General features: G+C 60.2%; 104 protein-coding genes and 1 pseudogene (2 of these 105 only partly in view). 49 read left to right on the plus strand and 56 right to left on the minus strand.

Annotated elements, in window-relative coordinates:
• A protein-coding gene (locus tag AC3IT6_RS25120) for a GspH/FimT family pseudopilin (protein ID WP_489353473.1) crosses the window boundary here: on the plus strand, nt 1-307 show its 3' portion. 233 nt of this gene lie to the left of the window's left edge; the window shows 307 of its 540 coding nt (coding positions 234-540); the start codon falls outside the window, past its left edge; the stop codon is at nt 305-307.
• Here AC3IT6_RS25120 and ispH read toward each other — a convergent pair.
• The 6 genes from ispH to murJ form a co-directional block, all read right to left on the minus strand.
• A complete protein-coding gene (ispH, locus tag AC3IT6_RS25125) occupies nt 276-1,223 on the minus strand; it encodes a 4-hydroxy-3-methylbut-2-enyl diphosphate reductase (protein WP_150754973.1) in 948 nt (315 codons plus the stop codon). The two genes, AC3IT6_RS25120 and ispH, sit on opposite strands and share 32 nt — an antisense overlap.
• Nucleotides 1,224-1,386: 163 nt before the next feature.
• Complete coding sequence (fkpB, locus tag AC3IT6_RS25130; protein ID WP_191624921.1) at nt 1,387-1,824, minus strand: FKBP-type peptidyl-prolyl cis-trans isomerase; 438 nt, start codon at nt 1,822-1,824, stop codon at nt 1,387-1,389.
• A 7-nt stretch (nt 1,825-1,831) separates the two neighbouring features.
• Nucleotides 1,832-2,344 carry a signal peptidase II gene (gene lspA / locus AC3IT6_RS25135; protein WP_223449009.1) on the minus strand — a complete coding sequence of 171 codons (513 nt, stop codon included), beginning with the start codon at nt 2,342-2,344 and terminating at the stop codon, nt 1,832-1,834.
• Nucleotides 2,337-5,168 carry an isoleucine--tRNA ligase gene (ileS, locus tag AC3IT6_RS25140; RefSeq protein WP_489353474.1) on the minus strand — a complete coding sequence of 944 codons (2,832 nt, stop codon included), beginning with the start codon at nt 5,166-5,168 and terminating at the stop codon, nt 2,337-2,339. The genes lspA and ileS overlap by 8 nt, the downstream gene beginning before the upstream one ends.
• Nucleotides 5,169-5,181: 13 nt before the next feature.
• The gene (gene ribF, locus AC3IT6_RS25145) at nt 5,182-6,120 is read right to left on the minus strand and encodes a bifunctional riboflavin kinase/FAD synthetase (protein ID WP_489353475.1); all 939 of its coding nucleotides are present in this window, start codon (nt 6,118-6,120) and stop codon (nt 5,182-5,184) included.
• A gap of 129 nt (nt 6,121-6,249) precedes the next feature.
• On the minus strand, nt 6,250-7,788 hold the full coding sequence (murJ, locus tag AC3IT6_RS25150; protein WP_489353476.1) for a murein biosynthesis integral membrane protein MurJ: 1,539 nt from the start codon (nt 7,786-7,788) through the stop codon (nt 6,250-6,252).
• A gap of 252 nt (nt 7,789-8,040) precedes the next feature.
• Between murJ and rpsT the strand changes: the two genes are divergently transcribed.
• Nucleotides 8,041-8,319, plus strand: coding sequence for a 30S ribosomal protein S20 (gene rpsT, locus AC3IT6_RS25155; RefSeq protein WP_007970922.1), 279 nt, complete (start codon nt 8,041-8,043; stop codon nt 8,317-8,319).
• Nucleotides 8,320-8,518: 199 nt separating this feature from the next.
• Here the strand turns inward: rpsT and AC3IT6_RS25160 are convergent, their stop codons facing one another.
• From AC3IT6_RS25160 to rplU, 5 genes are all read right to left on the minus strand, one after another.
• Nucleotides 8,519-8,983, minus strand: a complete 465-nt coding sequence (locus AC3IT6_RS25160; protein ID WP_008022496.1) for a CreA family protein — start codon at nt 8,981-8,983, stop codon at nt 8,519-8,521.
• Nucleotides 8,984-8,995: 12 nt separating this feature from the next.
• Complete coding sequence (proB, locus tag AC3IT6_RS25165; RefSeq protein WP_150727089.1) at nt 8,996-10,114, minus strand: glutamate 5-kinase; 1,119 nt, start codon at nt 10,112-10,114, stop codon at nt 8,996-8,998.
• Between the two features lie 137 nt (nt 10,115-10,251).
• Complete coding sequence (cgtA, locus tag AC3IT6_RS25170) at nt 10,252-11,475, minus strand: Obg family GTPase CgtA (RefSeq protein ID WP_008052064.1); 1,224 nt, start codon at nt 11,473-11,475, stop codon at nt 10,252-10,254.
• 195 nt (nt 11,476-11,670) lie between these two features.
• The gene (gene rpmA, locus AC3IT6_RS25175; RefSeq protein ID WP_003281574.1) at nt 11,671-11,928 is read right to left on the minus strand and encodes a 50S ribosomal protein L27; all 258 of its coding nucleotides are present in this window, start codon (nt 11,926-11,928) and stop codon (nt 11,671-11,673) included.
• 35 nt (nt 11,929-11,963) lie between these two features.
• On the minus strand, nt 11,964-12,278 hold the full coding sequence (rplU, locus tag AC3IT6_RS25180) for a 50S ribosomal protein L21 (RefSeq protein WP_003176051.1): 315 nt from the start codon (nt 12,276-12,278) through the stop codon (nt 11,964-11,966).
• Between the two features lie 239 nt (nt 12,279-12,517).
• Between rplU and AC3IT6_RS25185 the strand changes: the two genes are divergently transcribed.
• The 3 genes from AC3IT6_RS25185 to AC3IT6_RS25195 all read left to right on the plus strand — a co-directional run bounded on the left by AC3IT6_RS25185 (nt 12,518) and on the right by AC3IT6_RS25195 (nt 14,476).
• Entirely contained in the window at nt 12,518-13,486 is a 969-nt protein-coding gene (locus tag AC3IT6_RS25185; RefSeq protein WP_150727030.1) for a polyprenyl synthetase family protein, read from the plus strand.
• Between the two features lie 186 nt (nt 13,487-13,672).
• The gene (locus tag AC3IT6_RS25190) at nt 13,673-14,014 is read left to right on the plus strand and encodes a zinc ribbon domain-containing protein YjdM (RefSeq protein WP_150773391.1); all 342 of its coding nucleotides are present in this window, start codon (nt 13,673-13,675) and stop codon (nt 14,012-14,014) included.
• Nucleotides 14,015-14,218: 204 nt separating this feature from the next.
• A complete protein-coding gene (locus AC3IT6_RS25195; protein WP_008052059.1) occupies nt 14,219-14,476 on the plus strand; it encodes a PA4570 family protein in 258 nt (85 codons plus the stop codon).
• Between the two features lie 147 nt (nt 14,477-14,623).
• Here AC3IT6_RS25195 and bamJ read toward each other — a convergent pair whose 3' ends face one another.
• The 3 genes from bamJ to AC3IT6_RS25210 form a co-directional block, all read right to left on the minus strand.
• Nucleotides 14,624-15,241, minus strand: a complete 618-nt coding sequence (gene bamJ, locus AC3IT6_RS25200; RefSeq protein WP_223449013.1) for a BamJ family beta-barrel-assembly machinery protein — start codon at nt 15,239-15,241, stop codon at nt 14,624-14,626.
• Between the two features lie 121 nt (nt 15,242-15,362).
• A complete protein-coding gene (locus AC3IT6_RS25205; RefSeq protein ID WP_150727028.1) occupies nt 15,363-15,653 on the minus strand; it encodes a DUF6482 family protein in 291 nt (96 codons plus the stop codon).
• A 114-nt stretch (nt 15,654-15,767) separates the two neighbouring features.
• Nucleotides 15,768-16,256: a TIGR00645 family protein gene (locus AC3IT6_RS25210; RefSeq protein WP_150727027.1), complete on the minus strand. Its 489-nt coding sequence runs from the start codon at nt 16,254-16,256 to the stop codon at nt 15,768-15,770.
• 171 nt (nt 16,257-16,427) lie between these two features.
• Here AC3IT6_RS25210 and AC3IT6_RS25215 point away from each other — a divergent pair, with 171 nt between their 5' ends.
• On the plus strand, nt 16,428-18,257 hold the full coding sequence (locus AC3IT6_RS25215) for a hypothetical protein (RefSeq protein WP_489353477.1): 1,830 nt from the start codon (nt 16,428-16,430) through the stop codon (nt 18,255-18,257).
• A gap of 6 nt (nt 18,258-18,263) precedes the next feature.
• Here the strand turns inward: AC3IT6_RS25215 and AC3IT6_RS25220 are convergent, their stop codons facing one another.
• Together AC3IT6_RS25220 and AC3IT6_RS25225 are read right to left on the minus strand one after the other, a co-directional pair.
• The gene (locus tag AC3IT6_RS25220) at nt 18,264-18,605 is read right to left on the minus strand and encodes a PA4575 family protein (protein WP_046041767.1); all 342 of its coding nucleotides are present in this window, start codon (nt 18,603-18,605) and stop codon (nt 18,264-18,266) included.
• A 337-nt stretch (nt 18,606-18,942) separates the two neighbouring features.
• Nucleotides 18,943-21,381: a Lon protease family protein gene (locus AC3IT6_RS25225; protein ID WP_489353478.1), complete on the minus strand. Its 2,439-nt coding sequence runs from the start codon at nt 21,379-21,381 to the stop codon at nt 18,943-18,945.
• 278 nt (nt 21,382-21,659) lie between these two features.
• Between AC3IT6_RS25225 and AC3IT6_RS25230 the strand changes: the two genes are divergently transcribed.
• The 3 genes from AC3IT6_RS25230 to AC3IT6_RS25240 all read left to right on the plus strand — a co-directional run bounded on the left by AC3IT6_RS25230 (nt 21,660) and on the right by AC3IT6_RS25240 (nt 24,963).
• Nucleotides 21,660-22,148, plus strand: coding sequence for a DUF3015 domain-containing protein (locus tag AC3IT6_RS25230; RefSeq protein ID WP_489353479.1), 489 nt, complete (start codon nt 21,660-21,662; stop codon nt 22,146-22,148).
• A 93-nt stretch (nt 22,149-22,241) separates the two neighbouring features.
• Complete coding sequence (locus AC3IT6_RS25235; protein WP_489353480.1) at nt 22,242-24,095, plus strand: Lnb N-terminal periplasmic domain-containing protein; 1,854 nt, start codon at nt 22,242-22,244, stop codon at nt 24,093-24,095.
• A gap of 373 nt (nt 24,096-24,468) precedes the next feature.
• Nucleotides 24,469-24,963: a GreA/GreB family elongation factor gene (locus AC3IT6_RS25240; protein ID WP_489353481.1), complete on the plus strand. Its 495-nt coding sequence runs from the start codon at nt 24,469-24,471 to the stop codon at nt 24,961-24,963.
• On the opposite strand, the gene gdhA is transcribed toward AC3IT6_RS25240, so the two are convergent.
• Nucleotides 24,960-26,297: an NADP-specific glutamate dehydrogenase gene (gdhA, locus tag AC3IT6_RS25245; protein ID WP_489353482.1), complete on the minus strand. Its 1,338-nt coding sequence runs from the start codon at nt 26,295-26,297 to the stop codon at nt 24,960-24,962. The genes AC3IT6_RS25240 and gdhA overlap by 4 nt on opposite strands.
• A 375-nt stretch (nt 26,298-26,672) precedes the next feature.
• On the minus strand, nt 26,673-28,337 hold the full coding sequence (ettA, locus tag AC3IT6_RS25250; RefSeq protein ID WP_150727021.1) for an energy-dependent translational throttle protein EttA: 1,665 nt from the start codon (nt 28,335-28,337) through the stop codon (nt 26,673-26,675).
• Between the two features lie 289 nt (nt 28,338-28,626).
• On the opposite strand from ettA, the gene AC3IT6_RS25255 reads away from it, so the two are divergent.
• From AC3IT6_RS25255 to AC3IT6_RS25280, 6 genes are all read left to right on the plus strand, one after another.
• Complete coding sequence (locus tag AC3IT6_RS25255) at nt 28,627-32,475, plus strand: bifunctional diguanylate cyclase/phosphodiesterase (RefSeq protein ID WP_489353483.1); 3,849 nt, start codon at nt 28,627-28,629, stop codon at nt 32,473-32,475.
• A 249-nt stretch (nt 32,476-32,724) separates the two neighbouring features.
• A complete protein-coding gene (glyA, locus tag AC3IT6_RS25260) occupies nt 32,725-33,978 on the plus strand; it encodes a serine hydroxymethyltransferase (RefSeq protein WP_180204536.1) in 1,254 nt (417 codons plus the stop codon).
• A gap of 342 nt (nt 33,979-34,320) precedes the next feature.
• Nucleotides 34,321-34,863: a hypothetical protein gene (locus tag AC3IT6_RS25265; RefSeq protein WP_489353484.1), complete on the plus strand. Its 543-nt coding sequence runs from the start codon at nt 34,321-34,323 to the stop codon at nt 34,861-34,863.
• A gap of 508 nt (nt 34,864-35,371) precedes the next feature.
• A complete protein-coding gene (locus tag AC3IT6_RS25270; protein ID WP_223449019.1) occupies nt 35,372-36,685 on the plus strand; it encodes a C4-dicarboxylate transporter DctA in 1,314 nt (437 codons plus the stop codon).
• Nucleotides 36,686-36,733: 48 nt separating this feature from the next.
• Nucleotides 36,734-37,438, plus strand: a complete 705-nt coding sequence (locus AC3IT6_RS25275; RefSeq protein WP_489356675.1) for a FadR/GntR family transcriptional regulator — start codon at nt 36,734-36,736, stop codon at nt 37,436-37,438.
• Between the two features lie 20 nt (nt 37,439-37,458).
• Nucleotides 37,459-38,169: a GntR family transcriptional regulator gene (locus AC3IT6_RS25280; protein ID WP_489353485.1), complete on the plus strand. Its 711-nt coding sequence runs from the start codon at nt 37,459-37,461 to the stop codon at nt 38,167-38,169.
• Nucleotides 38,170-38,283: 114 nt separating this feature from the next.
• On the opposite strand, the gene yjiA is transcribed toward AC3IT6_RS25280, so the two are convergent.
• The 3 genes from yjiA to AC3IT6_RS25295 all read right to left on the minus strand — a co-directional run bounded on the left by yjiA (nt 38,284) and on the right by AC3IT6_RS25295 (nt 41,707).
• Complete coding sequence (yjiA, locus tag AC3IT6_RS25285; protein ID WP_489353486.1) at nt 38,284-39,264, minus strand: GTPase; 981 nt, start codon at nt 39,262-39,264, stop codon at nt 38,284-38,286.
• 163 nt (nt 39,265-39,427) lie between these two features.
• The gene (locus AC3IT6_RS25290) at nt 39,428-39,625 is read right to left on the minus strand and encodes a YbdD/YjiX family protein (protein ID WP_007895266.1); all 198 of its coding nucleotides are present in this window, start codon (nt 39,623-39,625) and stop codon (nt 39,428-39,430) included.
• 15 nt (nt 39,626-39,640) lie between these two features.
• On the minus strand, nt 39,641-41,707 hold the full coding sequence (locus AC3IT6_RS25295) for a carbon starvation CstA family protein (protein ID WP_057713219.1): 2,067 nt from the start codon (nt 41,705-41,707) through the stop codon (nt 39,641-39,643).
• Nucleotides 41,708-41,866: 159 nt separating this feature from the next.
• On the opposite strand from AC3IT6_RS25295, the gene AC3IT6_RS25300 reads away from it, so the two are divergent.
• On the plus strand, nt 41,867-42,235 hold the full coding sequence (locus AC3IT6_RS25300; RefSeq protein ID WP_489353487.1) for a PilZ domain-containing protein: 369 nt from the start codon (nt 41,867-41,869) through the stop codon (nt 42,233-42,235).
• Nucleotides 42,236-42,395: 160 nt separating this feature from the next.
• Here AC3IT6_RS25300 and radA read toward each other — a convergent pair whose 3' ends face one another.
• Complete coding sequence (radA, locus tag AC3IT6_RS25305) at nt 42,396-43,763, minus strand: DNA repair protein RadA (protein WP_223500323.1); 1,368 nt, start codon at nt 43,761-43,763, stop codon at nt 42,396-42,398.
• Between the two features lie 644 nt (nt 43,764-44,407).
• On the opposite strand from radA, the gene mscL reads away from it, so the two are divergent.
• Nucleotides 44,408-44,821: a large-conductance mechanosensitive channel protein MscL gene (gene mscL / locus AC3IT6_RS25310; RefSeq protein ID WP_489353488.1), complete on the plus strand. Its 414-nt coding sequence runs from the start codon at nt 44,408-44,410 to the stop codon at nt 44,819-44,821.
• Between the two features lie 42 nt (nt 44,822-44,863).
• Here the strand turns inward: mscL and AC3IT6_RS25315 are convergent, their stop codons facing one another.
• A complete protein-coding gene (locus tag AC3IT6_RS25315; protein WP_489353489.1) occupies nt 44,864-45,640 on the minus strand; it encodes a ferredoxin--NADP reductase in 777 nt (258 codons plus the stop codon).
• A 302-nt stretch (nt 45,641-45,942) separates the two neighbouring features.
• Here AC3IT6_RS25315 and AC3IT6_RS25320 point away from each other — a divergent pair, with 302 nt between their 5' ends.
• Together AC3IT6_RS25320 and AC3IT6_RS25325 are read left to right on the plus strand one after the other, a co-directional pair.
• On the plus strand, nt 45,943-46,656 hold the full coding sequence (locus tag AC3IT6_RS25320; RefSeq protein ID WP_489353490.1) for a helix-turn-helix transcriptional regulator: 714 nt from the start codon (nt 45,943-45,945) through the stop codon (nt 46,654-46,656).
• Between the two features lie 175 nt (nt 46,657-46,831).
• A complete protein-coding gene (locus AC3IT6_RS25325) occupies nt 46,832-47,956 on the plus strand; it encodes a methyltransferase (protein WP_489353491.1) in 1,125 nt (374 codons plus the stop codon).
• Nucleotides 47,957-48,020: 64 nt separating this feature from the next.
• On the opposite strand, the gene AC3IT6_RS25330 is transcribed toward AC3IT6_RS25325, so the two are convergent.
• From AC3IT6_RS25330 to AC3IT6_RS25340, 3 genes are all read right to left on the minus strand, one after another.
• Nucleotides 48,021-48,188 carry a DUF2474 domain-containing protein gene (locus tag AC3IT6_RS25330; protein WP_489353492.1) on the minus strand — a complete coding sequence of 56 codons (168 nt, stop codon included), beginning with the start codon at nt 48,186-48,188 and terminating at the stop codon, nt 48,021-48,023.
• An 86-nt stretch (nt 48,189-48,274) separates the two neighbouring features.
• On the minus strand, nt 48,275-49,282 hold the full coding sequence (cydB, locus tag AC3IT6_RS25335) for a cytochrome d ubiquinol oxidase subunit II (protein ID WP_056728750.1): 1,008 nt from the start codon (nt 49,280-49,282) through the stop codon (nt 48,275-48,277).
• A gap of 3 nt (nt 49,283-49,285) precedes the next feature.
• Nucleotides 49,286-50,722, minus strand: coding sequence for a cytochrome ubiquinol oxidase subunit I (locus AC3IT6_RS25340; RefSeq protein WP_489353493.1), 1,437 nt, complete (start codon nt 50,720-50,722; stop codon nt 49,286-49,288).
• 392 nt (nt 50,723-51,114) lie between these two features.
• On the opposite strand from AC3IT6_RS25340, the gene AC3IT6_RS25345 reads away from it, so the two are divergent.
• Nucleotides 51,115-52,365, plus strand: a complete 1,251-nt coding sequence (locus AC3IT6_RS25345; protein WP_489353494.1) for an MFS transporter — start codon at nt 51,115-51,117, stop codon at nt 52,363-52,365.
• A gap of 6 nt (nt 52,366-52,371) precedes the next feature.
• Here the strand turns inward: AC3IT6_RS25345 and AC3IT6_RS25350 are convergent, their stop codons facing one another.
• The gene (locus tag AC3IT6_RS25350) at nt 52,372-52,923 is read right to left on the minus strand and encodes a DJ-1 family glyoxalase III (RefSeq protein WP_223449027.1); all 552 of its coding nucleotides are present in this window, start codon (nt 52,921-52,923) and stop codon (nt 52,372-52,374) included.
• Between the two features lie 68 nt (nt 52,924-52,991).
• Nucleotides 52,992-53,438, minus strand: a complete 447-nt coding sequence (locus tag AC3IT6_RS25355; RefSeq protein ID WP_489353495.1) for a DUF4879 domain-containing protein — start codon at nt 53,436-53,438, stop codon at nt 52,992-52,994.
• 219 nt (nt 53,439-53,657) lie between these two features.
• Here AC3IT6_RS25355 and AC3IT6_RS25360 point away from each other — a divergent pair, with 219 nt between their 5' ends.
• Together AC3IT6_RS25360 and trmA are read left to right on the plus strand one after the other, a co-directional pair.
• The gene (locus tag AC3IT6_RS25360) at nt 53,658-54,953 is read left to right on the plus strand and encodes an NCS2 family permease (protein ID WP_223449029.1); all 1,296 of its coding nucleotides are present in this window, start codon (nt 53,658-53,660) and stop codon (nt 54,951-54,953) included.
• Entirely contained in the window at nt 54,950-56,029 is a 1,080-nt protein-coding gene (gene trmA / locus AC3IT6_RS25365) for a tRNA (uridine(54)-C5)-methyltransferase TrmA (protein ID WP_160385687.1), read from the plus strand. The genes AC3IT6_RS25360 and trmA overlap by 4 nt, the downstream gene beginning before the upstream one ends.
• A 54-nt stretch (nt 56,030-56,083) precedes the next feature.
• Here trmA and AC3IT6_RS25370 read toward each other — a convergent pair whose 3' ends face one another.
• Nucleotides 56,084-56,530, minus strand: coding sequence for a DUF2442 domain-containing protein (locus AC3IT6_RS25370; protein ID WP_489353496.1), 447 nt, complete (start codon nt 56,528-56,530; stop codon nt 56,084-56,086).
• On the minus strand, nt 56,527-56,955 hold the full coding sequence (locus AC3IT6_RS25375; protein WP_489353497.1) for a DUF4160 domain-containing protein: 429 nt from the start codon (nt 56,953-56,955) through the stop codon (nt 56,527-56,529). The genes AC3IT6_RS25370 and AC3IT6_RS25375 overlap by 4 nt, the downstream gene beginning before the upstream one ends.
• A 226-nt stretch (nt 56,956-57,181) precedes the next feature.
• Between AC3IT6_RS25375 and AC3IT6_RS25380 the strand changes: the two genes are divergently transcribed.
• The 3 genes from AC3IT6_RS25380 to AC3IT6_RS25390 all read left to right on the plus strand — a co-directional run bounded on the left by AC3IT6_RS25380 (nt 57,182) and on the right by AC3IT6_RS25390 (nt 59,534).
• Nucleotides 57,182-58,093: a LysR family transcriptional regulator gene (locus tag AC3IT6_RS25380; RefSeq protein ID WP_489353498.1), complete on the plus strand. Its 912-nt coding sequence runs from the start codon at nt 57,182-57,184 to the stop codon at nt 58,091-58,093.
• Nucleotides 58,094-58,233: 140 nt separating this feature from the next.
• The gene (gene aroQ / locus AC3IT6_RS25385) at nt 58,234-58,674 is read left to right on the plus strand and encodes a type II 3-dehydroquinate dehydratase (protein WP_489353499.1); all 441 of its coding nucleotides are present in this window, start codon (nt 58,234-58,236) and stop codon (nt 58,672-58,674) included.
• A gap of 5 nt (nt 58,675-58,679) precedes the next feature.
• Entirely contained in the window at nt 58,680-59,534 is an 855-nt protein-coding gene (locus AC3IT6_RS25390; protein WP_489353500.1) for a shikimate dehydrogenase, read from the plus strand.
• A 36-nt stretch (nt 59,535-59,570) separates the two neighbouring features.
• Here the strand turns inward: AC3IT6_RS25390 and AC3IT6_RS25395 are convergent, their stop codons facing one another.
• Both AC3IT6_RS25395 and quiC read right to left on the minus strand, forming a co-directional pair.
• Nucleotides 59,571-60,248: a TetR/AcrR family transcriptional regulator gene (locus AC3IT6_RS25395; RefSeq protein WP_489353501.1), complete on the minus strand. Its 678-nt coding sequence runs from the start codon at nt 60,246-60,248 to the stop codon at nt 59,571-59,573.
• Between the two features lie 102 nt (nt 60,249-60,350).
• Nucleotides 60,351-62,252, minus strand: coding sequence for a 3-dehydroshikimate dehydratase QuiC (gene quiC, locus AC3IT6_RS25400; protein WP_489353502.1), 1,902 nt, complete (start codon nt 62,250-62,252; stop codon nt 60,351-60,353).
• A gap of 270 nt (nt 62,253-62,522) precedes the next feature.
• Between quiC and AC3IT6_RS25405 the strand changes: the two genes are divergently transcribed.
• A complete protein-coding gene (locus AC3IT6_RS25405; protein WP_489353503.1) occupies nt 62,523-63,860 on the plus strand; it encodes an MFS transporter in 1,338 nt (445 codons plus the stop codon).
• Nucleotides 63,861-63,923: 63 nt separating this feature from the next.
• Here AC3IT6_RS25405 and AC3IT6_RS25410 read toward each other — a convergent pair whose 3' ends face one another.
• The 4 genes from AC3IT6_RS25410 to AC3IT6_RS25425 all read right to left on the minus strand — a co-directional run bounded on the left by AC3IT6_RS25410 (nt 63,924) and on the right by AC3IT6_RS25425 (nt 67,803).
• A complete protein-coding gene (locus tag AC3IT6_RS25410; RefSeq protein ID WP_008052441.1) occupies nt 63,924-64,802 on the minus strand; it encodes a DMT family transporter in 879 nt (292 codons plus the stop codon).
• Between the two features lie 109 nt (nt 64,803-64,911).
• Complete coding sequence (locus AC3IT6_RS25415) at nt 64,912-65,727, minus strand: sugar phosphate isomerase/epimerase family protein (RefSeq protein WP_489353504.1); 816 nt, start codon at nt 65,725-65,727, stop codon at nt 64,912-64,914.
• Between the two features lie 2 nt (nt 65,728-65,729).
• Nucleotides 65,730-66,785, minus strand: coding sequence for a Gfo/Idh/MocA family protein (locus AC3IT6_RS25420; RefSeq protein WP_489353505.1), 1,056 nt, complete (start codon nt 66,783-66,785; stop codon nt 65,730-65,732).
• A 241-nt stretch (nt 66,786-67,026) separates the two neighbouring features.
• Entirely contained in the window at nt 67,027-67,803 is a 777-nt protein-coding gene (locus tag AC3IT6_RS25425) for an IclR family transcriptional regulator (RefSeq protein ID WP_489353506.1), read from the minus strand.
• 174 nt (nt 67,804-67,977) lie between these two features.
• Between AC3IT6_RS25425 and AC3IT6_RS25430 the strand changes: the two genes are divergently transcribed.
• The 4 genes and pseudogenes from AC3IT6_RS25430 (at nt 67,978) to AC3IT6_RS25445 (ending at nt 72,050) form a co-directional block, all read left to right on the plus strand.
• Complete coding sequence (locus AC3IT6_RS25430; protein WP_489353507.1) at nt 67,978-69,726, plus strand: FAD-dependent oxidoreductase; 1,749 nt, start codon at nt 67,978-67,980, stop codon at nt 69,724-69,726.
• Between the two features lie 46 nt (nt 69,727-69,772).
• Nucleotides 69,773-69,970: pseudogene (locus AC3IT6_RS25435) on the plus strand (aldo/keto reductase); the annotation flags it as partial.
• Nucleotides 69,971-70,196: 226 nt separating this feature from the next.
• The gene (ypfJ, locus tag AC3IT6_RS25440) at nt 70,197-71,090 is read left to right on the plus strand and encodes a KPN_02809 family neutral zinc metallopeptidase (protein WP_223453522.1); all 894 of its coding nucleotides are present in this window, start codon (nt 70,197-70,199) and stop codon (nt 71,088-71,090) included.
• Nucleotides 71,091-72,050 (plus strand): alpha/beta hydrolase, encoded by a 960-nt coding sequence (locus AC3IT6_RS25445; protein ID WP_489353508.1) that lies wholly within the window; start codon nt 71,091-71,093, stop codon nt 72,048-72,050.
• Between the two features lie 141 nt (nt 72,051-72,191).
• Here AC3IT6_RS25445 and AC3IT6_RS25450 read toward each other — a convergent pair whose 3' ends face one another.
• From AC3IT6_RS25450 to AC3IT6_RS25460, 3 genes are all read right to left on the minus strand, one after another.
• Nucleotides 72,192-72,785: an HAD family hydrolase gene (locus AC3IT6_RS25450; RefSeq protein ID WP_095942027.1), complete on the minus strand. Its 594-nt coding sequence runs from the start codon at nt 72,783-72,785 to the stop codon at nt 72,192-72,194.
• Entirely contained in the window at nt 72,782-73,651 is an 870-nt protein-coding gene (gene tesB / locus AC3IT6_RS25455) for an acyl-CoA thioesterase II (protein WP_046041726.1), read from the minus strand. Before tesB ends, AC3IT6_RS25450 begins: the two co-directional genes overlap by 4 nt.
• Nucleotides 73,652-73,755: 104 nt before the next feature.
• Entirely contained in the window at nt 73,756-74,325 is a 570-nt protein-coding gene (locus tag AC3IT6_RS25460) for a GNAT family N-acetyltransferase (protein WP_489353509.1), read from the minus strand.
• A gap of 79 nt (nt 74,326-74,404) precedes the next feature.
• Between AC3IT6_RS25460 and AC3IT6_RS25465 the strand changes: the two genes are divergently transcribed.
• Together AC3IT6_RS25465 and AC3IT6_RS25470 are read left to right on the plus strand one after the other, a co-directional pair.
• Entirely contained in the window at nt 74,405-75,325 is a 921-nt protein-coding gene (locus tag AC3IT6_RS25465; RefSeq protein ID WP_489353510.1) for a histone deacetylase family protein, read from the plus strand.
• A 298-nt stretch (nt 75,326-75,623) separates the two neighbouring features.
• Nucleotides 75,624-76,865 carry a TIGR03862 family flavoprotein gene (locus tag AC3IT6_RS25470; protein WP_489353511.1) on the plus strand — a complete coding sequence of 414 codons (1,242 nt, stop codon included), beginning with the start codon at nt 75,624-75,626 and terminating at the stop codon, nt 76,863-76,865.
• 117 nt (nt 76,866-76,982) lie between these two features.
• On the opposite strand, the gene rhlE1 is transcribed toward AC3IT6_RS25470, so the two are convergent.
• Complete coding sequence (gene rhlE1 / locus AC3IT6_RS25475; protein WP_489353512.1) at nt 76,983-78,323, minus strand: RNA helicase RhlE1; 1,341 nt, start codon at nt 78,321-78,323, stop codon at nt 76,983-76,985.
• Between the two features lie 78 nt (nt 78,324-78,401).
• The gene (gene yedA / locus AC3IT6_RS25480) at nt 78,402-79,334 is read right to left on the minus strand and encodes a drug/metabolite exporter YedA (RefSeq protein ID WP_095942021.1); all 933 of its coding nucleotides are present in this window, start codon (nt 79,332-79,334) and stop codon (nt 78,402-78,404) included.
• 165 nt (nt 79,335-79,499) lie between these two features.
• On the opposite strand from yedA, the gene AC3IT6_RS25485 reads away from it, so the two are divergent.
• Complete coding sequence (locus tag AC3IT6_RS25485; protein WP_489353513.1) at nt 79,500-79,952, plus strand: Lrp/AsnC family transcriptional regulator; 453 nt, start codon at nt 79,500-79,502, stop codon at nt 79,950-79,952.
• A 131-nt stretch (nt 79,953-80,083) separates the two neighbouring features.
• On the opposite strand, the gene AC3IT6_RS25490 is transcribed toward AC3IT6_RS25485, so the two are convergent.
• From AC3IT6_RS25490 to AC3IT6_RS25500, 3 genes are all read right to left on the minus strand, one after another.
• Nucleotides 80,084-80,695, minus strand: coding sequence for a 3'-5' exonuclease (locus AC3IT6_RS25490; protein WP_489353514.1), 612 nt, complete (start codon nt 80,693-80,695; stop codon nt 80,084-80,086).
• Between the two features lie 22 nt (nt 80,696-80,717).
• Nucleotides 80,718-81,197 carry a LabA-like NYN domain-containing protein gene (locus AC3IT6_RS25495; protein WP_007990686.1) on the minus strand — a complete coding sequence of 160 codons (480 nt, stop codon included), beginning with the start codon at nt 81,195-81,197 and terminating at the stop codon, nt 80,718-80,720.
• A 120-nt stretch (nt 81,198-81,317) separates the two neighbouring features.
• Nucleotides 81,318-82,124 (minus strand): DUF2076 domain-containing protein, encoded by an 807-nt coding sequence (locus tag AC3IT6_RS25500; protein ID WP_489353515.1) that lies wholly within the window; start codon nt 82,122-82,124, stop codon nt 81,318-81,320.
• A gap of 178 nt (nt 82,125-82,302) precedes the next feature.
• Here AC3IT6_RS25500 and AC3IT6_RS25505 point away from each other — a divergent pair, with 178 nt between their 5' ends.
• The gene (locus AC3IT6_RS25505; protein ID WP_353741629.1) at nt 82,303-82,977 is read left to right on the plus strand and encodes a YciC family protein; all 675 of its coding nucleotides are present in this window, start codon (nt 82,303-82,305) and stop codon (nt 82,975-82,977) included.
• 66 nt (nt 82,978-83,043) lie between these two features.
• A complete protein-coding gene (locus tag AC3IT6_RS25510; RefSeq protein ID WP_489353516.1) occupies nt 83,044-84,123 on the plus strand; it encodes an endonuclease/exonuclease/phosphatase family protein in 1,080 nt (359 codons plus the stop codon).
• Between the two features lie 129 nt (nt 84,124-84,252).
• On the opposite strand, the gene AC3IT6_RS25515 is transcribed toward AC3IT6_RS25510, so the two are convergent.
• From AC3IT6_RS25515 to AC3IT6_RS25535, 5 genes are all read right to left on the minus strand, one after another.
• Nucleotides 84,253-85,086, minus strand: coding sequence for an ABC transporter ATP-binding protein (locus AC3IT6_RS25515; protein ID WP_046041715.1), 834 nt, complete (start codon nt 85,084-85,086; stop codon nt 84,253-84,255).
• Nucleotides 85,074-85,877, minus strand: a complete 804-nt coding sequence (locus AC3IT6_RS25520) for an ABC transporter permease (protein WP_007990681.1) — start codon at nt 85,875-85,877, stop codon at nt 85,074-85,076. The genes AC3IT6_RS25515 and AC3IT6_RS25520 overlap by 13 nt, the downstream gene beginning before the upstream one ends.
• An 8-nt stretch (nt 85,878-85,885) precedes the next feature.
• Nucleotides 85,886-86,872: an ABC transporter substrate-binding protein gene (locus AC3IT6_RS25525; RefSeq protein ID WP_150672692.1), complete on the minus strand. Its 987-nt coding sequence runs from the start codon at nt 86,870-86,872 to the stop codon at nt 85,886-85,888.
• A gap of 389 nt (nt 86,873-87,261) precedes the next feature.
• On the minus strand, nt 87,262-88,632 hold the full coding sequence (locus AC3IT6_RS25530) for an aspartate aminotransferase family protein (protein ID WP_489353517.1): 1,371 nt from the start codon (nt 88,630-88,632) through the stop codon (nt 87,262-87,264).
• 21 nt (nt 88,633-88,653) lie between these two features.
• Complete coding sequence (locus AC3IT6_RS25535; RefSeq protein WP_489353518.1) at nt 88,654-90,144, minus strand: aldehyde dehydrogenase; 1,491 nt, start codon at nt 90,142-90,144, stop codon at nt 88,654-88,656.
• A 226-nt stretch (nt 90,145-90,370) separates the two neighbouring features.
• Between AC3IT6_RS25535 and AC3IT6_RS25540 the strand changes: the two genes are divergently transcribed.
• Entirely contained in the window at nt 90,371-91,294 is a 924-nt protein-coding gene (locus AC3IT6_RS25540; RefSeq protein WP_489353519.1) for a LysR family transcriptional regulator, read from the plus strand.
• On the opposite strand, the gene hrpB is transcribed toward AC3IT6_RS25540, so the two are convergent.
• The gene (hrpB, locus tag AC3IT6_RS25545) at nt 91,295-93,811 is read right to left on the minus strand and encodes an ATP-dependent helicase HrpB (protein ID WP_489353520.1); all 2,517 of its coding nucleotides are present in this window, start codon (nt 93,809-93,811) and stop codon (nt 91,295-91,297) included. It lies immediately after the preceding gene.
• 100 nt (nt 93,812-93,911) lie between these two features.
• Here hrpB and AC3IT6_RS25550 point away from each other — a divergent pair, with 100 nt between their 5' ends.
• Nucleotides 93,912-94,331 carry a polyribonucleotide nucleotidyltransferase gene (locus tag AC3IT6_RS25550; protein WP_489353521.1) on the plus strand — a complete coding sequence of 140 codons (420 nt, stop codon included), beginning with the start codon at nt 93,912-93,914 and terminating at the stop codon, nt 94,329-94,331.
• Between the two features lie 41 nt (nt 94,332-94,372).
• The gene (locus AC3IT6_RS25555) at nt 94,373-95,269 is read left to right on the plus strand and encodes a cation diffusion facilitator family transporter (protein WP_223449056.1); all 897 of its coding nucleotides are present in this window, start codon (nt 94,373-94,375) and stop codon (nt 95,267-95,269) included.
• Here AC3IT6_RS25555 and AC3IT6_RS25560 read toward each other — a convergent pair.
• Nucleotides 95,263-96,312, minus strand: coding sequence for a DUF6515 family protein (locus AC3IT6_RS25560; RefSeq protein ID WP_489353522.1), 1,050 nt, complete (start codon nt 96,310-96,312; stop codon nt 95,263-95,265). The two genes, AC3IT6_RS25555 and AC3IT6_RS25560, sit on opposite strands and share 7 nt — an antisense overlap.
• Nucleotides 96,313-96,749: 437 nt before the next feature.
• Here AC3IT6_RS25560 and AC3IT6_RS25565 point away from each other — a divergent pair, with 437 nt between their 5' ends.
• A complete protein-coding gene (locus AC3IT6_RS25565) occupies nt 96,750-97,229 on the plus strand; it encodes an Lrp/AsnC family transcriptional regulator (RefSeq protein ID WP_007937367.1) in 480 nt (159 codons plus the stop codon).
• A gap of 213 nt (nt 97,230-97,442) precedes the next feature.
• Nucleotides 97,443-97,652 carry a DUF2788 domain-containing protein gene (locus AC3IT6_RS25570; protein ID WP_007937369.1) on the plus strand — a complete coding sequence of 70 codons (210 nt, stop codon included), beginning with the start codon at nt 97,443-97,445 and terminating at the stop codon, nt 97,650-97,652.
• On the opposite strand, the gene AC3IT6_RS25575 is transcribed toward AC3IT6_RS25570, so the two are convergent.
• The 4 genes from AC3IT6_RS25575 to AC3IT6_RS25590 form a co-directional block, all read right to left on the minus strand.
• Entirely contained in the window at nt 97,647-98,282 is a 636-nt protein-coding gene (locus AC3IT6_RS25575) for a pseudouridine synthase (protein ID WP_489353523.1), read from the minus strand. The two genes, AC3IT6_RS25570 and AC3IT6_RS25575, sit on opposite strands and share 6 nt — an antisense overlap.
• A gap of 70 nt (nt 98,283-98,352) precedes the next feature.
• Entirely contained in the window at nt 98,353-99,852 is a 1,500-nt protein-coding gene (amn, locus tag AC3IT6_RS25580) for an AMP nucleosidase (RefSeq protein WP_191624916.1), read from the minus strand.
• A 197-nt stretch (nt 99,853-100,049) separates the two neighbouring features.
• Nucleotides 100,050-101,699, minus strand: coding sequence for an acyl-CoA dehydrogenase family protein (locus AC3IT6_RS25585; RefSeq protein ID WP_489353524.1), 1,650 nt, complete (start codon nt 101,697-101,699; stop codon nt 100,050-100,052).
• A 95-nt stretch (nt 101,700-101,794) separates the two neighbouring features.
• A complete protein-coding gene (locus AC3IT6_RS25590; RefSeq protein WP_489353525.1) occupies nt 101,795-104,158 on the minus strand; it encodes a 7TM diverse intracellular signaling domain-containing protein in 2,364 nt (787 codons plus the stop codon).
• A 304-nt stretch (nt 104,159-104,462) separates the two neighbouring features.
• Here AC3IT6_RS25590 and AC3IT6_RS25595 point away from each other — a divergent pair, with 304 nt between their 5' ends.
• The 4 genes from AC3IT6_RS25595 (at nt 104,463) to AC3IT6_RS25610 (ending at nt 108,006) form a co-directional block, all read left to right on the plus strand.
• On the plus strand, nt 104,463-105,260 hold the full coding sequence (locus AC3IT6_RS25595) for a hydroxymethylpyrimidine/phosphomethylpyrimidine kinase (RefSeq protein ID WP_057713171.1): 798 nt from the start codon (nt 104,463-104,465) through the stop codon (nt 105,258-105,260).
• 31 nt (nt 105,261-105,291) lie between these two features.
• Nucleotides 105,292-105,915, plus strand: coding sequence for a thiamine phosphate synthase (gene thiE / locus AC3IT6_RS25600; protein ID WP_489353526.1), 624 nt, complete (start codon nt 105,292-105,294; stop codon nt 105,913-105,915).
• A gap of 28 nt (nt 105,916-105,943) precedes the next feature.
• Entirely contained in the window at nt 105,944-107,227 is a 1,284-nt protein-coding gene (gene hemL / locus AC3IT6_RS25605; RefSeq protein WP_489353527.1) for a glutamate-1-semialdehyde 2,1-aminomutase, read from the plus strand.
• A gap of 224 nt (nt 107,228-107,451) precedes the next feature.
• Nucleotides 107,452-108,006 carry a tetratricopeptide repeat protein gene (locus AC3IT6_RS25610; protein ID WP_223449063.1) on the plus strand — a complete coding sequence of 185 codons (555 nt, stop codon included), beginning with the start codon at nt 107,452-107,454 and terminating at the stop codon, nt 108,004-108,006.
• Between the two features lie 68 nt (nt 108,007-108,074).
• Here AC3IT6_RS25610 and AC3IT6_RS25615 read toward each other — a convergent pair whose 3' ends face one another.
• Nucleotides 108,075-108,404: a DUF1820 family protein gene (locus AC3IT6_RS25615; protein ID WP_008052403.1), complete on the minus strand. Its 330-nt coding sequence runs from the start codon at nt 108,402-108,404 to the stop codon at nt 108,075-108,077.
• A 133-nt stretch (nt 108,405-108,537) separates the two neighbouring features.
• On the opposite strand from AC3IT6_RS25615, the gene miaB reads away from it, so the two are divergent.
• The 5 genes from miaB to lnt form a co-directional block, all read left to right on the plus strand.
• A complete protein-coding gene (miaB, locus tag AC3IT6_RS25620; RefSeq protein WP_489353528.1) occupies nt 108,538-109,866 on the plus strand; it encodes a tRNA (N6-isopentenyl adenosine(37)-C2)-methylthiotransferase MiaB in 1,329 nt (442 codons plus the stop codon).
• Nucleotides 109,867-110,080: 214 nt separating this feature from the next.
• Nucleotides 110,081-111,088: a PhoH family protein gene (locus AC3IT6_RS25625; RefSeq protein ID WP_008022966.1), complete on the plus strand. Its 1,008-nt coding sequence runs from the start codon at nt 110,081-110,083 to the stop codon at nt 111,086-111,088.
• Complete coding sequence (ybeY, locus tag AC3IT6_RS25630; protein ID WP_151214177.1) at nt 111,081-111,575, plus strand: rRNA maturation RNase YbeY; 495 nt, start codon at nt 111,081-111,083, stop codon at nt 111,573-111,575. Before AC3IT6_RS25625 ends, ybeY begins: the two co-directional genes overlap by 8 nt.
• A gap of 5 nt (nt 111,576-111,580) precedes the next feature.
• Nucleotides 111,581-112,420 carry a CorC family transporter gene (locus AC3IT6_RS25635; protein ID WP_008022962.1) on the plus strand — a complete coding sequence of 280 codons (840 nt, stop codon included), beginning with the start codon at nt 111,581-111,583 and terminating at the stop codon, nt 112,418-112,420.
• Nucleotides 112,421-112,428: 8 nt separating this feature from the next.
• On the plus strand, nt 112,429-113,906 hold the 5' portion of the coding sequence (gene lnt, locus AC3IT6_RS25640; RefSeq protein WP_489353529.1) for an apolipoprotein N-acyltransferase. It continues 46 nt past the right edge of the window; 1,478 of the gene's 1,524 nt are visible here — the first part of the coding sequence; its start codon is at nt 112,429-112,431; its stop codon lies off the right edge, out of view.

Here is a 113,906-nt window from a genome sequence, read left to right on the forward strand (position 1 = left end):
CATTCTGGATATCAGCGGCAAGGGGGATATGGACAGCAACAATCCACTGCTGGCCGAACGCCAGAGCGGCGCACGCATGTCGATTGTGGGGAACAGTCCGGTCGAAAGCTCAATACGCTTCAGAGGTCAGGGCGAGCCACTGTTTGGAGGGACATTACACATTTGCGCAGTTCGCGAACCGGTAAGCCAACATCAAGTGGTGTTGGCCCGGACCGGTCGCGTCAGCCTGCGTAGCGACAAGGCTGAGCATCCGTTATGCGAAAAAAGGAATAAGTTCAGAGCAACGAGCGAACGCGCAGTTCTTTAGGCATCGAGAACGTGATGTTCTCCTCGCGACCGGCCAGCTCATCGGCACCGGTGGCACCCCAGGCCTGCAACTGCTGGATCACGCCGCGCACCAGGACTTCCGGGGCGGATGCGCCAGCAGTGATGCCAATACGCTCGACGCCATCGAACCAGCTCTTTTGCAGGTCTTCGGCACCGTCGATCAGGTAGGCCGGAGTGGACATGCGTTCTGCCAATTCGCGCAAGCGATTGGAGTTGGAGCTGTTCGGGCTGCCGACCACCAGCACCACGTCGCACTCGTCGGCCAGTTGCTTGACCGCGTCCTGACGGTTTTGCGTGGCGTAGCAAATGTCGTCCTTGCGCGGTCCACCGATGGCCGGAAAGCGCGAACGCAGAGCGTCGATAACACGGCTGGTATCGTCCATCGACAAGGTGGTCTGGGTCACGAAGGCGAGCTTTTCAGGGTTCCTTACCTGCAACGCCGCGACATCTTTCTCGTCTTCGACCAGGTAGATCGCGCCACCACTGCCGGCATCGTACTGGCCCATGGTGCCTTCGACTTCCGGGTGACCGGCGTGGCCGATGAGAATGCACTCTCGGCCGTCACGGCTGTAACGCGCCACTTCGATGTGGACTTTGGTCACCAGCGGGCAGGTGGCGTCGAACACTTTCAGCCCACGACCAGCCGCTTCGCTGCGCACGGCCTGGGAAACGCCGTGGGCACTGAAGATCACGATGACGTCGTCCGGCACCTGATCCAGCTCTTCGACGAAAATCGCACCACGGGAGCGCAGGTCTTCGACGACAAATTTGTTGTGGACCACTTCGTGGCGCACGTAGATCGGCGGTCCAAAGACTTCCAGGGCGCGGTTGACGATTTCGATCGCCCGGTCCACACCGGCACAGAAGCCACGGGGGTTGGCGAGTTTGATTTGCATGCTGTGCCTCGTGTCTTGCGCGCAAGAAATATCGAAAACAGAGAAAAAACCAGTGTGGGAGCGGGCTTGCTCGCGAAGGCGTCATCACATCCAACATTCTTGCTGACTGACACACCGCATTCGCGAGCAAGCCCGCTCCCACATTTTGACCGTGCTCGGTCAGTTACAGCGCTTTGACGGAAATGATTTCCACGTCAAAGGTCAACGTCTTGCCCGCCAGCGGGTGGTTGAAGTCGACGGTCACTTGCGCGTCATCGAACTCTTTCACCACGCCCGGCAATTCAGTATTGGCCGCATCGTTGAAGATCACCAGCAAGCCAGGCGACAGTTCCATGTCCTGGAACTGGGAGCGCGGGATGATCTGCACGTTTTGCGGGTTGGACTGGCCGAAAGCGTTTTCCGGCTCGATGCTCAGCGTACGCTTGTCACCGGCCTTGAAACCGAACAGGGCCGCTTCGAAACCTGGCAACAGGTTGCCGTCACCGACCTTGAAGGTGGCCGGGGCTTTATCGAAGGTGCTGTCCACCGTGTCGCCGTTCTCCAGGCGCAATGCGAAATGCAAGGTGACCTCCGTGTTCTGGCCGATGCGTTGCTCAGCCAATACCTGATCAGTCATGAACGGTTTCTCCGGTCTTTTTACTTTTGAACATATCCAGTGCCAGCATGACAGCGCCTACAGTGATCGCACTGTCGGCAAAGTTGAACGCCGGGAAATACCAACGGTTCTGCCAATGCACCAGAATGAAATCGATCACATGGCCCAGGGCAATGCGGTCATACAGATTGCCCAGCGCACCGCCGAGCACCAGTGCCAGCGCAACCGCCAGCCAGGTTTCGTTGCGCCCCAGACGCTTGAGCCACACCACCAGCACCGCACTGACCACGACAGCGATCAACGCGAACAGCCAGCGCTGCCAGCCGGAGCTGTCAGCCAGGAAGCTGAACGCCGCGCCAGTGTTGTAGGCCAGGGTCCAGCTGAAGTAATCGGGGATGATTACGATCTGCTGGTACATCTCGAGCTTGCCTTCGAAGTAGAACTTGCTGGCCTGGTCGATGACCAGTACCAGCAAACTCAACCAGAGCCAGCTCAGCCGTCCGAAACGGCCAACGGCATTAGGCATAGTGGCGGACCTCGCCAGCGCCGCTGATGTTATCCACGCAACGACCGCAGATTTCCGGATGCTCCGGGTTCACGCCGACGTCTTCACGGCAGTGCCAGCAACGGGCGCACTTGGCGTGGCTCGACTTGACGATCTTCAGCTTCAAGCCGCTGACTTCGGTGACCACGGCATCGGCCGGTGCCTGCACCAATGGCGCAACACTGGCGGTCGACGTGATCAGCACGAAGCGCAGTTCGTTGCTCAGCTTGGCCAGGTCGGCGGTCAGCGCGTCTTCGGCGAACAGCGTCACTTCGGCCTGCAGGTTGCCACCGACAGCCTTGGCCGCACGCTGGATTTCCATTTCCTTGTTGACCGCGACCTTGACCGCCATGATCCGGTCCCAGTAAGCGCGATCCAGCTCGAAGCCTTGCGGCAATTCGGTCAGGCCTTCGTACCAGGTGTTGAGCATGACGGACTCGTTACGCTCGCCCGGCAGGTACTGCCACAGTTCGTCGGCGGTGAACGCCAGGATCGGCGCGATCCAGCGTACCAACGCCTCGGAGATGTGGAACAGCGCGCTCTGGCACGAACGGCGGGCCTTGCTGTCGGCGCCAGTGGTGTACTGACGGTCCTTGATGATATCGAGATAGAAACCGCCCAGTTCCTGCACGCAGAAGTTGTGGATCTTCGAGTACACGTTCCAGAAGCGGTATTCGCCGTAGTGCTCTTGCAGCTCGCGTTGCAGCAGCAGAGTACGGTCTACGGCCCAACGGTCCAGAGCCAGCATTTCTTCGGCCGGCAGCAGGTCGGTGGCCGGGTTGAAGCCGGTCAGGTTCGAAAGCAGGAAGCGCGCGGTGTTACGGATACGCCGATAGGCGTCCGCACTGCGTTGCAGGATCTGCTCGGAAACCGCCATTTCGCCTGAATAGTCGGTCGAAGCGACCCACAGACGCATGATGTCGGCGCCCAGGGTGTCGTTGACTTTCTGTGGCGCAATCACGTTACCCAAGGATTTGGACATCTTGCGGCCGGACTCGTCGACCGTGAAGCCGTGAGTCAGCAGTTCGCGATACGGTGCGTGGTTGTCGATGGCGCAACCGGTCAGCAGCGACGAGTGGAACCAGCCACGGTGTTGGTCCGAGCCTTCCAGGTACAGGTCGGCGCGCGGGCCGGTTTCGTGGCCCATCGGGTGCGAACCGCGCAGGACGTGCCAGTGCGTGGTGCCCGAGTCGAACCAGACGTCCAGGGTGTCGCTGATCTTGTCGTACTGCGGCGCTTCATCGCCCAGCAACTCGGCGGCGTCCAGCTTGAACCAGGCCTCGATGCCTTCGACTTCAACGCGCTTGGCGACTTCTTCCATCAGCTCGACGGTGCGAGGGTGCAGCTCGCCGCTTTCCTTGTTCAGGAAGAACGGGATCGGCACACCCCAGTTGCGCTGACGGGAAATGCACCAGTCCGGACGATTGGCAATCATCGAGTGCAGGCGCGCCTGGCCCCAGGCCGGAACGAACTGGGTTTCTTCGATGGCTTTGAGCGAGCGCTGACGCAGGGTGTCGCCGGTGGTCGGCTGCTTGTCCATGCCGATGAACCACTGCGCGGTGGCGCGATAGATCAGCGGGGTCTTGTGGCGCCAGCAGTGCATGTAGCTGTGTTCGATGATGGTGGTGTGCAGCAGCGCACCGACTTCGGTCAGCTTGTCGACGATGGCCGGGTTGGCCTTCCAGATGAACTGGCCGCCGAAGAATTCCAGCGACGGCACGTAAACGCCGTTGCTTTGTACCGGATTGAGGATTTCATCGTTGACCATGCCGTACTTCTTGCAGGTCACGAAGTCGTCCACGCCATAAGCCGGAGCGGAGTGAACCACACCGGTGCCGGCGCCCAGTTCAACGTAGTCGGCCAGGTAAACCGGCGACAGACGGTCGTAGAACGGGTGACGGAAGTTGATCAGTTCCAGCGCTTTACCGGTGGTGGTCGCAATGACCGAACCTTCCAGCGAGTAGCGCGCCAGGCACGACTCGACCAGCTCTTCAGCCAGCACCAGCAGCTTGTCGCCGACGTCGACCAGGGCGTAGTTGAATTCCGGGTGAACGTTCAGCGCCTGGTTGGCCGGGATGGTCCACGGGGTGGTGGTCCAGATCACGATCGAGGCAGGCTTGGCCAGCGATGGCAGACCGAAGGCGGCAGCCAGTTGGGCTTCATCGGCAATCGGGAACGCCACGTCGATGGTCGAGGACTTCTTGTTCTCGTATTCGACTTCCGCTTCGGCCAGGGCCGAACCGCAGTCAAAGCACCAGTTCACAGGCTTGAGGCCCTTGAACACGAAACCGCCCTTGACGATTTCGGCCAAGGCACGGATTTCACCAGCCTCGTTCTTGAAGTCCATGGTCTTGTACGGATTGGCGAAGTCGCCCAGCACGCCGAGGCGAATGAACTCGGACTTCTGCCCTTCGATCTGCTCGGTGGCATAGGCCCGGCACAGTTCGCGGGTCTTGTCCGCACCCAGGTTCTTGCCGTGGGTCACTTCGACTTTGTGCTCGATCGGCAGGCCGTGGCAGTCCCAGCCCGGGACATAAGGCGCGTCGAAGCCCGACAGGGTCTTCGAGCGGATGATCATGTCCTTGAGAATCTTGTTCAGCGCATGACCGATGTGAATCGAGCCGTTGGCGTACGGAGGGCCGTCGTGCAATACGAACTTCGGACGATCCTTGCCAATCTCGCGCAACTTTCCGTACAGGCCAATGCTGTCCCAGCGCTGCAGAATCTGCGGTTCGCGCTGGGGCAGGCCGGCCTTCATTGGGAAGGCGGTGTCCGGAAGGTTTAGCGTGGCTTTATAGTCGGTCATTTAAGGCTCTTCATTAGCGATGGGCGCTAGGTGCGGCTAGTGCACGGGCGGCGGCGACATCCGCGTTGATCGCCGTTTTCAACGCCTCCAGAGAGGCGAAACGCTGCTCTTCACGCAGCTTGTGGTGGAAAACCACCGTTAAACGCCGGTCATACAGATCGCCGGCAAAATCTAAAAGATGCACTTCCAGGTGGGCTTTGCCATCACCTTGAACCGTGGGCCGCACGCCAATGTTGGCGACGCCGGGCCAGGTCTTGCCGTCGATCTCGACATCCACCAGGTAAACCCCGGTGAACGGCACGCGACGACGCTTGAGTTGTATGTTGGCGGTGCGCGTACCCAACTGCCGGGCGAGCTTCTGGCCATGCAATACGCGACCGGCAATCCGGTACGGCCGCCCGAGCAGGCGTTCGGCCAGGGCGAAATCCGCGGCAGCCAGGGCATTGCGGACCTGCGTGCTGCTGACCCGGATGCCATCCAGCTCGACGGTTTGCGCCGCTTCGACGGTAAAACCCTGAACGATGCCGGCCTGTTGCAGGAAATCGAAATCTCCCGCGCGATCACAGCCGAAACGGAAGTCGTCCCCGACCTCCAGGTGCTGGACGCCAAGGCCATCCACCAGAATGGTATCGACGAACTTGCTGGCGCTGAGCTTGCTCAGGCGCTGGTTGAACGCCAGGCACAGAACACGGTCGACGCCTTCGGCGGCCAACAATTGCAGCTTGTCCCGCAGGCGGGCCAGACGGGCCGGCGCGGTGTCCGGAGCGAAGAACTCGCGCGGCTGCGGCTCGAAAATCACCACGCAACTGGGCACGCCCAACTCGAGCGCGCGCTCACGCAGCCTCGCCAGGATAGCCTGGTGGCCACGGTGCACACCGTCAAAGTTGCCAATAGTGGCGACACAGCCCCGATGCTGGGGGCGCAGATTGTGGAGGCCTCGAACCAGCTGCATAACGCGCTTCTTGCTCATAAAGTGGTCGATTATAACCACACCCGGCGGCCGACGACAGGCAACACCGTAACCCAAAGTGATCGAGCCGACAAAACCGCCGGCTCGCCCGTGTATATCAAGGCCAGAACCTCAGCCCAGCGCCTTGCGATTGAAGTCGCGCAAACGGAAGCCCATCAACACTAACATGCCGAAATAAGCCACCACACCCGCCGCCACCAATGCCCCCAGACGCAAGAAGCGTTCGAGCATATGCCCCTGATCCCAGGCCGGCATGAAGTGCATCGTACCCAACAGTACCGCGGACATCACTGCCACCGCGACCAGCAACTTCAAAGTGAACTTCGCCCAGCCCGGCTGCGGCTGGTACATCTGCTGCTTGCGCAGTTGATAGAACAGCAACCCGGCATTGAGACAGGCGCCGGCACTGATCGCCAAGGCCAGGCCCGCGTGAGCCAGGGGGCCGATCAGCATCAAGTTGAACAACTGGGTGACCACCAGGGTGAAAATCGCAATTTTTACCGGTGTACGGATGTTTTGTTGCGCATAAAAGCCAGGGGCCAGCACTTTGACCACAATAATTCCGAGCAACCCGACCGAGTAGGCGATCAAGGCACGCTGGGTCATCGATGCATCAAACGCATTGAACTGGCCGTACTGGAACAAAGAAACCGTCAGCGGCTCCGCCAGAATCCCCAATGCCAGGGAGCAAGGCAGCACCAATACGAAGCACAGGCGCAGGCCCCAGTCGAGGATGCGCGAATACTCGTGACGATCCTTGTTGGCGTAGGTCTTGGCCAGGGTCGGCAGCAGAATCGTCCCCAGCGCCACGCCCAACACGCCGGACGGCAGCTCCATCAAACGGTCGGCGTAATACATCCACGACACGGAACCGGCAACCAGGAACGAAGCGAAGATGGTGTTGATGATCAGCGAAATCTGGCTCACCGAGACACCGAGGATGGCTGGCAGCATTTGCTTCATTACACGCCAGACGCCGGTGTCGCGCAGGTTCAGGCGCGGCAGTACCAGCATGCCGATCTTTTTCAGGTGCGGCAGCTGATAGAGCAACTGCGCCAGGCCGCCGACCAGTACCGCCCAGCCGAGCGCCATTACGGGCGGATCGAAGTACGGCGTCAGAAACACCGCAAATATGATCATGCTGACATTGAGCAGGGTCGGCACGAAGGCTGGCACCGAAAAGCGGTTCCAGGTGTTGAGGATCGCGCCGGCCAGCGACGACAGGGAAATCAGCAGGATGTAGGGAAAGGTCACCCGCAGCAGGCTGGACGTCAGTTCGAATTTTTCCGGCGTGTCAGTGAAACCCGGCGCGGTCACCCAGATGACCCACGGCGCGGCGATCATGCCCAACGCCGTGACCAGCGCCAGCACCAGCGTCAACAGGCCCGAGACGTAGGCAATGAACGTACGCGTCGCCTCTTCACCCTTCTGGCTTTTATATTCGGCAAGAATTGGCACGAACGCCTGGGAAAACGCCCCTTCGGCAAATATCCGCCGCAGCAGATTGGGCAGTTTGAAGGCGATAAAGAAGGCGTCGGTCGCCATTCCCGCGCCAAATGCGCGCGCGATGAGGGTGTCCCGAACAAATCCCAAAATCCGGGAAAGCATCGTGATAGAGCTGACGGCGGCCAACGATTTGAGCAGATTCATGGAAAGAGTTTGTGCCTGTCGATAAACAGCAGGCGAACTACGCGCCTACTTATGCGATACTCCGCGCCGCAACAGCACAGAGCCAAAGCTCGCGAGTTTACAGGTCGCACGCTGGAAAGAAATCTCCAAGCTTGCTTCACCTACCACTTAGCGGAACGTCTCAACCGCCCTTGACAAGACCTCAACTCATCGGCATGATTCGCGGCCTATTTTGTTTGCTATTTCCTAAAAAGTCTTTCGAGGAGCTCGACGGTGGCCAACTCACCTTCCGCCAAAAAACGTGCAAAACAGGCTGAGAAGCGTCGCAGCCACAACGCCAGCCTGCGTTCCATGGTTCGTACCTACATCAAGAATGTAGTTAAGGCCATCGACGCAAAAGACGCTGCCAAAGCTCAAGCCGCTTACGTTCTGGCTGTGCCAGTTATCGACCGTATGGCCGATAAAGGCATCATCCACAAGAACAAGGCCGCTCGTCATAAGAGCCGCCTGAATGGCCACGTCAAGGCCCTGAACGTTGCCGCTGCTGCCTAAGCGACTCGTTCATTAAAAAACCGACCTCAGGGTCGGTTTTTTATTGCCTGCGATTCAGTGATTTCGACGCAAAAAAATGTGGGAGCGGCGGCGCGGCGATCCGACTTGCTCGCGAAGAGGCCGTGTCAGTCGCCATTTATGCTGAATGACACACCGCATTCGCGAGCAAGCCCGCTCCCACAGTTTGATTTGCGTGAAATTACTGAGCGTGCGCCCACGGCAAAATCGGAATCGCCGTTACCGCATTCTGCGGGCTACCCTCGATCAGGCGATCGCTATACACCAGATACACCAGTGTATTGCGCTTCTTGTCAAGGAAGCGCACCACCTGCATGGTCTTGAACACCAGGGACGTGCGCTCCTTGAACACCTCGTCGCCATCCTTGAGCTCACCCTTGAAGCTGATCGGCCCGACCTGTCGGCAAGCGATAGACGCTTCGGCACGATCCTCGGCCAATCCAAGACCACCTTTCACCCCTCCGGTCTTGGCGCGCGACAGATAGCAGGTCACGCCGTCGACCTTGGGATCATCAAAAGCCTCGACCACGATCCGATCATTCGGCCCGACAAACTTGAACACCGTCGACACCTGACCGATCTCTTCGGCCGAAGCCAGCAGCGGCATCGCCAGCAATAGCCCCAACAATCCTTTTGCCACACGCATTCAGGTATTCCTTCAAACCAGGATCAGGTTATCGCGGTGAACCAGCTCCGGCTCCGCCATATAACCCAACAGACCAACAATCGCCTCGGACGACTGACCAATGATTTTTTGCGCTTCCAGCGCACTGTAGTTGGCCAGGCCACGGGCAATCTCACGACCGTCCGGCGCCACGCAGACCACCATCTCACCGCGGCGGAAGCTGCCCTGCACCAATTTGACGCCTACCGGCAGCAAGCTCTTGTTGCCTTGGGACAACGCGATCACCGCACCAGCATCCAGCACCAGGGTGCCACGGGTTTGCAGATGACCGGCCAGCCACTGCTTGCGTGCCGCCAGCATGCCGCGCTCCGGCGACAGCAAGGTGCCGATACGCTCGCCCGCCTTGAGGCGGTCCAGCACACGCTCGATGCGCCCACCAACGATGATGGTGTGAGCACCGGAACGGGCCGCCAGGCGCGCAGCACGCAATTTGGTCTGCATACCACCACGACCCAGCGCACCACCGGTGCCGCCCGCCACCGCGTCGAGCGCCGGATCATCGGCGCGCGCCTCGTAAATCAGCTGGGCATCCGGATTGTTGCGCGGGTCGGCATCGAACATGCCGTCGCGATCCGTCAGGATCACCAGCAAATCCGCCTCGACCAGGTTGGCCACCAGCGCTGCCAGAGTGTCGTTGTCGCCAAAACGGATTTCGTCGGTGACTACCGTGTCATTTTCGTTGATCACCGGAATGACTTTCAGCTCGACCAGTGCGCGCAAAGTGCTGCGGGCGTTCAGGTAGCGCTTGCGATCGGACAAGTCGTCGTGAGTCAGGAGAATCTGCGCGGTATGCCGGCCATGCTCGGCAAAGCTCGACTCCCAGGCCTGCACCAACCCCATCTGGCCGATTGCGGCGGCAGCCTGAAGCTCGTGCATCGCACTGGGTCGCGAGGTCCAGCCCAAACGGCTCATGCCGGCCGCCACCGCCCCGGAGGACACCAGCACCAGCTCGACACCCGCCTCATGCAAGGCCACCATCTGCTCAACCCAGACACCCATTGCCGCGCGATCCAGGCCTTTGCCGTCCGCCGTCAGCAAAGCGCTGCCGATCTTCACGACCCAACGCTGCGCACCTGTCACCTTGCTCCGCATCATCTTCAACCTTAGCTTGAGGGCAGCACGACCTAGCACTGCCCGTGACGTTATTCGTGGTTATTCGTGACCAACAATCGATTTCCAGATACTAAAACGCCGCTCGATTGAGCGGCGCTTAAGTTTATCGCAACGAATCAGTCACGCACGTAAATGATTTCCGGACCGTCTTCGTCATCCACATCTTCTTCGTCCCAATCATCGTCGCCGATGTCGTGGACCGACTTCACGCCGCTGCGACGCAGGGCACGCTTGTCATCCAGCGCCTGCAGTTGCGCGCGAGCTTCGTCTTCGATGCGCTGATCGAGATCGGCCAGCTCTTCCTTGTAGGCCGGGTCATTGGCCAGGCGATCAGCACGATCTTCCATGTAACGCATGATGTCGTGGCACAGACGCTCGGTACCGAGCTTGGAGATGGCCGAGATCACGTAGACCGGACCCGTCCATTCCAGGCGATCAACGATTTCCTTGACGCGTGCATCGTGCTCTTCATCAAGGATCTGGTCGCACTTGTTCAGGACCAGCCAGCGATCACGCTCTGCCAGGGACGGGCTGAACTTGATGAGCTCGTTGACGATCACTTCAGCGGCATCCGGTGCGCTGGCGTCATCCAGCGGCGCCATGTCCACGAGGTGCAGCAACAGACGCGTACGCGCCAGGTGCTTGAGGAAGCGAATGCCCAGACCAGCACCTTCGGAAGCACCCTCGATCAAACCCGGAATATCGGCAATGACGAAGCTCTTCCAGCGATCGACGCTGACCACACCCAGGTTCGGCACCAGCGTGGTGAACGGGTAGTCGGCAACTTTCGGCTTGGCAGCCGAAACCGAACGGATAAAGGTACTTTTACCGGCGTTCGGCAAACCCAGCAGACCTACGTCAGCCAGCACTTTCATTTCCAGCTTCAGGTCGCGCTGCTCACCCGGCTTGCCCGGAGTGGTCTGGCGCGGCGCACGGTTGGTACTGGATTTGAAACGGGTGTTGCCCAGACCGTGCCAGCCGCCCTGCACTACCATCAATTTCTGACCGGCCTTGGTCAGGTCGCCGATGACTTCCTGAGTCGCGGAGTCGATCACCGTGGTGCCGACCGGAACGCGCAGGATCAGGTCTTCACCCTTCTTGCCGGTGCAGTCGGTGCTGCCGCCGTTGGAGCCACGCTCGGCATCGAAGTGCCGGGTGTAACGGTAGTCCACCAGGGTGTTGAGGTTTTCGTCGGCCATCATGTAGATGGAACCGCCATCACCGCCATCACCGCCGTTCGGGCCACCGTTCTCGATAAATTTTTCCCGACGGAAACTCATGGCGCCATTGCCGCCGTCACCAGCCTTTACGCGAATCGATACTTCATCAACAAACTTCATAACAAACGCCTCTCGCCATACGGACGAGCCGAAAAACAATCAAGACATAAGACTCTTGCAAAAATGAGCGCAGCGCCCCTAAACCACGACACCTACATCGTACGCCGACAGCCCATACAAACAGCTTTGCAAGAGACTCACCCCACAAACGAAAAAGCCCCGTCGCGAGACAGGGCTTTTCCAGCGATCGCGCAATTAAGCTGCGACTACGCTCACGTAACGACGACCGAAGGCGCCTTTTACTTCGAACTTGATCACGCCTTCGACTTTAGCGAAGAGGGTGTGATCTTTACCCATGCCAACGCCGTAGCCAGCGTGGAATTGGGTGCCGCGCTGACGCACGATGATGTTGCCTGCTTTGATAGCCTGGCCGCCATACATCTTCACGCCAAGGCGTTTGGCTTCTGAGTCGCGACCGTTACGGGTACTACCACCAGCTTTTTTGTGTGCCATGAGTTCAATTCTCCTAGTGAGGAATTAGGCTGTAATTAAGCCTGAATACCGGTGATTTTGATCTCGGTGTACCACTGGCGGTGGCCCATACGCTTCATGTGGTGCTTACGGCGACGGAACTTGATGATGCGGACTTTATCGTGACGACCTTGGGAGATCACTTCAGCCACAACGGTAGCGCCAGCAACAACTGGAGCGCCGATATTCACGTCGTCACCGTTGGCAACCAACAGAACGCGATCAAAGGTAACGGATTCGCCGGTAGCGATTTCCAGTTTTTCGATCTTCAGGTATTCACCTGGGGCGACTTTGTACTGCTTGCCGCCAGTAACGATTACTGCATAAGACATGGTATTTCTCCGATAATCCTGCTCACCCAGCTCTTTATAAGAAGAGGTATTGGCTGGCATGGCTGCATGGGGCTGGAGGCCCGCTTGCAATTGCGTAAGGCAGGTGCTGCCCAGGAAGTTCAGGGTGCGCGATTGTACGCAAGGCACGAGCGCCTTGCAAGGGGCCGTCCATCGCGCCTTGACAGGCCCGGACGTGGGTCCTAGCATGCCGCGCAACCCTTCTGGAGCGACTGTCGCTGATGCAACCCCAAGCTTTCTACCGCGCGGTGGCGGACGATTTTAGCGCCGTCGACGGCATCATCAAGAAGCAGCTGACTTCGCGCGTGCCGCTTGTATCGAAAATCGGCGATTACATCACCTCGGCCGGCGGTAAACGCCTGCGTCCTTTATTGGTGCTGCTGTGTGGCAAGGCCCTGGGTCGCGAAGGCGATGACCTGCGCCTGCTGGCCGCGACCATCGAGTTTTTGCACACCGCTACCCTGCTGCATGACGATGTGGTCGACATGTCCGGCATGCGCCGTGGCCGCTCGACCGCCAACGCCATGTGGGGCAACGCGCCAAGCGTGCTGGTGGGTGATTTCCTGTATTCGCGCTCCTTCGAAATGATGGTCGAGCTGGGCTCGATGCCAGTGATGAAGATCCTTTCGCAAGCCACGCGCATCATCGCTGAAGGCGAAGTGTTGCAACTGTCGAAGGTTCGTGACGCCAGCACCACCGAAGAAACCTACATGGAAGTCATCCGCGGCAAGACCGCGATGCTCTTCGAAGCCTCGACCCACAGTGCTGCAGCCCTGTGCGAAGCCTCGCCGGAACAGGCCGAAGCCCTGCGTACTTTCGGTGATCACCTGGGCGTGGCCTTCCAGCTGGTCGATGACCTGCTCGATTACAAAGGCGACGCCGAAACCCTGGGCAAGAACGTCGGTGACGATCTGGCCGAAGGCAAGCCGACCCTGCCGCTGATCTACACCATGCGCGAAGGTACGCCGGAACAGGCCGCCCTGGTGCGCAAGGCGATCCAGAAAGGCGGAATCGAAGACCTGGAAAGCATCCGCGAAGCCGTGGAAGCCTCGGGCTCGCTGGATTACACCGCGCAACTGGCCCGTGACTATGTGGCCCGCGCGATCAAGTGCCTCGAAGCGCTGCCTGCCAGCGAATATCGCGATGCCTTGGTCGAGTTGAGCGAGTTCGCGGTCGCGCGTACGCACTGACCACGAATATCCCTTGTGGGAGCGGGCTTGCTCGCGAATGCGGCGTAACAGTCGACAGAGATGTTGAATGTCATTCCGTCTTCGCGAGCAAGCCCGCTCCCACAGGTTTTTCCACGCGCCCCCCCCTCCCTGCTAAAACCCTATACAATGTGCGCTTTTTAGCGATCCTGAATCCAAGGAGCCTTAGTGAGCACGTTGCCACCCTGCCCAAAATGCAATTCCGAATACACCTATGAAGACGGCGCCCAGCTGATCTGCCCCGAGTGCGCCCACGAATGGTCCGCCAGCGGTGAAGCCGAAACTGTGTCCGATGACGCAGTGAAAAAGGATTCGGTCGGCAACGTCCTGCAGGACGGCGACACCATCACCGTGATCAAGGACCTCAAGGTCAAGGGTACGTCTTTGGTGGTCAAGGTCGGCACCAAGGTCAAGAACATCCGCTTGTGCGATGGCGATCACGACATCGATTGCAAGATCGACGGCATCGGCCCGATGAAACTCAAGTCCGAGTTCGTCAGAAAAGTCTGAACCTGCTGTTGTCCATCCCGCGCCCGGCGTGGGATGGCGCCTCACCCTCCCCCGTTTCGCCCAGTAAATCCTCGCAATAGCCAAACGCCAGTCGTTTTGACCTGACGCAATCTTTACCCGGAAAAAAACGCAAACCGCCAATAGGCCCTTGCTATTTAATGAATAAGAATTATTCTCATCAAACCTTCAGTGGAGATGAGAACCATGACTTATTTGATCGATGCCTGGCTGGACCGCCCACACCCTTACCTCAGGATCCTGCATCGGGAAACCGGGGAAGTCTGTGCGGTGTTGGAAGAGGAAGCCTTGAGCGAACTGCAGGACCAGGGTGATCTTGACCTCAATGGCCTGAGTTCCAGCGAGCCGGTGGTGCTCAAGGAACTGGTGCGTAATCTGTTTCTGTTCTGCTATGCCCGGGCGTTGCGCCCGCACAGTGAACTGCACCACAAGATCGAAATATGAAACACCATAAAAAACTGTGGGAGCGGCGGTGCGGCGATCCGACTTGCTCGCGAAAGCGGATGTTCCGTCACAGAAACGTTGACTGACCCACCGCCTTCGCGAGCAAGCCCGCTCCCACATTAGCCCGACGTCATATCGGGCCGGGTCTTACAGAACGTCGAGCAGTTCGACGTCGAACACCAGTACGCTGTGCGGCGGGATGCTGCCAACGCCTTGAGCGCCGTATGCCAGTTCACTCGGCACGTACAGGCGCCATTTGCTGCCGGCGTTCATCAGTTGCAGGGCTTCGGTCCAGCCGGCGATCACGCCGCCAACCGGGAATTCTGCAGGCTGGCCGCGATCATAGGAGCTGTCGAACACAGTGCCGTCGATCAGGGTGCCGTGGTAGTGAGTACGCACGGAGTCTTCACGGGATGGCTTGGCGCCTTCACCAGCGGTCAGCACTTCGAACTGCAGGCCGGAAGCCAGAGTGGTGATGCCGTCACGCTTGGCGTTTTCAGCCAGGAAGGCCAGGCCTTCGCCAGCAGCCGCTTCAGCCTTGGCTGCAGCTTCGGCCTGCATGATTTCGCGGATGACTTTGAAGCTGGCGGACATTTCTTCCTGGCCCACACGGCTTGGCTTGCTGGCGAATGCGTCGGTCAGACCTGCCAGGATCGCGTCCAGGCTTACGCCCGGTGGCGGGTTGTCGCGCAGTTGGTCGCCCAGCTGACGGCCAATACCGTAGCTGACGCGGGTTTCGTCGGTGGACAGATTTACTTCGGACATGACACTGCTCCGCTGTGCGGACGGCTCGGGAACTTGCCATGCGTGCACAGCGCGTCCCGGAGCGCCCGGAACCAAAAGGGCCAGCAGACTAGCACAGATGTCATGCCATTGATGAGGGACGTCAGGCGATCGGCACCTTCAGGTTTTCCTCCACATCGGCAACCAGACCGCACATTTCGTCATGCACGACCGTGTGCACGAGGTTGAAGTGCAACTTGGGAAAGGAGCGCAGCACATCACGGGCATGCTCCACCGAACGCAGGCTCATCATGTGCCCGTGCGTATCGCTCAAGGGATACGCCGTGCCATGCATCCGCGCCTCCAGCAGGTAGATGCCGCCCTCCATCGAGATCAGGTTCAGCTCATCGACCTTCCCGGCGATGGCATACGCATTCAACTCTTGCAGGTTCATGAGCGCACCTCACGCAGTAGCGAGCCTCTTTACAGGGATAGGCGTCGGCGCATCAAAGCACAAGCCACAAACGACGCCGCCCGTCTGGTTTGCAACCCGCAATGGAAGTTGAAATCAGTGCTTGGTGAGTTTATCCAGGTAACCCATGGCAAATGCCGAGATCACGAAGGTCATATGGATGATCACGTACCACTGCAGATGTTCAGGATCAACGTTCTTGGCGTCCATGAAGATGCGCAGCAGGTGAATGGACGAGATCGCCACGATCGATGCGGCCACCTTCATCTTCAGCGACGAAGAGTCCATGGTGCCCAGCCAGTTGAGCTTTTCCTTGCTGTCGTCGATGTCCAGTTGCGAGACGAAGTTCTCGTAGCCGGAAATCATCACCATCACCAGCAAACCGCCCACCAGCGCCATGTCGATCAGCGACAGCAGCACCAGGATCAAGTCCGATTCGGCCATCGAAAACACGTTCGGGATGACGTGGAAGACTTCCTGGAAGAATTTCAGTGCCAGCGCCAACAGCCCGAGGGACAGACCGAAATAGATCGGCGCCAGCAGCCAGCGCGAGGCGTACATTGTATTTTCGATAAAGCGTTCCATTGAATCTCACATGTTGGGCTGAAAATGGCGGCGAGTATACCAGCCGCCCGTCTATACCCAGAAGCAGCCAGAAACCGTCGAAAAATCCGCCACCTGCGCCTGTGTATCAAAGTTTTTCTGCTAGTGTCCAAATCATTGACTGCTCAGTGATGTCGGACAGGAAGACTGGAAATGGATGTGCGATTGCCTTTGACGAGTGCCGGAATTTTCCTGGCGCTGCTGCTGAGCGGCTGCTCACCCAGCGATGAAAAACGCCAGCTCAGCCTCGAAGAAAAAACCGCGCAGTTCGAAAAGTCGCTGGAAGCCATCCAGGATCCGAAGCTCAAGGATGCCGTGTCGGAGCTGGGCGGCTCACTGCTGCTGCTCGAACGCGCGCAACTCAAGCTCGACAGTAAACCGGTGGAAACCGAATACGGCGAAGACGCCCTCACCATGCTCAAGCACTACCCGACCCCGCAGGCTCTGGTCGATACCTACATCAACGGGTTGTTCGTGCTGCAAAAAGACTCAGGCTCCGACTACCTGACCGATCTGCAGCCAGTGTTCCCCTTCACTTTCAGCGCTCCTGCCGCGTTTCTGTTTCCCCATGGCCTGGAATGGCAGTCGGTCACGCTAAGCAACAAACGAGTGATTCCATTCCAGCCGGAATGGTCGGAAACCGACCCCGGCATTCAGCTCAGCCCATCGAGCTCCAACCTGACCAACCCCGATGACCTGACCTTGGCCTACCCCTTCATCGAAGGCCTCGACATCGACAGAAAGCAACAACCACAACCGGTGAGCCTGCAAGGCAAAGTCGAAGTCATCGCGCCACGCCGCCTCTACAGCTTCGACCTGACGAAAAAGGACGTAGGCCAGACCCGCACCAATGACAACCTGAGCGTCACCCTGCTCACATTGACGAACAACTACGCGGAAATCGAATACAACAACAGCGCGCCGCTGGCGCCTGAAGTCCGTGATGCACCGCTCAACCCGCTGATCGTCCAGGCCACGGACAGCACCGGGCAATTCATCTCGCGCGCCGGCTCAATCAATGAAACCTCGGTACAAATTGCCTTCTATCAGCAGCAGCTGGCCAAGATGCAGCAGCAGAAGAGCTGGAGCGAGGCCCTGGAAAAACAGCTCGACGAAGAACAACGCAACTTTGAGAAACAGCAGGCGCGACATTATTCGAAGGTGTACTTCAACGGGACGATCGAAACCCTCGAAGTCAGCATGCTGGATTTTTCCGCCGTCACGGTCACCCGAAAGAACCTCGACCTTCCGATCCGGCGTTTCGATGCCAATACCACGGCCAAGTCCATCCAGCCCTTGAACCTGCCCGTGGTGGTCTATGACGACCAGGCGGTGGGCTGGCTGAAAGGAGCAACGCTGAGTGAGGAGCAACTGAAAAAGAACGTCAACATCAGTCAGTCGGTCGACGACCCCAGCGCTGCGCGAATCGAGTTCACTCACCTGCGCACCTTTAACGATGAACTGCTCGGCACCTCGTTCAACCCCGGTGAAAGTCCGGTGAGTTTCTTTACCGAAGACGCTGCTGGCAAACGCGACGAACCGATCGAACTGCCGCCTGAGGCATACCAGATCGACCCCCTGCGCGGCACCATCACTTACGATCTGAATCTGTTTCCGCAAACGCCGGCCTATGCGGTGGGCTCGATGCCGCTGTTCCTGGCCACGGTCGACAAGAAAACCGTCGATGCCCGTCAACTGCCCAAAGGCCTCGCGCTCAAGGACAACGCACTGGTGGTGGACCTGAAGGCATTTCCCGCCCAGGACTGGCGCTTTTTCGCCAAGGACGACAGCGGTAATTACTTGAAGGAGATTCTATCGGTCAGTCATGACGCGAGCGCACAAGGTTCGGCGCAGTTTGCCGTGCATTACTTCTACGGGCAGCCTACGCGCCTGGAAACCTATCAGCGCACCGACCTCGACACCGTGCAATATGGTTTCGAGGTCAAACTCGACAAGGCCGACATGACGCGCCTTGATCAATAGTGCGACTCAGTGCTCGGGGTGAAACTCGAAGCCGCCCATGTTCCGGCAGCGACCACCGTTGATTTCCCGCAGTTGGGCTTGCAGGTGCAGGCACCAGATTTGCGGATCGTCGGCCAACTCGTAGCCGTGCAAGGTCAGGCTTTCAACGATGGTGTCGAGGATTGATTCAGCGACGAATGGACCGTGAAACGGGCCTTGGGCCTTGATGGCCGAAGGTTGTTCACCGGCCATTCCAGCGGCGAACAGCAGAGTCCACATGCCCGTATCTCCCGCCAATGGGCGGATGGAACACTCGATACGGGTCACAAGGCCCAGGCATTGACGGGTGAGGCAGAGGTTGCGCGACATGGCGGCGACCCTCGGTAGATCCGGTATTCAGCCCCCACGGGAAGGCTGTTTCGATCCTGTGATTACTATCGATATCCTTGAGCTGAGAATAGAAGAAAAGTCTGCCTTGCAGGCCGAGGCGAGACCGAAAGGCGCCGAATGGTCACAGCGTGAATATTGACGTCATTTCGATGACGCTTTTTACCATTCACCCCAAACAAAATGTGGGAGCGAGCTTGCTCCGGGCGGCGTTCCGACGATGGCGGTCGAACATTCAACATATTGGTCGAATGAAAGTCCGCTATCGCGAGCAAGCTCGCTCCCACAAGGGATTGCACAGTTTCAGATCAACGATGCATCACGCCGGTTTTGTTTCCGCCAACGCCTCTTGCGCCAACTCCTTCTCGGCTTCCTTCAGATCATCTTCACTGATCATTTCCGCGATAACCCGCAGGCGCTCCACGACCCGCGCATTCACGCTGCCTTCAGGGAACTCGCCATTCTCGTCCGGCTCGCCGGCCGGCTCGCCGACCAGCAAACTCAAGGCTTCGTCGGCCTGACGGACCGCGTAGACATGGAACTGCCCCGCGCGTACCGCCGCCAGCACCTTCTCGTCGAGCATCAGCGTGGCAACGTTGGCGTGAGGAATGATTGCCCCCTGCTCGCCGGTCAACCCGCGGGCTTCGCACAGACGGAAGAAGCCCTCGATCTTCTCGTTGACTCCGCCGACCGCCTGCACTTCGCCGAACTGGTTGATCGAACCGGTGATGGCAAAACACTGCTTGAGCGGGGTTTTCGACAAGGCCGAGATCAGGGTGCAGGCCTCGCCCAGGGAAGCACTGTCGCCATCGACATAACCATAGGATTGCTCCAGGGCGATGCTCGCGGAAATCGCCAGCGGAAACTCCTGGGCGTAACGACTGCCCAGATAACCGGTAAGGATCATCACGCCTTTGGAGTGGATAGGCTGGCCGAGGTTGACTTCGCGCTCGATGTCGACAATGCCGCTGCCGCCCGGGTACACCGTGGCGGAAATCCGCGCCGGTATACCAAAGGCCGAGTCACCGACTTCCAGCACCGTCAAGCCGTTGCACTTGCCGACCGCCGCACCCGCGGTGTCGATCAGGATGATCCCGGCCAGCATGTCATCGAGAATCCGCGCCGAAACCCGCCCGGTCCGCGTGGCCTTGGCCTTGAGCGCACGCTCGATGTGCCCTGCGTCGGTCATTTCATCGCCTGCCAGGTGACGAATGAAATCCGCCTCGCTGACCAGTTGGAACAAGTCCCCGATACGCGCCGACAAGCGCCCCTGGTGCTCGGCCAGACGCGCGCTGTAGGTCGCCAGGCGTGCCACCGCATCGGCGGTCAGCGGTGCCATGCCTTCTTCGGAAGTACGGGTTTTGAGCAACTGGGCAAACTGCTCCAGGCTCTCGTCGACCATCGGGATGTCTTCGTCGAAATCCACCAGGACGCGGAACATTTCCTGGAAGTCCGGATCGAGGTCTTGCAGCGTGTAATACAGCTGACGGGCACCGATGATGACGACCTTGACCTGCAACGGAATGTGTTGCGGTGTCAGGGTCACGGTGGCCAGACGGCCCAGTTCACCCAGCGGCGATTCCATTTTCAGCTTGCGCGATTGCAGGGCGCGTTTCAGCGCGTCCCACACGAACGGCTCGCTGAGCATTTTGTCCGCTTCAAGGATCAGGAAACCACCGTTGGCCCGGTGCAAGGCACCCGGCCGCAGCTGCCGATAAGTGGTGTACAGCGCGCCTTGATCGGTGCTGTATTCAATGCGACCGAAAAGATTTTCGTAGGTCGGGTGCGGCTCGAACACCACCGGCGCACCGCCGCTGGCCGAATGACCAACCACCAGGCTCGGCGCGTATTGTTCTTCCAGCAACTTGCGGGCGACAGCGTCGATCTTGCTGTCGTCCACCAGTTGCTCGACCACGGTCTTGAGCAAGTACACCTGCATGGCTTGCAGATAACCGCATACCGCCGCGTTCTCGGCGTACTTCTCCGACAATGGCGACAACAATGGCTGCAAGGCCAGAGTGATGGTTTCTTCGTTCAGATGACGCAGTTGGTTGCTCGACTCACGCTTCCATTGCGGCAGGCTGGCGAGTTCTTCGTTCAGGCGCTCCTCCAGTACCGAAATATCCTCGTGAAAGCGCTCGCGCTCGGCTTCCGGCAACTGGGCGAATTCAGCTTCGTCCAACGCCTTGCCGTCGCTCATCGGGGTGAAGGCGATATTGCTGGCGTCGCGGTACAGCGCGACGTCCTTTTCCAGCGCCAAACGCTCGATGACGTCCAGGGCCTTGTCGTAGCGCTGATTGAAGGCACGGTCGATGGCGCTTTTCTTCTGCTGGTAGGACGGATGCTCGAAGACTGCCGGAAAGGTCGCCAGCAGGTTGTCGATCAGACCGTTGATATCTCCAATGAAGTTACCGGCAGTGCCCGACGGCAATTCAAGGGCACGTGGTTCGCGCGGTTCATCGAAATTATTGACGTAGACCCAGTCCGCCGGGGTCTGCAGGCGCTTGCCTTCGGCCTTGAGGTAGCGTTTGACGAACGAGAACCGGCCAGTGCCGGGCTCGCCCATGACGAATACGTTGTAACCGGGGCGTGGCATGGCCACACCGAACTGCAAGGCTTCGACCGCACGTTCCTGGCCAAGCACACCGCGAAAGGGCTCCAGATCATTGGTGGTAGAGAAGCTGAACTGTTCAGCGGAAAACGGACGGGTCAGCGCTTCGGGCGCTAGACGCAAGCTGGCAGCAACAGGATCAGGCATCGGGCTTCCTTAACAATCAGGCGGGGCAGATAACAGCATTCTGGCGCCGCCCATGCCCGACTGGCAAGGAGCGCCGCAGGCCTGAGCTTCGACAACCCACCAACCCCAGGCGGGCCGGGCCTGCGCTGCCGTTTCCCATGAATGTTTTTGCAAAAAATCACGGAACCCCGTGATCATGCCTAAACTCCAAACTGCGCGGCTGGACTAATGACCGGCCCACTGGCACCAGACGGGCCAGACTCCTTGTCCATTGGTAGGCACATAAAGAGAACAAAGCTATGAAACGGATTCTTCTCGGTACTCTCTTCACTGCTGTATCCATCAACGCCATGGCTCAGGCGCCAGGCGGCCCGGATTGCGGCTGGGGCAACATGCTGTTCGAAGGCCAGCGTGGTACTCCGGCTCACTTCCTGGCATCCACCACCAACGGCACCTCCGGCAACGCAACCTTCGGCATGACCTCCGGCACCAACGGTTGCGCGACCAATTCGTCGCTGACCTATGGCGGCAAATCCTGGTTTGCCATGAATGGCATGATGAACGAGCTGTCCGAAGACATGGCCAAGGGTCAGGGCGAAGCGCTGACCACCTACGCCGTGGTACTGGGCGTGGCGCCGGAAGACCGTGCGCACTTCGCCGCCGTCACTCACGAGCACTTCCAGCTGATCTTCAGCAAGGCTGACGTGACTGCCGAAGACGTGCATACCAACACCCTGGCCGTGCTCAAAGCCGACCCTCGTCTGGCCAAGTACGCGACTCAAGCTTAAGCTCGACCCGCCCCGCTTCTTTCGGGAAGCGGGTTTTGTTTTTTGGACCTGCCTCTTTTTGGGTCTTTTTCTCAAGTATTTAAGTTGCCATCTATGCTCAAACGCCTTGCCTGGCTGGCGCTGTGTGTCTGCGCCCCGCTGTCCGCCGCGCCTCAGATCGACCCACAACGTTTGCAGCAACTGGCCAACGACCCTTTCTGGATATCCCTGGGCCATTACGAAACCGCCAAGCTCGGTGGCTGGCGCAGCTATGTCAGCGACCGGAAATTTTTCCTCGCCGCTGACGGCAATGAACATCCGGACCATGAACTGGCGGCGACCGTGCAAGCCTTGTACGCCCCGGCCAGTGCCGGTGAAAAACACGCGCAATGCGTCTACCCGGCCCGCACCCGCTGGCTGAAGGAACAACTCGGCCTGAGCGGACTGCCGACGCCGGCCTGCGCCGAATTCAAGCAATGGTTCAAGGACGTCTCGCCCGATAGCGCGGTGATGATCTTCCCGGCGGCCTATCTGAACAGCCCGTCCTCGATGTTCGGCCATACCCTGCTGCGCATCGACCAGGCCGAAGTGAAGAGCGACAAGACTTCGCTGCTCAGTTACGCGATCAACTTCGGCGCCTACATCGAGGGCTCGGATAACAGCCTCCTCTATGCCTGGAAAGGCCTGATGGGCGGCTATCCCGGCCTGTTCGCGATGGTGCCCTACCAGGAAAAACTCTCGGAATACCGCAGCCTGGAAAACCGCGACCTGTGGGAGTACCGCCTGAACCTGACCCGACAGGAAACCGCGCGCATGGTCGAGCACGTCTGGGAGCTGAAGCAGATCAAGTTCGACTATTTCTTCTTCGACGAAAACTGCTCATACCGCTTGCTGGAACTGCTGCAAGTGGCCCGCCCGGGCCTGCGCCTGACCGAGCAATTCCCGCTCACCGCCATCCCGACCGACACCGTCAAAGCCGTGAAAAATGCCAGACTGGTCGAATCGATCCAGTATCGTCCGTCCCGGGAGCGCGAGTTGCTCAGTCGCGCCGAGCCGTTGAACCCTGAAGAACAGCAATGGGTGCTGAAAGTCAGCGCCGATCAGAAACAATTGCAAGACCCGGCCTTCAAGGCTCAACCCCGCGACCGCCAAGCGCTGATCATCGATGCGGCCTATCGCCTGGAGCGTTACCGCGCCAACGGTCAGGAACGCGACCCGGCGCGCGCCCAGCGCAGCTTCGAACTGTTGCGGGCAATCAACCAGAACCCGGCGCCGGAGCTGGATATCCCGCAACCGGGCCTGCCTGAAGACGGTCACGAGTCCCGCACCTGGCAACTCGGTCTCGGCAGCCGTGGAGATAAAGCCTTTGGCGAGTACGGCTTGCGCATGGCTTATCACGACCTCAATGACAACAACGAAAGCTTTCCCCTTGGCGCGCAGATCGAAATCCTGCAATTGAAACTTCGCCAGTACGAAGGCAATGAATGGCAAGTGCAGCAACTGGATCTGGCAACCATTCGCTCCCTGACCCCGCGTAACGAACTGCTGCAGCCGCTGTCATGGCAAGTGACCGGCGGTCTGGAGCGGGTGCCGGGCAAACACGATGACCAAAACCTGGTCAGCCACGTCAACGGCGGTGGCGGTGGAACCTGGCAACTGGGCGACGACACGCTTGGCTTTGCCCTGGGCACCGTGCGTATCGAGCACAACAACGACTTCGCCGCGTTCATTGCCCCGGCCGCCGGCTTCAACAGTGGTGTGCTGTGGAAAAACCCGCTGGGCAATTTGAGCCTGGAAGCCAAGGGCGACTTTTTCACCAATGGTGAAGTGCGTCGTAGCCTGAGCCTGAATCAGCAGTGGGAAATATCCCGCAATCTCGGCCTGCGCTTGAGCGCCCAGCGCGAGTTCAGCCATTTGGCGACGGCCGAGAACGAAGTGATGCTGGAGCTGAAGTGGTATCACTACTGACCCGAATGCAACGCAACTCCCTGTGGGAGCGGGCTTGCTCGCGAATGCGATATGCCACTCAACATTGATGTTGGCTGACACGCCCCTTTCGCGAGCAAGCCCGCTCCCACAGGGGTTATGTGGTGTTCGACGAAATACCTACACACCTTTCGCAACCCCCCGACGAATCCACTTCTAGACTTTCTCTATGGGTCGCGTATCGGCTTGGGAGAGTGAGATGTGGTGGTATGCGGGATGGCTGGGTGTAAAGCCTGGCAGCAGCAGAAGGATCAGGATGCCGCACGGGCCTATCACTCGCCGTAAGTCGCTTTCAGACATTTGCTGAAACCAAATGCCTGCGACCATGGCCCAAACCCTATACCGGGAGAATTCCATGAGCCGTGCTTTCGTCAATGAAGATAACGCTGCCGCGCAAGCCGATCAGCCTGTCGAACGGCAGGTCAGCGCGCAGCCCAATTACGTCACGCCGCAAGGCCTGGACCTGTTGCAGGGAAAAGTCACCGAACTGCAAACCCTGCACGCCGAACAATCGGCAAAAGGCGAGCAGGCCGACAAGCAACGCCTGGCGGAACTCGAACGTGATTTGCGTTACTTCAAGCAGCGTTTGGGCAGCGCTCAGGTGGTACCCGCCGCGACTTCGACCGAGAAAGTGCAGATCGGCAGTTGGGTGACCTACGCCGATGAACACGCCACCGAACGCCGGGTACAACTGGTGGGCGAAGATCAGGCCGATGTCGCCCACGGCCTGATCAATTGGGGTTCACCGCTGGGACGGGCACTGCTCGGCGCACGACTCAACGATGAAGTGCTGTGGCAGCGGCCTGCCGGGGATCAACTGATTGAAGTGATCCGTATCGAGCCGACTTAGACCACACCTTGGGCCAGCATGGCATCGGCGACCTTGACGAATCCGGCAATGTTCGCGCCCTTGACGTAGTTGACCCGGCCGCTCTCCTCACCGTAATGCACGCAAGCGTGGTGAATCGACTGCATGATCGCGTGCAGCTTGCTGTCCACTTCGCCACCGGTCCACGCCAGGCGCATGGCGTTCTGCGACATCTCCAGCCCGCTCACCGCCACACCACCGGCGTTGGACGCTTTGCCCGGCGCAAACAGAATGTCGGCCTCGATGAACAGATCCACCGCCTCAAGGGTGGTCGGCATGTTCGCGCCTTCGGCCACGCAGATGCAGCCGTTGCGCAGCAAGGTGCGAGCGGCTTCGGCATCCAGTTCGTTTTGCGTCGCGCACGGCAAGGCGATGTCGCAGCTCAGGCTCCACGGCAGCTCACCGGCGCGGAACTCCAGGCCAAAACGGCTGGCCAGTTCACGGATGCGCCCGCGCTGTACGTTTTTCAGCTCCAGCACCGCCAGCCATTGCTCCTCGGTCAAACCGCTTTCGCAATACAACGTACCCTCGGAGTCGGACAGCGAAATCACCTTGCCGCCCAGGTCCATGACCTTGCGCGCCGCGTATTGCGCGACGTTGCCGGAACCGGAGATTGCCACTCGCTTGCCCTCGACTGCCAAACCGCGGCGCTTGAGCATTTCTTCGGCGAAGTACACGCAACCGAAACCGGTGGCTTCCGGGCGAATCAGGCTGCCGCCGTAGCTTGGGCCTTTGCCGGTCATCACGCTGGTGAACTGGTTGCTCAGGCGCTTGTACTGGCCGAACAGGAAACCGATTTCCCGCGCGCCGACACCGATGTCCCCGGCCGGCACGTCAACGTCGGCACCAATGTGGCGGTACAACTCGCTCATGAAGGCCTGGCAGAAGCGCATGACTTCCGCGTCGCTTTTGCCTTTGGGGTCGAAGTCAGAACCGCCCTTGCCGCCGCCCATGGGCAACGAAGTCAGGGAATTTTTGAAGGTCTGTTCGAAGGCGAGGAATTTCAGCACGCCCATGTTCACCGACGGGTGGAAACGCAGGCCACCCTTGTACGGGCCGATCGCGCTGTTCATCTGGATGCGGAATCCGCGATTGACCTGGACCTGGCCCTGATCGTCGACCCACGATACGCGAAACACCACCGCCCGCTCCGGCTCGCAGATGCGCTCCAGAATGCCCGATGTCAGGTAATGCGGATTGGCTTCAAGAAACGGCCACAGGGTACGCAGGACTTCTTCGACAGCCTGGTGGAATTCGGGTTGGTCCGGGTCGCGTTTTTTCAGGCGCGCAAGGAAGGATTCGACGGATTCGATCATGGAAAAGTCTCGGCAAATTTATTGTCGTTGGAGGAGATTGAGCCGGACTGTAACAAACGATTCGTGCACAAGAACAGAGCAAAATGTCGCATTTATGAAATTAAATGGTGCGCAGGATATAAATCAACCTGGTTTTTTGAACATTTTTGCACCTGAACAGGGATTATCAATTCAAGTCTTGCACCATTAGAAACACCGCCTTCGCGAGCAAGCCCGCTCCCACAGGGGATCTTCTGCTGAATTGAGATTTGCGCCTTTCACAAAACCCTGTGGGAGCGGGCTTGCTCGCGAATGGCGCGGCTCGGTGTCATTGAAAAAAACGCGCACAAAAAAACGGAGCCCGAAGGCTCCGCTCTTTATGCAACCAACCCGAAATCAGGCCAGCTTCTTGTGGCGTACACGATGCGGCTGGGCAGCCGCTTCGCCGAGGCGCTTTCTACGGTCGGCTTCGTACTCGGTGTAGTTGCCTTCGAAGAACACCGCTTGCGAGTCGTCTTCGTACGCCAGGATGTGAGTCGCGACGCGGTCAAGGAACCACCGGTCGTGGGAGATCACAATAGCGGCGCCCGGGAAGTCCAGCAGGGCTTCTTCCAGGGAACGCAGAGTTTCAACGTCGAGGTCGTTGGACGGTTCGTCGAGCAGCAGGACGTTGCCGCCCTCCTTCAGGGTCAGGGCCAGGTGCAAGCGACCGCGCTCACCACCGGACAGGTCCTTGACGAACTTCTGCTGATCGCCGCCCTTGAAGTTGAAGCGACCGACGTAGGTACGCGACGGGATCTCGTAGTTACCGATACGGATCTGGTCGGAACCGTCGGAGATCTGCTGGAACACGGTCTTGCTGCCGTCCAGGTCTTCACGGCTCTGGTCGACGCAAGCAAGCTGCACGGTTTCACCGACTTCGATGCTGCCCGAATCCGGCGTTTCCTTGCCCATCAGCATGCGGAACAGGGTCGACTTACCGGCACCGTTACCGCCGATCACGCCGACGATGGCGCCTTTAGGCATGGCGAACGACAGGTTGTCGATCAGCACGCGGTCGCCATAGCCCTTGGTGACATTCTTGAATTCGATGACCTTGTCGCCCAGGCGCGGACCGGCCGGGATGTAGATCTCGTTGGTTTCGCTGCGTTTCTGGAATTCCTGCGACTGCATTTCTTCGAAGCGTTGCAGACGAGCCTTGGATTTCGACTGGCGGGCCTTGGCGCCTTTGCGCACCCACTCCAGTTCTTCCTTCATGGCTTTTTCGTGAGCCGACTGCTGCTTGGATTCGGCAGCCAGACGATCTGACTTGGCTTCCAGCCAGCCCGAATAGTTGCCCTCGTAAGGAATGCCCGCGCCGCGGTCGAGTTCCAGGATCCAGCCGGCAACGTTGTCCAGGAAGTAACGGTCGTGCGTGATCGCGACCACGGTACCCGGGAAGTCGTGCAGGAAGTGCTCGAGCCACGCAACGGAGTCGGCGTCCAGGTGGTTGGTCGGTTCGTCGAGCAGCAGCATGTCCGGTGCGGACAGCAGCAGACGGCACAGGGCCACGCGACGTTTTTCACCACCGGAGAGGACTTCGACCTTGGCATCCCAGGCTGGCAGGCGCAGCGCGTCGGCGGCGACTTCCAGCTGACGATCGAGGTTGTGACCGTCGCTGGCTTGCAGGATCGCTTCGAGCTTGGCCTGTTCGGCAGCCAGTTTGTCGAAGTCGGCGTCTTCTTCAGCGTAAGCCGCGTAGACCTCGTCCAGGCGCGCCTGGGCGTTCTTGATCACGCTGACCGCTTCCTCGACCACTTCACGCACGGTTTTGGTCGGGTCCAGGATCGGCTCTTGCGGCAGATAACCGATGTTCAGCTCCGGCATCGGGCGGGCTTCGCCGTCAAATTCGGTGTCAACGCCAGCCATGATTTTCAGCAGCGTGGACTTACCCGAACCGTTGAGGCCGAGTACGCCAATCTTAGCGCCAGGGAAGAAGGACAGAGAAATGTTTTTCAGGATTTCCCGCTTCGGCGGAACAACTTTGCCCAGCCGATGCATGGTGAATACGTATTGAGCCATGGAGAACCTAGGGTCAGTGACTGATGAATGATTAGGGCACAGGCGATGCCTGGCCAGGCTGTGCGCGTCGCCCGATTGAGAGCTTTCAATATGTGCGCGCTGAAAAAGCCTGAGTCTAGGAGCTGGAACGCTCCCGCGTAACCGGCAAAGCTACCTGAATGACCGGTGGCAGTCCAGCCGACGGACAGGGGCTGGCACTTCGCCACAACTCAAGGCATGCTAGCCGCCCTTCGGGCGTCCGGCTTATAGTGCACGTCGCGCCAGTCCAGCCAAACCGCAGGATGACAGCTTGTCCAAAGTCCCTCCGCCTCTGACTTCCAGCGCGCCGGCCACAGCGCCCGGCTCTCCCCTGCGCGGGACCTTGAAGGGCACCTTGGCGACACTCGCATTATTGCTGCTGGCCCTGCTGTTCTGGCAGTTGCTCGACCAGTTGCGGGAAACCCAGAAGAACCAGCGTCAGTACACCATCGACTACACCGCCGATCTGGCCGCGCAGGTCAGCCTGAACATGGCGCTCAACGCGCAGATCGCCCTCAACCTGTTGCCGATCGTCGAACAACCGCAAGGCGCCGATGAACTGCAGGCCCTGCTGCGCAAGCTGCAACAGTCGCTGCCGGATCTGCGCAGCCTGGCGTTGCTCAGCCCCTCGGGAAAAGTCATCAGTGACAGCGCTCCCGGCAGCGATGACAGCGACTACCTGGGTGAACTGGTACGCCGCAGCCACGCCCAGGCGCACTACTTCAGCAACGCCACCGACGGTTCCGTGGTGCATTTATTGTTGCATCAGGCCAGCGGCAGTTCCCGAGGCTATTGGGTCTTGCGCCTGACACCCACCTTCTTTTCGTCCTTGACCAAGCAAAGCGAGGCCGTCCGCCGCCCGTTGTGGCTGGTGGAGAACCGCATCAATCATCAGATCATCAGCCGCGACGAAGCGCTGCCCTCGGTCAATCCGGGCACGCTGACCGAGGATGATGTCGCCAACAGCGTGCTGACGGTTGCGCTGAGCGGCAGCGATTGGCAACTGCGCGGCTTGTTCGACCGTCAGCGCGTGCTGGAAGAGCTGCTGCCGGCGTTCATCGGCAAATGCCTGCTGGGCCTGGCGTTTTCCATGCTGCCGTTCATCGCCTTGCTGAACACACGCCGACGTCAGCGCCAATTGAGCGAAGGCCGCCGGCGTTATCAGGACATTTTCGAAGGCACCGGCGTGGCTTTATGTGTTCTCGACATGTCCGGGCTCAAGGTCTTTTTCGACAAGGCACAACTACAGGGCAGCGAACCACTGCAAGCGTGGCTGGCGATCCCGGAACAACGCCGGCAATTGCTCAAGGAACTGCGGATCACCGAGGTCAACCAGGTCGCGCTGCAACTGCTCAATGTCGATAGCGCCGACAAAGCCTGGCAACTGCTGATCGATGGCCATCCACAGCACGGCACCGCCATCGGCAACCAGGTACTCGACGCGGTGCTCAACCAGCAGCAACAGCTTGAGCTGGAAATCAAACTGCAGGATGCCAGCGGTCGCGACCAGCACCTGTGGCTGGTGCTGCGCCTGCCGCAAGCAACGGACGACTATAAAGCGGTGATCCTGAGCATCACCGACATCACCAGCCGCAAGCTCATCGAACTGTCGCTGCAGGAGCGCGAAGGGTTCTGGTCGGACGTGGTGCGCACCGTGCCGGATCACCTGTATGTGCAGGATGTGATCAGCCAGCGCATGATCTACAGCAACCACCATCTGGGCCAGACACTGGGTTACAACCGCACCGAACTGCACCAGATGGGCGAATATTTCTGGGAAATCCTCCTGCACCCCGAAGACGCCGACTATTACCATCGCTCCCGCCAGGTCCAGCGCCAAGCCGGTTATCGCCAGTTGATGCAGTGCCAGTTGCGCTTCCGTCATCGGGACGGCCAGTGGCGACGCTTCGAGATTCGCGAGCAGGCACTGGCCCGGGACAAGGACGATCAGGTCACGCGAATCATCGGCGTGGCCAAGGACATCACCGACCAGATCGAAGCCAGCGAATCCCTGCGCGACAGCGAGCAGCGCTACCGGATGCTCGCCGAAAGCATCAGCGACGTGATCTTTTCCACCGACAGCCGCCTCAACCTCAATTACGTCAGCCCTTCGGTGCAAGCAGTGCTGGGTTACGACGCCGAGTGGATTTTCCAGAACGGCTGGCAATCGACCATCGCCAACCCGCAACAACTGACCGGCATCTACCACCTGATGGACCGGGTCAGCAAAGCGCTGGATCAACCGGACCAACTCGCGCTGTTACGCAGCCAGGTGCAAACCCAACTGTTCCTGTTCGATTGCCTGCGGGCCGACGGGCGCAAAATCCCGATCGAACTGCGCCTGGTATTGGTCTGGGACGAACAGGGTACGTTCGAAGGCGTGCTCGGCGTCGGCCGCGACATCAGCCAGCAACGCCGGGCCGAAAAAGACCTGCGCATGGCCGCCACGGTATTCGAACACTCGACCTCGGCGATCCTGATCACCGACCCGGCCGGCTACATCGTCCAGGCCAACGAAGCCTTCAGCCGTGTCAGCGGCTATGCCGTGGAGCAGGTCCTCGACCAGTTGCCGAACATGCTGACCGTCGACGAGCAGCAGGAAACCCATCTGCGTTATGTGCTCAAACAATTGGGCCAGCACAGCACCTGGGAAGGCGAAGTCTGGCTCAAGCGCCGTAATGGCGAGCACTATCCGGCCTGGGTCGGGATCACCGCCGTACTCGACGACGAAGGCGACCTGGCCAGTTATGTGTGTTTCTTCAGCGACATCAGCGAGCGCAAGGCCAGCGAGCAGCGGATTCACCGCCTCGCCTACTACGACGCCCTGACCCACCTGCCCAACCGCTCACTGTTCCAGGATCGTCTGCACACGGCGTTGCAATCCGCCGAACGGCAGAAGTCGTGGGTAGTGCTGATGTTCCTCGACCTCGATCGCTTCAAGCCGATCAACGACTCCCTGGGCCACGCCGCCGGCGACCGCATGCTTAAGGAGATGGCCACGCGTCTGCTCGGTTGCGTAGACGATGACGACACCGTGGCGCGCATGGGCGGTGACGAATTCACCTTGCTCCTGCAACCGCGAGCCAACCGTGAAATCGCCCTGAATCGGGCGATCCATGTGGCCGAACAGATTCTTGCCAGCCTGGTGAAACCGTTCGTGCTCGAAGGTCGAGAGTTCTTCGTCACGGCAAGTATCGGCATCGCCCTGAGTCCGCAGGACGGCAACGAGCTCAGCCAGCTGATGAAGAATGCCGACACCGCGATGTACCACGCCAAGGAGCGCGGCAAGAACAACTTCCAGTTCTATCAGGCGGACATGAACGCCAGTGCGCTGGAGCGTCTGGAGCTGGAAAGCGACTTGCGCCATGCCCTGGAACAGAACGAATTCGTGCTGTATTACCAGCCGCAGCTCAGCGGTGACGGTAAACGCCTGACCGGTGCAGAGGCGCTGCTGCGCTGGCGTCATCCACGCCGCGGGCTGGTGCCGCCGGGGGATTTCATTCCGGTGCTCGAAGAGCTCGGGCTGGTGGTGGATGTCGGCGACTGGGTGATCAGCGAGGCCTGCCGTCAACTCAAGGCCTGGCATCAGGCCAGGGTACGAGTGCCGAAGGTGTCGGTGAACATCTCGGCGCGGCAGTTCTCCGATGGTCAGCTCGGCACGCGGATCGCCACCATCCTCAAGGAAACCGGCCTGCCACCGGCGTGCCTGGAGCTGGAACTGACCGAAAGTATCCTGATGCGCGAAGTCAGCGAGGCGATGCAGATTCTCGCCGGGCTGAAAAACCTTGGGCTGAGCATCGCGGTGGATGACTTTGGCACCGGTTACTCATCCCTGAACTACCTCAAGCAATTTCCCATCGACGTGTTGAAGATCGACCGCACCTTCGTCGATGGCCTGCCCAGCGGCGAGCAGGACGCACAAATTGCCCGGGCAATCATTGCCATGGCCCACAGCCTCAATCTGGCGGTGATCGCCGAAGGCGTGGAAACCCACGAGCAGCTTGATTTCCTGAGGGAGCACGGTTGCGACGAGGTTCAGGGCTACCTGTTCGGCCGTCCGATGCCGGCGAGTCGGTTCGAAGGGCAGTTCAGCAATGATGCGCTCTTCTTGTTCGATTGAGATTTGCGCCGCGGCGACTGGCCTCATCGCGAGCAAGCTCGCTCCCACAGTGGATTTACAGTGTTCGCACATTTTGTGTGCACCCGAGAACCCTGTGGGAGCGGGCTTGCTCGCGAAGAGGCCGGCACGATCACCGCTAATCCCCGCATGAACACCACTTGTCTGCGACATGATGCCGTTTCATATGCCATCTAAAACCCATTGGGTTAGAATGCCCCCCTTTTCCGCCCCCGATCCCTGAGGACCGCCATGTTCAGCCGTGATTTGACTATTGCCAAGTACGACGCCGATCTCTTTGCCGCCATGGAGCAAGAAGCTCAGCGCCAGGAAGAGCACATTGAGCTGATCGCTTCGGAAAACTACACCAGCCCTGCGGTGATGGAAGCTCAAGGCTCGGTACTGACCAACAAGTACGCCGAAGGCTACCCGGGCAAGCGCTACTACGGTGGTTGCGAGTACGTAGACATCGTCGAGCAACTGGCTATCGATCGCGCCAAAGAGCTGTTCGGTGCCGACTATGCCAACGTTCAGCCGCACGCCGGTTCGCAAGCCAACAGCGCCGTTTACCTGGCCCTGCTGTCGGCCGGCGACACCATCCTGGGCATGAGCCTGGCCCACGGTGGTCACCTGACCCACGGCGCCAGCGTTTCGTCCTCCGGCAAGCTGTACAACGCCATCCAGTACGGCATCGACGCCAACGGCCTGATCGACTACGACGAAGTCGAGCGCCTGGCCGTTGAGCACAAGCCAAAAATGATCGTGGCCGGTTTCTCTGCCTACTCGCAGATCCTCGACTTCCCGCGCTTCCGCGCAATCGCCGACAAGGTAGGTGCCTACCTGTTCGTCGACATGGCCCACGTGGCCGGTCTGGTCGCCGCTGGCGTCTACCCGAACCCGGTTCCATTCGCTGACGTGGTGACCACCACCACCCACAAGACCCTGCGCGGTCCACGTGGCGGCCTGATCCTGGCTCGCGCCAACGCCGACATCGAGAAGAAGCTGAACTCCGCGGTATTCCCGGGTGCCCAGGGTGGCCCGCTGGAACACGTGATCGCGGCCAAGGCGATCTGCTTCAAGGAAGCGCTGCAGCCTGAGTTCAAGGCTTACCAGCAACAAGTGGTGAAAAACGCCCAGGCCATGGCCAGCGTGTTCATCGAGCGCGGTTTCGACGTGGTTTCCGGCGGTACTGAAAACCACCTGTTCCTGCTGTCGCTGATCAAGCAGGAAATCTCCGGTAAAGACGCCGATGCCGCTCTGGGCAAAGCGTTCATCACCGTGAACAAAAACTCCGTACCAAACGACCCACGTTCCCCGTTCGTCACCTCCGGTCTGCGCTTCGGCACCCCGGCTGTGACCACTCGTGGCTTCAAGGAAGCAGAGTGCAAGGAACTGGCCGGCTGGATCTGCGACATCCTGGCTGACCTGAACAACGAAGCGGTGATCGATGCCGTTCGCGAGAAGGTCAAGGCTATCTGCAAGAAGCTGCCGGTATACGGCGCTTAATAAGCCCGCTAAACCGCAGTTGAAAAAACCGGCACTTGTGCCGGTTTTTTTTCGCCCTCACTCAAACTCCGCTTTTGACAAAGAAACAATGCATAACATTATTTCCACAGTTAAAAGCCAGAAAAAACCCTGAAACAACAATTCAGACTTAACAACAGCCACACAGACAATCAAGATGCTAATATTTCAACACGCAATCAGTAACTCTCAATTAAAAATAATCGAATCGAACTCAATCGATGCAAACCAGATCACGAAAATAACTTACAACAATCGACCCACCAACATCACGTATAGCAAACAGCAGCACCTGTTAATACAATCCAAGGAGAAACACCAATTATGGAAAATTTCGAACTTCAACAATCGTTCGCCGCAACACTTTCGATCAATAATAAACCCGTAGTACTGGCTCAAAAACTCCTGCAAAAAAAACTCGACGACCCAGAGACGACCGAAGAACTGCGTCGTATTTACCGGGAAGAGCTTGAAACCACTCACAACCTCCTTACTTTCGGCGATGGCGTAACTCCCGAACTGTTTTTTTTCGGTTATCGCAGTGTTGATGATGTCTACATCATCAAGATCAAAGGCGATAACGACAGTTATAAAAATACAGTCAGCATGGAATCATCGCTTCGAAACCTGACAGTTTTCGATGGCAATCAACCAACTTATTTCCGCATCAAAACTCGCAACGGCGACACACTGAAATTGACGAACATGCCAAACGACGAGTATGAAGTCTTACTTTACAGCGGCCCTCAACACAGACCTGTTTGCACGTATGGCGATGAGCCTTACACCCAAGTTATTACCGACTTGCAAAACCGGGGTGGACCGCTGGCTGTTTTTAACTTGGAAATAATTACACGTTATTCTTAAAGTGATGATTGCTCGCTGCGCGCGACCATTATTCGTCATCACTAGTACGCACTCCCTCAAACTTAACAACCTGTCATATGCCGTTAAAAAATCGATATTAAAGTCTAATACCGATTCTTAAGCCTATCCGCTTGACCTTTGGCAGCAGAAAGCAAAAACCGATGCCCGAACAGGCATCGGTTTTTTTTAGTCTGGCTCGGGCATTGCAACAGACTCACAACTTCGTCTCGACTCCAAATTCCATCGCGTGATCAGCCGCATTAACATCACGCAGCCCGGACAACCGTTTTCTACCCGTTTTTTCCAGACCAAGGAAAGGCTCTAGACCGGACCTCTTTATCAACTGGTAAGACCGGTCATGCCAATTTCTCAATTTTCGCTTGCGAACGACCAAAAACAGCGCCTAGACTGCGCCTGCACTGGACATACCGGTAAGACCACAATAATTAAGTTCTGAAGTCGATGCGCCTGGCGCACGGCAGCCAGGACACCGACCAGGATTCCTCCCATGCTCAGATGGTGCTCGCGTTCAATCTTCCTCCAAGTGGTTCTCGGACTGGTGCTCGGCATCGTCTGCGGGCTGACCCTTCCCGAATACTCCGCTCAGCTCAAACCGCTCGGTGACGGTTTTATCAAACTGATCAAAATGCTCATTGGCTTGATTGTGTTTTGCGTAGTGGTCAGCGGCATCAGCGGTGCCGGCGACCTGAAGAAGGTCGGCCGTATCGGCCTCAAATCGGTGATCTACTTTGAAGTGCTGACCACCATCGCCCTGGTGATCGGTCTGGTGTTCGCCTTCAGCACCGGCATCGGCAGCGGCGCGAACATTCACCTGGACCAGCTTTCCGCAGCCGACATGGGCGACATTGCCCAGCGCGGTCAGCACATGCACACCACCACGCAGTTCCTGATGGACCTGATTCCGACTTCGGTGATCGGTGCCTTTGCCGATAACAATATCTTGCAGGTCCTGCTGTTTTCAGTGTTGTTCGGCAGTGCACTGAATCTGGTGGGTGAGGCGGCGTCGGGTATTTCACGGCTGATCAATGAACTCAGCCACGTGATCTTCCGCATCATGGGCATGATCGTGCGCCTGGCGCCGATCGGTGTGTTCGGTGCGATCGCCTTCACCACCAGCAAATATGGCCTGGACTCGCTGCAGCACCTGGGCAGCCTGGTCGGCCTGTTTTACCTGACCTGCGTGGCTTTCGTGACGCTGATTCTCGGCCTGGTGATGCGCCTCTCCGGCTTGAAGATGTGGCCGTTGCTCAAGTACCTGCGCGAAGAACTGCTGATCGTCATGGGCACGGCTTCGTCCGACGCTGTGCTGCCACAAATCATGCGCAAGCTTGAGCACCTGGGCATCGGTAGTTCAACGGTCGGGCTGGTGATTCCAACGGGTTACTCGTTCAACCTCGACGGTTTCTCGATCTACCTGACCCTGGCCATCGTGTTCATCGCCAATGCCACCGGCACGCCGCTGGCAATGACCGACCTGTTGACGATTCTGTTGGTATCGCTGATCACCTCCAAGGGTGCCCACGGTATTCCAGGCTCGGCGCTGGTGATTCTGGCGGCCACCCTGACAGCCATTCCGGCCATTCCGGTGGTGGGTCTGGTGCTGGTGCTGGCCGTGGACTGGTTCATGGGCATCGGCCGGGCGCTGACCAACCTGATCGGTAACTGTGTGGCGACCGTCGCCATCGCACGGTGGGAAAAGGACATCGATGTGCAGCGGGCGAACAAGGTACTTTCCGGCCAGGCGGGTTATACCTTCCAGCCGAGAAAACCGGTTGCTCAAGCGGCAGCCAAAGAATTCTGAATGACCGCCGTGCCTGCCGACCGCAGACACGGCTCATGGAGCGAACAAGTGATTACCTCATCAACCGTCGTCAACTCAGTGGTAGAAAAACTTCGGGCCGCTTTGGCCCGAGGTCAGTGGCGCTCCGGCGAAATGCTGCCGGGGCAACGTGAACTGGCCGAACAGCTGGGTATCAGCCGTCCGAGCCTGCGTGAAGCCGTCATCGTCCTGGAAACCCTCGGTCTGGTGCGTTCGATGCCGGGCAAAGGCGTGGTGGTGCTCGAAGCCAATCTCGTCGACAGCCAGACGTATGACAGTGCAGTGGCCGCAGCGAGCCTGGAAGACGTGCTGCAACTGCGCTACACCCTCGAGCCGTTCATCGTCGGCCTCGTGGCGCAGTCCATCAGCAGCAAGGAAGTCGGGCAACTGCGCCTGACCCTGATGGACATGCGCGAAGCTCTGGAGGCCAATGACAGTGAAGCCGGCGTAAGCGCCTACATCGCGTTCCACGAAGAGCTGTTCACGCTGACGTCGAACCCGATCTTCCAGAGCGTGGTCCAGCAAACCAGCAATGCCCTCAAGCAAAGCGCCGAAGTGTTGCGCAACTCCCCGGAGCATCTGGCTGAGCGCCTTGAAGAAAACGAAGCGGTGGTGCGGGCGATCCGCAGCAAGAACAGCGCCCAGGCCAGCGCCGAGATGCGTCGGCACATTTTGCGCGAAGGCCAGCGCATGGGCATCGAACTGAACATCCCGGAAGACAACTTGAGCAACTGACCCCGCACAGGAGACAGGCCATGAACAGTTTCGCCACACCGTTGCACTCTCGCCAGACCACGGCGCCCCTGCCCTTCTCCCGCCTGCGGGCACCGGTCGATAATCTTTATCCGCGACTGTTCGATGCGATTCTGGAGCAACGTATCGATCCGGCCAGCCGTTTCACCGAGGACAGCCTCAAGCAAATGTTCGGGGCCAGTCGCGCGGATATTCGTCGAGTGCTTACGCAGTTGTCGCATGAGCAAATCATTGTGCTGCGGGCCAATCACTGTCCGCGCGTTGCTACACCTGATGTGGAGCAGACGCGACAGACCTTGCACGCAAGGCGCCTGACCGAGAGCACGCTGGTGCGGTTGGCTTGCCAGCATCCGCAAGTCGAGGCTTTGAAACGCTTGCGAGCTTTGATCGAGCGCGAGCGTCAGGCTGTCGAACAGGATCGGCGTGGCGCGGCGATTCGGTTGTCAGGGGATTTCCATCTGCACTTGGCACAGATGGCTGGAAACGCGCCGTTGGCGAATTTTCTCGGCAGCCTGGTGCCGTTGACCTCACTAGCGATTGCGCGGAGCGAAGGCCGGACGCGCAGTTGTTGCGCGTGGCAGGAGCATTTGGCGATTGTTGAGGCTGTGGAGCATGGGGATGCTACGAAAGCGGTCGAGCTGATGAGCCGGCATTTGGATCATCTGGAGCAGACCCTACTCAATTCAACCCATGAACATTGTGTTGCCGGTTAGATCGTCTTCGCGAGCAAGCCCGCTCCCACATTCGACCGCATTCCGTCGCAGAGAATGCGGTCGAATGTGGGAGCGGGCTTGCTCGCGAAGAGGCCCCTCCAGCCAACAAAAAATTCACTTCTGATCCGCAACCGCCCGCGCAAATCCCTCGCGAATCTTTTCCTCTGGCAAATCATCGGCAATGAACACGATCACGCTCTCGCGCACTTCGTCTTCAGCCCACTCGGTATCCCAGTCGAAACCATAAAGCTTCAGCACCCCCTGAAACACCATGCGACGCGATTCGCCAAGGATATTCAACACGCCTTTGTAGCGCAGCAACTGCTTGCCATGCTCCTCCAGCAACTCGTTCATGAACTCACTGAGCTTGTCGATATCCAGCGGTTTTTCAGTGCGCAGCACCAGGCTGGAAATGCGGTCTATGGACGGAGCAGCCTGGCTGACCGGGCGCAAACTCACGCCACCACCGAGGTCGGCATTGAGGTTGAAGCCACGTACATCGAGCAATTCGGCCAGGTCGATCTTGCCGTGGTCGACCACGCGGATAGGCGCACGCCGGTTGATGCGGGTCAGGCGCTCGCTCAACGCGGTGAAGGTCGGCTCGTCCACCAGATCACGCTTGCTCACCAGCAAGCGGTCGGCGAATCCGATCTGCGCCTGGGCGATGGTCTGGGTCAGGTGCAAGTCGGCATGTGCCGCGTCGACCAGCGTGATGATGCCGTCGAGGATATAGCGCTCGCGCAGCTCTTCGTCGATGAAAAAGGTTTGTGCCACCGGTGCCGGATCGGCCAGACCGGTGCACTCGATCACCAGGCGGTCGAAGGCGATGTCGCCGCTGTCCAGACGCTCGAGCAACAGATAAAGCGCTTTGGTCAGGTCCGTATGGATGGTGCAGCAGACGCAGCCGTTGGACAGTGTCATCACTTGTACCGGTTCATCGCCCAACAACTGGGTATCGATACCGGCATCGCTGAATTCGTTCTCGATCACGGCAATTTTCAGGCCGTGCTCGGCCTTGAGCAGGTGACGCAACAAAGTGGTCTTGCCAGCGCCGAGGAAGCCGCTGAGGATCGTGACCGGGATGGGAGAGGACAAACTGGATCTCCTTTTTCACACAGTGAAAAAACAACACAAAACAAATGTGGGAGCGGGCTTGCCCGCGAAGGTGGCGTGTCAGTCGACATGAATGTTGAATGACACACCGCTTTCGCGGGCAAGCCCGCTCCCACAGGGGGACTGCCTCAACCAGGCTGTCGGATCAACAGCACTTCGGCCCACCCTTGCCACCGTAACGGGCTTCCTGACGCTCGCGAAAGAACATCTCATAGCTCATCACCGGTTTGTCCGGGTGCTTGGTCTGCATATGCTCGACGTAGTTGTCGTAGTCGGGCATGCCGACCATCAGGCGCGCAGCCTGACCGAGGTATTTACCGAGGCGACTCAAGTCATTGAACATGCTGCAATCCTCTGGTTACGCATCCGGCAACGCCTGGAATGGCGATTCTTTATCCGTACGTTCTTTTTTACCCCAGGCGGCAATACCGACCTTGAGTGCATAGAACAGGATGCTGAACACCACGAACAGGAACAGCGCGGTCAGCGTTGCGTTGGTGTAGGCGTTGAAGATCACGTGCTGCATCTGGGTGATGTCCTTGGCCGGGGCGAGGATCTGGCCGTTGGCCAAGGCATCGCTGTATTTCTTGGCCAGCGACAGGAAGCCGATCGCCGGGTTGGCGTCGAACAGCTTGATGAAGCCCGCTGTCGTGGTGCAGATCAACAGCCACACCGCCGGCAACATGGTGACCCAGACATAACGCTGGCGTTTCATCTTGATCAACACGACGGTGCCGAGCATCAGCGCGATACCGGCCAGCATCTGGTTGGAGATACCGAACAGCGGCCACAGGGTGTTGATACCCCCCAACGGATCGATCACGCCCTGATACAGCAACCAGCCCCACATCGCCACACAACCGGCGGTGGCGATCAGGTTGGCGGTCCAGGATTCGGTGCGTTTGAGCGCCGGCACGAAGGAGCCGAGCAAGTCCTGGAGCATGAAGCGCCCGGCACGGGTACCGGCGTCGACCGCCGTCAGGATGAACAGCGCTTCGAACAGGATCGCGAAGTGGTACCAGAACGCCATGGTGTTCTCGCCCGGCAGGACACTGTGCAGGATCTGCGCGATCCCCACCGCCAGGGTCGGTGCACCGCCGGCACGGGCCAGGATCGTGGTTTCACCAATGTCGTGGGCTACCGCTTGCAGGGCTTCCGGGGTAATCGCAAAACCCCAGTTGCTGACGGCTGTCGCAACAGCCACCACATCACCGCCGACCACAGCCGCCGGGCTGTTCATGGCGAAGTACACGCCAGGCTCGATCACCGATGCGGCGACCATCGCCATGATCGCCACGAACGACTCCATCAGCATGCCGCCGTAACCGATGTAGCGGGCGTTGGTTTCGTTATCCAGCAGTTTCGGCGTGGTCCCGGAGGAGATCAGCGCGTGGAAACCCGATACCGCGCCACAGGCGATGGTGATGAACAGGAACGGGAACAAACCGCCCTTCCATACCGGACCAGTGCCGTCGACGAATTGGGTCAGGGCCGGCATTTTCAGCTCGGGCATGGTCACCAGGATACCGATGGCCAATGCGACGATGGTGCCGATCTTCAGGAACGTGGAGAGGTAGTCACGGGGTGCCAGGATCAGCCACACCGGCAATACCGCTGCGACAAAACCGTAACCGATCAGCATCCAGGTGATCTGGATACCGGTAAAGCTGAATGCCTTGGCCCATACCGGATCAGCAGCGATCTGCCCGCCCAGCCAGATCGAACCGAGCAGCAACAGCACACCGATGACCGAGATCTCACCGATGCGACCCGGGCGGATGTAGCGCATGTAGATGCCCATGAACATCGCGATCGGGATGGTCGCCATCACCGTGAAAATGCCCCAAGGGCTTTCGGCCAGGGCCTTGACCACGATCAACGCCAGCACCGCGAGGATGATGATCATGATCAGGAAGCAGCCGAATAGCGCGATGGTGCCGGGGATGCGGCCCATTTCTTCACGGACCATGTCGCCCAGCGAGCGGCCATTGCGGCGGGTGGACATGAACAGGACCATGAAGTCCTGAACCGCACCGGCCAGCACCACGCCGGCGATCAGCCACAGCGTGCCGGGCAGGTAGCCCATCTGCGCCGCCAATACTGGACCGACCAAAGGCCCCGCGCCGGCAATGGCCGCGAAGTGGTGACCAAAAAGAATGTGTTTGTTGGTTGGAACGTAGTCCAGACCGTCGTTGTTGAGCACAGCGGGAGTGGCCCGTCGCGCATCGAGCTGCATGACATTGTTAGCGATGAACAGACTGTAGTAGCGGTAGGCGACCAGATAGATGGCCACGGCAGCGACCACAATCCACAAGGCGTTGATTGCCTCGCCTCGGCGCAATGCCACGACACCCAGAGCGCACGCACCTACGATTGCCAACACCAGCCAAGGCAAATGGCGTAGCGGGCTATTATTATTTTTCATTTTTTTATTCCAGCCAGAGTGGACAAGAAAGACAGCCTCACCGAGTTTAGCGCTCCTGACGACAAAGACCATACCCCGACATTGGTCTGGACACCTGCATGCGCTGGCATGCCTTTGATCACGCGGGTCTATAGTCAGTATCTATCCGAGGATCGCACCATGAGCGAGCACCCTGCCGAACGTCGCCGCTTCAAACGTATTGCGTTCGATGCCCGAACCGAGCTGAGTCAGGGTGAGTCCAGTTGGCAGGTAAAATTGATTGATCTGTCGCTCAAGGGGTTGCTGATCGAGCGACCCGAACACTGGCAGGGCAATCGCCAGCAGGATTTTTCAGTGGATATTCATCTGAGCGATGACGTCGATATCGCCATGGATTTGCACCTGACCCACGAAGACCACGGCCAGCTCGGCTTTGTCTGTCGGCACATCAGCCTGGAATCCATTGAGCGCCTGCGGCGATTGATCGAGCTCAATCTCGCAGATCCGCAGGAGCTGGAGCGAGAATTGGGTGCGCTGATCGAAATCTGAAGGTCAATCCCATTCCAATGTGGGAGCGGCGGTGCGGCGATCCGACTTGCTCGCGAAGAGGCCGGTACATTCAGCATCTCTGTTGATTGACACACCGCTTTCGCGAGCAAGTCGGATCGCCGCACCGCCGCTCCCACAGGTTTTGAGTTTCCCCTGCTAATTATTCGAACAACGCATCCAACGCCTGTTCCAGACGCGTGACAGCAATGATCTGCAACCCCGTCGGCGCCTCTTTCGGCGCATTACCCTTGGGCACGATGGCCCGCTTGAAGCCGTGCTTGGCGGCTTCTTTCAAACGCTCCTGACCGCTCGGCACTGGACGCACCTCACCGGAAAGCCCGACTTCACCGAACACCAGCAGATCGTGGGGCAACGGCCGGTTGCGCAAACTGGACATCACCGCCGCCATCAACGCCAGGTCGGACGCCGTTTCCAGCACCTTGACCCCGCCGACCACGTTGAGAAACACGTCCTGGTCGTGGGTCGGAATGCCACCGTGACGGTGCAGCACCGCCAGCAACATCGCCAGCCGGTTCTGATCCAGCCCCAGTGTGACCCGACGCGGGTTGGCCAGGTGACTGTCGTCCACCAGCGCCTGAACCTCCACCAGCATTGGCCGCGTGCCTTCCCAGGTTGCCATCACCACGCTACCCGGGACTTCTTCCTGGGCACGGGTCAGAAAAATCGCCGAGGGGTTGGAGACTTCTTTCAAGCCCTTGTCGGTCATGCCGAACACACCCAGCTCATTGACTGCACCGAAACGGTTCTTCACCGCCCGCAGCAGGCGCAGGCGCCCGTCGGACTCGCCTTCGAAATACAGCACGGTGTCGACCATGTGTTCCAGCACCCGAGGGCCAGCCAGCGCGCCTTCCTTGGTGACGTGGCCCACCAGGAAAATCGCCGTACCGCTCTGCTTGGCATAACGCACCAGCAACGCCGCGCTTTCACGCACCTGAGATACACCGCCCGGTGCTGATTGCAGTTGCTCGGTAAAGATCGTCTGGATCGAGTCGATCACCATCACCTTGGGCTTTTCCTGACGGGCCGTGGCAATGATGGCTTCGATGCAGGTTTCAGTCATGACCCGCAGTTGATCCTGAGGCAACCCCAGGCGCCGCGCACGCATGGCCACTTGCTGCTGGGATTCCTCACCTGTGACGTACAGCGCCGGCATGCTCTTGGCGAGGTTGCACAAGGTTTGCAACAGAATGGTCGACTTGCCGATGCCAGGGTCGCCACCGATCAGCACCACCGAGCCATCCACCAGACCACCACCCAGAACCCGGTCGAGCTCGCTGGAAGCGGTGGAGAAGCGCGGAATTTCTTCGACACTGACTTCGGCCAGGGTCTTGATCTGCGCCTGCTGTCCGGCCCACCCGGTACGACCGCTGGGGGCGGCTGCCCCGCCGCTTTCCACCATGGTTTCGGTGAGTGTGTTCCAGGCCCCGCACTCACCGCACTGGCCGGCCCATTTGGGGAAGGTTGAGCCGCACTCGGTGCAGCCGTACATGCGCTTGGCCTTGGCCATCGGAACTCCCGGAAAAAAACGCGATGATAGCTCAGCCAAGGCGCGCGAGTGCGGCCAGATATTTCGCAACCCCTTTGATGACTTCAAATAACCCCATTAAATACAGGTATATTGAAATACACCCTCCATACAAAACCTTGTATAAGTATTTTTCTCAACTCGGCCAACAAACTCTAGTGACTTGCCATATCGCACGTTTTGAAAACCTGTACAAACTTTATTCATTTACATACTTTATGCACAACTCCGAAAACATTCACACAATACGCAGCATTGATTCAGAGAAACACGCAACTTGTCCGACACCCAAAACTAACGAAACAGTTAATACCACTGCAACTACAATTAATTTTCAATAGAGCCTTCTGACCACTAACTGCCAGATCATCTTTAACGCCCCGATTCAGAGATGGTCTCTCAACCTTGGCTCGCCCACACAAACGACGCCATTTCGCTGAAAAAAATCGTCGTATGCAAAACTCCGCAGAAGGCCTGGCCGCCCCACAGATGAGATCAATCGGTGAATTTTTCAACACCACCCGGGTCGATTGCTGGCAAGCACAGCAGGCAGTTGATTCGAGCAGGAAGCGATTTGCTGATTTACACTGCGTGCATCAACCTCATCTGTAACAAGGAAATAACCTATGGGCGTGCTCAATGAGTTCAAGGCCTTCGCGGTCAAAGGCAACGTGGTCGACATGGCCGTCGGTATCATCATCGGTGCGGCCTTTGGCAAGATCGTTACGTCGTTTGTCGGTGACCTGATCATGCCGCCAATCGGGATGCTGATCGGTGGCGTGGACTTCAGTGATCTGGCCATAACGCTCAAGACAGCGGAGGGTGCTGCTCCGGCAGTGGTGCTGGCTTATGGCAAATTCATCCAGACCATCATCGACTTCGTCATCGTCGCCTTCGCGATCTTCATGGGCGTCAAGGCCATCAACCGCTTGAAGCGCGAAGAGGCCGTGGCCCCTAGCCTGCCGCCGGTTCCAACCAAGGAAGAAGAGTTGCTGGGCGAGATCCGCGACTTGCTCAAGGCCCAGAACAACCGGCCTTGACTGCATTAGCAAAAAAACGGCGCCTTTGAGGCGCCGTTTTTCTTACCAGAAGTTTTCCACCGCCACCTGGCCGGGTCGCCGGCTGAGGCTCAAGTGCATGTCGCGCTGTTTAAGCAGCTTGCGCGTGTCATCGATCATCTGCGGATTGCCGCACAGCATGACCCGAGAATGCTCAGGGGTCAGCGCAACACCCGCGGCGCGCTCCAGTTCGCCGTTTTCAATCAGCGTGGTGATCCGCCCGTTCAATGAGCCGGGATGCTGTTCACGAGTGACCGTGGTGATGAATTGCAGTTTATGGGCGTACTCCGCCAGATACTCACGCTGCGCCAGCCCTGCGACCAGTTCCTGATAAGCCAGTTCCCGGGCTTCGCGAACGCTGTAGACCAGAATGATCCGCTCGAATCGCTCCCAGACTTCGAAGTCCTGGAGTATCGACAGGAACGGCGCGATGCCCGTGCCTGTGGCTAACAACCACAGATCACGCCCATCGACAAACCGGTCCAGCGTCAGGTAACCGAAGGCCTGGCGGTCGACCAGCAATGCATCGCCAACACCCAGCCGGCTGAGTTCGCTGGTGAACTCACCGCCCGGTACGACAATGGAAAAGAACTCGAGGAACTCGTCAAAGGGCGAGGACACCATCGAGTAGGCGCGCCATACCGTGCTGCCGTCAGCCTTGGTGACGCCCAATCGGGCAAACTGGCCCGCGCGAAAACGGAACCCTGCATCCCGCGTGGCGCGCAGGGTAAACAGGTTCGGGGTCAGCGGATGAACCTCGAGCAAGGTCTGACGGGTAAATTTTTCTTCACTGACGGACATGGAAGGCTCCAATCAAAGATACCCCAGTGTCCCGCAAAGAAAGCAGCGTAACCACCGACAATTTGTAGTGACATTAATCTGCACTAGTGACTGTTTACTAAATGCGACATACAGCCATGATTATAAAATGCCATATGGCATTTTATAACTCATCGATCGCCTAAGAACCAGGAACACACTTCCCAAGAGTTAAAAGAGCAAAATTGTCGCACCTTCACCGTAGGAACTGTCCTACACTTCGTGACGTGCCGGATATTGGATCCAATATTGCACCCAGAAGACACACTCATGGAGATCGTTGTATGGAGATCTGGAAGGAGTCACAGCTCAACCAATTGGCGCATACGCAAGAGATCAATACTGCCTATCGAATCGCGCTTAACTTCGCTAGAAACCTTGGATATAAATTTTGTGGCTTTTCAATTACTTCGAACTCAGTCGTGACCGGCGCCAGTCCGGTGAGCCTGAACAATTTCCCCCATGAATGGAACATTCAATATGAGAAAAACAACACCACGCAAATAGACCCGATAGTGGCGCACTGCAATCATTCAACGTTGCCTGTTCTCTGGAGCGAAGAGCTTTTTTCCAGGACGCCATGGCTATGGCAGTTGCTGCAGCAACAAGGTTTGCGGCATGGCTGGTCCCAGGCGATCCACGATGAGGAGAGCGGCCTGCACAGTATTCTCAGCCTGGCCAGAAGCCACTGTCCGATTTCAGCTTATGAGCTGTACGAGAATCTCGGATTCTCGGTGTTCATCAGTCGCCATTTGCACGCTCTGGCGCTCGAGATGCAACCGAGAAAACCGGCTCGCCCTCAGGCTCCCCCCTTGTCACGGCGGGAACTCGAAGTATTGAAACTGTCGGCCGATGGCAAGACGGCCTATGAAATTGCCAGGATCCTCAATTTGAGTGAACGCACGGTCAACTTTCATGTGCACAGGGCTATCGAGAAGCTCGGTGTCAACAACAAGATTGCGGCAGTCATCGTCGCGGCCCGCTCCGGAGCCATCTGAAAGCGCCCGATTGCGGGAAAACCTGCGGGTAATCCAGGCAAAAAAAACGTACCATTTGCGGTCCCTCCTGAGTGATGGCGTGTAGACCTCCACGACGCAGTTCACTCGGACGGCTCCGCCCGCTCCAACGCCTTCGGGCAGCGGGACATTCGTTGATTACCCAGAGCCCCGCCTCATGCCTTTGCTCGAAACACCCTTCGCCAGCCTCGACCTGATCCGCCAGCCCGAACAGCAGAACGAACCGCTGCAAGCTTTCGATGCGGCCGATGAATACCTGCTCAATCATCTGGCCGAACAGCAGCCGGCGTCGGACACTCGGGTATTGGTGCTCAATGACAGTTTCGGCGCGTTGGCAGCCAGCCTGGCGGGCAAGGTGCAGGTGGTCAGCAGCGGTGATTCGTTCCTGGCTTTCCAGGGGCTGGAAAAGAACCTGGTGCGCAACGGCCTGGCGTTTGATGCGGTGCCGAGCGTACCCGCCAGCGAAGCCCTTGCCGGGCCGTTCGACTACGTGCTGATCCGTGTACCGAAAACCCTGGCCCTGCTGGAAGAACAACTGATCCGCCTGCAAGGCCAATTGGCACCCGGCGCCCAAGTGGTTGCCGCAGCCATGATCAAGCATCTGCCCCGGGCGGCGGGCGACTTGCTGGAGCGTTATATCGGCCCCGTGCAAGCCTCGTTGGCGGTGAAGAAGGCGCGGCTATTGATTGCCGCGGTTCAAGACAAAACGCCAGCGGTGTCGCCTTACCCAACGCGATACAGACTCGATGAACCGGCCATCGAACTGCTCAACCACGCCAATGTGTTTTGCCGCGAAGGCCTGGACATCGGCACCCGGGCGTTTTTACCACACCTGCCGAAAAACCTTGGCTCGGCACGGGTCGCCGATCTCGGTTGCGGCAACGGCGTCCTGGCTATCGCCAGCGCCCTGCAAAACCCTGAGGCCCACTACACGCTGGTGGACGAGTCTTTCATGGCCGTGCAATCGGCGTCCGAGAACTGGCACGCAGCGTTGGGTGAACGGGAAGTGATCGTGCAAGCCGGTGATGGCCTGGCCGGCCAGGAACCGCAATCGCTTGACGTCGTGCTATGCAATCCACCGTTTCACCAGCAACAAGTGGTGGGCGACTTCCTGGCCTGGCGGATGTTCCAGCAGGCCCGCGAAGCGCTGGTCGTGGGCGGCGCGTTGTACATCGTCGGCAATCGTCACCTGGGCTACCACAGCAAGCTGGCGCGATTGTTCCGTGGCGTCGAGCAAGTGGCGGCCAATCCGAAATTCGTGATCCTCAAGGCGCGCAAGTAACTGGCAAAAAAAACCCTCCGGTCGGAGGGTCGTAAATCCGTGCCTCGAGGCCACGGGAGAGATGTCAGTGCGTGGTCAGGCCGGCCGCGTTCATGAACAGTCGCATCAGGCTGGCGACGATGAACAAGGCGCCCACGCTGCCGGCCCAGATCAGGGTCAACCAGCCGAGCCGCTGCCACAGCGGCTTTTTTTCGGCTTCTTCAATGTCGTGCAGGGAATGTTTGGCGGCCATAACGTCAATCCTCTTCAAGATTGATGGCGTCGCATCCGACGCCATCGCGAGCGAGCTCGCTCCCACAAGTTTCGCGGTGCACAGGGCTAGTGATAGCCGTCTTCATGGGTGACCTTGCCGCGGAACACGTAGTAGCTCCAGAAGGTGTAGCCCAGGATGAACGGGATGATGAACAGCGTGCCCACCAGCATGAAGCCCTGGCTTTGCGGCGGCGCGGCGGCGTCCCAGATCGAGATCGACGGCGGGATGATGTTCGGCCACAGGCTGATGCCCAAGCCGCTGTAACCGAGGAAGATCAGCACCAGGGTCAGCAGGAACGGCGTGTAGTGCGCGTTGCGGGCCACGGCGCGGATCAGACCGTACATCGTCACCAGCACCAGGATCGGCACCGGCATGAACCAGAACAGATTCGGCATGGTGAACCAGCGTGCGGCGATATCCGTGTGGGCCAAAGGGGTCCAGATGCTGACAATGCCGATCACCGCCAGCAGCACGAAGGCCAATGGCCGTGCCAGGTCATGCATCTGCTCCTGCAACTTGCCTTCGGTCTTCATGATCAGCCAGGTGCAACCGAGCAAGGCATACGCCACCACCAGCGCCGCACCACAGAACATCGTGAACGGTGTCAGCCAGTCCAGTGAACCACCGGCGAACTGCCGATTGACCACCGGCAGCCCATCGATGAACGCGCCAAGCGCGACGCCCTGGAAGAACGTCGCAGTGACCGAGCCACCGATGAACGCCTTGTCCCACAGGTGGCGCTTGTCGTCCCTGGCCTTGAAGCGGAACTCGAAGGCCACGCCGCGGAAGATCAGCCCGATCAACATCAGGATCAGCGGCAGGTACAGCGCCGAGAGCACCACCGAATAGGCCAGCGGAAACGCGCCGAACAACGCCGCGCCACCCAACACCAGCCAGGTCTCGTTGCCGTCCCAGACCGGGGCGACGGTGTTCATCATCACATCGCGATCCGTTTTTCCCGGAATGAACGGGAAGAGAATGCCGATACCCAGATCGAAACCGTCCATGACCACGTACATCATGATGCCGAAGATGATGATCACAGCCCAGATCAGCGGAAGATCAATACCCATGATTCAAATCTCCTTGGTCAGGCTGTGGCCGGCATCGGTGTGATCGTCGTCGGCTGCGGAAAACGGCCGGGCCGGTGTGCGTTTCTGGCCCGGGCCTCCGTCGTTGGTTTCCTTGCCTTCGTCGGTCTTCGGCCCCTTGCGCACCAGGCGCATCATGTAGCCAAGACCGGCGCCAAACAGCGCGAAATAAACCACGACAAACAGGATCAGGGTGATGCTCATCTGTATGAAGCTGTGATTGGACGACGCATCCGCCGTACGCATCAGGCCATAGACCACCCATGGCTGACGGCCGATTTCCGTGGTGAACCAGCCGGCGAGGATCGCGATCAGGCCGGACGGCCCCATCCACAGCGCCAGGTACAGGAACGGCCGCGAGGTATAGAGGGAGTCGCGCTTGCGCAGCCACAGGCTCCACAAACCGGTGAAGATCATCAGCATGCCCAGGCCCACCATGATCCGGAACGACCAGAACACAATGGTCGAATTCGGTCGGTCTTCAGGCGGGAACTCCTTGAGCGCCGGGACTTGCTTGTCCAGTGAGTGCGTGAGGATCAGGCTGCCCAGGTACGGGATTTCGACGGCGAACTTGGTTTTTTCCTCCTTCATGTCCGGCCAGCCGAACAGGATCAGCGGAGTCGCCTCGTTACCCTTGTTTTCCCAGTGCCCCTCGATCGCGGCGATTTTTGCCGGCTGATGCTCAAGCGTATTGAGGCCGTGGAAATCACCGATGACCGCCTGGATCGGCGCGACGATCAATGCCATCCACATGGCCATCGAGAGCATTTTGCGGATCGCCGGGTTGTCCTTGCCGCGCAGCAAATGCCAGGCCGCGGAGGAGCCGACGAAGAAGGCCGTGGCGACGAACGCCGCCGTGGCCATGTGCATCAGGCGATACGGGAACGACGGGTTGAAGATGACCGCCAGCCAGTCGGTGGGTATGACCTGACCGTTGACGATCTCGAAGCCCTGCGGGGTCTGCATCCAGCTATTGGAAGCGAGAATCCAGAACGTGGAGATCAATGTACCGATGGCCACCATCACGGTGGCGAAGAAGTGCAGGCCACGCCCGACCTTGTTCCAGCCAAACAGCATGACGCCGAGGAACCCGGCTTCGAGGAAGAATGCAGTGAGCACTTCATAGGTCAGCAACGGTCCGGTCACGGAACCGGCGAAGTCCGAGAAGCGGCTCCAGTTGGTGCCGAACTGATAGGCCATCACCAGGCCGGAAACCACCCCCATGCCAAAGTTGACGGCAAAGATCTTCGACCAGAAATGGTAGAGGTCACGGTAGGTGTCGTTATGGGTTTTCAGCCACAGGCCTTCGAGTACTGCCAGGTAACTCGCCAGGCCGATGGTGATGGCCGGAAACAGGATGTGGAACGAGATGGTGAACGCGAACTGAATTCGGGCGAGATCAAGTGCCTCTAAACCGAACATAAGTCTTCCTCTGTCAGGTAGTACGGCTGCTGGCTGGAAGCCTGCACCCACGGCCCCCACGGGTATGGAGTGTGGCGAATCTCTGTTTGTTCTTTTTTTGCACGCATCACAACGCAGGGAGTCTGGCCTTGCGGCCGCCGGATCAATTCCTTTTGTGGGTTTTGATCTGGATCAATCAACGTTGAAAGAGTAGTCCCAATTTCGGGGATGAACCGCGTGGTCTTTTGCCGCGTGACAAGTTGCCTCACGGCCTTGATCACGAGCTGAAATACATTTCCTGTGGGAACCTGGAGGAAATCGATGTCTGGCTAACTAAATTTTTTGACACGGCAACTTTCTGTTACAGGTTGGTGATAATCTCGCCGTTCCCCTCTCCCCAGATTTTCCCGCAGATGCCCAGCCAAGAGCCCTTGCTGTTACGTCACCATCGCCCTTTTCTCGCGTTCTGGCTGGCCCGGGTATTTACCGCCAGCGGCTTCCAGATGCTCACCGTGGCCATCGGCTGGAACCTGTACCAACTGACCGGCAACGTGCTCGACCTGGGTCTGGTCGGCCTGGTCGAGTTCGCCCCGCGCGTGCTGTTCATGCTGCACACCGGGCACGTCGCCGACCGCTATGACCGGCGCAAGGTTGCGGCGATCTGCCAGTCCGTGCAGGCATTGATCGCCCTGTCGTTGGCCATCGGCAGCGCGACCGACCATGTCACCCGTGAAATGATCTTTATCCTGGCCTTCCTGCTCGGTGCCGCTCGTTCCTTTGAAATGCCGACCACCCAGGCCCTGCTGCCCAGTATCGTGCCCAGCGCGCTGTTTCCCCGTGCGGTGGCCGCCGCGCAATCGGCTCAGCAATCGGCAACCATCGTCGCCCCGGCCCTCGGCGGTTTGCTCTACGCCTTCGGCAGTGTCTGGGTGTATGGCCCGACGGTGCTTTTGTATGTCATCGCCTGTTCGCTGATGCTCAACCTGCCGGCCCGGCAAACCCCGCTGAACAAGGGCACGGCCACTCTGGACTCACTGCTGGCGGGCATTCGCTTTATCCGCAGTCGTCCGGACATTCTCGGGGCGATCTCCCTCGATCTGTTCGCGGTGCTATTGGGTGGTGCGACGGCGCTGCTGCCGGTGTTCGCCAAGGACATTCTGCTGACCGGCCCGTGGGGGCTGGGCCTGCTGCGCTCGGCACCGGCGGTGGGCGCGCTACTGATGTCGCTGTTCCTGGCGCGGTTTGCCGTAGAGCGCAACGTCGGGCGGGTGATGTTTACCGCCGTAGGCATCTTCGGCGTGGCAACCATCGCCTTCGGCCTGTCGACCTCGTTCTGGTTTTCCCTGGCGGTGCTGGTGGTGTTGGGCGCGGCAGACATGATCAGCATGGTGATCCGCGCCTCGTTCGTTCAACTGGAAACCCCGGACGAAATGCGCGGTCGGGTCAGCGCCGTCAATGGTCTGTTCATCGGTGCTTCGAATCAGTTGGGTGAATTCGAATCGGGCCTGACTGCCCATTGGTTTGGTACCGTGCCAGCCGTGGTCATGGGCGGGATCGGCACGCTGGTGGTGACCGGGGTGTGGGTCAAACTGTTCCCGACACTGGCGAGCCGCGATCGCATGCACGTGGCTAAAGATGAAGAGAAGGAAGAAGCGAAAGCCTGAAGTAATCTAAACCAACAACTCCCCTTCCACCGCCGTACGTATGGCTTTACCGCAGAGTTGCTCCACCAGTGCCAGGGCAAACGCCAAAGCGGCGCCTGAGCCTTGGGCCGTGACGCAGTTGCCGTCGACCACCACCGGTTGATCGACAAAGGTACAGCCCGACAGTTGATGACTGGCCGAGGGCAGGCAGGTCATGCGCCGTTGACGCAATACGCCAAAGGCCTGCAGCGCCACGGCGGGCGCTTCGGCGATGGCGGCGAACAGGCGGCCGGCTGCCGCCTGATCCTTGATCAATTGTTGCAGGGGTTGGTGTGCTGCCAGGTGCTGTGAACCCACCGCACCACCGGGCAAGGCAATCAGGTCGAAGGGTTGCGCCAGCAAGTCCACCAGCATCGCATCGGACGTCAGGCGAGTGCCGCGGGCGCAGGTGAGCATGCGCCGCCCTTCGATACTGGCCACCACCACTTCTACTTTGGCGCGGCGCAGTACGTCGATCAGGGTCACGGTTTGCAGGTCGTCGGTGCCCTCGGCAAGGGCAATCAAGGCTCTAAAGGTCATCAGGTATTGTCCACGGAATGATCTTTTAAGCGTAGTCAGCTTTCCCGACCCTTGTTCGAGGCGTGTGTTTACTTGATGTAAAGCTGCGTCGACATCGTGTTGCCGGGCGCGTTGATCGAGGTATTGCTGAAGGTCAGTGTGCCTTCCTGCTTGCCCGCCAGATCGAGGGAGTACAAATAGCCGACGGTTTTTTCCCCGGGGGAGCAACTGGTCAGGTTGCCGTTCTTGAACGCGCAAACCGGCGTCCGTGTGCCGTTCACCTCGAAACCGTCGAGGGCGACATGGGCCTCACGCCCGTAACCCACCTCCAGCACGTACACCGTGATGTTCGGGCCATTGTGATCGCAACGCGTCCGGGTTTGCCCTTCGTCGATGTTCTCGACACCACAGGACGGCGACGCGACCTTGAGCACTTTCAATTGCGTCAGCGGCGGGGCCGAGGCCGCCACGGCCGTTTGAGCCCCGAGAAACAACGCCATCCATACACCGAAGGCGGCAACCAGACGCTTTTTCATGCAGGACCCATTCCCCCAAAAACCAGCGCGCAGTATGGCGCACTTGGCTTTGTCGCAAAACATCGACGACGATCACCGCCAAAGCAGCCATATTCCCAAGCTACTGGTATGATGCGCGGCTTTTTCCGGCCCACAGTAATTTCAGGCGCGTTCTGCTGCCTGTGCTTTGCTGTTGAGGTCGATACATTCACGGCGCCCGGCGCGCCACGGGGAGCAGACATGCTGGAAAGGCTGTTTCAACTCAAGGCACACAACACCAACGTGCGGACCGAGATTCTTGCGGGCGTCACGACCTTTTTGGCCATGGCCTACATTCTGTTCGTCAACCCGAGCATCCTCGGCGAGACCGGCATGGACAAGGGCGCGGTGTTCGTCGCCACCTGCCTGGCCGCCGCCATCGGCTCGACGACCATGGGCCTGATCGCCAACTACCCGATCGCCCTTGCTCCGGGTATGGGCCTGAACGCCTTCTTCACCTACACCGTGGTCCTGCACATGGGCCATACCTGGCAAGTGGCGCTGGGGGCGGTGTTCATCTCGGCGGTGTGCTTCTTCCTGTTGTCGATCTTCCGCATCCGTGAATGGATCATCAACAGCATCCCGCTGCCGCTGCGCTCGGCGATTGCCGCCGGTATCGGCCTGTTCCTGGCGCTGATCGCCCTGCACAACGCCGGTATCGTGGTCAGCAACCCGGCGACCATGGTCGGCCTCGGTGACCTGAAACAACCGGCTCCGATCCTCGCCACCCTCGGTTTTGCCCTGATCGTCGCCCTCGAAGCCCTTGCAATACGCGGTGCGGTGCTGATCGGCATTCTGGTGGTGACCATCGTTTCGATCGTGATGGGCTTCACCCCGTTCGGCGGCGTGATGTCGATGCCGCCGTCCCTGGCCCCGACTTTCCTGCAACTGGACATCAAGGGCGCGCTGGACATCGGTCTGGTCAGCGTGATCTTCGCCTTCCTGTTCGTCGATCTGTTCGATAACTCCGGCACTCTGATCGGCGTCGCCAAGCGCGCCGGTCTGATGCGCAAAGACGGTCACATGCCGAAAATGGGCCGTGCGCTGATCGCCGACAGCACCGCCGCCATGGCCGGTTCCCTGCTGGGCACTTCGACCACCACCAGCTACATCGAGTCCGCTGCTGGCGTGAGTGCCGGCGGCCGCACCGGCCTGACCGCCATCGTGGTCGCGTTCCTGTTCCTGCTGGCGCTGTTCTTCTCGCCACTGGCCGCCAGCGTTCCAGCCTTCGCTACTGCACCGGCACTGCTGTTCGTCGCCGTGCTGATGACATCCGGCCTGGCCGAAATAGACTGGGACGACATTACCGTCGCCGCGCCGGTGGTGATCACCGCGCTGGCAATGCCGTTCACTTACTCCATCGCCAATGGCATCGCCTTCGGTTTCATTTCCTGGACCGCCATCAAGCTGATGTCCGGTCGTGGCCGTGAGCTGAACCCGGCGCTGGTGATCCTGTCGATTCTGTTCGTGATCAAGCTGGGTTGGTTCAACGCATGACTTTTGATTCCCAGGCCTACGCCGTTCAGCTCGAAGAAAAGGTCACGCGCTTGCGTGACCTGCTGGCCCCGTTCGATGCGCCCGAGCCAGCCGTTTTCGATTCGCCGCTGAAAAACTTCCGCCTGCGCGCCGAGTTCCGCCTGTGGCGCGAGGCCGGCGAGCGTCACTACGCGATGTTTTCCCAGGAAGACAAACGCACGCCAATCCTGATCGAAGAGTTCCCGATTGCCAGCCTGCGCATCAACCAGTTGATGCCGCAGCTGAAGGCAGCGTGGCAAGCGAGTGCGCCCCTGAGCCACAAGCTGTTCCAGGTGGAGTTCCTGACCACCCTGGCCGGCGACGCGATGATCACCCTGTGCTATCACCGCCCGCTGGACGAGCACTGGCATGCGGCGGCGTCGAAACTCGCGGCCGACCTGAACGTCAGCATCATCGGCCGCTCCAAGGGCAAGCGCGAAGTCATCGGTCACGATTACGTGGTCGAGAAGCTGGAAGTCGGCGGCCGCACCTTCAGCTATCGCCAGCCTGAAGGCGCGTTCACCCAGCCCAACGGCACGGTGAACCAGAAGATGCTCAACTGGGCGTACGATGCGCTTGGCGATCGCTCCGATGATTTGCTGGAGCTGTATTGCGGCAACGGCAACTTCACCCTGCCGCTCGCCACCCGCGTGCGCAAAGTGCTGGCCACCGAAATCAGCAAGACCTCGGTCAACGCGGCGCTGAGCAACCTCAGCGAAAACGCGGTGGATAACGTCACCCTGGTGCGTTTGTCCGCTGAAGAGCTGACCGAAGCCCTGAATGAAGTGCGCCCGTTCCGGCGTCTGCATGGCATCGACCTCAAGAGCTACGAGTTCGGCAGCGTGTTCGTCGACCCGCCCCGTGCCGGTATGGACCCGGACACCTGCGAGCTGACCCGGCGCTTCGACAACATCCTGTACATCTCCTGCAATCCAGAGACCCTGGCGGCCAATATCGCCCAACTGCACGACACCCACCGCATCACCCGATGCGCGATGTTCGACCAGTTCCCGTGGACCCATCACATGGAATCCGGGGTGATGCTGACCCGGCGTTGATGGCGCCTGCCAGGCACAAAAAAGCCGTCTTCACGACGGCTTTTTTGTGGGCACTTACAAGACAACATCGACCTTGCGCGGGCGCCCGCCTTTCCTGCCGTTGGCCCGCGCGGCTTCAGACTTTGCGGCGCTGCTCTGGCGACCATTGCGCGAAGCGACGACCGAGGCCGCCATGGCCATCAGCGGCTTGCTCGCAGAAATCATCCCCGCAATAGATACATGCAGGTCCTTGCCTTCATGGCACAGGGCAGTACCCGCGTAGCCGACAGTCAGACTGGCGTAGTCCTCGACCTCAAAATCATCGAACTCCGGATAGTTGGCCACGGGCAACAATACGCCGCTGCCGTCTTCGAAGCTAACGACCAGACAGGGGGTCAGGTAGGTAACCGCTGTCGCTTGCAGGCTATTTTTTCTACGTAGTTCGCCACGTTCAATGGCGTTGTCCAGGCTACTTTCCGTTACGGGACTATCGGCCTGAACCTTGGCTTTTATCGTTTTCATAATTCGATCTCCACACCTTCCTGTGCGCCTATCAGGGACAGCAACGTCTTGTTCGATTCAGGTTCGTAGCAAGCCGATCCAATCATATTGGTGGTACTGACAACCCTTTTCACCACAACGACTTCGTTGCTTTGCCAGTCCCACAGTTGATTATCAAGACAGGCCGTTTGTAATTTTCGCCACCAGATGCCCCGGGCGCGCCGCAAATGGGCAGGTTGCTGGAGCGATTGGCGCAATCCCTCAAGTATCGCCAACAGTGGCCGACGCGAAAGCGGAACGACATCCCAGAGCTCGACACCGTTGTGCCAAAAGCTGAACCTGAATCTCGCACTCCACGTACCCGCCTCCACATGCGCATGAGGCGGACAATGCTCGTCTCGCAACATGATCACTACCGACAGTCCTTTGTAATTGCATACCTTCATGCTAACCCATCCGTTAGGTTAATGAATCCGAGGATTCGACATTCTCTGGAAAACCCGACCGCTGGCATTGGCCGTCGAATCATTTCTTGTGTCCTCAGGCTAGCGTCCTGGCGTTACCCGGCCCTGCGGAACACCGCGCGCAATGGTAAGAAATCCTTTCATTACAGCGCTGGCACCTGATAAATACTGATCCAGTATCTTCATCTGATCCCCGGTGTAATCAATCATGCAGCGACAATTCGACGATCTTCAGTTGGGCAGCATTGAGCTGTTTTGCCTGGCCGCCGAGGCCGGCAGTTTTACTGCCGCGGCGCTGGTGGCGGGCGTCACCCCCGCTGCGGTGAGCCGTTCGGTGTCGCGCATGGAGGAACGCCTGGGCGTGCGTCTGTTTGCGCGCACCACCCGCAGCGTGAAGCTGACCGACAGTGGTCGTCGCTATTACGAGGAGTGCCGCCTCGCCCTGGCGCAACTGATCGAGGCCCAGCGCGAGGTGATGGGCCAGCAGCAAGTGCCTTCCGGTACATTGCGCATCAGTATTCCGACCACCTACGCGCATCATCGAATCCTGCCTTTGTTGCCCGAATTTCGGGCGCGCTATCCGGCGGTGAAGGTCGAGTCGCACATCAGTAATCGCAACATCGATTTCGTCGGCGAAGGCTACGACATGGCGATTCGCGTGCGAGCCATCCCGGATTCCGGCCTGATCGCCCGACCGTTGGAAGATGCCGCCCTGGTGATGATCGCCAGCCCTGATTACCTGAAACGGGCCGGTACTCCGCAAACCCTCAACGATCTCGAAAACCACGAATGCATTCAGTACGAATTGCCCAGCAGCGGCCGGCGCATTGCCTGGTTGTTCAACGATGAAGGCGTGCCCCGGGAGATTCTGGCCGAGGGCAGCCTCAGTTGTTCCGACGATGTGCTGGGCGGTGTCACCTTGGCCAAACACGGGGCGGGGTTGTTTCAGACCTATCGTTTTATCGTGGAAAAGGAACTGGCCGACGGCTCGCTGGTGGAAGTGCTCAAACCCTATGGTGGGCGCTCGCGGCCGTTTACCTTGCTGTATCCGCAAAGTCGCCATGTACCGCTGCGCTTGAGGGCGTTTATCGATTTCCTTGTGGAGCACCTGCCGCGCTGACCTGCGAAAGTGTCCGATCACCGCCCACAAACAGCCAGTGCGTCGTCACTTCAATTGACCAAATTAACTAGTTAGTACAATTTATCTCCACAGGCTGAAGTCCTCGGCCGATTCCAAAAATAATAAGTGGAGAGATTCCGATGTCCCCTATCGTTCTGGTGCTCAACGGCCCGAACCTGAACCTGCTCGGCACCCGTGAACCGGCGACTTACGGCCACGAAACCCTGGCAGACATTTCGGTCCTGTGCGCACGTACCGCCGAAGAACTCGGCCTGGCAGTGGAGTTTCGCCAGACCAACCATGAAGGCGAATTGCTCGACTGGATTCACGCCGCCCGCGGTCGCTGCGCCGGGATCGTCATCAATCCTGCCGCGTGGACCCACACCTCCGTTGCGATCCGCGATGCCCTGGTCGCCAGCGAACTGCCGGTGATCGAAGTCCACCTGTCCAACGTCCACGCCCGCGAACCCTTCCGCCACCATTCCTTCGTTTCAGCCATCGCCATCGCCGTGCTGGCCGGTTTTGGCAGTCATGGCTATCGCCTGGCGCTGGAACACTTCAGTCATCGTTTGAAGGGGTGATCGCCGTGACTCAGAACCACGTGATACTGGCCGGGCTGATTGGCGCCGGCATCCAGGCTTCCCGCACACCAGCCATGCACGAGCATGAAGGCGATGCCCAAGGGCTGCGTTACCTCTATCGCCTGATTGATCTTGATCAGTTGAAACTCGACAGCAACGCCCTGCCCGACCTGTTGATGGCTGCCGAACGGATGAACTTCACCGGGCTGAACATCACCTTTCCATGCAAGCAGGCGATCATCCCGCTGCTCGACGAACTCTCGCCGGAGGCCCGCGGCATCGGTGCGGTCAACACGGTGGTGCTCAAGGATGGCAAACGCATCGGACACAACACCGATTGCCTGGGTTTTGCCGAGGGTTTTCGCCGGGGTTTGAAGGGCGTTGCCGTTGAACGTGTCGTACAGATGGGCGCCGGCGGCGCAGGTGCGGCGGTGGCCCACGCGTTGTTGAGCGAAGGCGTACAACAGCTGAGCATTTTTGACGTGGACATCCGCCGCGCCCAGGATCTGGCTGACAATCTCAATCAGCATTTCGGCGTCGCTCGAGCGGTGGCCGGGTATGACCTGGCCGGCGCCATGGCCCAGGCTGACGGCCTGGTGAACACCACGCCGATGGGCATGAAAAAGCTGCCGGGCATGCCGGTGCCGGTGGAGTTGCTGCGAGCCGAATTGTGGGTAGCGGAGATCGTCTACTTCCCACTGGAAACCGAACTGCTGCGCAACGCCCGCGCCCTTGGTTGCCGGACGCTGGACGGCGGCAACATGGCGGTGTTTCAGGCGGTGAAGGCGTTCGAGTTGTTCAGCGGCGTGGTACCGGATGCCCAGCGGATGCTTGAGCATTTCCAGAGCATGAATGACTGAATGAGTGAAGTGAGGGGGTAATCCCCTCACCACGCCTCAGGCTTGCAGGTACCGCAGGACCGACTCGCAAATCATCTCGCGATGACGCTGCTTGATGCGCTCGTCCGGCAGGTCGATCTGAAATATCTCACCAAAGGTGTGGCGGTTCGAGACGCGATAGAAGCAAAACGAACTGATCAGCAAATGCACATCCAGCGGATCAAGCCCGGTACGGAACAGCCCCTGCTCGGCACCGCGACGCAGAATCTCGCCCAGTGAATCAAGGATGGTGTTGTTCATCGCCTTGATCGCATCGGAGCGCTTCACGTACTCGGCGTTGTGAATGTTCTCGATACTGACGATGCGCACGAAATCGACGTTGCGATCATGGTGATCGAAGGTGAACTCCACCAGCCGCCGAATGGCTTCGACCGGCGCCAGCTCCGCCAGGTGCAGGCGACTTTCAGTGTTGCGGATATCGCCGTAGAGTTTCTCCAGCACCTCGACGTAGAGCTGTTCCTTACTGCCGAAGTAGTAATAGATCATGCGCTTGGAGGTGTGGATGCGCTCGGCGATGGCATCGACGCGAGCCCCGGAAAGCCCCTGCTGGACGAATTCGACAATCGCCTCCTGCAGAATGTTTTCGCGGGTCTTTTCCGGGTTGTTCTTGCGACTCTTGCGCGGCTCGGTACCAGGTTCTACGGAGGCTGCGGGGAGTTCTGAGGTCATTGTCATTGCGGGCTCACGGCCATCACTGCACAGGCTGGCGATTATGGGCTGCGCGGCACGGTGAAGGAAGCTGCGCAGCCCACGTTTAATCCCGCGTTTACGAATTTCCTACAACTTCGCCTGGCGCAATGCACCGCTACGGGATTTGGCCATGGCCGCCAGGCGCACCGCGACGTTGGCGGCGCCGTAGCCGGCATAACCGTTTTTACGCTGGATGATCTCGAAGAAGAATCGCCCCTCGAACGGCTCGGTGTACACATGAAACAGCTCACCGCCCTGGGCGTCGCGGTCGTACAGCACGTTGTAGTAGGCCAGTTCGCTGAGGAACTCGTCGTCGAAATCGAATCGCGCCGCCAGGTCATCGTAGTAGTTGAGCGGGATATCCAACAGCGGCACGCCCGCCTCTTTTGCACGGCTGACCTGGGCAAAGATGTCATCACAATCAAACGCGATGTGATGCACACCGGAGCCGCGATAACTCGACAGCGCGTGTGAGATCGCGGTGTTGCGGTTCTCGGAAATGTTCAGTGGCAGGCGGATCGAACTGTCCCGGCTGCGCAAGGCCCGGCTCTTCACCAGACCGTAAGGATCCGGCAGCACGACTTCATCGTCCGCCTCGAAATCCAGCAGGCTCTTATAGAACAGCACCCAGCTGTCGAGGCTGTCGGCCGGCAGCGCCATGGCCATGTGGTCGATGCGCTTGAGGCCGCCGCTGACCGGCGCATCCGCCAGCAGATTGAAGTCGGTGCCGTAGACGTCGGCATCCTGATCCACCAGATAAATCAGGCTGCCATCCGGCGCACGCACGGCGGCGAGTTCCAGTTCATTCGGGCCGACCAGTCCGCGATAGGGCTGGCCCTTGTAGGCCACAGCTCGAGCCAGCGCGCTGGCGCTGTCCTTGACCCGCACGGCGGTCGCGCACAACGAAGGGCCGTGGGCCTCAAAGAAACTGTGACCAAACGAGTAAGGCTCGGAGTTGAGGATCAAATTGATATCGCCCTGGCGCATCAGGCTGACGCTCTTGGAACGATGCTGCCCGGCCTTGACGAAACCCAGTCGCTCAAGCCAATGGGCGAGTTTGGCGCCGAGGCTTTCGTCCACGGCAAATTCCAGAAACTCGATGCCGTTGTACTCACTGGCCTTGGGCGTTTCGAACAGAATCTCGGAGTTGGCCGCAGGCTTGGCTTCCTGCGCCAGGCGCTCGCGGGTTTTCTCTTCCAGGTACAGCAACGAACGCAAGCCGTCGGCGGCGTTGGCTCGTGGCGGCGCGGCGCGGAAACCGTCGTTGAAGATCTCCAGCGACAGCGGCCCGGTGTAGCCGCTCTTGATGATCGGCGCGAGGAACCCCGGCAAGTCGAATTCACCCTGGCCCGGGAAGCAGCGAAAATGCCGACTCCACTCCAGCACGTCCATGGCCAGGATCGGCGCGTCGGCCATTTGCACGAAGAAAATCTTGTCGCCTGGAATCTCGGCGATAGCGCTTGGATCGCCCTTGAGCGACAAGGTGTGAAAGCTGTCCAGCAACACGCCAAGGCTTGGGTGATCGGCCTGACGCACGATGTTCCACACCTGTTGCCAGGTATTCACATGCCGGCCCCAGGCCAGCGCTTCGTAACCGATACGCAGGCCGCGTGCCCCGGCGTGCTCAGCCAGCAGCCGCAAGTCGTCGACCAGGATCTGCTCATCACCGATGGACTCGGCCGAGGCGTTGCTGCACACCAGCACCAGGTCAGTGCCCAACTCCTGCATCAGGTCGAACTTGCGCTCGGCGCGTTCCAGGTTGCGCGACAGGCGATCGCGGCGGCAGCCTTCGAAATCGCGGAACGGTTGAAACAGCGTGATGGCGATCCCGAGATCGGCGCACATCTGTTTAATTTCCCGCGGACTGCCGTCGTAGTAGAGAAGGTCGTTCTCGAAAATCTCGACGCCGTCGAAACCGGCGGCGGCAATGGCTTCGAGTTTTTCCGGCAGGGTACCGCTCAAGGATACGGTGGCAATGGAACGCTGCATGTTTTCGGCTCCCGGTGGAGGCTTCGGCTACAGGGAATTTGCGCCGCTTTTAAAAGAGTGAGCGGATTATTGAGCCAGGTTGTCCATTGGGCAATTTAAAGTGTACTACCCAGTTAGTTTTGTGTTCGATTATCGAACACAATGGCCGATAGCGAATTGACGATTTTTTGTTCACTGCGCAACATCGTCCTCACATTAAGTCCGGACACGCAGCACCGGCCGCGATGTCCAAAACACCAAATAACAAATTCAAAAAAACGGGTGGTACACATGATTCCTTCCCAAAGCTCACGCATGGCTCCGGCCATGAACGTCACTGCCGGTGGCATCGGCGACAAAATCCGCGGCGCCATGGCCGTCGGCAAAACCCGTTGGGGCATGCTGGCACTGGTGTTTTTCGCCACCACCCTGAACTACATCGACCGCGCCGCCCTGGGCGTGATGCAGCCGATCCTGGCCAAGGAAATGAGCTGGACGGCGATGGACTACGCCAACATCAACTTCTGGTTCCAGGTCGGTTACGCCATCGGCTTCGTGCTGCAAGGCCGCTTGATCGACCGGGTCGGCGTCAAGCGCGTGTTCTTCTGCGCGGTGCTGCTCTGGAGCCTGGCGACCGGCGCCCACGGCCTGGCCACTTCGGCGGTCGGCTTCATGGTTTGCCGATTCATCCTCGGCCTGACCGAAGCTGCCAACTACCCGGCTTGCGTGAAAACCACACGCCTGTGGTTCCCGGCCGGCGAGCGTGCCGTGGCCACCGGCATTTTCAACGCCGGCACCAACGTCGGTGCGATGTTCACCCCGATGCTGCTGCCGCTGATCCTGCACGTCTGGGGCTGGCAGGCCGCGTTCCTGTGCATGTCGGCACTGGGCGGGATCTGGTTGCTGTTCTGGGGCCTGAAGTACTTCAACCCGGAAGACCACCCGAGCGTCAAACAGTCGGAACTGGACTACATCCAGAACGAAGTCGAACCGGAACAAACCCGCGTACCGTTCTCGAAAATCCTGCGCATGCGTGGCACCTGGGCCTTCGCCCTCGCCTACTCGATCACCGCGCCGGTGTTCTGGTTCTACCTGTACTGGCTGCCGCCATTCCTCAACCAGCAATACAACCTGGGCATCAATGTCACCCAGATGGGTATCCCGCTGATCATCATCTACCTCACTGCCGACTTCGGTAGCGTTGGCGGCGGCATCCTCTCCTCGTTCCTGATCGGTCGCGGCGTCAACCCGATCAAGGCGCGACTGATGTCCATGTTCCTGTTCGCCTGCTGCATCATCGGCGTGATCATGGCGGCCGGCTCCAGCAACCTGTGGGTCGCGGTGTTCGCCATCTCCCTGGCCATCGGCGCGCACCAGGCCTGGACCGCGAACATCTGGAGCCTGGTGATGGACTACACGCCCAAGCACATGATGAGTACGGTGTTCGGCTTCGGCGGCATGTGTGCGGCGATTGGCGGGATGTTCATGACCCAACTGGTCGGCCACATCCTGACCATCACCAACAACAACTACACCGTGCTGTTCTCCATGATTCCAGCGATGTACTTCATTGCGCTGATCTGGATGTACTTCATGGCACCGCGCAAGATTCCGAAAGTAGAAGGCTGATATTCCCTCGGCGCAGGCCCGATCTCGGGTCTGCGCTTTTTTTTGCCTGCGTTTTGCCGCAGCTTAGCGGCGGCTTTGCTGCCAGGCCGCTGCCAACCCGCTGCAGCAGATCACGGCAATGCCGAGCACGGTGGTCAGTGTCGGCGTGTGGGAAAACAGCAGCCAGCCCAAGAGGCCGGCGAAGATGATCTGGCAATAGCTGAACGGTGCCAGCAGTGCCGGTGCCGCGAGGCGGAACGCCTGGGTCAGGAACAGGTGAGCCGTCATCCCGCAGGCCCCCAGCGCCAGCATCATCGCGCCATGCACCAGGTTCGGCGTCTGCCAGAAGAACGGCACCAGCGCACTCATCACCAGCGTGTTGCACAAGCCGGCGAAGAAGTTGCTGGTGGTCGGGCTGTCGATCTCGCTGAGCTTGCGCGTCAGCAGTTGATAGAAGCAGAAAAACAGCGCCGAGCAGAACGGCAGCAACACCGCCGGGGTAAACAGATCACCACCGGGGTGAACGATGATCAGCACTCCGCTAAAACCGAAAATCACCGCCAGCCATTGCCCTCGCGTCACCCGCTCGCCAAGCAGCGGCACCGACAGCGCGGTGACCAGTACCGGAGCGAGGAAGTTGACCGACGTGGCCTCGGCCAGCGGGATGTACATCAGCCCCGTGGTGAAAAACAGACTGGTGCCCAGCAGGCACAGCGCCCGGATCACCTGCAGCAATGGCCGTTTGGTACGCAGCACCCGCAGCCCGGACTGCGGCAGGAAAATCCCGGCCATCAGCAAGGTGTGAACCACGTAGCGCGCCCAGACCACCATGACAATGGGATAGAAACCGGAGAGATATTTGGAAAAGGCGTCGTGGCTGGAAAACAGGAAGGTTGCGACAACGATCAGCAGGATCCCTTTGAAGGGCTGATTGACGCCGGAAAGCGGGGTGCTGACGGTCATTGGGTTTCCTTACTTGAAGTCAAAACATCGCAGGCAAGCGACGCTTCCACACAGTCAGCCTAGAGCATGTGGAAGGCGTCGCCTGCCCGCGATCAATACACAGCAGCGCTTACAGCCGCGCCAACAATTCCCGGGTCTTATCCAGCGCAATCTGCGCCCGGTCCAATCCACTCACACCCTGCTCCAGCAACTGCACGGTGGGAATTTCCAGGCTCAACGGAATGTCAGCCGGCAAACCGCGCAACAAACCCGGCAGGTCACAATCGCCATCGCCGGGGAAACGCCGTTCGTTACGCGCCTGACGCAAGATCTCCGCCATGTCGGTCGGCCGTGGTCCTGCGACGTCACACAACTGTGCATACCGTAACCGTGAGGGGGCAACTTTGGCCAGATCTTCCAGCCGCGATCCAGAGCGGTTGAAGTGGAAGGTGTCGACCAATACGCCGCCGTTTTCACGCCCGGCGTTTTCCACGATACGCGCGGTTTGTTGAAGATTGCGCGCATCGGTCCAGGGCATGAACTCCAGATGCGGGTGCAGCCCATAAGGTGCCGCCAGATCACAGAGCTCGGCAAAACGCTGCGTCAGCCGCTGTTCGTCAGGATCGTTACCGGCCACCAGCAATTCACTGGCGCCGAACTCGGCACCCACCGCGAGGATTTTTTCGAAATCGGCAATGACGGTTTCCGGCTTGAGCCGCAGAATTTCGACGTCCAGCACCCGAATACCGGTATCGCGCAGACGCGCCAGGGTCTGGCGCCGCAATTCGTGGTCGGCCACCAGGGCAAAATGATGCTCCTCTGGCGTCGCCGGTACCAGACGCAAGCCGACATGGCTGTAACCGGCCCGCGCGGCGACCTCGACCATGTCGGGCGGTGACAACTCCAGCACGGTCAGGCTGGCCAGGGAGAAGATACGCTCGCTCATGCTCAACCCTCGATCAAGGATGGTGCGCAGGCACGCCCGGATTCGGCAGCTTCGCGGATGGCTTCGATCAGCGCCAACGTACGCGCGGCATCGGCGGCACTCACCAGCGGCTCGACCTCCCGGCGCACAACGCGCACGAAGTGCTGCAACTGCAAACGCAGGGCTTCATCGGCACTGAAGCTTTCCTGGGTTGCCAGCAACGGTTGATGCCAGCCGCCGTCGACTTCGTTGTAGTGCCAGCGTTTAAGCTGCGGGATGCTCAGTGCCCCACCTGTCCCGGCCAGCAAGTAGCACGGTTGATCAGGATGACGTGGATACACCGGGTTCTCCCCCGAATCCAGCTCCCAGCTCCAGGGCGCGGCCACCGCATCGGAGCCGGTCAGGCTGCCCAGTGCACCGTTGTCGAATTGCAGCAACACCGCCGCGCAATCCTCATTGGCAAACCCGCGAATGGCATTGCTGGTGATGGCCTGAACCTGACGCACTTCACCGCACAAATGCCGCAGCAGATCGAGGTCGTGGATCAGGTTGGTCAACAACATCCCCGCACCGGCCTCGCGGCGCCAGGGCGTTTCAAAATAGCTGTCGGGCTTGCGCAACTGCCAGAGCGCCGTGACCGTGGTCAACCGACCCAATGCGCCGCTGTGGACAAGTTCGTGGGCGCGGACGATCAGCGGATTGTGCCGGCGGTGATGTCCGACCAGTACCGGAACACCACAGGCCTTCGAGGCAGCCACCAGCTCCCTGGCTTCATCCAGATGCACGCCCACCGGTTTTTCCAGCAGTACCGGCACGCCGGCCGCGAGGCAATCCAGGGCCGTGCTGACGTGCTGCGTGTTCGGGTTGGCGATTATCACGGCGTCCGGCTTCGCCTGCTCCAGCATCTGACGATGATCGGCGAAACAGGCTACACCCCATTGCGCCGCAAGACTGGCCGCCTGCGGTCCGGGATCGGCCACGGCGCACAACGTCGCTTCGGTCAGGGATTGCAGATGCTGGTAGTGCTGCCGGCCCATGTTGCCAGCACCGATCAGGGCGATGCGAAGTGGCGAATTCAAGATGCGGTCCTCTTGTGAGTGTTATTGGAGCGATGAATTCCAATAATTTAGAACCTGGTTCCAGATTCTTACACAGACCTGCCTTGAAAGTGTTCGAACAGCGCACAGCTTCTCAAGCTGAACGCTGTTCAAAATGTGGGAGCGGGCTTGCTCGCGAATGCAGTGTGCCAGTCGCCATCCAGATCGCATGACACACCGCATTCGCGAGCAAGCCCGCTCCCACAGTCGATTTGCACAGGCCTTAGTTGAACAACTCCGAGGCCAGACTCGCCGCCGACAACTCCGCGGTGTAAGCCAGCAACAACGGCGCCAGCTCATGCAGCCGCGCCCCCGGCATCCGTGCGCTCGGCCCGGCAATGCTGAGCACGCCGATCACCCGCCCATCAGCGGGATGGCGCACCACTGCCGCAATCGCCGAAGTGCCGACCGCCGAGCTCTCCTCGACCCAGGCGTAGCCCTGCTCCCGCGCCAGACGCAGGCGTTCGAGCAATTCGATGTTCGAGCGCGGCGCGTTCGGTCCCACATGCTCCGGCACCTGCGCGCCCTGCCGTTCCACCAGCGACAAGGCTTCGGCATCGCTCATGCTCGCCAGCCACGCATGCCCAGAGGCTGTGTAGAACAACGGCGCATCGCGGCCCATGTCCGGGTCGTAACGCAGACCGGAACGCGCACCCTGGGATTTGGCGATCCAGGTCTGACGCTCGCCGTCGATCACCCCGAGACGCACCAGTTCACCGGTTTCCTGAGCCAGGCGGTCAAGCACCGGCTGCACGATGTCGGCTCCGCTGCTCGACAGGTAACGGAAGCCCATCGCCACCAGTTTGGTCGAGAGGTGATAGCGCAAATTATCCGGATTCTGCCGCACATAACCGAGGCGGATCAGCTCGGCCAGCAGGCGATGGGTCGCGCTCTTGGGAATGTCCAGTTGCTCCGCCAGGGTCTGCATCGGCAGGCCACGGGGATCGCTGGTGAGGCTTTCGAGCACACTGAAAACACGTTCGATCTGACTGCCGGCCATGGTCGCTTCCACGCAAATTTGCTCGATTCTAGAAGACAACCGCACGAATGCGAAATCTGGAACTGAGCGTTCGATAACCGCCCGCTTTACGCCCTCCAGGCTTGTTCGGCTTTACCTGATTCTTATATTTTCTGGAACCAGATTCCAAAACAATAAAACACCGGAGTTCAAACAATGCCTGCCGAAGCGCACTTTCTTCCCGACATCGACTGCGATGTGCTGATCGTTGGCTCCGGTGCGGCGGGACTGTCGGCGGCCGTGACCGCCGCGTGGCACGGGCTGAAAGTCATAGTGGTAGAAAAGGACCCGGTGTTCGGCGGCGCCACGGCCTGGTCCGGTGGCTGGGCCTGGGTGCCCTGCAATCCGCTGGCCCGACGCGCAGGCATCGTCGAAGACGTTGAACTGCCGCGCACTTACCTGAAACACGAACTGGGCGAGCGCTTTGATCCGGCGATGATCGACGCTTTCCTGGAAGCCGGCCCGCGGATGGTGTCGTTCTTCGAGCAGCACACCTCGCTGCAATTTTCCGACGGTAACGCCATTGCCGACATTCATGGCGACACGCCCGGGGCAGGTACCGGTGGACGCTCGGTGATTGCCGCCCCTTACGACGCACGAAAAGTCGGCACATTGCTCAAGCGACTGCGCAAAACCATGCGGGAAACTTCGTTCATGGGCATGCCGATCATGGCGGGAGCGGACCTCACGGCATTCCTCAACCTGACCCGTTCACTGTCGGCGGCCTGGCACGTTACGCGGCGTTTCAGCCGCCACCTGTTCGATCTCGTCGTACATGGCCGGGCGATGCAACTGGTCAACGGCGTGGCCTTGGTGGCACGCCTGGCAAAATCCGCCGATGACCTCGGCGTGTTGCTCTGGGAATCCGCGCCCGTGAGCCGATTGCTGCGCGAAAATGATCAGGTACGAGGTGCAGTGGTCAGCACCGCCAAAGGCTCGGCGCGCATCCATGCACACAAGGCCGTGGTGCTCGCCGCAGGTGGCTTCGCCAATGACATCGAACGCTGCAAGGCACTGTTCCCCCGCACACCGACCGGGCATGAACATCTGGCCTTGCCGCCCCTCGGCGTTTGCGGCGATGGCCTGCGCCTGGGCGAAAGTGTCGGTGCCCGGGTCAACAGCCACATGGCGTCCGCCGTCGCCTGGGCGCCGGTTTCGCAAGTGCCGCACAGCGACGGCAGAACGGGACACTTCCCGCACATCATCGAGCGGGGCAAACCAGGCATCATCGGTGTGCTGAGCAACGGCCAGCGCTTCGTCAATGAAGCCAACGGCTACTACGACTACGTCACGGCCATGGTCGCCGCCGCCCCGCCGGGTGAAGAAGTGGCGTCGTGGCTGATCTGCACCCATGGCTTTCAGCGTCGATATGGCCTGGGCATCTCTCGGCCATTTCCGCTGCCGCTGTCATCCTTCATCCGCAGCGGCTATCTGAAAACCGGCAACACCCTTGAGGAATTGGCGGCAGCCTGCGGCATCGACCCGGTTGGCTTGCGCAGCACCGTGTCGGACTACAACCGCCACGCGCGCAACGGCGAAGACCCGCAGTTCGGTCGTGGTTCCACGCCCTACAACCGCAAGCAGGGTGACGCACTGCAACGACCCAACCCATGCGTCGCACCGATCGAGCAAGGCCCGTTCTATGCCGTGAAAGTCCAGCCGGGCTGCTTCGGCACCTTCGCCGGGCTCAAGGTCAACCAACATGCCCAGGTCCTGGACGGCGCGGCGCAACCCATCGCCGGCCTGTACGCGGCGGGCGGCGACATGGCCAGCATCATGGGCGGTCACTACCCCGCTGGCGGCATCAACCTCGGCCCGGCGCTGACCTTCGGCTACATCGCCGCGCGCCATATCGCAGGCGTCACTGCTTATGAAAAGGAGATCGACCATGCAGCACATCGTTAACGCACAGGGTTTGAACATGCCGAAACTCGGCCTCGGCACCTGGCCAATGCTCGAATGGCTGCTCGATCAACCCAACGTGGCCGCGATCCCCAAGGCCAGCAGCGAGTCCAATCAACTGGCCAACCTCGCGGCGCTGGATGTGCGACTGGATGATGAAGGCCGTGCCTTGATTGCCAGCCTGTCCAAACGCGAGCGTCAGGTCAGCCCTGACTTTGCGCCTGTGTGGGATGCATTCGACGAATAATCCGCAAGACCGGCGATCGCCCTCTCGATAAAAACCCATCGCAGGACGGAATTCGACGGGATATCCGTGTTCAATACAAACCTGAAATGTTCTCGGCAGCCTCTCGCGGGGTGCCGGGAATCAGCCTGTGCGCGAAAAAAAGACGGACGACCGGACTGGCGCCGCTCCTACTTGGCAGCAACACTCATCGCACGGAGCTTTACCCGGAACAGAAGAGGATTCCCACATGCTATGGAAAAAAGGCCGACGCAGCGACAACGTGGTCGACGCCCGTGGCGATGATGTTGGCGGCGGTGGCGGCGGCATGCGTTTTGGCGGTGGCAAAGGCCTGAGCCTGACGGCGATCCTCCTGATCGTCGGCATTGGCTGGATCACCGGCCAGGATCCGCTGCAAATCCTCGGACAACTGACCGGGCAAATGGACCAGCAATCGGCACCCGCCACCAACCAGAGTCGCCAGGCACCACCGGTCAATGATGAGAGCGCGGAATTCGTGCGCTCGATCCTCGGCGATACCGAGGACACCTGGGGCGCAATTTTCCAGCAGGCCGGCCGCCAATATAAGGACCCGACCCTGGTGCTGTTCAGCAATCGCGTGAATTCGGCCTGCGGTCTGGCCACCTCGGCGACCGGTCCCTTCTATTGCCCCACCGACCAGAAGGTCTACCTGGACATGGCGTTCTTCCAGGAGATGTCCCAACGCTTTTCCGCCGCGGGCGACTTCGCCCAGGCCTACGTGATCGCTCACGAAGTCGGACACCACGTGCAGACCCTGCTTGGGGTGTCCGCAAAAATTCAGGCAGCACGCCAACAAGGCCGGCAGATGGAAGGCGACGGCGGTTTGCTGGTTCGTCAGGAACTGCAAGCCGATTGCCTGGCCGGCGTCTGGGCCAACAACGCGCAGAAGCGCCTGAACTGGCTGGAACCGGGCGACATCGAAGAAGCATTGAACGCAGCGAACGCCATCGGCGACGATCGTTTGCAGCAACAGGGTCAGGGCCGTGTGGTCCCGGACTCGTTCACCCATGGTACGTCGGCGCAACGGGTGCGCTGGTTCAAAACCGGTTTCGCCCAAGGCCAGGTTGGCCAGTGCGATACCTTTGCGGCGAAAAATCTGTAAATGAAGAAGTGGTTGTTGGTTGTTCTGTTTACTTGCGCAACGTCCCAGGCCGCCGAGCAGGGGGTCAAAGACCTCAGCTCTGGGCGCCTGCTGTTGAAATCAGGTGAAATCGCGGTGGGCATCAGCCCCGCCCCGGCAAAAATCGAACGGGTGCTGATCATCCTCCACGGTCGCTTGCGCAATGCGCAAACCTATCTGCAGAGCGGTGAGCACGCGGCCGAACTGGCCGGGCAAAGCGCAACGACCCTGGTGATCGCCCCGCAATTCCTCAATGAAACCGACGTTGCGGTCCATCCGGTGGCCGACACGGTTTTGCGCTGGCAAGGCAATGAATGGATGGCCGGCGGCGAATCCACGGCACCCTTTCGGCTGAGTTCCTACGCGGCGCTCGACGAAATCATCGCCCGCGTGGGTGACCGTCAGCAGTTTCCGGATGTGAAGCAAATCGTCATCGCCGGGCACTCTGGCGGCGCGCAGGTGGTTCAGCGCTATGCATTGCTCGGTCACGCGCAATCCGACCTCGATGCGGCCGGCGTGCAGGTGCGCTACGTAATCGCCAATCCATCCTCCTACGCTTATTTCGATGAGCGCCGGCCGGTGGCGTTCAGCCACGCCGGTTGCCCAAACTTCAATCGCTGGAAGTACGGGCTGGCGGATTTACCGGCCTACGCCGAAGGGCAAACTGCCGCGCAGTTGCAGGAAAGTTACCTAAAGCGTGAAGTCGTTTATCTGCTGGGGCAGCAGGACATCGATCCGAATCATCCGGCGCTGGATAAAAGCTGTGAGGCCAAGGCGCAAGGGCCGTCTCGATTGGCCCGCGGGCGTTACTACTTCGATTATCTGAAGCGTTTGCAACCGCAGGGGTTGAAGCAGCAACTGATTGAAGTGCCCGGGATCGGGCATGACGGAGACGGGATGTTTACCTCGCCGGAGGGGCAGAAGGCTTTGTTTGGACAATGACTCTTGTAGTGCCTGGGCCTGCCTCTTCGCGAGCAAGCCCGCTCCCACAATGGATCTGAGTGAACACAACATCGTGAACACCACAGAATCATTGTGGGAGCGGGCTTGCTCGCGAAAGCGGTTGACCAGGCAACGGAGCACTCAAGCCAACAGCATCTGCCGCAACTCGACACAATCCGCCGCATGCCAATCGGTCAATTCCGGCCATGGATTATCCGGCAAATTCACCAGCACCGTGCGCGCTCCCGCTGCCCGCCCGCAATCCAGATCAAAACGGTAATCACCCACCATCACCATCTCGCTCGCCGGCACCTTCCACGCTTCGGCCAGTTTCAGCAACCCGCCCGGATGCGGTTTGGGCGGTGCATCATCGCGGCCCAATACATCCTCCAGCGCAAAGCAGTCGGCCAGGCCAATGGCCTCCAGCGTGACATGTGCCAGCTCCCGGGCATTGCGCGTGAGAATGCCCAGGCGATAACCACGCCCGGCCAACTCGCGCACCAGTTCCACCGCACCTGGCGCCGGTTGCGAACCCAGGGCCAGGTCCCGCTCATGCTCCAGCAGCCAGGCATGTTTGGCTGCGGCTTCATCGGCCGGCAGTGCGGCGAGGTGGGTCAGGATGTCGTGTTCGGCAGGGATCGCCAATGCCACGCGAATCGCCGCGAAGTCATGCACGGCCACCGTCAGGGTGCCGTCCATGTCGAACACCCAGTGACGCACGTCGGCCAGGCTCACGCCCAATCCTTGCGGTGACGGATCAAGCCTTCCTGGGTGACCGAGGCCACCAGTTGCCCAGCGCGGTTGAACACGCTGCCACGGGAGAATCCACGGGAGTTGCCGGCCCACGGACTGTCCATCGCGTAGAGCAACCAGTCATCGGCACGCAGGTCCTGGTGGAACCACAGCGCGTGATCGAGGCTGGCGACCTGCATGTCCTTGTGCCAGACCGACTTGCCGTGGGGCTGCATCGAGGTGACCAACAGACCGAAGTCCGATGCATAGGCCAGCAGGTATTTATGCAGCGCCGGCGAATCGGCCAACGCCCCGTCGGCGCGGAACCAGACGTACTTGACCGGATCGGAGGGCAGCGGGTTGTAGGGATCTTTCTCGGTCACCGGGCGGAATTCGATCGGCTTCGGGCACAGCAGTTTTTCGCGCATTTTCTCGGGGATCAGGTGCGCGCGCTGCTGGGTGATTTCCAGTTCCGATGGCAGGTTTTCCGGACCGACCACTTGCGGCATTTCAGTCTGGTGCTGGAAGCCTTCTTCGTCGTACTGGAACGACGCACTGCAGGTGAAGATCGGGTGGCCCTTCTGGATCGCCGTCACCCGACGCGTGCTGAAACTGCCGCCGTCACGCACCCGATCAACCTGATACACCACCGGCAACCCGGCATCGCCCGGACGCAGGAAATAGCCGTGCATCGAATGCACATGGCGCGCCTCTTCCACCGTCTGACTGGCCGCCGACAGCGACTGGCCGAGCACCTGACCACCGAACAGCTGACGAAACCCCAGGTCCTGGCTGCGGCCGCGGAACAGGTTTTCTTCGATCGGTTCCAGGGTCAGCAGGTCGACCAGATCATCCAACACTTGGCTCATTCAGATGCTCCTCACGCAAAACATTGCCGCGCAGCCTTGGCTGCAACGGTCGATTCAGTTTCTGGACTCGGCCCATGAGGGCCATTGTAAACGTCCGTGCCAGGTTATCCATGCAAGGTTTGCAGCCATTGTTCGCGGCTGATGCGATACAGCACATGCCGACGCAACGGATGACCGGTTTCGAGTCGCGGGTGATCGAAGTCATTTTTCGGATCATGGTGCATGCCGATGGCCTGCATGACTTTCTCTGACGGCAGATTGGTTTGCGTCGTGAAGGCCACCACCTCTTTCAGCGGCAAGCGGTCGAACCCGCAGCGCAGAGCGGTCCACGCCGCTTCACTGGCGTAACCGAGGCCCCAGTGCTCGCGGGCCAGGCGCCAGCCGATTTCCGTGGCCGGGGTGAAAGGCGCGTCGAATCCGACCACGTTGAGCCCGGTAAACCCGATGAACTGGCCAGAGTCCTTGCGCTGCAAGGCCCAGAGACCATAACCATGCTCGGCGAAATGACCACGGATTCGCCCGATCAATGATGCGCTTTCCAGCCGGCTCAAGGTTGCCGGGAAATAGCGCATCACCTGCGGATCGGCACACATCGCCGCAAAATCCGCTAAATCTTCATCGCGCCACTGGCGCAACAGCAGCCGAGCGCTTTCAAGTTCCAGTATTGGCTCCATCGTGCCCCGCCCCTCCATTTCAATGTCGCAAGTCTACAACGCTGGTAGGATCCTTCTCTCATTCCTACATGAAATGACCATGCCACTGCCGCTGATTTATCACGAAGACTACAGCCCCGAGTTTCCGGCGGATCACCGCTTCCCGATGGACAAGTTCCGCCTGTTGCGCGATCACCTGGTGGACAGCGGCCTGACCCACGATGCCGACCTGTTGCGCCCGGAGCTGTGTCCGGCAGAGATTCTCGCCCTCGCCCATGACCCTTCGTATATCGAACGCTACATGAGTGGCGAATTGTCCCGCGAAGACCAGCGCCGCCTCGGCCTGCCCTGGAACGAAGCCCTGGCCCGGCGTACGGTGCGGGCGGTCGGTGGCTCGTTGCTGGCGGCCGAGCAGGCGCTGGAGCATGGTCTGGCCTGCCACCTGGCGGGCGGCACCCACCATGCGCACTACGATTACCCGGCCGGCTTCTGCATCTTCAATGACCTGGCGGTGATCAGTCATTACCTGCTGGAAAGTGGTCGGGTGAATCGGGTGCTGATCTTCGATTGCGATGTGCATCAGGGCGACGGGACCGCACGAATACTGCACAACACTCCGGAGGCGGTGACCGTTTCCCTGCACTGCGAGAAGAACTTTCCTGCGCGCAAGGCCGAAAGTGACTGGGACATTCCGCTGCCCAACGGCATGGGCGATGCCGATTACCTGAAGGTGGTGGACGATGCACTCAACTACCTGCTGCCGCTCTACCAACCGGACCTGGTGCTGTATGACGCCGGTGTCGATGTGCATAAGGACGACGCCCTGGGTTATCTGAAGCTGACAGACGAAGGCGTCGCCGCCCGCGATGAAAGCGTGATGCGCCATTGCCTTGGCCGCGACATTCCGCTGGTCGGGGTAATCGGCGGCGGCTACAGCAAGGACCGCCAGGCCCTGGCCCGCCGTCACGGCATCCTCCATCACAGCGCGCAGCGCGTCTGGCAGTCATCAGGTTGTCACTGAGCTGTGGATGCTTTACCCACAATGCCTGTGGAACTGCCTGTGGATAACCTGAGTGAAAGGGCCTGCAGCCCATGCTGTGTATAGGCTATAGAGCGGTGGTTGTTTTTTAACCAGCAGTTGTAAACACCACAAACCAAATGTGGGAGCGGGCTTGCTCGCGAAGGCTGTTTAACATTCAACATCAATGTCGACTGACAAACCGCTTTCGCGAGCAAGTCGAATCGTCGCACCGCCGCTCCCACAGGGATTCGGGCTGCTAGAATGCCCGGCTTAAATCCGCCAGACCGCAGCCCTCACCATGACCCAGCCCTCGAACTCCTCCCCTTCCCGCGTCGCCATCATCGGCGGCGGCCCCGCCGGCCTCATGGCGGCAGAAGTGTTGAGCCAGGCCGGGATCAAGGTCGACCTGTACGACGGCATGCCCTCGGTCGGACGAAAGTTCCTGCTGGCCGGTGTCGGCGGCATGAACATCACGCACTCCGAGGCCTACCCGGCGTTTCTCTCACGCTACGCCGAACGCGCCCCGCAGATCGCGCCGCTACTGCGCAGCTTCGGCGCCGAAGCGTTGTGCCAGTGGATTCATGACCTGGGCATCGAAACTTTCGTCGGCAGTTCCGGCCGGGTATTCCCCACCGACATGAAGGCCGCACCGCTGCTGCGCGCCTGGCTCAAGCGCCTGCGCGACAGCGGCGTAGTTATCCACACCCGCCACCGCTGGCTCGGCTGGGACCAGCGTGGCGGATTGCGCATCGACAGCCCGGAAGGCGAAAAAACCGTGCAAGCCGATGCTACCCTGCTCGCCCTCGGTGGCGGCAGTTGGTCGCGACTGGGCTCGGACGGCGCGTGGATGCTGGCACTGGAGCAACACGGCGTAGGACTGGCGCCGTTGCAACCCAGTAATTGCGGCTTCGAGGTGCAGGCCTGGAGCGAGTTGATGGTCAGCAAATTCGCCGGCGCGCCACTGAAAAACATCGCCATCGGCCTTAACGACGACGTTCCGCGACTCGGCGAATGTGTGATTACCGCCACCGGGATCGAAGGCAGTTTGATCTACGCCCTGTCGGCGCCAATCCGCGAGGCGATCAACCAGCACGGCTCGGCAACCATTCATCTGGACCTGTTGCCCGGCCGGCCTGTGGATAAAGTTCAAGCGGCGTTGAGCAAGCCCCGGGGATCGCGCTCCATGGCCAAGCACCTGCACAGTCAGTTGGGCATCGATGGCGTGAAAGCGGCGCTGTTACGCGAATTGACGCCTGCCGAAGCGTTTACCGACCCGAGCCTGCTGGCCAAATCGATCAAGGCATTGCCACTGACACTGGTGAAAACCCGCCCACTGGACGAGGCCATCAGCAGCGCTGGCGGGGTGTTGTTCGAGGCGATGGATGAGCGATTGATGCTCAAGCAATTGCCTGGCGTGTTCTGCGCCGGGGAAATGCTCGATTGGGAAGCGCCGACCGGCGGCTATCTGCTGACCGCGTGTTTCGCCAGCGGGCGGGCGGCGGGGTTGGGGATGGTGGAGTGGTTGCAGCGCAAAGGCTGAAGACCGCGGCGCGCCCTTCGCGAGCAAGCCCGCTCCCACATTGGATTTGTGCACAACACAAATCCAATGTGGGAGCGGGCTTGCTCGCGAAGGCGGCCTAACAGACGCAGGGAAAAATCAAGGCTTGCGCTTACGCGGCCCAGTATTGAACACCGGCACCTTGCGCACAGGCTTGATCGAAGGCTCCGCCGGCGCAACCTCTCCGCTATCAACCCACCGACCCAGATTGCGTTTACCACCGCCACCACCGGAAGCCTTGGGCTTCTTCGGTTTTTTCGGCTTCTTGACGACCTGGCCACTGGCATCGGTGTCCGGCACGCGGTGCTCGGGCTCGAAGTCCGGCTCGTTCTGCCGCTTCAAGGTCTGGCGGGTCAGCATCTCGATGGCCGACAGCAGATTCACTTCATCGGCGCAGACCAGGGAAATCGCCTCGCCGGTCGAACCCGCGCGACCGGTACGACCGATGCGGTGGATGTAATCCTCGGCCACGATTGGCAAGTCGAAGTTGACCACCAACGGCAGGTCTTCGATGTCCAGGCCACGGGCCGCCACATCGGTGGCGACCAGAATCTGCACTTCGCTCGCCTTGAAACGATCCAGTGCGCGCTGACGAGTCGCCTGGGGTTTGTCGCCGTGAATTCCGTCGGCATTGATGCCCAGGCCCTGGAGTTTATCCACCAGCGCATCCACGCCGTTGCGGGTCTTGGCGAACACCAGCACCTGTTTCCACTTGCCCTTGCGCATCAGGTGCACGAACAGTTCCGGCTTGCGCTTCTTGTCCACCGTCACGATCCATTGCTTGACGGTATTGGCCGCGACGTTGCGCGGGCTGACTTCGATGGTCAACGGGTCGTTGAGCATCTGCCCGGCCAGCAGGCGGATGTCATCGGAGAAGGTGGCGGAGAACAGCAACGTCTGACGTCTCGAAGGCAGCGCGCGGTAAATGTTCGCCAGTTCTTCGGAAAAGCCCAGGTCGAGCATGCGGTCGGCTTCGTCCAGCACCAGGGTCTGCAGCTGGTTGAACTTCAGCGCGTTCTGGCGGAACAGGTCGAGCAAGCGGCCCGGGGTCGCCACCAACAGATCGACACCGCTGCGCAGCTTCATCATCTGCGGGTTGATGCTGACGCCGCCGTATACGGCATAGGTGCGCAACGGCAGGTTCTCGGCGTACTGGCGCACGGCTTCGTGAACCTGCTCGGCCAGTTCGCGGGTCGGCACCAGGATCAGCGCGCGGACCGAGTTGGCGGTGACTTTCGGCCCTTCCATAGCCAGCAGTTGCAACAGCGGCAGGGCGAAACCGGCGGTCTTGCCGGTGCCGGTCTGGGCGGCGGCCATCAGGTCACGACCGGCCAGCACCGCCGGAATGGCTTGCGCCTGAACCGGCGTCGGAGTCTGGTAGCCGAGCGTCTCGAGGGAGCGCAGCAAGGGTTCGATCAGGCCAAGGGTGGCGAAAGTCATGGGAGTACCGTAGGAAAATTCAGCGCGGGTTGTTCAAAACAAGTGTGCAAAACAAGATGCAATGGCGCGCAGTTTACCCTAATTCACACGGGATTCTGTCGGTACTGCCGTCGTTACCACTGGCCGCTCTGGCGTGCGACGCCATTGTGGCAAGCCGATCAACACCACGGCACTGATGATCACCGCCATCGCCAGGGCTTCCTCGATACCGATGGTCTCGCCGACGAACACGATACCCAGCAACACCGCCACCGCCGGGTTGACGTAGGCATAGCTTGTGGCAGCGGCCGGACGCACGTGTTTCAGCAGGTACATGTAGGCGTTGAAGGCGATGATCGAACCGAACACCGTCAGGTAAGCCAACGCGGCCCAGCCTTCGATCGGCGGCACCTTTTCCAGGTGCTCACCGCTGACCGCGCTGGCGATCAACAACACGACGCCGCCCACCAGCATCTCCACAGCACTGGCCATTGCGCCTTGAGGCAACGGCAAATGTTTGCTCCACACCGAACCAAAGGCCCAGGTTGCCGCCGCGAATATCAGCAACGCCGCGCCCAACGGGCTCGATTGCAGGTTGGAACCGAGGTTGAGCATGCCAATGCCGATCAGCCCGAGCACGATCCCGGCCCATTCCAGACGGGTATTACGAGCACCCCAGAAATACCCACAGAGCAAGGTAAACAGCGGCACCGTCGCCACCGCCAAAGCGGCCACCCCGGAAGCCACGCCCGTGTGTTCGGCCACGCTCACCGCGCCGTTGCCGCACGCCAGCAACAAAATCCCGATGATCCCGGCGGCTTTCCACTGCGCCCAGGTCGGTGCCGGCGCCCCGCGCCAGCGCAGGAAGGCATACATCAAGGTTCCGGCGATCACGAAGCGGATGCCCGCAAGCAACAACGGCGGCCAGGACTCCACGCCGATGCGGATCACCAGGTAGGTCGAGCCCCAAATCACATACAAGGCGAAGAAGGCAGCGATCAAGGGTAAGGGAAAGCGACGAAGGCCGGACATGGGGGCAGCTCACAGGCAAGGACAAGTGAACGGCTATTCTAGAAAGGCCAGCGTCGAAAAATAAGTTACAAAACCTGTTTAAAGCGCCAGTACACTTTTCAAAACACGGAGTTCAGCGCTATAAACCGTGTTTTCGAAAGTCAGCGATTTTCAGGAGTCACCCCGATGGATAAGTACGACCGCATGCTGCTCAGCGCCCTGCTGGAAAACGGGCGCGCGTCCTACGCGGACCTGGCGCGCAAGGTCAACCTGTCCGCCCCGGCCGTGGCCGAGCGCGTGGCCAAGCTCGAAGCCAGCGGCGTGATCACCGGCTATCAGGCAAAGGTCGACATGGCCAAGCTCGGCCTGCCGATCCAGTGCGTGATCGAACTGCGCCTGAACCAGCACGGCAACCAGAAAGCCTACGACGACCTGATCAGAATCCCGCAATTGACCGAATGCCATCGGGTGACCGGCGACCCGTGCGTGATCATGCAAGCGGCAGTGGGTTCGATGCCGGAGCTGGAAGAGCTGATCAACCGGATCGCCACGTTCGGGTTCAGCAAGACGTCGATTGTGTTGTCGAGTGCGATAGAGAAGCGCGTGCCGTTGGGGCATATCGAAGGCAATGGCAAATAAACCCAAGACCACAGCAGATCAAAATGTGGGAGCGGGCTTGCTCGCGAAAGCGGTGTGTCATTCAACATTGATGTTGACTGAACTGGCGCTTTCGCGAGCAAGCCCGCTCCCACAGGGGATTTGTGTTGCCGTCAGAAGCCGCGATAGCGCTTGAGGTGCTCGCCCACTTTCGCCGCCGGAACCTTCTGCAACTTGCACAACAAATCATGGGACAACTCGCGCAAGCCATGCTTCTGGCGCAACTCATCGGCCAGATGCGCCGTCAGGTTGGCCGCCATTTCGGCATCGGCCATGGCCCGGTGGGCCTTGCCGGTGTGGGGCAGGTTGGCAAACGTGGTGAGGGTGCCGAGCTTGTGGTTCGGCGCGGCGGGCATCAGGCGGCGGGCCAGCAGCAGTGAGCAGGCAAAGTTCTGCAAGCGGGTGCGTTTGATTCGCCCGAGCTCGAAGTCCCAGAACTTCTGGTCGAACGCGGCATTGTGCGCGAGCAACGGGGTGCAGCCGACGAATTCATTCACTTCGTTCATCACCTGCTCCGCCGACGGCGCGGTGCGCAGCATGGCGTTGCTGATGCCGGTGAGTTGCTCGATGAAGGCCGGGACGCGCACACCGGCGTTCATCAGGCTTTGGTAACGCTCGACGATGCGCCCCTGTTCAAGGATCACCACGGCGATTTCCGTGGCCCGGCAGCTGCTGCTCGGGGAGATCCCGGTGGTTTCAAAGTCGATGACTGCTATGCGTTCCAAACCTGGTTCAACTCCGTAAAAATCAATTCTTGAGCAGCAACGCGCCTTCGATCGGCACGTAGCGGCTGGCGGCGCGGATCAGCGAGTTGGCGGTAAGGCCCGGCACGCCATAGGCCACCGCTTGCACCCCGTGCTTGCTGATGATGCGTTCGAGCAGCATGTCGAAATCACCGTCGCCGGAGGCCAGGACGATTTCATCGACATGATCGGCGGCATCCATGATGTCGAGGGTAATGCCCACGTCCCAGTCGCCCTTGGCCGAACCATCGCTGCGCTGGATGTACGGCTTGAGCTTCACGGTGAAACCGAGGTTACGCAGGATCTGCTGGAACTGCTGCTGTTTGCTGTCGCCACGGTCGATGGCGTAGGCGTAGGCTTCGACGATCTCGCCCTGTTTGCTGATGTCAGCCCACAGTGCGGCGTAGTTGAAGTGGCAACCATAAGCCTGACGCACGGTGTAGTAGAGGTTCTGGACATCGGCGAACACTGCGATTTTTTTCACCGGCTTTCCTCGAGGCTGAATCAGGCACCAGGCCCGAAAAGTCGCCCAGTATGCCAGCCCGAAGGATTGTTCCGCGAATAATCGGCCCGGAGCACGGTTGCGCTCCGGACGAATGGCGTGTCAGACGAAGGAATCGTCGTCGCCGCCGAAGAACGATGAGCTGTCATCGCTGTAGTCGGCGTCGCTGAACCCGCCCTGATCATTGCTCCAGGAATCGTTACCGGCCATGCGCTGGTCATCGCCCCAGCCATTGTTGCCCTGGTCGCTGACTTGGGCCGGCTCTTCCTTGATGACTTCGACGACTTCCGGTTGCTGATTGTGATGGAACAAGCTGCTGATGCCTTGTGCCAGCATCACGCCACCCGCCACGCCGGCGGCGGTTTTCAGCGCACCACCGAGGAAACTGCTGCCGGCCGCTGCCGGAGCCTGTTGCTGGGGTGCATAGCCCTGTTGTGGAAAGTTTTGCGGCGGCGCGCCGAAGTTCTGCTGTGGCGGTTGCGAACTGAACGACGAACGTCCCGGTTCACGCCAGCCACCGTTCGATGCTGGTGCGCTCTGGGTTGGCGCGGGCTGTGGCTCACGAGAGCCGCCGCCAAAGATGCTCGACAAAAAGCCACCGCTACTCGGCGCAGGAGCCGGAGCCGGAGCCGGAGCCGGAGCCGGAGTCGCCTGAGCCTTGGCCTGTTGCAGTTCGGCCTGCAATTGCTCGACTTGCTGGGTCAGTTGTTTGTTTTGCTCATCGAGGCTCTTGATCGCCGCCTCTTGCACCAGAATCGCCTGGGTCATGAAATAGCCTGCCGCGGGCTGGCGCGTCAGGTGTTCCTTGATCCGCGCCTCGGCCTGGGCGTCGCGCGGGGCTGAGTCCGTTTCGGCCTGTTGCAGCCGGGAAAACAGTCCATCGATCAGGGTTTGTTCTTCGCTGTTCATGGCGACCTCGTAGATTGCCGGGAAAATCGTTGCCTTTATCCAATGAGGATAAGGTGCTCGACCTTAATGGAGGCTGAAACAAGATGTTTCAATGTCCTTTACCGAACGTTTACGTTTGCGTCCCCCGGCGCTTGATCGGTTAAAGTGAGCCACTGCTTCCAACCTGCGATACCAACTGATGAATCCGTTAGATGTGCTGCGTGACTCCCTGTATTTCTTCAAGCGCAATCTGCGCCAGATCGTGCAGCTGTGCCTGCCGCTGGTGATGCTTGAGGCACTGCTGCAACAAGTGGTCGACCATTCCACCGAGCCGGACAGTTTCCCCGGCATCAGCGTGATTGTCGGCTTGCTGGTGTACCCGCTGTACACCGCCGCGCTGATTCTGTTTCTCGATGCTCGCAGCCGCGGCGAATCGCCGAGCAACCGCGAGCTGCTGTCTAGGTCCGCCTACCTGTGGCCGCGCTTCGCCCTGCTGACGGCGCTCAATACCGTGCTGATTCTGCTGGGCCTGTCGCTGTATTTCCTGCCGGGTATCTACCTGATGGTGACCCTGGCGTTTGGCGAATACCTGCTGGTGTTGCGCGGCCTGGCGCCGCTGGCGGCCATGAAGGAAAGCCTGCGCATGACCCAAGGGCATTTCTTGCGCATCCTGCTGTGCATTCTGTGTGTGATGGGGCCGTTGTGGCTGCTCAAAGGCGTGACGCTGGCGGCGTACCCGGAACCTCAGAACCCGGTGGTTTCAGTGCTGATCGACAGCGCCCACAGTTTCCTGCAGCTGTTTACCAGCGTGGTGCTGTTCCGGTTGTTCATGCTGATCAACCCGTTGCCTGAGAGAAATGACAGCTCGCTCTGACCTTGGGCACGACCATCGCTCTCGGGTATGCTCGGCAATAATCCTGTAACGCTAATAAGTCGAGCCATGACCCGTCTACTGCGCTACACCCTGCTGGGCCTGCTGATCGTGACCGGCCTGATCACCGTGATGATCTACAGCCTGACCTGGCGCCCCGATGCCAAAGAAGTGTCGCCAGTCAGTTGCAGTGCCCAGGCCCCCTCCCTGGTCCCCGGGCAGGCGTTGAAGGTGATGACCTGGAACGTCCAGTACCTGGCCGGTAAGCGCTACGTATTCTGGAATGACCTGGCCGCCGGTACCGACGAGCGCCCCACAGCGGAAGACATGGCCTTCAGCCTCGACGAAGTGGCGCGGGTGATTCGCGACGAACAGCCGGACATCGTGCTGTTGCAGGAACTGGACGACGGCGCCAAGGCCAGCGATTACCAGCACCAGTTCAAACTGCTGCAAGAACGCCTCGCCGACTTGTATCCGTGTGGCACCAGCGCGTTCGACTGGAAGGCCGACTTCGTGCCGAACCCGCAGATTTTCGGCAGTGTCGGCCGGCAACTGGCAACCCTGAGCCGTTACCAGATCGAACATGCCGAACGGCTACAACTGCCCATCACGTCGGGCAATCCGCTCAGCCGTCAATTCAAACCCAAAGACGCCTTGCTGGTGAGTTATTTGCCGTTGAGTGATGGCGGGCAAATAGCGGTGCTCAATACTCATCTGGACCGTGCCAATCGAGCCGACAACACCTTGCAGAACCAGGTGAACGCCGTGGCCAGGGCCCTCGATAAACTCGAAAGCCGTGGCACGCCGTGGCTGATTGGTGGGGATTTCAACCTGTTGCCGCTGGGCCAGTATCGACGCCTGTCCGAAGCGCAACGCGCGCCCTACTCCGTCGACAGCCCGTTGCACTTGCTGTGGGACAAATACCCGATGATCCCGACCAACAACGAAGCCAGTGGTATCGACCGCGAACGCTGGCTGACCCATTACCCGAACGATCCCGGGCTGAACGGCCCGGACCGGACTGTCGACTACCTGTTCTACAGCCCGAGGATCAAACGGGTCGAGGCGATGGTGCGACAGGATGATACGTTGCGTATCTCCGATCACCTGCCGGTGATTGCGCGGTTCCTGTTGCCGGCCGCTCCCTGACACCGAGGCAACACAATACCTGTGGGAGCGGGCTTGCTCGCGAAGAGGCCAGTACATCCGACATCAATGTTGTCTGATACACCGTTTTCGCGAGCAAGCCCGCTCCCACAGGGTCTGTGCAAACCTGGCTTAATGCACCTCCTCCAGATCATCATGCAGCAGCCCGAAGATCTCGCGCTTCATCTCGATGAACGAGCGCTCCATGACCATGTCCAGGTTGCGTGGACGCTCGATCGGCACATCCAGGATCTGCTTGATCCGCCCCGGTCTGGCGCCCATCACATACACCCGGTCACCCAGCAGAATCGCCTCGTCGATGTCGTGGGTCACGAACAACACGGTCTTCTTGCTGTTGCCCCACACCCGCAGTAGCAACTGCTGCATTTGCAGGCGCGTCTGGCTGTCGAGGGCGCCGAAGGGTTCGTCCATCAGCAGGATCTGCGGGTCATTGGCCAGTGCCCGGGCAATGGCGACGCGCTGCATCATGCCGCCGGACAACTGCTTGGCGTAGTTGTCGGCAAAGCCGCTCAGGCCCACCTCGTTGACGTAGTAATCGACGATGTCCTTGCGTTGCGCCGCCGGCATGCCGCGCCGCTTGAGGCCGAACTCGACGTTCTGCCGCACCGTCAGCCACGGGAACAACGTGTAGCTCTGGAACACCATGCCGCGGTCCGCACCGGGGCCTTCCACCTGTTGGCCGCCGACGTAAATCTCGCCCGAGGTCGGTTCGGCCAGGCCGGCGGTGAGGTACAGCAGGCTCGACTTGCCGCAACCCGAAGGTCCGACCAGTACGGCGAATTGCTGGTCCGGCACCTCGAACGACACTTCCTCCAACGCGGTAAAAGTACCGCCATCGGGTTTCTTGTAACTCAGGCTGACCTTGTCCACCTTCAGCCGAGGCGCGTTCACCGGGGCAGCATGAGGGGCGGTAAAACGATGAGTGGCGGCGGTTACTGAGCCCATGCGGTGATCCTCAGACGTAGGAAACGAAACAGTTGATCGGTGACCAGGCCCAGCAGACCGATGATCGCGATGGCGAGGAAAATCACATCCACCTGGAAGCCACGCATGGCCTTGAGGCTCAGGTATCCCAGGCCACTGGAAGCGGCGACCAGTTCAGCCACCACCAGGTAGGTCCAGGCCCAGCCCATGGTCACGCGCAGGGTGTCGAGCACGCCGGGTAGCGAAGCCGGAGCGATCACGTGCAACACCGCATCGCGGCGGTTCGAACCCAAGGTGTAGGAGGCGTTGATCAGGTCCTTGGAGATGCCTTTGGACACATCCGCGATCATCACCAGTTGCTGGAAGAACACGCCGAAGATGATCACCGACACCCGCTGCTCCAGACCGATGCCGATCCACAGGATGAACAGCGGCACGAACGAGGTCACCGGCAGGTAGCGAATGAAATTCACCAGCGGCTCAAGGAAGGCCTGGACGATGCGGAAGCTGCCCATCAACAGCCCCAACGGCACCGCCACCAGGGACGACACGATGAAACCGACCATCACCACTTCGACGCTGGCCCACACATGCTGGCCGAGGGTGCCGTCGCGCCCCAGGCGTACGGCGGCCTCGACCACCGCGCCCGGCGTCGGCAGGAACATGCCCGGCACCACGCCACCGTAGGACAAGCCGGCCCACAGGCCGACCAACAGCACCCAGGCCAGGCCGCTCGCGCTCCAGATCACCGAGACCGGCAAACCGGTCTTGGGCGTGATGCAGCGGCTCAGCCATGAATTGCGCTTGAACATGCAGCCTCCTAGAGCGGGGTGACGAAACGGTTGTCGATCAGGTCGTCATTGCTGACGTTGTAGGGCTTGCCTTGCAACTCGCTGGCGGTCTCGTTGGCCAGTTTGATCAACGGTGCGCTGTCACCCGGTTTGCCCGGCGAGCCCAGCAGTTTTTCGCTCATGGCCTGATCGTAGAAACGCACGCCCTGGGCGGCCGCTTCCATTTCCTTCGGATCGGCCAGGTAACCGCCGACACCCTTGGCCATGATTTTGTAGGCTTCCTGTGGATGATCCTTGGTGTACTGCACGGCTTTGTACAAACCGGCCACCAGGGCCTTGACGTCTTCCGGCTGCTTTTCGATCACGCTGCAGTTCAGTGCGACCACATCGACGATCACCCCCGGTGTGCTGCTGCTGTCGATCAGCACCTTGCCCTGTTTCTTGTCACGAACCATCGACAAGTGTGGTTCCCAGGTCACGGCGGCGGGTACGCGACCGGCGATGAACGCAGTGGCGGCATCGTCGGCCGTCATGTTTTGCACGGTGATGTCGCTCATGCTCATGCCGTGTTTTTTCAGCAGATAGGACAGCCAGAACTGCGAGGTCGAACCTTCGTTGACCGCAACGGCCTTGCCCTTGAGCTCCTGCAGGCTCTTGACATCCTTGCCTACCAGCACGCCGTCGCCACCATGGCTGTCGTCCAGCGCGGCCACGGCCTTGAAGCAGAATTGCGGACGGTACTTGAGCACCTCGTCGATGGTCGACGCCGAGCCGGACAACTCGCCGGACGCTTGTGCGGCCATGTACATCGCCGCTTCTTCGACCACCGGCAACTCGACGGTCAAACCGTTTTCCTTGAAGTAGCCAAGGTCCTGGGCCAGGTACAGGGTGCCGTAGCCGACCCAGGTGGTATGACCGATGGACAGGGTGCCGGCCTGGGCGCTGGTGGCGACCGTCGCGGCGATGGCGGTGACCGCCAGTGGATGGGCAACGCGGGTAAGCAAGGACTTGATCATGGAGCACTCCCAAAGCTGTTGATTTAGTTTTGTCATGGGCAGTACGGCGAGCCCTGAATCGGCTGCAACCTGTGGTCTCTCTGGGACCCTTCGGCGGGCAGCATTCGGCGGGCTGGCGAGATCGATGTTGGCCCAAGGGCGGGATTAGGAAAATGAGGAAATATGTGGATGCGAACGATGAAAAAACTCGTTAGCGCGCACCGCGAAAGGGCGCTGTGGGCAGGGATGCCCGAGGTGGGTGCAAGGCGTTAAAAATGTGTTGAATGGGCCATGGCATTCGCGAGCAAGCCCGCTCCCACAGGATTTGTGCCGGCCGCAATATTTGGGCATTACACATAACCTGTGGGAGCGGGCTTGCCCGCGAAGAGGCCCGCAAGAGCGCTACAAAGTCAGAGCCGACCGTATTCCTGCGCCGTACGATCCAGCGCTTTCAGGGTCTTGCCGATCAGCTCATCAATCTCTTCACGACTGGCAATCAACGCCGGCGCCATGATCATCCGGCCCAAGGTCGAGCGAATGATCACCCCTTCTTCGAAGCCGATCGTACGGCAACGCCAGGCGATGTCGTTCTCGTTGGCGAAACGCTTGCGAGTGGATTTGTCTTCGGCCAGTTGCAGCGCCGCGACCATGCCGGTGCCCTGGATGTCACCCACCAGCGGGTGCTTGCCGAACACTTCGCGCAGGCACTGTTGCAGGTATGGGCCGATGTCGTCCTTGACCCGCGTCACCACGCCTTCATCACGCAGCGCCTTGAGGTTGGCAATCGCCACCGCCGCCGCCACCGGGTGTCCGGAATAGGTCAGGCCGTGGGCAAACACGCCGCCCTGCTCCACCAGCACCGAGGCCATTTTCTTCGACAGGATCAGGCCGCCCATGGGGATGTAGCCCGAGGTCAGGCCCTTGGCGATGGACAGGGTGTCCGGCTCGAAACCGAAGTACTCGTGGGCGAACCATTCGCCGGTACGACCGAAGCCGCCGATCACTTCATCGGCGCACAGCAATACGTCGTACTTGCGGCAGATGCGCTGGATTTCCGGCCAGTAGCTTTCCGGCGGGAAGATCATCCCGCCGGCGCCCTGGAACGGTTCTGCGATGAAGCCCGCGACCTTGTCCGCACCCAGTTCGAGAATCTTCGCTTCCAGTTGCTGTGCCGCGCGCAGACCGAATTCGGCTGGGGTCAGGTTGCCTTCGTGGGCGAAGAAGTACGGCTCGTCGATGTGCTCGATGTCCGGAATCATGCCGCCCATTTCGTGCATGAACTTCATACCGCCCAGCGCCGTCGCGGCCAGGGTCGAACCGTGGTAACCGTTCCAGCGACCGATCATGATTTTCTTCTCGGGCTTGCCGAGCACCTGCCAGTAACGACGCACCGTGCGGATCAACACCTCGTTGGCTTCGGAACCGGAGTTGGTGTAGATCGCGTGGCTGTAGTGAGCCGGCAGCAGGCTGAACAGCAGCTCGGACAGCTCGATCACCTGCGGGTGAGTGGTGTGGAAAAACATGTTGTAGTACGGCAGCTGTTCCAACTGTTGCGAAGCCGCAGCCGCCAGGTCCTTGCGCCCGTAACCGAGGTTGGTGCACCACAACCCGGACATGCCGTCGAGGTAACGCCGGCCATCGTTGTCCCACAGGTGCAGGCGTTCGCCACGGACCATCACCCGTGGCCCTTCGTCGTTGAGGGCTTTCTGATCGACGAACGCATGGATGTGGTGCGCAGCGTCGGCGGCCTGGTAGTCGCGGGTGTCACGTGGTGTGGTCATCGCCAGTTCTCCGTTTTGTTATCAGCGCAATTGAAACCAGGTGGTCTTCAACTGGGTGTATTTATCGAATGAATGCAGGGACAGGTCGCGGCCGAAACCCGACTGCTTGCCGCCGCCAAAAGGCACGGTCACGTCCAGCGCATCGACGCTGTTGACCGACACCGTACCGGCCCGCAATTGTCGCGCCACACGGTGGGCGCGGTTGAGGTCGTCGGTCCACAGCGAAGCCGCCAGACCGTAGACGCTGTCGTTGGCCAGTTGCAAGGCGTGGGCCTCGTCGTCGAATGCCGTGATCGCCAACACCGGGCCGAACACTTCATCGCGAAACAGCGGCATGTCCGGGGTCACACCGGTGAAAATCGTCGGCTGGATGAAGTTGTCCGAGCCGTTGAAGATCGACTGCCGACCACCACAAACTTTGGTCGCACCTTGCTGTTCGGCCTGCTGGATGAACTTCATGATGCGCGCGGTCTGCCGGCTGTCGACGATGGCCCCGGCGGCGCTCGACGGGTCCAGCGGATCGCCCGGCAACCAGCGTTCGGCCTGGGCCTTGAGGCGTTCGACAAACTCGTCATGGATCGAGCGTTGCACCAGCAACCGCGAGTTGGCCGAGCAGACTTCGCCCTGATTGAAGAAGATGCCGAACGCGGCTTTTTCCGCAGCCAGATCGAGGTCCTGACAATCGGCGAACACCAGGTTCGCACTCTTGCCGCCGCACTCCAGCCACACCTGCTTGAGGTTCGACTGAGCCGAGTACTGCATGAAATATTTGCCGACTTCGGTGGAGCCGGTGAACACCAGGCAATCGACGTCCGGGTGCAGGCCGAGGGCCTTGCCGGTCTGCTCGCCGAGACCCGGCAGTACGTTGAGTACGCCTGCCGGAATCCCCGCCTCCAGCGCCAGCTCAGCCAGGCGCAGGGCGGAAAACGGCGACTGCTCGGCCGGTTTGAGGATCACCGAGTTACCGGCGGCCAGGGCCGGGGCGAGTTTCCACGCTGCCATGTCCAGGGGGAAATTCCACGGCACCACGGCAGCCACGACGCCCAAGGCTTCGCGAGTAATGGTTGCCAGTACGTTCTGCGCACTCGGCGCGACCTGATCGTAGAGTTTGTCGAGGCTTTCGGCGTACCAGCAGAACACGCCAGCGGCACCCGGCACGTCGATGTTGTAGGCGTCCGTGACGGGCTTGCCCATGTTCAGCGAATCGAGCAGCGCCAGCTCTTCACGGTTTTCGAGGATCAGGTCGGCCAGGCGCAATAGCACTTGCTTGCGTTCGGTCGGCGAGCGCGCAGCCCAGGTGCCAGCCTCGAAGACCTGCCGTGCATTGTGCACCGCCGCGTTCACGTCTTCTTCGCCGCAGGCCGCCACGTTGGCCAGGCATTGCCCGGTGGCAGGGTTGATCGCGGCGAAAGTCTGCCCCGACTGCGCCGCGCGGCGCTGGCCGTCGATCACGGCCTGGTCGGGAAACCGCAGGGAAGCGGCCTTGCGTTGCCAATACTCAAGCTCGAACACGTTCAGATGCTCCAGAGGACATTCTTGTGTATTGGATAGTCGCTCAGGCCCAAGCGGTGGAAAACCAGTAAAAATGTGTTCGCAGGCCAAGAAAAAACTACGTAGCCAATCTCCCTTCTGGCGCAGCATGTGGTTATTGTTCAAACACAACAAATCGCTACCCGAGCGGATAGGGGTGGCGCGCAAATTGCCAGGATGCCTGATCCGTTCTCCCCCGAGGTTTGCTGTGGCTGCCTACAATCTGCGTCAACTGAAATACTTCATCACCACCGTCGAGTGCGGCAGCGTCGCCGAGGCCTCGCGCAAGCTGTACATCGCCCAGCCTTCGATCTCCACGGCCATCAAAGGGCTGGAAGACAGTTTCGGCGTGCAACTGCTGATCCGCCATCACGCCCAGGGCGTGTCGTTGACCCCCAGTGGTGCACGCTTCTACCGCAAGGCCCAGGAACTTCTGCGCATGGCCAAGGAATTCGAACAGAACGCCCTGGCCGACAACGACGTGGTGTCCGGGCAGATTGATATCGGCTGTTTCGAAACCGTCGCGCCGCTGTACCTGCCACAATTGATCGCCGGGTTTTCGGCGTTGTACCCGGGGGTGGAAATCCGCATCCGCGATGGTGAGCAGCAGGAGTTAGTACAGGGCCTGACCTCCGGCGCCTTCGATCTGGCGATCCTCTATGAACACGACCTCGACGGCACCATCGAAACCGAACCGCTGATGCCGGCGCAACGACCCTACGCGCTGCTGCCGGCGGATCACCGCTTTGCCCAGCAGGCGCAAGTGTCGCTGCGGGATTTGTGCCTGGAGCCGATGATTCTTCTGGATGTGCAGCCGAGCCGGACCTATTTCGTCAGCCTGTTCGATGAGCTGGGCCTGACGCCGCGCATCGCCTTCAGTTCACCATCGATTGAGATGGTGCGCGGCATGGTTGGCCAGGGGTTTGGTTTTTCGATACTGGTGACCAAGCCGCATTCGGAGTGCACCTACGACGGGCAGAAAGTCGTGTGCGTGGACATCGCCGAAGACGTCACCGGATCCGGGCTGGTGGCGGCATGGCTCAAGCGCGGGCAACTGACCAAACCGGCGCAGTTGTTTGCGGACTATTGCCGCGAACAACTGACCGCCAAGGCTGAAAGACCTGCCTCATAACTACTTTCGCGGCTTTATCCGCGCGGTGGCTTCGGCCACCAGCGGATCATCCGGCCAGTAATGCTTCGGATAACGCCCCTTCAAATCCTTCTTCACCTCGGCATAGGTGCTGCGCCAGAAGTTGGCCAGGTCCTGAGTCACCTGCACCGGCCGCCGCGCCGGGGACAACAGATGCAGTTTGACCACTTGCCGCCCCCCGGCAATGCGCGGGGTCTCGGCCAGGCCGAACAATTCCTGCAAACGCACCGCCAGAATCGGCGGCTGTTCGCTGTAGTCCAGACGAATCGAAGAGCCCGACGGTACGCTCAAATGATGGGGCGCCAGTTCGTCCAGCCGCTGCGGCAGCGGCCACGGCAGCAGGTTACGGACGATGCTCGACAGGTCCAGATTAGCGAAGTGACTGAGCCGCGAAACCTTGCCCAGATACGGCATCAGCCAATGCTCCAGACTCTTGAGCAACGCCGCGTCGCTGACATCCGGCCACTCGCTCTCGCCCTTGCCGGCGAGGTCCAGCTGCCGTAACAAGGCGACCCGCGCCTGCCACTGACGCAGCTCCGGGTTCCACGGCAACAGCTCCAGGCCTTTGCGCCGCACCAGGTTCACCAGCGCCTGGCTGCGGGCGGTTTCGTCGAGGCCGGTCAGTGGCTCGCGACTGAGGATCAGTTCGCCAACCTTGCGCTGACGTTCGGCCCGCAGCACGCCTTCACGCTCATCCCAATCCAGTTGATCGACGCAGCGCACCTGCTCGGCCAACACTGAATCGAAGAGCGCCGGATCGAAGTCCGTCGCCAGATAAATCCGCTCCTCACGCTGGCCCTGGCGACTGCCCAGATCGGCGATCACCAGCCACGCTTGCTTCATCAGGCTGTCGGTCTCGGCGAACAGTGCGGCACGTCCGTTGGCCAAACGATACTCCGCACCACCGGCGCGCCGTTGCTGGGCGACGCGGTCGGGATAGGCCAGCGCCAGCAACGCGCCGAGCCAGCGCGGGTGATCCGGATCGCTGACCGGCTCCGTCGCTTTGCCGCGCAGGTAACCACGATACTGCCGCGCCAGTTGCCGTGCGCGCTGCACCCCGCCCTGGGCACCCCGTGCGGCGCGCTCTTCGCCAGACAGCAATACCAGTCGGCTGTGCAAGTCCGCCCCGGCGCCGCGCAAGATATCGCGCTCGCCGAGCAGTGCCGCGACATCGCAGGCCATGTCCGCCAGTCCCAGCGCCTGGCCGCGCAACAGTAAATGCGCGATGCGCGGATGCGCCGGCAGTTCGGCCATGGCCTGACCATGACGGGTCAGCGCTTCACCCTCCAGCGCCCCCAGGCGTTCGAGCAGATCCTGGGCCTGTGCATAAGCGGCGGCCGGCGGTACGTCGAGCCACACCAGTTGCCCGGGCGTCACGCCCCAGCGTCCCAGTTGCAAGGCCAACCCGGCGAGGTCCGCCGAAAGGATTTCCGCACTGCCATAGGCCGCCAGTTGCTCGTGCTGATCCTGGGACCACAAGCGATAACACACGCCGGGCTCCAGGCGCCCGGCCCGGCCCGCGCGCTGGGTGGCGCTGGCCTTGGAAATGCGCTGGGTGTCGAGACGGGTCATGCCACTGCCGGGATCGAAACGCGGCACCCGTGCCAGCCCGGCATCGATCACCACGCGCACGCCATTGATGGTCAAACTGGTTTCGGCGATGTTGGTGGCCAGCACCACTTTGCGCTTGCCCGCCGGTGCCGGATCGATCGCGGCCCGTTGCGCGACGAGGTCCAGTTCTCCGTGCAACGGGCACAGTAGAACCTGAGTGTTTTCGCCCAAGGCATCGGCCAGTTGCTGATGCACGCGGCGGATTTCAGCCTGCCCCGGCAGGAACACCAGCACGCTGCCGGTCTCGTCGTTCAAGGCTTCGAGGATGGTCTGCACCAGACGCGGCTCGATGAACTCACCGGCCTGAAACGGCCGACCCCAGCGCATCGCCACCGGGAACATGCGTCCTTCGCTACGCAGGATCGGTGCGTCGTCGAGCAACCCGGCCAAGCGTTCGCCTTCGAGCGTGGCCGACATCAAGAGGATTTTCAGCGGCTGATCGTCACGAAACAGTTCGCGGCCATTGAGGCTCAGGGCCAGCGCCAGATCAGCGTCGAGGCTGCGTTCGTGAAACTCATCGAAGATCAGCAGGCCCACGCCATCGAGCGCCGGGTCGTCCTGCAAACGCCGGGTGAGGATGCCTTCGGTGACCACTTCGATACGGGTGTTGGGGCCGACCTTGCTGTCGAGCCGAATGCGATAGCCCACGGTTTCGCCGACCTTCTCCCCCAACTCACTGGCCAGCCGCTCCGCCGCTGCACGCGCGGCCAACCGGCGGGGTTCGAGCATCAGGATGGTCTGCCCGGCCAGCCACGACTCGTTGAGCAAGGCCAAAGGTACGCGCGTGGTTTTACCGGCACCGGGCGGCGCTTCGAGCACGGCTTCGTGGCGTGTAGCGAGGGCTTCACGCAGGGCGGGTAAAACTTCATCGATCGGCAAAGAAATCATGCTGGCTCCCAAACAGAGCGGCGAGTATAACGGCGAACTGTTTGGCGTAGTCTGGGCTCTAACCAGTAACGTTCTTGGCGTTCTACTCAGGAGATTTCATATGCGTGTTCCCTTTCGCCTGATTGGCGGTGTTCTGGTCGCAACCTTGCTGACTCAAGTGACCGCCTGCGGTTCGATCTTCTATCCGGATCGCCGTGGCCAGATCGAAGGCAAGATCGACCCGGCCATCGCCGCGCTCGACGCCGTGGGTCTGCTGTTCTACATCATCCCCGGCCTGATCGCGTTTGCCGTGGACTTCGCCACCGGCGCGATTTACTACGCGCCGGGAGAGACCGCACAAGTTGCACCGGAAAAACTCAAGGAAGCCATCGGCGCCGACGGCAAGGTCGATAACCGCAAGTTGCAGACTATTCTGGAAAGCGAACTGGGCCGTAGCTTCCCGCTGGACGATCCACGCCTGATCCAGAGCAAAGGCAGCGCCCAGCAACTGGCGATGTTCGGCCTGCAACCCGCCGCGTAATCCCTACGCGCGAAAGGACTCTCCAAGGAACGATGGCCTCTATGACCTCCAGCTCCGAACACGCCCGCCTGCTGCGGCTGGCGACCCGTGCCTCGGTGGCGGTGGCGTGCATCCTGATCGTCGCCAAAGCCATCGCCTGGTGGCTGAGCGGCTCGGTGAGCATGCTCGCCGGGCTCACCGACTCGACTCTCGACGGCGTCACGTCATTGCTCAACCTGCTGGCGGTGCATTACGCCCTGCGCCCCGCCGACAATGATCATCGCTACGGGCACGGCAAGGCCGAGTCGTTGGCGGGCATGGCCCAGGCGTTGTTCATAGGCGGCAGTGCGGTACTGATTGCATTGCAGGCCATTGATCGGCTCAAACATCCGGAACCGGTCGGCGCGCCGTGGATCAGTATCGGCGTGATTGTGTTCTCCCTCGTCCTGACCCTGGCCTTGCTGATGCTGCAACATCGGGTGATCAAGGCCACGGGCTCCAACGCCGTGCGTGCCGACTCGCTGCACTACCGTTCGGACCTGCTGCTCAACGGCAGCATTCTGATCGCGCTGGTGTTGGCCGGGTTTGGACTGCATCAGGTCGACCCCTGGTTCGGTCTGGGAATCGCCGTCTACATTCTGTGGAGCGCGGTGCAGATTGCCCGAGAGAGCTTCGCGGTGTTGATGGATGAAGAACTGCCGCCGGAAGTCAGCCAGCACATGCTGGAATTGGCGTGCAGCGTGCCCGGCGTGTTGGGTGCCCATGACCTGCGCACGCGCATCTCCGGCAACCAGTGGTTTGTGCAGTTGCATCTGGAGCTGCCGGGGGAACTGACGCTATCCGTTGCCCACGGCATCAGCGATCAGGCTGCCGCAGCCATTCACAGCGCCTACCCGCGAGCCGAAGTACTGGTGCACGCCGACCCGAAGGAAGTGGTGAAAGCCGCCCGGGATCAGTAGGTCACCTGATAACCGCGACTGCTCAGGCAGTTGCCCTGGGCCTGTCGGTAGGCTTGCACCACCGACGGGTCTGGCTGGTAAGTGGCGGTTCGTGGATCGAAACCACTCTGCTGCACCGCGTATTGATAACACTCGTAACCATCCCGACTGACCTGCTCCGGCGATTGACCGTTGGCTGGATACGCCTCCACGTCATAACCATTACTGGCGGCTGGTGGTTGCGACTGCGGTTGACCAACCGGCGGCTCGACCACAACGTAGTCCTGAGTGCTTTCTTGATAGGCGTAATACGAACCGGCCGCGAGAAACAGCAATACCCCGCCGATCCACACTTGCTGGGCGTAATCGGGCAGGTATCTGACGCGAATCCCGCGCGGTGGCTCTACCACCTCATAACGCGGGCCCAGCGGGCGATACCAGTAGCCACCGGAATAGTAGTAATCCATGCCACGGTAAGGCACGCGGAAGTTGCGCTCGGGGAAGCGATCGATCACTTGGCCGGGGCGATACCTGGGGCCTGGCCCCCAGCTGTTACCGTATCCACTCGGGCGCCCCTGCCCGTAATTGTCATAGGACGGTGCGACTGTGTAGCCATTCCTGCGCTGGTTGTAATCGTTGCGACGCGGCTGGTCCTGATAGTAACCGCGCTGCGGCTGCTGGCTCTGGCGCACGGTGTCGGGCCGGGGCTGGATTGGCATGTCAGTGGCAGGCATCTGCGGCATGGGTAGCGGCGATCGCACCTGGCTGTTGAAATCCGGCGCTGGAAGGTTCTGCCTCTGGTCATTGCCCTGACGTTGATTCTGGCCGTTGTGATCGTACTGGCGATTGTCGTTGTTTTGCGCACGGGGCTGATTCTGCTGCTGGCCATTTTTCGGGTGTGTCTGGTTGCTGCCACCATGGCCCTGGTTATCGCCCTGATGCCCACCCTGGCCGTGTTGCCCGCCATCATGGCCACGGTTTTGCGGCTCATCGGCCATCGTTTGCGCGGTGACACTGACACACAGCAAACCAACGCCGGCCAAACGCCAGATGCGCGACTTCATGCTTTTCCTCATTGAGGGTTAGGGCCTGTACATAAGACTGGGAAAGCAGAGGTCGGTTCTGCGACAGGTTATCTGTCACGCAACTTATTTATTGAGGCCAGCGGGTCAAATTCCACGCAAGAAAAAGGGGAGACCCGTCGGCCTCCCCTTAGAGAACTTCGTCCTGGCTCGACACTTGTGGCGTCGGCTCACCTCACGCCGTCTTCTGGACAGTGTGTAGCTCGGGGGCCGACACATCCCCGGTGGGGGTGGCGACCGCGGCGGGCCTGATTCGGCGAGCCGCACTGGACTGTTTGTCCGAGCAGTGATTCTGGTGATAAGAATAGGCCGGGAGCACCGGCAGGGGATTGCGAAGATTGCTGAATTAAACATCACTTGCGCAATTTTTAACCCCGGATACATAATCCTCCGCAATAGTTACGACAAAGGACCGTTTGATGAGCAAGCTCGACCGTTATGACCTGAGTATTCTGGCGGAATTGCAGCGCGACGCACGCATTTCCAACCAGGAGCTGGCCGAGCGCATCGGCCTGTCGCCTTCGCCGTGCTCGCGGCGGGTCAAGCAACTGGAAGACGACGGCTACATTTCCCGCCAGGTCGCCCTGCTCGACCGCAAGATGCTCGGCCTGAGCCTGACCGCTTACGTGTTGATCGGCATGGACCGTCACACGCCGGAGCGTTTCGAGAATTTCGAAGCGGCCATCCGCACCCTGCCCCAAGTGCTCGAATGCAGCCTGGTGACCGGGATGGATGCCGACTATCAACTCAAGGTCGTAGTGCCGGACATGGATCACTACCAGAAACTGTTGCTGGGGCATCTGACGCGGATTGAAGGCGTGACCAGCGTGCGCTCGAGTTTTGTGCTGAATCAGGTTTTGAATAGCACCGAACTGCCTTTGACTCATCTGCGTAGCTGAAGGCGCCATCGCGAGCAAGCTCGCTCCCACAGGGATCTCACATGCGCTGGAGATTCATTGTGGGAGCGAGCTTGCTCCGGGCGGCGTTCCGACGATGGGGCCGGCACAGGCGACGAATGACTGCGACACACCGACACAGGTCAATACAGCGCGAACCCGCGCAGGCGTATACTCCCCGCGCCCTTTTAGCCACGCCCGCGCTGGAGATGTTCGATGGATCCTGCCGTTTTCGAAGAGTGGATGATGACCGGACTGGTCAGCATCCTGATCATTTTCATGGGTTTCATCGTCTGGGATCTGGCGAAGAAGTCCAAGGCCGGGCGCTTTGGCTCGTTCATTCTGTTCTTCGTGCTGGGCCTGGGCGTGGCGGCGTTCGTGATCAAGAGCGTGGTGATCGGCCTGATCGAATCCGGCACGTTATAAGCGCGCCGGCACTTCTTTCCACTGTCCCTGATCGAGTCCTTCGATCGTCCAGTCGCCGATTCTGACCCGTACCAGGCGCAAAGTCGGTAACCCGACCGCCGCGGTCATGCGCCGCACCTGCCGGTTGCGCCCTTCGCGAATCACCAACTCCAGCCAACTGGTCGGCACGCTTTTACGAAAGCGCACCGGCGGATTGCGCGGCCACAGTTCAGGCTCGTCCAGTTGCCGCGCCTCGGCGGGCAGGGTCATGCCATCGTTCAACTCCACGCCATCGCGCAAACGCTGCAACTGCTCGGCGTCCGGCTCACCCTCGACCTGCACCCAATAGGTCTTGGCCAGCTTGTGTTTCGGGTCGGCGATCCGCGCCTGAAGCTGGCCGTCGTTGGTCAGCAGCAACAAGCCTTCGCTGTCACGGTCCAGCCGTCCGGCCGGATAGATTCCCGGTACATCGATGTAATCCTTGAGGGTCGCGCGCCCTTCGCCGTCGCTGAATTGCGTCAGCACATCGAAAGGTTTGTTGAACAGGATCAGCTTCGGCTCGGCCGGTGGTGCCTTGGCGACACGGCGCGGGGCTGAAGGTGAAGGTTTCGCGCCAGGGCGACGGGAAGTTGGACGAGGTGGACGCGACATGGGCAAAACAACATCTAAGGGTCAGGGCTGCTAATGCTAGTAGCCCGACCGTTAAATGACCATCGACAAATCAGCGGAACGGCGGCTCGTCGAAGCTGCGCAGTTTGCGCGAGTGCAGTGAGTTGAGTTCGGTGCGTAACAGATCCACCGCCTCGATACCGATCTTCAAGTGCTGGCTGACCGCGCGCTCATAGAAGGCGTTGGCCGAGCCCGGCAGCTTGATTTCGCTGTGCAGCGGCTTGTCCGATACGCACAGCAACGTGCCGTACGGCACCCGCAAACGATAACCTTGCGCTGCGATGGTGCCGCTTTCCATGTCCACCGCCACGGCGCGGGACAGGTTGATCAGCGGTCGTTCCTGCGCCCAGCGCAGTTCCCAGTTACGGTCGTCGTAGGTCAGCACGGTACCGGTACGCAGGCGTTTCTTCAGTTCGTCGCCCTTCTCGCCGGTGACGTTGGCCGCCGCTTGCTGAAGCGCGAGTTGCACTTCGGCCAACGCCGGAATCGGAATGTTCGGCGGCACTACCCGGTCGAGAATCCCGTCGCGACGCATGTAGGCATGCGCCAGCACGTAATCGCCAATGGTCTGCGACTGACGCAGGCCGCCGCAGTGACCGATCATCAGCCAGCAATGCGGGCGCAGCACGGCCAGGTGGTCGGTGATGTTCTTGGCGTTGGACGGGCCGACACCGATGTTGACCAGGGTCACACCGTGGCCGTCACTGGCGATCAGGTGATAGGCCGGCATCTGGTAGCGGTGCCAGACCACCCCGGCGGCAATCGCCGAAGCTTCGCCGTGATCCATGCTTTTTTCGATGATCACGTTGCCCGGCAGGACCATGCGCACAAAACGCGGATCGCTGCGCAATTGTTCCAGGCCATGGACGATGAACTGGTCGACGTAGCGGTGATAGTTGGTCAGCAGGATCCACGGCTGCACATGACGCCAGTCGCTGCCGGTGTAATGCACCAGTCGGCGCAGGGAGAAATCCACCCGCGCGGCATCGAACAGGGCCAGTGGCAGCGGATCGGTATTTTCCCAATCGTACAAACCATCGGCAATGCCGTCGGTCGCCGCCGACAGGTCGGTACTCGGGAACACCCGCGCCAGCACGGCGGCGGTGACGCCGGAACCTCCCAGCTCATCGCCCTGCTCGACCACATACGGATACGGAATGTTCTGCTGACTGACACCGACTTCGACGGTCACGGTGAAGTCGTGCATCAGCGGAACGAGCTGTTCCAGCAGGTATTTACGGAAAGCCGATGGATGGGTGACGGTAACGCTGTAGGTGCCCGGCAGCTGGACCTTGGCGTAGGCTCGGGTGGTCTGCGGGACTTCGCCCTGGCAGTGGTAGGTCAGTCGCAGTTCGGGATAACGGAACAACGCTCGCTGTTCGGCATCAGGCTCGACGCGATCCTTGAGGTAACGCTTGAGCGCCTGACTCAGCGCGGTGGTTGCACGATTGTGCAAGTGTGCAAGCCGGTCCACGGCTTGCTCGGCGGTTTGAACGACAATAAAAGCTTCGGTCACGATCAGCATCCTGTGTTCTGACTTGCAGACCTTCATCTTGCCTGCATCGTCGCTTCACGGGAACAGTGGCTTACTTAATGGCGGTACCTCAATTTATTCAGCGCAGACAAACCCTGTGGGAGCGGGCTTGCCCGCGATGACGGTAGACCAGTCAATATTTTCAGTGACTGACCCGACGCCTTCGCGAGCAAGCCCGCTCCCACATGGGTCCAGTGGCAATCATGCAATCGTGATCAGAAGCCTTGTGGAGTCGAGCGGGCGACAATGGCTTTCACATCCAGGCCGCGTGGCAATGCGCCATACACTCGGCCGCCACCATCCAGACGACTTGCAATAAACGCATCACTGACCACCGCATTCCCTGCTTCCAACAACAACTTCGCCTGCAACCCCAGCGCGATGTCTTCAGTCAGTTGGCGGGCACGGTACTGAATGTCGCTGGTGTCCTTGAAGGCCGCCTGCAATTGATTGATGTGCGCTGCCAGGCGCTTGTCGCCATGGCCATCGCCCAACTCGCTGAACAGCGCATCGAGCACACCCGGCTCTTTCGACAGGGCCCGCAGCACGTCGAGGCACTGTACGTTGCCGGAACCTTCCCACGTCGAATTCACCGGTGCCTCGCGGTAAAGCCGCGGCAGGATGCTGTCTTCGACATAACCCGCGCCACCCATGCATTCGGCCGCTTCGTTGATCATGGCCGGCGCCCGCTTGCAGATCCAGTATTTGCCCACCGCAGTCACCAGCCGGGCGAACTTGGCTTCCTGCGAATCGTCCAGATGATCCAGCGCCCGCCCCATGCGCAGGCTCAAGGCCAGGGCGGCTTCGCTTTCCAGCGCCAGATCCGCCAGCACGTTCTGCATCAACGGCTGTTCGCTGAGCAGCTTGCCGCCAACCGAACGGTGAGCGCAGTGATGGCTGGCCTGAGTCAGCGCCTGACGCATCAGCGAACTGGAACCGACCATGCAATCGAAGCGGGTCATGGCGACCATCTCGATGATCGTCGGAACGCCACGGCCCTCTTCACCGACCATCCACGCCAGTGCGCCACGGAACTCCACTTCGCTGGAGGCGTTGGAGCAATTGCCGAGCTTGTTCTTCAGGCGCTGGATATAGAACTGATTGCGCGTGTCGTCCGGACGATGGCGCGGCAGCAGGAAACAGGTCAGGCCCTTGTCGGTCTGCGCCAGGGTCAGGAAGGCGTCGCACATCGGCGCCGAGCAAAACCATTTGTGCCCGACCAGTTCATAGGCCTGGCCCGGACCGCTGGCACCGACCGGATACGCCTTGGTGGTATTGGCCCGCACATCGGTGCCGCCCTGCTTCTCGGTCATGGCCATGCCGATGGTGACCCCGGCCTTGTGGGCCATGCCGACGTTGCGCGGGTCGTATTCGGTGGCGAGGATTTTCGGCAGCCACTTTTCCGCCAGGTCCGGTTGCAGACGCATGGCCGGAACGCTGGCGAAGGTCATGGTCAGCGGGCAGCCGCTGCCGGCCTCGGCCTGGCTGTGTAAGTAAGTCATGGAAGCGCGGGCCACATGGGCGCCGTCCTGCGGGTGCGCCCAGGGCAGCGAGGTCAGGCCGTGTTCGACCGCCGTGCGCATCAATTGGTGATAGGCCGGATGAAATTCCACCAGGTCGATGCGATGACCAAACCGGTCATGGCTGTTGAACACCGGCTTGTTCTGATTGGCGAGGAACCCGGCCTCCATCAACGGGCCACCGGCCAGCGCGCCATAGGCGTCGATCCGCGATTCGGCCCAACCGGCCCCGAACCGCCGCGACCATTCCTGCAACGGCAAGTCGATGCGGTACAGGTTGGCGCCGTCCAGTGACGGTGGCTGGTTGGTGACTTCGTGGGTTTCGGCGAACTGATGCAGGTTCATGACAGGGCTCCTTTGGTCGGCCAAGGGACTTCAGTTAAGCACCGCCCCCCGGCTGAACAAAGTGTCATATGCGCCTAACTGTCGGCGCTTTCGCCCTATTGCGAGCAGAGCACACGGCGGTAGAGCGCGGCCTGCAAGTCTTCGAATTTCACCGGCTTGCTCAAGTGATCAATCACCGCGCCGATCGAGCAGCGCTCACGGTCACCGCCCAGAGCGATCATGAACAGCGGCAGTTCGGTATAACCCGGCAACGCGCGGATCTGGCAGCACACCGACTCACCGTCCTGCAGCGGCAACTGACAATCGACCAGCACTGCGTCAAACACTTCGCGCTGCAAGAGATCGAGCGCAACGTAGGCGCTATCGGCCGTACGCACGCGGAACCCCAGCTTGAGCAACATACCGCGCATCACCAACTGGCTGATGCTGTTGTCATCCACCAACAGCACCGCACAATCCTGAGGCAAGCGCAGGCGCGGAAAATCCCCGGTCATCAACGGCGTCACCGGACGTTCGGCCACCGCCAGCCCAACTTCCACATCCAGCTGAAACCGGCTGCCGCGTCCTGGCTCGGTGCGATGCGTCAGGCGTCCACCCAGCAACTCGATCAACTGTCGGCAAATCGCCAGACCAACACCCAGGCCACCGTATTCACGGGTCATCGAGCCATCGAGCTGGAAGAACCGTTGATACATCGTGGCCTCCCCCAAATCGGTGAAACCAATACCCGTGTCGATCACCGCAAAGGTCAACGCCAGCCGGTCGGGCTCAATGGCCTTGCCGATCACCCGCAAGGCCAGGCCGCCGATCCGGGTGAACTTGATGGCGTTATCCAGCAGACATTCCAGGCACTGCGCGATCTTGACGTTGTCGCCGTGCAAACGATCCGGCACACCTGGCGCGACATCGACCTTGAAGTCCAGTGACTTGCCCGATGCGTTGCCCTCGAACTGCGTGCGCAGTGCCTCGACCATACCGCGCAAACTGAAGGTGTCGGCCGAGGCCTTGAGTTTGCCGGCCTGCAACTCCGTAAGGGTGAGGATGCCGTTGACCATGCGCATCATGTCCCGCGCCGATCCCGAAGCCGTTTGCTGATACTGCTCGAGCTCCGGGTCCATCTCGACCGTCTGCATCAGCTCCAGCGAACCGATCACCCCGTTCATGGGCGTGCGCAGTTCGTGGGTCAGGGTGGCAAGGAATTCGTCCTTGAGCTTGTTGCTGCGAGCCAGTTGCTGGTTGAGGACTTCAAGCTTCTGACTGGCGTCGAACAGCGTTTGCGCCTGCTGCTCGCGCATGTCGTTGATGCGGTCGGCCAGCGCCAGGGACAGCAAGGCCACTTCGATGGCCGAGCCGATCTGGCTGGAATACATGGTCAGGAACACGTTCGGCAGGTAGCCCAGCACCATCAGCGTATTGACGATGCCGCCGAGCAAAAACGCCGACCAGGCGATGATGAAATACCGCGCCACGCGCAGGCCCCGCAGCCAGGCAAAGATCCCGGCGGCAAAAATCACCACAGTGAATGCCAGCGCCAGGGCCGTGGCCAGGCGCAAGGCCAGGGCGTAGCTGGTCATCAATGACAGGCCGACCACCAGCGCACCGAAGGCAACCAGCGCCAGCAACAAGCGGTCGAGCCAGCGACTGTGGGTAGAAATCTGCAAGAAACTGCGGGCGAACTGACTGCCGAACAGTCCCGCACAGCCGATGAAAAACGGCGTCGCAGCATTGGCCCACCACGGACTGTCCGGCCAGAAATACTGCACGGCCGCACCGTTTACCGACAGCTGATACAAACCGAACGAGGCGATATAGAAGATGTAGTAGAGGTAACTGGTGTCGCGCACGCTGAGGTAGATGAACAGGTTGTAGACCAGCATCCCCAGCAGCACGCCATAGATCAGCCCCAGTACGTAGAGGCGCAAGGGCTGCTCTTCGAGGTAGGCGGTGCTCGACCACAAGGTGACCGGTGCCTGGATCGAGCCTTCGCTTTGCAAGCGCAGGAATACGGTTTCGGCCTGGTCAGGTTTGAACGTCAGGTCGAACAAATAGCTGTTCTGATGAATCTCGCGACTGGCGAACGGCAAGGCATCGCCGGTCTGCCTGACCAACTGATAGTTGCCGGCCGCATCGGGCAAATAGAGATCGAGATGATCGAGGGGCGGATAGGCCAGTTCCAGCAGCCAGGTCCGTTGCGCCGCCGGATTGACCGGACGGTAATGCAGGTCGATTTTCAGCCAGAACACTGAACGCGAGTACCCGGCGTTGAGCGTGTCTTTGTGGTGCGGCTTGAAGTTGCCGGCCGCCGCTTGTGCACGGATATCCGCGATGGTTGCCTGACCACCTGCGTCCTCATAGACCTGCAGGGTACGGCCCAAGGGGAGGCTTTGAGTGGACTCATCGAACTCGACGGCGTTTGCCAGGAGGGGCAAACACAACAGCAACATCAGCAAATAGTGCATTGAAGCCCCAGCGTGGCCTGTCCGGTTCTGTCAGGAAGCCCCCCATTCCTTTTGAGCAGACGTAAAACCGGTATCACCTGTTATTGGTTTGGATCCACTTTAGCATAGCTGTTGATAGCCATTAAACACCATTGAAATTTTTCCTGAAAAGGCTCTAGAACGGGCGTTCCAGCGATATCAATGAACGATTATCAATGGCAGGGAAATCACTGTGGCGAGGGGACCCGTCCCCTCGCCACAATGTATCGATCAACTGCACTGCCACAACACCCGCAAAACAGGTTTGGTGGTAAGCTCGCGCACCATGAATATCTACAGCTCTCGCCCCGTTGTCCTCTGTCTCTCCGGCCACGACCCAAGTGGTGGCGCCGGCTTGCAGGCAGATATCGAAGCCCTGCTCGCTCAGGGTTGCCATGCGGCTCCGGCCGTCACCGCGCTGACCGTGCAAGACACCGTCAATGTCACTGACTTCCGCGTCCTCGACCGTGAGTGGGTACTGGCCCAGGCCAATGCCGTGCTCAACGACTCCGAAGTCGCTGCGGTCAAACTGGGCATGCTCGGTTCCCTGGAAATGGTCGACACCGTGGTCGAACTGCTTTCGGCGCACCCGCATTTGCCAGTGGTCTGCGACCCGGTGCTGCGCGCCGGCGGCGGCGGACGCCTGGGCAAGGACGAAGTCGGCTATGCCATGCGCGAACGCCTGCTGCCTTTGTCGATCATTGCGACCCCCAACCTTCCCGAAGCCCGCATCCTCGCTGAACTGCCAGAAGGCACCGCGGACGAGTGCGCTGAAAAACTCTTGCCGTTCGTCAAACACCTGCTGATCACCGGCGGCCATGGCGACGAAACCGAAATCCACAATCGCCTGTACAGCCGCGACGGCTTGCGCGAAACCTTTACCTGCCAGCGCTTGCCGGGCAGCTATCACGGTTCCGGCTGCACCCTGGCCAGTGCGCTGGCCGGTCGTCTGGCCCAAGGCGAAAACCTCGCCAGTGCCGTGCAGACCGCGCTTAACTACACATGGCGGACCCTGCGTGATGCCGAGCAGTTGGGCAAAGGCCAGTTTGTGCCGCGACGATTGCCACTGGATTTCTGTTCGTAACTTCTATTTGTAATGCGGTGAGGCTTGCCCGATGAAACTACGTGGCCTGTACGCCATTACCGACAGCCATTTGCTGGACGGTAAGTTGCTCAAGTACGTGGAGGCGGCGCTGGAAGGCGGCGTCACCTTGCTGCAATACCGCGACAAGAGCAGCGACGAGGCCCGCCGCCTGCGTGAGGCCGAAGCCTTGCGCGGGCTGTGCGAACGCTACAAGACGCAGTTGATCATCAACGACGACGCCGAATTGGCGGCACGTCTGAACGTGGGCGTGCACCTGGGCCAGACCGACGGCCCGCTGACTCCGGCCCGTGCACTGCTCGGGCGTCAGGCGATCATCGGTTCGACCTGCCACGCGCAGCTCGAACTGGCCGAACAGGCCGCCAAGGAAGGTGCCAGCTACGTCGCCTTCGGCCGCTTCTTCAATTCGAACACCAAGCCCGGCGCACCGACCTGCAGCCTTGACCTGCTCGACCAGGCCCGCAAGCAATTGCACCTGCCGATCTGCGCGATCGGCGGCATCACCCTGGATAACGCCGCCCCACTGGTGGCCCATGGCGTCGATCTGCTGGCGGTGGTGCATGGCCTGTTCGGTGCCCAGAGCACGGCTGAGGTGACCCGCCGTGCCCGCGCCTTCAATGAATTGTTTTCTATTTAAGCTTTAAATCTGATTTGAGAGCCCGATCATGTCTCGTTCCGAAACGCTGTTTGCCAATGCCCAGAAACACATTCCCGGTGGCGTGAACTCGCCGGTTCGCGCGTTCAAGAGCGTCGGCGGCACGCCGTTGTTCTTCAAGCACGCTGAAGGCGCCTACGTCACCGACGAGGACGACAAGCGTTATGTGGATTACGTCGGTTCCTGGGGTCCGATGATCCTCGGCCACAGCCATCCAGACGTGCTGGACGCGGTGCGCAAGCAGCTTGAGCACGGCCTGTCCTACGGCGCCCCGACCGAGATGGAAACGCAGATGGCCGATCTGGTCTGCTCGCTGGTGCCGTCGATGGAAATGGTGCGCATGGTCAGCTCCGGCACCGAAGCGACCATGAGCGCCATTCGCCTGGCCCGTGGCTTCACCGGCCGCGACAGCATCATCAAGTTCGAAGGCTGCTACCACGGTCACTCCGACAGCCTGCTGGTCAAGGCCGGTTCCGGCGCACTGACCCAGGGCGTACCGAGTTCGGCCGGTGTACCGGCGGCATTCGCCAAACACACCCTGACCCTGCCGTTCAACGACATCGACGCGGTAGAAACCATGCTCGCCGAAGTCGGCCAGGACGTGGCCTGCATTATCGTAGAGCCAGTGGCCGGCAACATGAACTGCGTGCCGCCGGCACCGGGTTTCCTCGAAGGCCTGCGGACCCTGTGCGACAAGCACGGCGTGGTGCTGATTTTCGACGAAGTGATGACCGGCTTCCGTGTCGCCCTCGGCGGTGCCCAGGCGCACTACGGCGTGACGCCGGACCTGACCACCTTCGGCAAGATCATTGGTGGTGGCATGCCGGTCGGCTGCTTCGGTGGCAAGCGCGAAATCATGCAGCGCATCGCCCCGCTGGGCCCGGTCTACCAAGCCGGCACGCTGTCCGGTAACCCGCTGGCGATGGCTGCCGGCCTGACCACCCTGCGCCTGATCAGCCGCCCGGGCTTCCACGCCGAGCTGACCGACTACACCACTCGCCTGCTCGACGGCCTGCAACAGCGCGCCGATGCGGCCGGCATTCCGTTCGTGACCACCCAGGCCGGTGGCATGTTCGGCCTGTACTTCAGCGGTGCCGACGACATCGTTACTTTTGATGACGTCATGGCCAGCGACGCAGCCCTGTTCGGCCGCTTCTTCCACCTGATGCTCGAAGGTGGCGTGTACCTGGCACCGAGCGCATTCGAAGCCGGTTTCACTTCGATTGCCCACGGCGAGGCTGAACTGCAGCTGACCCTGGACGCCGCCGAGCGCGCCTTCGCGGCCTTGAAGTAACGCTCAAATGCTGACGCTGGCCCTTGCCAGCGTCAGCTTTCGCCTGCATCCCCACGTTTTTCCCTACTCATCTGCTAATAATCCCCCGCAAAGTGGGCGATAAATTTCCCGCGCAGCAGAAAAACGAGTAAAGACTTTGTAAGGTTGCCCCTGCTTATTTCATAATGCGCGCTTATTGGATCCCTCGATGGGTCCGCGCGCCCTTCAGAGGTAAGTCGATTCCCATGAACCGCACCGGCCGCACCCTTGCACTGGGCTGCCTGTTGCTTCTTCAGCCCCTGCTCGCGCACGCACAAGCAGGCGGCAACTCGTTGTTAATCCCAGCGATGGGTCGCTGCACCCTCAATACCCAGCCGCAAGACCTGGAACAGGCGCTCGCCGCCTGCCAGAAAGCGTCGGAAGAAGGGGATGCGCAAGCGCAATACGAGTTGGGTGAGTTCTACTACGAAGGCAAAAACACCCCGCGCGACCTCAATCAAGCCCTGAGTTATTTCGAAAAGGCCTCGCTGCAAGGCCACGCCCAGGCGCAATTCAAACTCGGCACCATGTTCTTCCACGGCGAAGGCGTGCCGGCCAATAATGTTCAGGCGTACATCCTGCTGAAGATGGCGGCGGTCAACGGCGCCGAAGATGCCCTGGACACCGCCGACGAAGTCACCGAAAAGATGCCCCGCGAAGAACTGGAGCTTGCTACCCAGGTGCTCGGGCAAATCTTCCGTAAATATTTGATGGAATTGCAGAGCGCTGACGGGCGTACGCCGTTTTCGCCACTGCCTTGACAGCGACTCGGTCCCCTGTGGCGAGGGGGCTTGCCCCCTCGCCACAAAGCTCACCACACCACAGAGGCTTACTTCTCAGGCATCGGCATCGGAAACGGCATGACATTGCCGACCGCGCCACGGGCTTCGCTGATTTTCGGTGTTCCCATACGCTCGACTTCGTCGATACGCACGATCGAATGCATCGGCACAAAACTGCGCACCACGCCTTCGAACTGAGCCTTGAGCTTTTCTTCGCTCGGATCGACGACCACTTGCGTGCGCTCGCCAAAGACGAACTCTTCCACTTCCAGAAAGCCCCACAGATCACTTTGATAGATCTGCTTGGCGTACATTTCGAACACCTGGCCCTGGTTGAGGAAAATCACCTTGTAGATTGGAGCTTCACGTTTGGTCATGGCAGGCGAAACACATCGGGGGATAAAAATGAGGGCGCGAACTATAGCATAGCCATCGGACGCGCAGCGGTAGGAACCTGGGTACATGTTCCCTATAATGCGCGGTTCTTTGAATCACGTGATGACTCTTTCCATGGCCAAGAAGCTTTACATCGAAACCCACGGTTGCCAGATGAACGAGTACGACAGCTCGCGCATGGTCGATCTGCTGGGCGAACATCAGGCCCTGGAAGTCACCGCCCGCGCTGAAGACGCCGACGTGATCCTGCTCAACACCTGTTCGATCCGCGAACGTGCACAGGACCGTGTCTACTCCCAGCTCGGCCGCTGGCGCGAACTGAAGCTGGCCAACCCGGACATGGTGATCGCCGTCGGCGGTTGCGTGGCCAGCCAGGAAGGCGCGGCCATCCGTGATCGCGCGCCGTACGTCGACGTGGTCTTCGGCCCGCAGACCCTGCACCGCCTGCCGGAAATGATCGACGCCGCGCGCATCAGCAAGCTGCCGCAAGTCGACGTCTCGTTCCCGGAAATCGAAAAATTCGACCATTTGCCCGAGCCCCGCATCGACGGCCCGAGCGCTTACGTGTCGGTGATGGAAGGTTGCAGCAAGTACTGCACGTTCTGCGTGGTGCCCTACACCCGTGGCGAAGAGGTCAGCCGGCCGTTCGACGACGTGCTTGCCGAGATCATTCACCTGGCTGAAAACGGCGTGCGCGAAGTGACGCTGCTGGGGCAGAACGTCAACGGCTATCGTGGGACGACCCATGATGGGCGCCTGGCTGACCTGGCCGAGCTGATCCGCGTGGTCGCCGCCGTCGACGGCATCGACCGTATCCGCTACACCACGTCGCATCCGCTGGAGTTCTCCGACAGCCTGATCCAGGCCCACGCCGACGTGCCGGAGCTGGTCAAGCACCTGCACTTGCCGGTGCAATCGGGCTCGGACCGCATCCTCGCCGCGATGAAGCGCAACCACACCGCGCTGGAGTACAGATCCAAACTGCGCAAGCTGCGCGCCGCCGTGCCGGGAATCTGCATCAGCTCGGACTTCATCGTCGGTTTCCCGGGCGAGACCGAAAAAGACTTCGAACAGACCATGAAGCTGATCCAGGATGTCGGTTTCGACTTTTCCTACTCGTTCGTCTACAGCCAGCGCCCGGGCACACCGGCCGCCGATCTGGCCGACGACACTCCGGAAGAACTGAAAAAAGAACGCCTGAATGCCCTGCAGCATCGATTGAACCAGCAAGGTTTCGAGATCAGCCGACAAATGGTCGGTTCGATCCAGCGGATCCTGGTGACCGATTACTCGAAAAAGGACCCGGGCGAACTACAAGGCCGGACCGAGAATAATCGTATCGTCAACTTCCGCTGCGACAATCCGACCCTGATCGGCCAGTTCGCGGATGTGCACATCGATGCCGCGCAGCCGCACTCGTTGCGGGGTTCGTTGATCCAGTAACACTGAAGATCCCTGTGGGAGCGGGCTTGCTCGCGAATGCGGTCTGTCAGCTACATTATTGTCGACTGACACCCCCTCTTCGCGAGCAAGCCCGCTCCCAAAGGGACAGCGCCAGGCCAGTGAATCAACTTGGTCTGTATAAGAGCTTTCGCGCCCAGCCCACTGGCGCTATCCTTGATTCATCACTATTGCCCCAGGGCGGCTAAATACGACCTTGAACGCACCCATAGAACCACATCGTTTCATCCTCGAGCCTTTTGAAGCTCGTCGCTTCGCCAATCTGTGCGGGCAATTCGACGAGCACCTGCGCTTGATCGAACAGCGCCTGACCATCGAGATCCGCAATCGCGGAAACCAGTTCGAGCTGATCGGCGAACCCAAACACACCACCTCCGCGGAAAACCTCCTGCGCCGCCTGTACCGGGAAACCAAGGGTACCGAGCTGTCGCCGGACATGGTGCACCTGTTCCTGCAGGAATCGGCCGTCGAGCAGCTGGACAATCACTCCCCCGCCGAACCGTCCGTGGCCCTGCGCACCAAGAAAGGCATGATTCGCCCCCGCGGCTTGAATCAGCTGCGCTACGTGAAGGAAATCCTCGGTAACGATATCAACTTCGGCATCGGCCCGGCCGGTACCGGCAAGACTTACCTGGCTGTGGCCTGCGCGGTGGATGCACTGGAGCGCGAGCAGATTCGCCGCATCCTGCTGGTGCGTCCGGCGGTCGAAGCGGGTGAAAAACTCGGCTTCCTGCCCGGCGACCTGTCGCAAAAAATCGACCCGTACCTGCGTCCGCTCTACGACGCGCTCTACGAAATGCTCGGCTTCGAATACGTTGCCAAGTTGATCGAGCGCCAGGTAATCGAAGTCGCACCCCTGGCCTACATGCGCGGCCGTACGCTGAACAACAGCTTCATCATTCTCGACGAAAGCCAGAACACCACGGTCGAGCAAATGAAGATGTTCCTGACCCGGATCGGCTTCGGCTCCACGGCCGTCATCACCGGGGACATCACCCAGGTCGACCTGCCACGCGGCACCAAGTCCGGCCTGCACCACGTGATTGAAGTGCTCAAGGATGTGCCGGGGATCAGCTTCACCCATTTCCAGCCCAAGGACGTCGTGCGCCATCCATTGGTGCAGCGCATCGTCGAAGCCTACGAGCGCTTCGAAACCAAAGCGGCCGATGATGCCGCCGCCAAGGATAGCCGCCGCGATGCTTGAGCTTGACCTGCAAATCGCCACCGAAGCCTGCGCCCCCAGCGAAGCCGAGTTCCGCCAGTGGTGCGAGCTGGCTTTGCGCCAGCGCACCGCCGACTCGGAGATGACCATTCGTCTGGTCGACGAGGCCGAAGGACGCGAGCTGAACCACACCTGGCGGCAAAAGGACTACGCAACTAACGTCTTGTCATTCCCGGCCGACGTGCCGGATGAGTTCCTCGACATCCCGCTGCTGGGCGATCTGGTGATCTGCGTGGCCGTGGTCGAGCGTGAAGCCGCTGAACAGGGCAAGGAACTCAAGGCCCATTGGGCACATCTGGTGATTCACGGCTGCTTGCATCTGCTTGGTTACGACCATATTGATGACGAGGAAGCCGAAGAAATGGAAGCACTGGAACGAACGTTGCTTGCAGAACTGGGCTTTCCCGATCCGTACGCGGACGACGAAGCAGATGTATCCCCTACCGAAACAACAAAGGATTCAGAGTAATCGCTATGAGCGAAGATCGATCGAGCAACGGGCAGAAGTCATGGCTGGGTAAGCTCACCCAGGCTTTTGCCCACGAGCCGAAAAACCGCCAGGAGCTGCTGGAGCTGCTGCGCGATGCGCACCAGAACAAACTGCTGGACAGCGAAGCGCTGGCCATCGTCGAAGGCGCCATCCAGGTGGCTGACTTGCAGGTCCGGGACATCATGGTCCCGCGATCGCAAATGGTCAGCATCAAGGCGACCCAGACACCCCGCGAGTTCCTGCCTGCCGTGGTCGACTCGGCCCACTCCCGCTACCCGGTGATCGGCGAAAGCCACGATGACGTGATGGGCGTGTTGCTGGCCAAGGACTTGCTGCCGTTGATCCTCAAGGAGAACGGCGACAACTTCAACATCAAGGACCTGCTGCGCCCGGCCACCTTCGTGCCGGAATCCAAGCGCCTTAATGTGCTGCTGCGCGAATTTCGCGCCAACCACAATCACATGGCCATCGTCATTGACGAGTACGGTGGCGTGGCCGGTTTGGTGACCATCGAAGACGTACTGGAACAGATCGTCGGCGACATCGAAGACGAACACGACGTCGAAGAAGACAGCTACATCAAGCCGCTGCCCAGCGGTGATTTCCTGATCAAGGCCCTGACGCCGATCGAGAACTTCAACGAGTTCTTCGACAGCGAATTCTCCGACGATGAGTTCGACACCGTCGGCGGCCTGGTGATGAGCGCGTTCGGGCATTTGCCAAAACGCAACGAAATCACTGAAATCGGCCCGTACCGTTTCCGCATCCTGAACGCCGACAGCCGTCGGATTCACTTGCTTCGCCTGACGCCCATTGCTCGCTAAGGATTGAAATGCGCTGGACAACCCGCCCCGGCTGGCCCGGTAACCTGCTGGCCGTGGCGGCCGGTGCAATCACCACACTGGCCCTGGCGCCGTTCGATATCTGGCCACTGGCACTGCTCGCCGTAGGCCTGTTCTATGCCGGTCTGCGCGAACTGAGCCCACGTCAGGCATTGGGGCGCGGCTGGTGTTTCGGTTTCGGCCTATTCGGTGCCGGCACCAGCTGGATCTACTACAGCATTCACCACTTTGGTGGCGCTTCGGTATTGCTGGCCGGTTTCCTGATGCTGCTCTTCACGGCGGCGATTGCCTGGTTCTTTGCCCTGCCCGCCTGGATCTGGGCGCGCTGGCTGCGCCGCAATGAGGCGCCGCTGGCCGACGCCCTCGCCTTCGCGGCGCTGTGGGTCGCTCAGGAGGCCTTCCGCGGCTGGTTCCTGACAGGTTTCCCGTGGCTGTATTCCGGTTACAGCCAGCTCGATGGCCCGCTGGCCGGGCTCGCACCCATCGGCGGGATGTGGCTGATTTCCTTCACCCTGGCCCTGACGGCTGCGTTGATCTACAACGGCTTGCGCCTGGTTCGCACAGGGCGCAAAGGTTTTATCGCTGCCGGTGCATTGCTGTTGGTCGGCCCATGGCTGGTCGGAATGGCACTCAAGCACCACGCCTGGACCAGCCCGTCAGGCCCGCCGCTGAGCGTCGCCGCCATTCAGGGCAACATCGAACAAAGCATGAAATGGGACCCAACGCAGCTCAACGCGCAACTGGCGTTGTACCGCGACATGAGTTTCAGCTCCAGGCGCGTCGATCTTCTCATCTGGCCGGAAACGGCGATCCCGGTGCTCAAGGAGTCCGCCGAGGGCTACCTGAACATGATGGGCAACTTCGCGGCCGAACGTAAATCGGCGTTGATTACCGGTGTCCCGGTCCGCATGGAGGTCCGCCACGAGAAGCGTTTCTTCAACGGCATCACCGTTGTCGGCGAAGGCGACGGCACTTACCTCAAGCAAAAACTGGTGCCGTTTGGGGAATATGTTCCGCTGCAGGATGTGCTGCGCGGGCTGATCGCCTTCTTCGACCTGCCAATGTCGGACTTCGCCCGCGGCCCGGCTGACCAACCGCTGCTGCAGGCCAAGGGTTATCAGATCGCTCCGTACATCTGTTATGAAGTGGTTTACCCGGAATTCGCCGCCAGCCTCGCCGCCCGCAGCGACCTGTTGCTGACCATCAGCAACGACACCTGGTTCGGCACCTCCATCGGCCCGCTGCAACACCTGCAGATGGCGCAGATGCGTGCGCTGGAGGCCGGCCGCTGGATGATCCGCGCCACCAATAACGGTGTGTCTGGCCTGATCAACCCGTTCGGTCAGATTACCGATCAGATCCCGCAGTTCGAACGCGGCATCCTGTATGGCGAAGTGGTGCCGATGCACAACCTCACGCCGTACCTGGAATGGCGTTCGTGGCCATTGCTCATTCTCTGCATGTTGTT

This window comes from Pseudomonas sp. KH_017 (assembly GCF_057840285.1).

What these genes read in the sequence shown, in the direction of transcription:
- ispH (WP_150754973.1), bottom strand. Translation starts at nt 1,223, where the DNA reads ATGCAAATCAAACTCGCCAACCCCCGTGGCTTCTGTGCCGGTGTGGAC.
- lspA (WP_223449009.1), bottom strand. Translation starts at nt 2,344, where the DNA reads ATGCCTAATGCCGTTGGCCGTTTCGGACGGCTGAGCTGGCTCTGGTTG.
- ileS (WP_489353474.1), bottom strand. Translation starts at nt 5,168, where the DNA reads ATGACCGACTATAAAGCCACGCTAAACCTTCCGGACACCGCCTTCCCA.
- ribF (WP_489353475.1), bottom strand. Translation starts at nt 6,120, where the DNA reads ATGCAGCTGGTTCGAGGCCTCCACAATCTGCGCCCCCAGCATCGGGGC.
- murJ (WP_489353476.1), bottom strand. Translation starts at nt 7,788, where the DNA reads ATGAATCTGCTCAAATCGTTGGCCGCCGTCAGCTCTATCACGATGCTT.
- AC3IT6_RS25160 (WP_008022496.1), bottom strand. Translation starts at nt 8,983, where the DNA reads ATGCGTGTGGCAAAAGGATTGTTGGGGCTATTGCTGGCGATGCCGCTG.
- proB (WP_150727089.1), bottom strand. Translation starts at nt 10,114, where the DNA reads ATGCGGAGCAAGGTGACAGGTGCGCAGCGTTGGGTCGTGAAGATCGGC.
- cgtA (WP_008052064.1), bottom strand. Translation starts at nt 11,475, where the DNA reads ATGAAGTTTGTTGATGAAGTATCGATTCGCGTAAAGGCTGGTGACGGC.
- rpmA (WP_003281574.1), bottom strand. Translation starts at nt 11,928, where the DNA reads ATGGCACACAAAAAAGCTGGTGGTAGTACCCGTAACGGTCGCGACTCA.
- rplU (WP_003176051.1), bottom strand. Translation starts at nt 12,278, where the DNA reads ATGTCTTATGCAGTAATCGTTACTGGCGGCAAGCAGTACAAAGTCGCC.
- AC3IT6_RS25185 (WP_150727030.1), top strand. Translation starts at nt 12,518, where the DNA reads ATGCAACCCCAAGCTTTCTACCGCGCGGTGGCGGACGATTTTAGCGCC.
- AC3IT6_RS25195 (WP_008052059.1), top strand. Translation starts at nt 14,219, where the DNA reads ATGACTTATTTGATCGATGCCTGGCTGGACCGCCCACACCCTTACCTC.
- bamJ (WP_223449013.1), bottom strand. Translation starts at nt 15,241, where the DNA reads ATGTCCGAAGTAAATCTGTCCACCGACGAAACCCGCGTCAGCTACGGT.
- AC3IT6_RS25205 (WP_150727028.1), bottom strand. Translation starts at nt 15,653, where the DNA reads ATGAACCTGCAAGAGTTGAATGCGTATGCCATCGCCGGGAAGGTCGAT.
- AC3IT6_RS25210 (WP_150727027.1), bottom strand. Translation starts at nt 16,256, where the DNA reads ATGGAACGCTTTATCGAAAATACAATGTACGCCTCGCGCTGGCTGCTG.
- AC3IT6_RS25215 (WP_489353477.1), top strand. Translation starts at nt 16,428, where the DNA reads ATGGATGTGCGATTGCCTTTGACGAGTGCCGGAATTTTCCTGGCGCTG.
- AC3IT6_RS25220 (WP_046041767.1), bottom strand. Translation starts at nt 18,605, where the DNA reads ATGTCGCGCAACCTCTGCCTCACCCGTCAATGCCTGGGCCTTGTGACC.
- AC3IT6_RS25225 (WP_489353478.1), bottom strand. Translation starts at nt 21,381, where the DNA reads ATGCCTGATCCTGTTGCTGCCAGCTTGCGTCTAGCGCCCGAAGCGCTG.
- AC3IT6_RS25230 (WP_489353479.1), top strand. Translation starts at nt 21,660, where the DNA reads ATGAAACGGATTCTTCTCGGTACTCTCTTCACTGCTGTATCCATCAAC.
- AC3IT6_RS25235 (WP_489353480.1), top strand. Translation starts at nt 22,242, where the DNA reads ATGCTCAAACGCCTTGCCTGGCTGGCGCTGTGTGTCTGCGCCCCGCTG.
- AC3IT6_RS25240 (WP_489353481.1), top strand. Translation starts at nt 24,469, where the DNA reads ATGAGCCGTGCTTTCGTCAATGAAGATAACGCTGCCGCGCAAGCCGAT.
- gdhA (WP_489353482.1), bottom strand. Translation starts at nt 26,297, where the DNA reads ATGATCGAATCCGTCGAATCCTTCCTTGCGCGCCTGAAAAAACGCGAC.
- ettA (WP_150727021.1), bottom strand. Translation starts at nt 28,337, where the DNA reads ATGGCTCAATACGTATTCACCATGCATCGGCTGGGCAAAGTTGTTCCG.
- glyA (WP_180204536.1), top strand. Translation starts at nt 32,725, where the DNA reads ATGTTCAGCCGTGATTTGACTATTGCCAAGTACGACGCCGATCTCTTT.
- AC3IT6_RS25265 (WP_489353484.1), top strand. Translation starts at nt 34,321, where the DNA reads ATGGAAAATTTCGAACTTCAACAATCGTTCGCCGCAACACTTTCGATC.
- AC3IT6_RS25270 (WP_223449019.1), top strand. Translation starts at nt 35,372, where the DNA reads ATGCTCAGATGGTGCTCGCGTTCAATCTTCCTCCAAGTGGTTCTCGGA.
- AC3IT6_RS25280 (WP_489353485.1), top strand. Translation starts at nt 37,459, where the DNA reads ATGAACAGTTTCGCCACACCGTTGCACTCTCGCCAGACCACGGCGCCC.
- AC3IT6_RS25290 (WP_007895266.1), bottom strand. Translation starts at nt 39,625, where the DNA reads ATGTTCAATGACTTGAGTCGCCTCGGTAAATACCTCGGTCAGGCTGCG.
- AC3IT6_RS25295 (WP_057713219.1), bottom strand. Translation starts at nt 41,707, where the DNA reads ATGAAAAATAATAATAGCCCGCTACGCCATTTGCCTTGGCTGGTGTTG.
- AC3IT6_RS25300 (WP_489353487.1), top strand. Translation starts at nt 41,867, where the DNA reads ATGAGCGAGCACCCTGCCGAACGTCGCCGCTTCAAACGTATTGCGTTC.
- radA (WP_223500323.1), bottom strand. Translation starts at nt 43,763, where the DNA reads ATGGCCAAGGCCAAGCGCATGTACGGCTGCACCGAGTGCGGCTCAACC.
- mscL (WP_489353488.1), top strand. Translation starts at nt 44,408, where the DNA reads ATGGGCGTGCTCAATGAGTTCAAGGCCTTCGCGGTCAAAGGCAACGTG.
- AC3IT6_RS25315 (WP_489353489.1), bottom strand. Translation starts at nt 45,640, where the DNA reads ATGTCCGTCAGTGAAGAAAAATTTACCCGTCAGACCTTGCTCGAGGTT.
- AC3IT6_RS25320 (WP_489353490.1), top strand. Translation starts at nt 45,943, where the DNA reads ATGGAGATCTGGAAGGAGTCACAGCTCAACCAATTGGCGCATACGCAA.
- AC3IT6_RS25325 (WP_489353491.1), top strand. Translation starts at nt 46,832, where the DNA reads ATGCCTTTGCTCGAAACACCCTTCGCCAGCCTCGACCTGATCCGCCAG.
- AC3IT6_RS25330 (WP_489353492.1), bottom strand. Translation starts at nt 48,188, where the DNA reads ATGGCCGCCAAACATTCCCTGCACGACATTGAAGAAGCCGAAAAAAAG.
- cydB (WP_056728750.1), bottom strand. Translation starts at nt 49,282, where the DNA reads ATGGGTATTGATCTTCCGCTGATCTGGGCTGTGATCATCATCTTCGGC.
- AC3IT6_RS25340 (WP_489353493.1), bottom strand. Translation starts at nt 50,722, where the DNA reads ATGTTCGGTTTAGAGGCACTTGATCTCGCCCGAATTCAGTTCGCGTTC.
- AC3IT6_RS25345 (WP_489353494.1), top strand. Translation starts at nt 51,115, where the DNA reads ATGCCCAGCCAAGAGCCCTTGCTGTTACGTCACCATCGCCCTTTTCTC.
- AC3IT6_RS25350 (WP_223449027.1), bottom strand. Translation starts at nt 52,923, where the DNA reads ATGACCTTTAGAGCCTTGATTGCCCTTGCCGAGGGCACCGACGACCTG.
- AC3IT6_RS25355 (WP_489353495.1), bottom strand. Translation starts at nt 53,438, where the DNA reads ATGAAAAAGCGTCTGGTTGCCGCCTTCGGTGTATGGATGGCGTTGTTT.
- AC3IT6_RS25360 (WP_223449029.1), top strand. Translation starts at nt 53,658, where the DNA reads ATGCTGGAAAGGCTGTTTCAACTCAAGGCACACAACACCAACGTGCGG.
- trmA (WP_160385687.1), top strand. Translation starts at nt 54,950, where the DNA reads ATGACTTTTGATTCCCAGGCCTACGCCGTTCAGCTCGAAGAAAAGGTC.
- AC3IT6_RS25370 (WP_489353496.1), bottom strand. Translation starts at nt 56,530, where the DNA reads ATGAAAACGATAAAAGCCAAGGTTCAGGCCGATAGTCCCGTAACGGAA.
- AC3IT6_RS25375 (WP_489353497.1), bottom strand. Translation starts at nt 56,955, where the DNA reads ATGAAGGTATGCAATTACAAAGGACTGTCGGTAGTGATCATGTTGCGA.
- AC3IT6_RS25380 (WP_489353498.1), top strand. Translation starts at nt 57,182, where the DNA reads ATGCAGCGACAATTCGACGATCTTCAGTTGGGCAGCATTGAGCTGTTT.
- aroQ (WP_489353499.1), top strand. Translation starts at nt 58,234, where the DNA reads ATGTCCCCTATCGTTCTGGTGCTCAACGGCCCGAACCTGAACCTGCTC.
- AC3IT6_RS25395 (WP_489353501.1), bottom strand. Translation starts at nt 60,248, where the DNA reads ATGACAATGACCTCAGAACTCCCCGCAGCCTCCGTAGAACCTGGTACC.
- quiC (WP_489353502.1), bottom strand. Translation starts at nt 62,252, where the DNA reads ATGCAGCGTTCCATTGCCACCGTATCCTTGAGCGGTACCCTGCCGGAA.
- AC3IT6_RS25405 (WP_489353503.1), top strand. Translation starts at nt 62,523, where the DNA reads ATGATTCCTTCCCAAAGCTCACGCATGGCTCCGGCCATGAACGTCACT.
- AC3IT6_RS25410 (WP_008052441.1), bottom strand. Translation starts at nt 64,802, where the DNA reads ATGACCGTCAGCACCCCGCTTTCCGGCGTCAATCAGCCCTTCAAAGGG.
- AC3IT6_RS25415 (WP_489353504.1), bottom strand. Translation starts at nt 65,727, where the DNA reads ATGAGCGAGCGTATCTTCTCCCTGGCCAGCCTGACCGTGCTGGAGTTG.
- AC3IT6_RS25425 (WP_489353506.1), bottom strand. Translation starts at nt 67,803, where the DNA reads ATGGCCGGCAGTCAGATCGAACGTGTTTTCAGTGTGCTCGAAAGCCTC.
- AC3IT6_RS25430 (WP_489353507.1), top strand. Translation starts at nt 67,978, where the DNA reads ATGCCTGCCGAAGCGCACTTTCTTCCCGACATCGACTGCGATGTGCTG.
- ypfJ (WP_223453522.1), top strand. Translation starts at nt 70,197, where the DNA reads ATGCTATGGAAAAAAGGCCGACGCAGCGACAACGTGGTCGACGCCCGT.
- AC3IT6_RS25445 (WP_489353508.1), top strand. Translation starts at nt 71,091, where the DNA reads ATGAAGAAGTGGTTGTTGGTTGTTCTGTTTACTTGCGCAACGTCCCAG.
- tesB (WP_046041726.1), bottom strand. Translation starts at nt 73,651, where the DNA reads ATGAGCCAAGTGTTGGATGATCTGGTCGACCTGCTGACCCTGGAACCG.
- AC3IT6_RS25460 (WP_489353509.1), bottom strand. Translation starts at nt 74,325, where the DNA reads ATGGAGCCAATACTGGAACTTGAAAGCGCTCGGCTGCTGTTGCGCCAG.
- AC3IT6_RS25465 (WP_489353510.1), top strand. Translation starts at nt 74,405, where the DNA reads ATGCCACTGCCGCTGATTTATCACGAAGACTACAGCCCCGAGTTTCCG.
- AC3IT6_RS25470 (WP_489353511.1), top strand. Translation starts at nt 75,624, where the DNA reads ATGACCCAGCCCTCGAACTCCTCCCCTTCCCGCGTCGCCATCATCGGC.
- rhlE1 (WP_489353512.1), bottom strand. Translation starts at nt 78,323, where the DNA reads ATGACTTTCGCCACCCTTGGCCTGATCGAACCCTTGCTGCGCTCCCTC.
- yedA (WP_095942021.1), bottom strand. Translation starts at nt 79,334, where the DNA reads ATGTCCGGCCTTCGTCGCTTTCCCTTACCCTTGATCGCTGCCTTCTTC.
- AC3IT6_RS25485 (WP_489353513.1), top strand. Translation starts at nt 79,500, where the DNA reads ATGGATAAGTACGACCGCATGCTGCTCAGCGCCCTGCTGGAAAACGGG.
- AC3IT6_RS25500 (WP_489353515.1), bottom strand. Translation starts at nt 82,124, where the DNA reads ATGAACAGCGAAGAACAAACCCTGATCGATGGACTGTTTTCCCGGCTG.
- AC3IT6_RS25505 (WP_353741629.1), top strand. Translation starts at nt 82,303, where the DNA reads ATGAATCCGTTAGATGTGCTGCGTGACTCCCTGTATTTCTTCAAGCGC.
- AC3IT6_RS25510 (WP_489353516.1), top strand. Translation starts at nt 83,044, where the DNA reads ATGACCCGTCTACTGCGCTACACCCTGCTGGGCCTGCTGATCGTGACC.
- AC3IT6_RS25515 (WP_046041715.1), bottom strand. Translation starts at nt 85,086, where the DNA reads ATGGGCTCAGTAACCGCCGCCACTCATCGTTTTACCGCCCCTCATGCT.
- AC3IT6_RS25520 (WP_007990681.1), bottom strand. Translation starts at nt 85,877, where the DNA reads ATGTTCAAGCGCAATTCATGGCTGAGCCGCTGCATCACGCCCAAGACC.
- AC3IT6_RS25525 (WP_150672692.1), bottom strand. Translation starts at nt 86,872, where the DNA reads ATGATCAAGTCCTTGCTTACCCGCGTTGCCCATCCACTGGCGGTCACC.
- AC3IT6_RS25530 (WP_489353517.1), bottom strand. Translation starts at nt 88,632, where the DNA reads ATGACCACACCACGTGACACCCGCGACTACCAGGCCGCCGACGCTGCG.
- hrpB (WP_489353520.1), bottom strand. Translation starts at nt 93,811, where the DNA reads ATGATTTCTTTGCCGATCGATGAAGTTTTACCCGCCCTGCGTGAAGCC.
- AC3IT6_RS25550 (WP_489353521.1), top strand. Translation starts at nt 93,912, where the DNA reads ATGCGTGTTCCCTTTCGCCTGATTGGCGGTGTTCTGGTCGCAACCTTG.
- AC3IT6_RS25555 (WP_223449056.1), top strand. Translation starts at nt 94,373, where the DNA reads ATGACCTCCAGCTCCGAACACGCCCGCCTGCTGCGGCTGGCGACCCGT.
- AC3IT6_RS25560 (WP_489353522.1), bottom strand. Translation starts at nt 96,312, where the DNA reads ATGAAGTCGCGCATCTGGCGTTTGGCCGGCGTTGGTTTGCTGTGTGTC.
- AC3IT6_RS25565 (WP_007937367.1), top strand. Translation starts at nt 96,750, where the DNA reads ATGAGCAAGCTCGACCGTTATGACCTGAGTATTCTGGCGGAATTGCAG.
- AC3IT6_RS25570 (WP_007937369.1), top strand. Translation starts at nt 97,443, where the DNA reads ATGGATCCTGCCGTTTTCGAAGAGTGGATGATGACCGGACTGGTCAGC.
- AC3IT6_RS25575 (WP_489353523.1), bottom strand. Translation starts at nt 98,282, where the DNA reads ATGTCGCGTCCACCTCGTCCAACTTCCCGTCGCCCTGGCGCGAAACCT.
- amn (WP_191624916.1), bottom strand. Translation starts at nt 99,852, where the DNA reads ATGAAGGTCTGCAAGTCAGAACACAGGATGCTGATCGTGACCGAAGCT.
- AC3IT6_RS25585 (WP_489353524.1), bottom strand. Translation starts at nt 101,699, where the DNA reads ATGAACCTGCATCAGTTCGCCGAAACCCACGAAGTCACCAACCAGCCA.
- AC3IT6_RS25590 (WP_489353525.1), bottom strand. Translation starts at nt 104,158, where the DNA reads ATGCACTATTTGCTGATGTTGCTGTTGTGTTTGCCCCTCCTGGCAAAC.
- AC3IT6_RS25595 (WP_057713171.1), top strand. Translation starts at nt 104,463, where the DNA reads ATGAATATCTACAGCTCTCGCCCCGTTGTCCTCTGTCTCTCCGGCCAC.
- thiE (WP_489353526.1), top strand. Translation starts at nt 105,292, where the DNA reads ATGAAACTACGTGGCCTGTACGCCATTACCGACAGCCATTTGCTGGAC.
- hemL (WP_489353527.1), top strand. Translation starts at nt 105,944, where the DNA reads ATGTCTCGTTCCGAAACGCTGTTTGCCAATGCCCAGAAACACATTCCC.
- AC3IT6_RS25610 (WP_223449063.1), top strand. Translation starts at nt 107,452, where the DNA reads ATGAACCGCACCGGCCGCACCCTTGCACTGGGCTGCCTGTTGCTTCTT.
- AC3IT6_RS25615 (WP_008052403.1), bottom strand. Translation starts at nt 108,404, where the DNA reads ATGACCAAACGTGAAGCTCCAATCTACAAGGTGATTTTCCTCAACCAG.
- miaB (WP_489353528.1), top strand. Translation starts at nt 108,538, where the DNA reads ATGGCCAAGAAGCTTTACATCGAAACCCACGGTTGCCAGATGAACGAG.
- ybeY (WP_151214177.1), top strand. Translation starts at nt 111,081, where the DNA reads ATGCTTGAGCTTGACCTGCAAATCGCCACCGAAGCCTGCGCCCCCAGC.
- AC3IT6_RS25635 (WP_008022962.1), top strand. Translation starts at nt 111,581, where the DNA reads ATGAGCGAAGATCGATCGAGCAACGGGCAGAAGTCATGGCTGGGTAAG.